This window comes from Variovorax sp. AC103, from assembly GCF_979254005.1.
On record NZ_CEEDFC010000010.1, the window covers coordinates 111619 to 226961 of the forward strand.

Consider the following 115343-nt stretch of genomic DNA (forward strand, 5'->3'; position numbering starts at 1 on the left):
GACCGGCGGATAGACGTAAGGGTAGCCGTAGGCATAGCCCGGATCGACGTAGACCGGGGCGGGTGCGTACACCGGCGCCGGCCGCACGTAGACGGGAGGAGGCCCGCCCGCGCCGACCACCACGCCGGGTTCGGGCACCACATTGTCCCAGGGCGAGCCGCCGGACTGCTGCGGATACCCGCCGTTGCTGGCCTCGACCGGGTAGGTCTGCACCTGCGCTTGCGGCGCCACCGCCGAGGTCGTCACGCCGTAGCCGCTGGCCTGGATCGGGATGGTCGCGCCGGGCCGGCTGTTCATGCGGGTGGTGTATTGCTGCCCGTTGTACTCGTAGGTGACGTTGTAGCTGACGTCGCTGCCGGTGGTTTCACGGAGCGGGGTGGCCGAGATCACCCGCGCCTGGACGACCTGTCCTTGTGGCTGGGCATGCACGAGGCCGGTGCCCGCCGCGAGTGCGCCGGCCAGGGAAAGGCCGGCGAGGGTGCGAAAAGCGAGTTTGTTCATGGTGTGTCTCTCCTGCGGATGGCGGTTGGAGGTGCTTCGACCGGGCGGGTTCCGGGGTTTACACGGCGTTGACAGCCCAGGCTTCGGCGTCGAATCCGGTGGTTACCGCTTTTTTCGGACCCCAGTCGACCACGGGGCGCTTGATGAGGCTCGGGTTGGCCAGCAGCACCGGGCGGGCGGACGCGGCGTCGACCACGGCCTGGCGGGCGGCTTCGTCCAGCTTGCGCCAGGTGGTGCCCTTGCGGTTGACCAATGCCTCCCAGCCGGGCTTCTTCAGCCATTGGTCGAGCTGGGCCTCTGGCACGCCCTGTTTCTTGAAATCGTGGAAGGTGTAGGCGACGCCGTGTTCGTCGAGCCAGGTGCGGGCGCGCTTGACGGTGTCGCAGTTCGGGATGCCGTATAGGGTTGTCATGGACGCCATGATGCCGCGATCGTCGGGTCGGCGACAATGCCCGCCTCCATGGAAACCCTTAACGACTGGCTCGCTCGCGCCGAGCAACTGCACCCAAAGAACATCGAGCTCGGGCTCGAGCGCGCCAAAGAAATGGCGCAGCGCCTCGGCCTGCGCTTCGGCTGCCCGGTCATCACGGTGGCTGGCACCAACGGCAAGGGCTCTACCTGCGCCATGCTCGAGTCGATCCTGACGCACGCGGGTTACCGCACGGCCGTGTTCACCTCGCCCCACCTGGTGCGCTTCGAGGAACGGCTGCGGCTCAAGGGCGAAGCCGTCGATGCTGCCAAATTGATAGCAAGCTTCGAAGTGGTGGAGCAGGCGCGCGGCGAATTGAACCTCACCTATTTCGAGTTCACGACGCTGGGCATCCTGCACTGCATGATCGAGGAAAAGCCCGACGTGGCGATCCTCGAAGTCGGGCTGGGCGGGCGGCTGGACGCCGTCAACATCATCGACGCCGACTGCGCGGTCATCACCAGCATCGACCTCGACCACATGGAGTACCTCGGGCCCGACCGCGAGAGCATCGGCTTCGAAAAAGCCGGCATCTTGCGCCCCGGCAAGCCCGCCATCGTGAGCGACCCGATGCCGCCGCAGAGCGTGATCGACCATGCCAACGCCATCGGTGCCGACCTGTGGCGCTTCGGCACGGACTTCAACGTGTCGGGCGACAAGCAGCAATGGGGCTGGTCGGGGCGCGGGCGGCGCTACAGCGGGCTGGCCTATCCGGCGCTGCGCGGCGCCAACCAGCTCATCAATGCGGCGGGCGTGCTCGCGGCGCTCGAGGCGGTGCGGCCGCAGCTGCCGATCACGGCGCAGGCGGTGCGCAGCGGGCTGGCCATGGTCGAGCTGCCGGGCCGCTTCCAGATCGTGCCGGGCGAGCCCGCGCTGGTGCTCGACGTGGCCCACAACGCGCACGCCGTGGCCGCGCTGGCCGAGAACCTCGACGCGATGGGTTTCTACCCGACAACGCACGGCGTGTTCGGCGTCATGGCGGACAAGGACCTCGCGCCGATCCTGGCGCGCATCGGGCCGCTGATCGACCGCTGGTACTTCACCGACCTGCCCACGCCGCGCGCGGCCAAGGGCGCCGATCTGCTGGCCGCGTGGCAGGCACAGAACACGCGCGCGGATGCCTCCGGCAGCGTGCATGCGGGCCCCATGGACGCGTTGCGCGCAGCCATCGAGCACGCGGACCCCGCTGATAGAATCGTTGTCTTCGGATCGTTCTTCACCGTGGGCGGCGTGCTCGAAAACGGCACCCCCCGCCTGCAAGCCAAACACCTGCTGCCGGGCGGCTGATCGCCGGGCTGTCCACACACCCATCCGGCACCATCGGGCACACCTCGCTGCACTCCTCCAGGGATCGAACTTCATGGCGTTTTTCAAGTTCCGCACGCGCGGCCCACAAGGCAACGAAGGACGCAGCGCACCGGCTGCCGTGCCGGCGGAAAGTGTCGAATCCATGCGTCGGCGTGCGCGCCACCGGCTGCTCGGCGCCGCGGTGCTGGTGCTGCTCGGCGTGATCGGTTTTCCGCTGCTGTTCGACACCCAGCCGCGCCCCGTGTCGGTCGACATTCCCATCGAGATTCCCGACCGCAACAAGGTCAAGCCGCTGCCCGTGCCTGCCACGCCGGCGCCCGCGACGAGCACCGCCCCGGCCGCGCCAGACAACGCGTCGCGCGTGGCCTCGGCCGGCGGCATGATCACCGAGTCCGCCGACGGCACCGAGATCGATACCGGCAAGCCGGTCGCCAGCACGCCCGCTGCGGCCGCCCCGGTGGAACGCAAGCCCGATCCCAAGCCGGAACCGAAACCGGAACCGAAGCCCGAACACAAGCCTGAACCCAAACCCGAGGCCAAGCCGAAGCCGGAACCCAAGCCTGAGCCGAAGCCCGAACCGAAGCCCAAGCCGGCTGCCACCGCGGACGACGGCGCGCGTGCCCGCGCACTGCTCGAAGGCAAGCCCCCGACCGCGGCCGCCGCCACACCCAAGGCCGGCGACGAAGCCGCCGGCCGCTTCGTGGTGCAGGTCGGCGCGTTCGCCGATGCGGACAAGGCCCGCGAAGTGCGCCAGAAGCTCGAGCGGGCCGGCCTGAAGACCTATGTGCACGTGGCCAAGACGGCCGACGGCGAACGCACGCGTGTGCGTGTCGGTCCGTTCGCCTCGCGTGCCGAAGCCGACCGCGCCGCCGAGAAGGTCAAGGGCTTGTCTTTGGCGGCCGCGATCCTCACGTTGTAAGCCAGCGTCACCGCCTGTCGCCGTGGCCTTGCTCGACTGGATTGCCGTCGCGCTCATCGGGGTGTCGATGCTCTTCGGCCTGATGCGCGGGCTGGTGTTCGAAGTGATTTCGCTGATCGGCTGGGTGGCCGCCTTCATCGCCGCCCAATGGCTGGCTTCCGGTGTTGCGGCATGGTTGCCGTTCGGCGATCCGCAGGCGGCGTGGCGCTATCCGCTGGCCTTCGTGCTGGTGTTCGTGGCCGTGGCGTTCGGCGTGGGCCTGGTGGCCGCGCTGACGCGAAAGTTGATCACGGTCGTGGGTCTGCGGCCGGTGGACCGGATTCTGGGAGCGGCGTTCGGCGCGGCGCGGGGTGCTGTGGCCCTGCTCGTGCTGGCCGTTGTTGTTCATTTGCTGGTGTTGAGCGACAGTGCCTGGTGGCACGAATCGCGCAGCGCCGTTGTTCTCGATGCGGCATTGCAGGGCCTGAAACCCGCGCTGCCTGAAAAGTTGGCAAGCTACCTGCCCTGAGAGGAATCGTTCATGTGTGGAATCGTCGGCGTTGTCAGCAACGCACCCGTCAACCAGTTGCTCTATGACGCACTGCTGCTGCTGCAGCATCGCGGCCAGGATGCGGCTGGCATCGTCACCTTGCTCGAGCGCAAGTTCTTCATGCACAAGGCCAAGGGCATGGTGCGCGACGTGTTCCGCACGCGCAACATGCGGGCGCTGCCGGGCAATGTGGGCCTGGGCCAGGTGCGCTACCCGACCGCCGGGAATGCGTACAGCGAGGAAGAGGCGCAGCCCTTCTACGTGAACGCGCCGTTCGGCATCGTGCTGGTGCACAACGGCAACCTGACCAACGCCCATGCGCTGCGTTCGGAGCTGTTCTCCACCGACCACCGCCACACCAACACGGAGAGCGACTCCGAAGTGCTGCTCAACGTGCTGGCGCACGAGTTGGAGCGCTCCACACGCGGCGTGCCGCTGCACCCGGCCGAGGTGTTTGCCGCGGTCAAGAACATGTACAAGCGCCTGCGCGGCTCGTACGCCGTGGTGTCGCTCATCGCCGGCCACGGCCTGCTCGCCTTCCGCGACCCGTACGGCATTCGCCCGCTGTGCATGGGCCGCAGCGCCGACGGCGCCGTTATGGTGGCCAGCGAATCGGTCGCGCTCGAAGGCTCCGGCCATGTGTTCGAGCGTGACATCGCACCCGGCGAGGCGGTGTTCATCGACCTCGAGGGCAACGTGCATTCGATGCAGTGCGCCGAATCGCCGTCGCTCAACCCCTGCATCTTCGAATTCGTGTACCTCGCGCGTCCGGACTCTGTGCTCGACGGCATCTCGGTCTACCAGGCGCGCCTGAACCTCGGCGAAACGCTGGCCAAGCGCGTGGTGTCCACCGTGCCGCCGAACCAGATCGACGTGATCATCCCCATTCCCGAGTCGAGCCGCCCGAGCGCCACCCAGCTCGCGCACCTGCTGGGCGTGCCGTACCGCGAAGGCTTCGTGAAGAACCGCTACGTGGGCCGCACCTTCATCATGCCGGGGCAGGGCGTGCGCAAGAAGTCGGTTCGCCAGAAGCTCAACGTGATCGCCAGCGAGTTCAAGGGCCGCAACGTGCTCCTGGTCGACGACTCGATCGTGCGCGGCACCACCAGCCAGGAAATCGTTCAGATGGCGCGCGACGCCGGTGCCCGCAAGGTGTACCTGGCCAGCGCCGCGCCGCCGGTGCGCTACCCCAACGTCTACGGCATCGACATGCCGACCAAGGGCGAGTTGGTGGCGCACGACCGCACCATCGAGGAAATCCGCCAGCTGATCGGCTGCGACGCGCTGATCTACCAGGACGTCGACGCCATGAAGCGCGCCATCGGCTCGCTCAACCCCAAGCTCGACGGCTTCGACGCCTCGTGCTTCGACGGCGTGTACGTGACCGGCGACATCGACACCGAAGCCATCTCGCGCATGAACGGCAACCGTCCCCGCATCGAAGAGACCGAAGAAGACTCTTCGCGCCTCGCGCTGCCCAACTTCAGCGAGTGAGTGTCGAAGTGACCGACGAACGAACCCTGCCGCCCGGCCTGCACCGCGACACGCTCGCGTTGCGCAGCGGGCTGGCGCCGAGCCAGTACGGCGAACATTCCGAAGCGCTGTTCCTCACGAGCGGCTTTGTGCAGCCCGACGCCGAAACCTCGGCGCGCCGCTTTGCGGGCACCGAGGCGGGCTTCACCTACTCGCGCACATCCAACCCCACGGTGACGAGCTTCGAGCAACGCCTGGCGGCGCTCGAAGGCACCGAGGCCGCCATCGGAGCCTCGACGGGCATGGGCGCCATCCTCATGATGTGCATGGGCCTGCTGAAGGCCGGCGACCATGTGATCTGCTCGCGCTCGGTGTTCGGCTCCACGCTGAACCTGTTCGGCAAGGAGTTCGCCAAGTTCGGCGTCGAGACCACGTTCGTGTCGCAGACCGACGTGGGCGAATGGCGTGCCGCGATGAAGCCCAACACCAGGCTGCTGTTCGCCGAAACGCCGACCAATCCGCTCACCGAGGTGTGCGACATCCGGGCGCTGGCCGACCTGGCGCATGGTGCGGGCGCGCTGCTGGCGGTGGACAACTGCTTCTGCACCCCGATCCTGCAGCGCCCCACCGAACTGGGCGCCGACCTCGTCATTCATTCGGGCACCAAGTACCTCGACGGCCAGGGCCGCGTGATGGCCGGCGCGATCTGCGGGCCGTCGAAGCTCATCGTCGACGTGTTCGGCCCTGTGGTGCGCACCGCCGGCATGGCGCTGTCGCCGTTCAATGCGTGGGTCGTGCTCAAGGGCATGGAAACGCTCGGCATCCGGATGAAGGCGCAGTGCGCGAATGCGCTGGCCGTGGCGCAGTGGCTCGAGAAGCAGCCCGGCATCGCGCGCGTCTATTACCCGGGTCTCGCGTCGCATGCGCAGCACGAACTGGCCATGCGCCAGCAGTCGGGGCAGGGCGGGGCGGTGGTGTCGTTCGACGTGGTCGGCGACACGCCCGAAGCCGCACGTACCAACGCCTTCCACGTGATCAACAGCACGCGCGTGGTGAGCATCGCCACCAACCTGGGCGACACCAAGACCATCATCACGCACCCCGGCACGACGTCGCACGGCCGCCTCACTGAAGTGCAGCGCCAGGCGGCCGGCATCAGCCAGGGGTTGATCCGCCTCGCGGTCGGCCTCGAGTACATCGACGACATCACGGCCGACCTCTCACGAGGTCTTCGTGGCCTGAGCACCCTGAATTCCTGAATCGACCCCATGACCGGCAAAGTTAGAACCCGCATCGCACCGTCACCCACCGGTTTCCTCCACCTGGGCACGGCCCGCACCGCGCTTTATTCGTGGGCCTATGCACGCCACCATGGCGGCGAATTCGTGCTGCGCATCGAAGACACCGACGTGGCCCGCTCTACGCAGGACTCGACCGACCAGATCCTGGCGTCGATGCACTGGCTCGGCCTGGACTACGACGAAGGCCCGATCTACCAGATGCAGCGCCTGGAGCGCTACCGCGAAGTCATCGCCCAGATGCTTGCCGCAGGCACGGCCTACCACTGCTATTGCACGCCCGCCGAGCTCGATGCCATGCGCGAAGCGCAGCGCGAGCGCGGCGAGAAGACGCTGTACGACCGCCGCTGGCGTCCCGAGCCGGGCAAGGTGCTGCCCCCCGTGCCCGAAGGCGTGCCGCCAGTGGTGCGCTTCTGCAATCCGCCCGAAGGCGACGTGACGTGGAACGACCTCGTCAAGGGCGAGATCACCATCAACAACCGCGAGATCGACGACCTGATCATCCTGCGGCCCGACGGTGTGCCGACCTACAACTTTGCCGTGGTGGTCGATGACTGGGACATGAACATCACGCACGTGTTCCGCGGTGACGAGCACATCAACAACACGCCCTGGCAGATCAACATCTTCCGCGCGCTGGGCGCACCGTTGCCCGAGTTCGGCCACGTGCCGGTGATTCTTGGCGACGACGGGCAGAAGCTGTCCAAGCGCCGCGGCGCAGTGAGCGTCACTGCCTATGAAGAGAACGGCTACCTGCCCGAAGCGATGCTGAACTACCTCGCGCGCCTGGGCTGGAGCCATGGCGACGACGAGCTCTTCACACGCGATCAGATGGTGAGCTGGTTCGACGGCACGCACCTCTCGAAGAGCCCTGCGCAGTGGGACGCGGCAAAGCTGGCGTGGGTCAATGCGCAGTACATCAAGGCGAAGAACGGCGATGAACTCGCGCCGCTGGTTGCGGCGCAATTGCAAAAGCGCGGCATCGTGGCCGATGAGCGCTTGCCTGCGATCTGCACGCTCTTCAAGGATCGTTGCGACACGACCGTGGCGCTCGCGGACTGGGCGGCTGCGTTCTACGCCGACGTCACGGTGTCCGAAGCCGACCGCGCACAGCACATCACCGAGGCCGTTAAGCCCGCGATTGCAACATTGGCAGAAAAATTGATGACGGCGACCTGGGATAAGGCCTCAATCGCAGTTATGATCAAGGAAGTGCTCGCAGCGCACAGCATGAAAATGCCGATGCTTGCGATGCCAGTACGTGTGCTTGTGATGGGAACATCGCAGACACCGTCCCTCGATGCAGTCCTCGAGATTTTTTCGAAAGAAAAAGTTATCGAAAGATTGAAAAAGGCCTGATAAACGGGCTATAATTCGAGGCTCGACACCCACAGGGGGTATAGCTCAGCTGGGAGAGCGCTTGCATGGCATGCAAGAGGTCATCGGTTCGATCCCGTTTACCTCCACCATAAAGTGTCGAGAAGAAGATAAGTGCTGATCTCAGCACGGTTCCTAAGGTTTTGACCCTATCGTCTAGAGGCCTAGGACACCACCCTTTCACGGTGGCTACCGGGGTTCGAATCCCCGTAGGGTCGCCAGTTTCACGCAAGTGACTCAGGCACAAGTGGCAACACTTGGCTCGGTAAAACGAGTGAAAGTTGTCTACCAGGAGTGGTAGTTCAGTTGGTTAGAATACCGGCCTGTCACGCCGGGGGTCGCGGGTTCGAGTCCCGTCCACTCCGCCAGTTCCGACAAGGGTTAGCAGATTCGTCTGCTAACCCTTTTGTCTTTTCGGAATCGGCTGTTGGCTGTCGCGACGATCGGCCACGCATCCCCCAGATTTTTCTTTGTTCGCCATGCCTGCAAGCAGCAGCATTAACGCGGCCGTCTGTTGGATGAGGCGAGCGCGTTCTGCGATTCGCTTGCCTACTTTGGTCGACGCCTTAACTCGATGCTGATGGCGATGACCTTGGCGTACTGACGACGAGGCAATACGAGCGCAACGGACCCTGGATGCAGAGGAGTTTTCCCTCCTTGCCATGTGTTCAAAACGCTCACGAACCCCCTGTTCAATGCTTCATCGATACCACTTTAAGTGGCCGCGTTACATAGGCCTTCTCGCAGTCGAATAAACTCCGCCCCGCTTGCAGCTTGTATTCGTGCTGCGCCGCCATAGGCAACATGGCGAAATTAAACCTATTAGGAACTCAGTTGAACCGCATCGAACTCGTCGAAAAAATCGCAACCGCCCACAACGTCAGCAAGGCAGAAGCCGCGCGCATCCTCGAGACCATCACCGGCTCGATCGTTGCCGCAGTGAAGAAGGGCGACCCCGTGCAGATCGTCGGCTTCGGCACCTTCAAGCAAGTCGCTCGTGCCGCACGCTCGGGTTTCAACCCCAGCGCCGGCACCAAGATCAAGATTGCCGCGCAGAAGGTGCCGAAGTTCGTGCCGGGCGCCGCCTTCAAGGCCGCCGTGGATCCGAAGGCTGCCAAGCGCAAGGCTGACAAGGCCGTCGTCGCGAAGCCGGCCGCCAAGTCCGCAGCCAAGAAGGCCGTGCCTGCCAAGAAGGCAGCAGCGCCCGCCAAGAAGGCCGCTGCCAAGAAGAAGTAAGCGATGCGCCGCGGCCTTGGTGGCCGTGCATGCACCCAATAAAAACGGCCCTTTCGGGCCGTTTTTTCATGGGCGCGGCGCGTGCGCAATGCGCGGCGTCAATCGGGCTTGATGACGCCCTCGCCCAGGTAGCGCTGGTATTCGGACAAGGGGATGGCCGTCGTCTGGATGTTGCCGGCGTCGCCCCAGCTCAACACGGCGCTGTCGGGTGCAAGTTGCACCTCGATAGGGCCTTGAGGAATGAGGATCAGGGGGCCGTCACCAGCTCTGTATTCGACATCTCCGGTGACTTTCGCGTTGGCTGCCATGGGTGCGCTCCTCGGGTTCGGGTTGCGGGGTTACTGATTGGGTTGTAGCTCAGCTTACGCCCGGGGCCAGCGCGTAGGGTCATCGGGCTGCGGCGGTGCGTGTAGGCCATGACCCGATTGCGCGGCGGCCCGGCCGTCTTCGTGCGCGGCTGCGTTGGTGTCAGGAGTCCCGAACGGCCCTGAGCCACTGCACCGGCCGCAGCCGGGCCAGGCTCAGGCGTTGCCATGCCCCCTCGAGCGGACCCTGTCGAAAGCGCGCCATCCACCAGCAACTCGCCATCGCCTGCAGCGCGAAGACGCCTGCGCCGAGGAGGGCCGCGCTCGCGAGGCTTTCCACGTCGAGACCCAGCCGGGGGACGAGCACCAGGCCCATCAGCGTCAGCGCAATGCAGTGGGTGAACGCCATGCGGCCCATCGGCGCGAGCTTGCGCAACTGGCGCCGCCATGCGGTGCGCTGGAACAGCAGCACGAACGCGGCGATGCAGAACATGCCCTGGGCCAGCGATGCGAGCTGCAGCAGCAGGCGGTCTGCCAAGGTGCTGGCGCCGTCATGGCGAAGAACGAGCAGCACAGTCACGACGAAGCTCACGGCCAGCAACCCGCGCCAGAAGCGCCGGTGCGCCAACGATTCCCGCAACACGCCCACCCGGCCCACGCCGAAGAGCACGACAAGCAGCATCACCGATTTCGCATCGAACAGCGGGATGCGGTGCAGGGCGAGCATCGACGCGCCCAGCAGCGCGAAGCCGCGCAGCGCGTCGAGGAGTTCAATGCGGCGCAAGCCGCCGGACGCCGAACGGCGTGGCGTGGGGGCAGGGGTAAAGGTCATGGGAGTCCGCAAAGTCGGGCTGGCAACCCTGTGGCGAGCTGCCATGCGAAGCAGCCCGCGCCAGACGCGCGATGCTACGAACCGGCATTGCGCCAACATTGCGTGGCGAGCGCTCGCCCCGCGCGGCGGGTCAGTGGCCCGGAGCCAGCCGCTCGCGCGTCTCCGAAGGCCGTTCGCCGAAGCGTGCGCGGTATTGCGCCGCGAAGTGCCCCAGGTGCAGAAAGCCGTATTTCTGCGCCACTTCGCGAACCCCCGTGCCTGGCAGGCGCGCCGAGGCCTTCAGTTCTTCGCGCACGCGGTCGAGCCGCAGTTCGCGCAGGAACTCCATCGGCCCCTGGTCCGCGTGCTGGCGAAACGCGAGCTGCAGCGCGCGCGCACTGCACCCGATCTCGCCGCAGACGTCGGCCAGCGACAGCGGCTGCTCGGCGTGCGCTGCCATGTACTCCTGCGCCTTGCGCACCACGCGCGGCAGCAGCTGGCGCTGCGTGTCGCCCGCCAGCGCACGCGAATGGTTGTGGCCCGCCGACATCAGCAGGCTCGACATGAGGTACTCCTCGGCATGCTCGGCGAGGCGGCCGCCGGCGTGCAGCGCATTGCCGGCGTCCAGCGTGAGCCGCAGGTAGTCGATGAAATGCACCAGCGGGGCGAGCGCGGGGTTGTCCAGCGGCACGCCCAGCTCGAACACCAGCGCCTGCTTCACCGGCGCCTGCAGCAGCGACTCGAGCCGCGAGAGCAGCGCCGCGCGTGCGAGCCGCACGATGAGGTGCGGGCTGTCGTCGGCCCAGCGCATCGACAGCGGCTCGGTGGGCGAGGGCAGCGAGGCCAGCCTGGGCGTGGCGTCGATCTGCTGGCCGCCGCAGCGGATGCTGGCGCCGCCGCGCAACGGAATCTGCAACAGGAAGAAGTCCTGCAGGTAGCCCGGGTCGATCTGCACGCCGGGGCCGTACTGCACGTAGTTGAGGCTCACGTCCCGATGCAGCTGCGCGCTGTGGTGGCAGGCATCGAGTTCGGTGCGGGGCTGCAGCATGGTCAGGCCGTGCGGGCAAAACACCCGCGCCACGCTCTCGCGCGCCTCGTCCATGTCGTGGCTCTCGAACAGGCGATAGCGCTGCAGTGGCAGCCTTGGGGTGATGGCGGCGGTTTCCATGGGGGACTGTGGGTTGGGGTCACCGTAGCAAAAACCATCCCTGCCCACAATTCGGATCGCCCCTCGGCAGAAACCTGCGCGCCAGGGACATCGCCTGCGCTTGCGGGATGCTGCAACCGCCCCGGCGCGCCTAACGTACGTCCTACAGGCCGCCCCGGCCTGCAGCCCACTGTTCACTACCCAGGAGAGCCAAGCCCATGTTCAAGGGACTCGAAGGCAGGAGCGCCATCGTCACCGGCGGCGCCACATTGATAGGCACCGGCGTGGTGCGGGCCTTGCACGCTGCCGGCGTGAAGGTTGTCGTCGCCGACATCGACGAAGCCAACGGCCAGCCGCTGGCCGATGCCCTTGGCGCCGGCGTGCGCTTCGTGCGCACCGACATCACCGACGACGCGCAGGTCGAGGCCTGCGTGGCGCAGGCGGTGCAACACCATGGCGGCGTGCACTTCCTGGTGAACCTTGCCTGCTCGTACGTGGACGACGGCTTCAAGTCGCCGCGCGCCGACTGGCTCACCTCGTTCAACGTGAATGTCGCGAGCGCCGTGGCCATGCTGCAGGCGGTGCATCCGCACATGGTGGCCGCCGGCGGCGGTGCGGTGGTCAATTTCACGAGCATCTCGTCGCGCGTGGCGCAGACGGGGCGCTGGCTGTACCCGGTCAGCAAGGCCGCCATGGCGCAGCTCACGCGCAACATGGCGATGGACCTTGCCCCCGACCGCATCCGCGTGAACAGCGTCTCGCCGGGTTGGACGTGGTCCGCCGTGATGGACAAGTTGAGCGGCGGCGACCGCGCCAAGACCGACCGCGTGGCCGCGCCTTTCCATCTGCTCGGGCGCGTCGGCAACCCCGACGAGGTGGCGCAAGTGGTGCTGTTCCTGTGCTCGGAGCACGCGAGCTTCGTGACCGGCGCGGACTACGCGGTGGACGGCGGCTACTCCGCCATGGGCCCCGAGCAGGCCGTCCCGGCCATTCCCCAATTGATGGACTGATCAAGGAGCCAAGGCAATGAAACGTATCGCTATCGTCGGCGCGGGCCAGTCGGGCCTGCAACTGGGACTCGGGCTGCTGGGCGCGGGCTACGAGGTCACGATGTTCAGCAACCGCACGGGGGAAGACATCCGCCGCGGCAAGGTGATGTCGAGCCAGTGCATGTTCCACACCTCGCTGCAGATCGAGCGCGACCTGGGGCTGGACCACTGGGCCAATGAATGCCCCACGGTGGACGGCATCGGCCTGGCCGTGCCGCACCCCGAGCAGAGGGGCGCCAAGGCCATCGACTGGGCCGCGCGGCTGCATTCGAGCGCGCAGTCGGTCGACCAGCGCGTGAAGATCCCGGCGTGGATGGCCGAGTTCCAGCGCAAGGGCGGCGAGCTGGTGTTCAAGGACGCGGGCATCGACGAGCTGGAGGCCTGCACCCTCAGCCACGACCTCACGCTGGTGGCGAGCGGAAAGGGCGAGATCTCTAAGCTCTTCGAACGCGATGCGCACAAGTCGCGCTTCGACGCGCCGCAGCGCGCGCTCGCGCTCACCTACGTGAAGGGCATGAAGCCCGCCGAGCCCTTCTCGCGCGTGAGCTTCAACCTGATTCCGGGCGTGGGCGAGTACTTCGTGTTCCCGGCGCTGACCACCTCCGGCCCGTGCGAGATCATGGTGTTCGAAGGCGTGCCCGGCGGCCCCATGGACTGCTGGGCCGACGTGAGGACACCGCAGGAGCACCTGGCGCGCAGCAAGTGGGTGCTCGACACCTTCGTGCCGTGGGAGGCCGAGCGCTGCCGCGACATCGAACTCACCGACGACAACGGCATCCTCGCGGGCCGCTTCGCGCCCACGGTGCGCAAGCCCGTGGCCACGCTGCCCTCGGGCCGCAAGGTGCTGGGGCTGGCCGACGTGGTGGTGCTCAACGACCCCATCACCGGGCAGGGCTCGAACAACGCGGCCAAGTGCGCCGACGTGTACCTCAAGAGCATCGTCGCGCGCGGCGATGGCACGGGCGATGCCGCATGGATGCAGCAGACCTTCGACCGCTACTGGTTCGGCTATTCGCAATGGGTCACGCAGTGGACCAACATGCTGCTCATGCCGCCGCCGGACCACGTGCTCAAGCTGCTGGGCACGGCGGGCGCGGTGCCGCCGCTGGCCAGCGCCATTGCCAACGGCTTCGACGATCCGCGCACCTTCTTCCCGTGGTTCGCCGACCCCGTCGAGGCCGACCGCTACATCGAGACCTGGGCCGAGGCCGCATGACGCGCGCAAGCACCATCGCCGCGCCCGACCGATTCGACCGGCAGGACTTCCGCAAGGCGCTGGGCCGGTTCAGCACCGGCGTCACGGTCGTCACCACGCGCGCGAGCGACGGCCGCCGCGTGGGCATGACGGCCAACTCGTTCTCGTCGGTCTCGCTGGAGCCGCCGCTGGTGCTGTGGAGCCTTGCGCGCCACGCGCCCAGCGTGGCAGACTTCACCGGGGCGAGCCACTTCGCGATCAACGTGCTGGCGGCGCACCAGCACCACCTGTCGCGCCAGTTCTCCACACCGCGGCCCGACAAGTTCGACGGTGTGGACTGCTGCGACGGCACGGCCGGCGTGCCGCTGCTGAACGGGGCCATCGCGCGGTTCGTGTGCCGCAACGTGAAGCAGTACGACGGCGGCGACCACCTGATCTTCATCGGAGAGGTCGAGCGCTACGATCGCTTCGACGGCGAGCCGCTGGTGTTTCACTCGGGCTGCTACCAGGTGACGACCCGGCATCCGGAATGCGCCCAGTGAGAACGCTGACGAGCACTTTCAATCCATCGATCGGAGAACACCCCATGCAGGAACAGACAACGGCCCACGGACAGCGCATCCGCATCGAGGCCGCCGACGGCAGCGGCAGCTTCAGTGCCTACCTGGCCTTGCCCCGCGCGGGCAGTGGCCCGGGCCTGGTGATCGCGCAGGAAATCTTCGGCGTGAACCACACCATGCGCGAGGTGGCCGACTACTACGCCGAGGAAGGCTACGTGGTGCTGGTGCCCGACCTGTTCTGGCGCCAGGAGCCCGGCGTGGAGCTCGGCTACAGCGAAGCCGACTGGCAGCGCGCCTTCGCGCTCTACGGCGGCTTCGACGAAGCCAAGGGCATGCAGGACATGCAGAGCGCCATCGACACGCTGCGCGCCCGCGCCGAAGTGCCTGAAAGCAAGGTCGGCGTGCTCGGCTTCTGCCTCGGAGGCAAGCTGGCCTACCTGGCCGCCTGCCGCACCGACGCGGACGCCGCGGTCGGCTACTACGGCGTGGGCATCGACGCCGCGCTGGACGAGGCCGACAAGATCAAGTGCCCGCTGACGCTGCACGTCGCCGAGCTCGACAAGTTCTGCCCACCCGAAGCACGCGAGCGCATCGTCGCCACGCTCAAGGGCCGCCCGGGTGTGTCGCTGTACGTGTACCCCGGCATGGACCATGCCTTCGCGCGCACCGGCGGCGAGCACTTTCACAAGCCCTCGGCACTGATGGCGCACGAGCGCAGCATTGCCACGCTGAAGGGCGCCATCGGCCCGCACTACGACCTGTCGGCGCTGTGGGACAAGCACTGCGAGTACGAGTTCGGCACCCGCAACGTCGACGACACCATGGGCACCATGGTGGCCGAGCCCTACGTCAACCACATCCCCACCATGACCGGCGGCGTGGGCTACAAGGACCTGCACGCGTTCTATACGAACCACTTCGTCAACAGCAACCCTCCCGACACCGCGCTGGTGCCGATCTCGCGCACGGTGGGCGCCACGCAGGTGGTCGACGAGATGCTGTTCTCCTTCACCCACACCACCGAGATCCCGTGGATGCTGCCGGGCGTGGCACCCACCGGCAAGCGCGTGGAAGTGCCGCTGCTGGCGGTCATCAAGTTCCGCGGCGACAAGCTCTACCACGAGCACATCTACTGGGACCAGGCCAGCGTGCTGGTGCAGGTGGGGCTGCTCGATGCCAAGTTGCTGCCGGTGGCGGGCATCGAGACGGCGCGCAAGCTGCTCGACGAGACGCTGCCGTCGAACACGCTGATGCAGCCGCGCGGCGGCCAGGTCTGAGCCGCCGCTGACGTGGAGTGCGGCAGGGCGGCTCAGACCGCCAGGTTCTGCTCGACGTCCAGCGTCTTGCGGCGCGCCATGGCCAGGTTCGACTTGGCCTTGTCCAGCACGAGGTAGACGAACAGGCCTTCCTTCTTCTGCATCGGGCGGATGATGTGGTACTGCTTGCCCAGTGTGATGAGGAGGTCTTCGATCACGTCGTTCAGGCCCAGGTCGCGCATGGTGCGCAGCTTGGCGCGAACCACCTCGGTGTTGCCTGCGGCCGCCACTTCGAGGTCCACGCCAGACCCGATCTGCCCCAGGATCATGCCGCTGCCCGAATCGACCAGCGCGGCGCACATGGCGCCGTCGCAGGTCATCAGGTCGTCCATGGATTGCTTGATGTTTGCCATCGAAACCTTTCGTAGTCCCTCGCCCCTGAAAGTCGGCAGCCACCCGGGCGAAGGGTGGGCGGCTGCCGGTGTCGAACCGATGCCGGTCAGGTGACGGCCATGCGCCGTCTCAGGCCTGCTGCAGCGACAGCGTGGCCTGCTTCGCGAAGTAGAGGACCTGGCCGATGATGGCTTCCTTGCCGGCGACCACGCTCACGATCAGTGTCACCTCGGGGTGGCGCGCTTGCAGCATCAGGATGTGGCCGTGCGCGGCCTCGATGCTCACGTTGTCGCAGTGGCCCAGGCCGCTTTCCTCGCCGGCCACCGCGCCCAGGGCGGCAAGCGAGCTGGCAATGGCCGAGAGCCGCGAGACCTGCGCCGTGTTCTCCACGCGCGCGGCCAGCTCCAGGCCGTCCTCGGTCGAGATGACCACCGCCTTCACGCCCTTGATCTCGCGCATGAGCGTGTCGATGGCGGCTTCGGCGGCGAGCTTGATGCGGGGAGAAATGTTCATGGCTGCCCTGGAATGAAGGGGAGGGGTTCAGGCCTCGAGCTGGAGCAGGAGCAGTTCCAGCAGCTGGACGACTTGCCGTGGGTCGGTCACGTTGGCCGCGAGCACCGGGCACAGCACGCCCCTGGCCTGCATGCGCCGGGCATAGGCGTCGATGTCCGGCTGCGGGTGCGCCTCCATGCGCCCTACCGCCACCACGCAGGCGGTCTGCGCGATGAGTTCGGCAAAGCCGTCGAGGTACACGTCCAGGTCGGCCAGCGGGTCGGGGCGGCTGTTGTCGATCAGCACCACCACGCCGAGCGCGCCGCGCGCCAGGATGCGCCACATGAAGTCGAAGCGCATCTGCCCGGGCGTGCCGTACAGGCGCAGCTTCTCGCCGTTGTCGAGCGTGAGTTCGCCGTAGTCGAGCCCGACGGTGGTGGTGGCCTTGGCGACCGAGGTGTCGCTGTTGCGCACGTCGGTGCTGACCGGCGGGATCTCGCTCACCGCGCCGATGGCGGTGGTCTTGCCGGCGCCCATGGTGCCGGTGAAGAGGATCTTGTGCTCGACAGTCATGGGTGCCCTGCCGGCAGCAGGCCGAGCCGGCTGCGGATGCGGGCCAGCAGGCCGGGTTGCACGGGGGCACGCGCCAGCGGCGTGGCGGGCCCCGCGGCCGCGGGCCGTGGGGCATCGGAGGGGTGCTGGGCCACCTGTGCCGCCTGTGAAACCTGGGCAACCTCGCTGACGTTCGCGAGCAGGCCGCTGCGGCGCAGGTCGGCGATGAACGCGAGGCAGTCTTGCGCCGCGAGGCCCGAGCGCTGGCGCAGCACGCCGAGCGACGTCGGCTGTCCGGTCATGAGCGTGGCCAGGCGAATGCGGTGCGGCGTTTCGAGCAGGGCGACCGGCGGCCAGCGCAGCAGGCGGAATTCCTCGTCGTCCGCCGGCGCCGCATCGGCCGCCGCCAGACCGAGCTCGCGGGCGTGAACGACCATCGCACCCAGTTGGTTGAGCGTTCTTTCCAGCGCTTCGGCATGCAGCGGCAGCGCCAGGAAATGCCCGCCGCGCGGCGCATCAGCCTGGCCGACGGCCAGCACGGGCACGGCGTGGGGCGGGGCGTTGGGGTCAGTAGGGGCGTCCTGGCCGACGACCCGGAGATCGGCCTGGTCGGCTCGCCATGCCCAGTGCTGGTGGGTTCGGTGGTCCAGCAGGCGAACGAGCGACTTGAATAGCAGCTCTTCGCGGGGCGGCAGCCCTTCGACGCTGAAGCTCAGCAGGGCGCGCTGACCCTTGACGACGGAGTGGGCGGCGGTGCTCATGCCCTGTGCGCCGGCCTGCGGCAAGCAGTGCCGCGTGAAACCCGAGGCAGGCAGTGGAGGCGCAAATGCCGTCGTGATTGCAACTTGAGGCTCCCGTGGCTGGAATTTTTCACCTGTCGGCGCAGGGCGCAAATCAAGTGAGAACTAAGGATTTATTACCGTTTGTAACTTAAAAATATAACAGCTGTTTCAATTAAAAACACTAGATTACAGACGAATTTTGCGCTGCGGCAACGCGGGCATGATGGCGTTTTCGCCAACACCGCCACTTCGCGTAGGCCGACACCCAAAGCTCGGAATACCCTGTTTGCGCGGAATTACGATGGAATGCATCTGCCGAAGAAGGCAGACAACGACAAATATTTCCTCGTCAATTCACGTTTTCTGCAAAGGATTTCGCCATGAAAACCATCAACTTCCGCACGTTTGCGCTTTCTTCCGCCATGGTCGCCTGCAGCCTGGCCTTCGTGGGTTGCACCACCACGCGCCCGGGCGACCAGTCCAGCAGCGTGTCGTCCCGCGCCTCGATCGACGCCCAGACCGATGCCACCCTGTCGAAGCTCTACGAGTCCGTGAAGGGTTCGCGCGAACTGGTCGCCCGTTCGAGTGGCGTGCTGGTGTTTCCGGCCGTGGTCGGCGGCAGCCTGGGCGTGGGCGCGGAATACGGCCGCGGTGCCTTGCGCGTGAACGGGCGCACGCAGTCCTACTACAGCACCACCGCAGGATCGGTGGGCTTCCAGGCCGGCGCGCAGTCGAAGGCGGTGGTCTACCTGTTCACCACGCAGGCGGCGCTGGACAAGTTCCGCAACAGCAAGGGCTGGACGGCCGGCGCCGACGCCACTGTGGCGCTCGCCACCCTCGGCGCCAACGGCAGCATCGACACCAACACGCTGCGCCAGCCGGTGGTGGGCTTCGTGATGACCAACGTCGGCCTGGAGGCCGGCGTGTCGCTGTCGGGCGCGAAGATCAGCGAAATCCAGCTTTAAGAGGCAAACACCTGCCCGTACCGCGGCGCGGGCAAGGGGTTTTCAGTGGCCGAGTTGCGCTTGCAGCTCGGCCACTTTTGCGCGCAGGCTCGCGTTTTCGGCCGTGAGTTCGGCCACGCGCTGCTCGAGCGCCTGGACGGTGTCGGGCTTGGCCTGCGCTTCGCCGGAGCCTGCTTCGGTCGACTCCTCGCGCGGCTTCTTCTTCGAATCGCGCACGCGCTTGGCGGCCTGCTTCAGCTCGTCCTTGCCGGCGTTCGCGGCCGACACCTGCTCGTCGGCCGGCAACGAGGCCACCGCGGCCGCGGTGTTGATCGAGATCACGCCCGACTTCACCGCCGCCACGAGCTCTGGCGCGGCCTGCTTCTGGATCTTTTCGATCATGCCGACCTGGTTGCTGCTCAGGCGTGCGGCGCGCGCAATGGCTTCGCGGCTGCTCAGCGGGGCTTGCGGAGGCATTGCAGGGGCGGCGTCGTCGGCGGGCGGATCGACGTCGAACGGCGGGTCGTTCGGGTCGCTGGCAACAGCCGGCTCGGCCATGGTGCGAGAGCGTTGCTGGTCGACGATGTCCTTCTTTCGCAGCGCGAGCACGCCGCGCAGGAAGTCCGAGATGCTGCGCCGGCCCAGGTGCTGGTCGATCATCCACAGGTGCACGTCGTCGATCGACTTGAAGCGCGTGTTCTGCACCGTCTGGAACGGCAGGCCGTGCTTCTGGCAGATGCCGTAGCGGTTGTGGCCGTCCACCAGCACGTCGCCCCACAGCACCAGCGCGTCGCGGCATCCTTCGGCCAGGATGCTGCGTTCCAGCGATTCGTATTCCTCCGGCGTCAGGGGGTCGATATAGGCTTTGAGTTCTTCGTTGACGACGATGTTCATGAGGGGGCGGGGGGCGCAGCAGGCAAAGGGGCAAGATTCTAGAGGGGCGCGGCGAGCGGGCGGCGCGGCGCCGGTCGGGTGTCTCTGTTTGGGGCGGCGAAACGTCTATGGGAGTAGGGAGACATCGCAAATCCGAGGTGTCATTCCTTTTTCAAATAGTAATGATTCTTATTTACTTCATGCAGCCCGTGCACCGGAACAGGACGGGCTGCATCTCCGGCGGCGTGCCTCGCGCACGCCGTTTCCACATTCGACGCCCGATCCCCTCATCTGGAGTTGTTCAAAGATGCTGTCACTTTCGTCCGAGTCATCGCTGGGAGATGTCTTCGTCGCCAACCGCGCGCAGTTGCTGCACGTTGCCCGCAGGATCGTGCGCACCACCGACCTGGCCGACGACGTCGTGCAGGACGCCTACCTGCGCATTGCCGACGGCGCCTGCGACCGCAAGGTCGACAAGCCCATGGGCTATTGCTGCCAGGTGGTGCGCAACCTGGCGCTCGACCACTGCCGCCGCCAGTCGCTGGAAGCCACCTACCGCACCTTCGACGTCGACATCGAGACGCTGGACGTGCCCGGCCCGGCCTCGCCGGACCGCCTGATGCGCGACCGCCAGGTTGTCGGGCTCATCGACCAGGTGCTGTCGCAGCTTCCGGCACGAACGCGGGTGGCCTTCCAGCTCTATCGGCTCGAGGGCCTCACGCAGCGCGACATCGCGGTCCAGCTCGGCTGTGCGCTCGGCCTGGTGAACCGCCTGATCGCCGAGGCCGACGAGGCCATCGGCGCCATGCACCACCTGATCGAGGACTGACGCGAATTCCCGGCCGACGCCGGACCGGCCTTCGGGTGTCTTGCCGACCCCGCCCATCGCAAGGCCTACGACAAGGCCGCGCGCCTTCTGCTGCTCGCGGGCCTGGTGCCCACGCGCATCGACGTCGAGGCCTGGAAGCAAAGCCGCAAGACCCAGGGCGACCCCGCGCCCGGCGACGACGACTGATCGTCGCGCGCACCGCCTTCGGTGCGCATCGCGGCGGTGAACAGATTCGCGTCCGGACCGTCATGTTGATCAGGAGCGCAGCAAACGCTGCCACCGGCCGCCGGCCCGTGGCGCGAGCGCTTCCCAGATCCACCGCACAAGGCCACGCACCATGTCTACCAGCTGCTTCGACCGCGAAGACGAAACCTTCATCGTTCTGGTCAACCACGAAGACCAGTACTCCATCTGGCCCCACTGGAAGGCCGTGCCCAGCGGCTGGAAGGCCGTCGACGGCGTCAAGGGCGACAAGAAGACCGCGCTCGACTACGTGGAAAAGAACTGGACCGACATGCGCCCCAAGTCGCTGCGCGACTGGATGGCGGCGCAGGAAGCCGCGCCCTTCGCAACCACCGCCGTGCTCTGATGGCCATGCCGGCGAGCGTCTCGCTGCTGTGCCTGCCGTGCGCGGGCGCCAGCGCGTCCATGTACCTGCGCTGGCGGCGCCTGCTGCCGCGATGGATCGAGGTCGTGCCCGTCGAGCTGCCGGGCCGCGGCGCGCGCATGGGCGAGCCCTTCGTCGAGAACTTCGATGCGCAGGTCGAACGCATCTGCGTCGAGCAGGCGCGGGCCATGCAGGGCGGCTTCGTGCTCTTCGGCCACAGCATGGGCGCCTTGCTGGCCTGCGGCGTCGCCCAGCGGTTGCGCGCGCTGGGCCGGCCGTTGCCGCGCGCGCTGCTCGCCTCGGGCAGTCCGGCGCCGTCGCAGCGCGACCCCGCCCGGCTGCCCGACACGCACGACGACGCCGCGCTCACCGCCGACCTGCGCAAGCAGGGCGGCACGCCCGAAGAGGTGTTTGCCAGCGCCGAGCTGATGCGCATGACCCTCGACACGCTGGGCGCCGACTACCGCGTCTGCGAGAGCTTCAGCTACACGGCCGAAGCGCCCTTGCCGATGCCCCTGCACGTCTTCGCGGGCCGCCAGGACGACATCGACGCGCAGCGCATCGAGGCCTGGTCGGCGCATGCGGGCGGCGCGTTCACGCTCGACTGGTTCGACGGCGGCCACTTCTTCCTGCGCCAGCATGAAGCGGCGTTTCTCGACGCCCTGACGCGGCGCCTGGCCCGGGTCCAAGCCCAGGCGCAGGCCGCGGCCGTGGCTGGAGGGCGGCATGCGCCTCATGCCCTGGCATGACGCCTTGCCGGGGGGCATGGAGGTGCATCGCCTGGATTTCGACCTGACTCGCGACGACTGCGACGAATGGGCCGTGCTGACGCTGGCCGAGCGCGAACGCGCCTGCCGTTTCGTTCGGCGCGCCGACCGCGTGCGCTTCGCCGCCACCCGCGCCGCCGCCCGCCGGCTGCTGGCGCGCTGCATCGGTTGCGGCGCCGCCGAGGTGCCGCTGTCGCCCGGCGTGCACGGCAAGCCCTTCGTCGATGCGGCCGGCGAGATGCCGCTGTTCAACGTGTCCCATTCGGGCGGCCACGCGCTGATCGTCGTGGCCGACGTGCGCGAGGTGGCCGAGGTGGGCATCGACATCGAGCACTGCCGCGACGACGTCGACACCGAGGCCATTCTCGAGATGGCTTTCACCGCGCAGGAGTCGCGCGAAGTGCGCGAGGCGCAAGACCCGCTTCGTGCGCTTTACACGCGCTGGGTCGGCAAGGAAGCCTTGTTGAAGGCCGTGGGGGTGGGCGTGCCCGAGCACCTGCTGTGCGTGGGCATTCAGCCGCAGGCCGACGGTGGCCTGGCCGTCGCGTCCGGCGTGCCCGGGTGGGCCGCCTTCAGCGCCATGGCGGTGCCGGCCCCCGACGGCTATGCCGCCGCATTGGCATGGCGTGCCAGGGCACCCGGATGAGCAAAAGCAGCCGGCGCTGCGCCGGTTGCGACCTTTGCCTTTTTTTCAATGGACATGGAGTGAGCGAGATGGCACGCACGCCGACAACAACACCGAACGAGGGGCATCCGGCGTCCGCGAACTTCGTGGCGCACCTGCAGGCGCTGGCGCAGGCCCGGCCCGACGAAGTCTGGCTCACGGTGGTGGGCGAAGCCGACGGCGCCTGCGTGGAGAAGCAGGTGACCTACGCCGCGTTCTCTGCGCGCGTGCGCGCGCTGGCGGCCCGCCTGCAGCAGCAGTTCGCCAAGGGCGAGCGCGCGCTCGTCATGCTCGACAACGACGACCACTACGCCGTGAGCATGCTCGCGTGCTTCCATGCCGGCGTGATCGCGGTCCCCGTGTTTCCGCCCGAATCCATGCGGCCTCAGCACCTGGCGCGCCTGGCAGGCATTGCGCTCGATTCGCAGGCCCGCTGCGTGCTCACCTCCGCGTCGATGCTCGCCTCGATGGCGGACGCTTCGGCGTCGTTCGCGCAGGCGTCGATGGTCGCGGTCGACACGGTGGACATCGCGCTCGCAGCGTCATGGACGCCGTTCTCGCCCGCGAGCGACGACCCGGCGTTCCTGCAGTACACCTCGGGCTCGACCTCCGCGCCCAAGGGTGTGATCGTGACGCACGGCAACCTCATGGCCAACGAGCGCGCCATCCGCGACGGCATGGGCATCGGGCCCGGCGACAAGTTCGTCTCGTGGGCGCCGCTGTACCACGACATGGGCTTGATCGGCGGCCTCCTGCAGCCGCTGTACAGCGGCATTGCGCTGGTGCTGGCCTCGCCGCGCTACTTCCTCGAAAGCCCGGTGCGCTGGCTCGAGCTCATCTCGCGCCACCGCGCCACGCTCAGCGGCGGCCCCGACTTCGCCTACCGACTGTGCCTGGACCGCGTGAAGGGCGCGCGGCTCGCGGGGCTCGACCTGTCGTCGTGGCGCGTGGCCTACACCGGCGCCGAGCCCGTGCGCGCGGACACCGAAGCCGAATTCATCGAACGCTTCGCGCCCGCGGGTTTCGATCCCGGCGCCGTGTACCCCTGCTACGGCCTGGCCGAGGCGACGCTGTTCGTCACCGGTGGACGGCGCGGCGGCGGGCTGGTCGCGCCTGCTTTCTCCGCCGATGCGCTGGCCAGGGGGCAGGGCGTGGAAAGTGCGGACGGCATGCCACTGGTGGGCTGCGGGGCCGTGCCCGCCGGGCACGCGGTGCGCATCACCGACCCCGCTTCGCTCGCCGCGCTGGACGACGGCAGCGTCGGCGAAATCTGGGCCGGCGGACCGAGCATCTGCGCCGGCTACTGGGGCAAGCCCGAGGAAACGCAGCAGACCTTCGTCGCGCATGAAGGCCGCCGCTGGCTGCGCACCGGCGACCTGGGCTTCCAGCATGCGGGGCAGCTCTATGTGACGGGCCGCATCAAGGACCTGATCATCGTGCGCGGCCACAACATCTATCCGCAGGACATCGAGCGCACCGTCGAGGCCGAGGTGGAAGCCGTGCGCAAGGGCCGCGTGGCCGCGTTCGCGGTGGCGGGTTTGCAGGGCGAAGGCATCGGCGTGGCGGCCGAGGTGTCGCGCAGCATGCAGAAGCTGGTGCCGCCGCACGTGCTCGTCGATGCGCTGGGCGCGGCTGTGAGCGAGGTGTTCGGCGAAGCGCCGGCCGCCATCGTGCTGCTGAACCCGGGCGCGCTGCCCAAGACCTCCAGTGGCAAGCTGCAGCGCCAGGCCTGCCGCGCGGGCCTCGCGGCGCGCAGCCTGGACGCCTATGCGATCCACGAGCACGGCGGCTTCACGCTCGGCGGCAGCGCTTCGGGCCCGTCGGAAGCGCCGGTGCTCGACGAGGTCGCGCAATCGGTCGCCGGCATCTGGAAGCAAGTGCTCAAGTGGCCCGAAGAACGTGCGCTGCTGCCCGACGCGCACTTCTTCACCTCGGGTGGAAATTCGCTGGCCGGCGTTCAGGCGTGTGCGCGCATCGCGCGGTGCTGGAACATCGCGTTCGACCTGCGCGACCTCTTCGAGCAGCCCCGGCTGAGCGCCTGCGCCGACATCGTGCGCAGCCGCAAGGACCATCCGCGCCAGGTGCTCGCGCTGGCGCCCATCGAGCCGCTGTCGGCCGAGCAGCGGCTGCGGCCCCTGCCGCTGTCGCACGCACAGGCGCGCCAGTGGTTCCTGTGGAAGCTCGCGCCGCACAGCACGGCGTACCACATGAGCGGCGCGCTGCGCCTTTCGGGTGCCCTCGATGCCGCCGCGATGCATGCGGCCTTCGAAGACCTGGCCGCGCGCCACGAGTCGCTGCGCACGGTGTTCCTGGCCGGCGCCGACGGCGAGGCCGGGCAACTGGTCAGCCCGTCGTGGGCGCCGCTGCTGAACCTCGTCGACCTGCGCCACCTCGCGCTCGAAGAGCGCGAAGCGCGCGCCGACGAGGAAGTGCAGCGCCTGCACGCCACACCCTTCGACCTGACGCAGGGCCCGCTCGTGCGCGTGGCGCTGCTGCGCCTTTCGGATGCCGTGCACCTGCTGGTGGTGGTGATGCACCACATCGTGTCGGACAGCGCGTCGATGCAACTGCTGCTCGACGAGCTCGCGGCCGGCTATGCCGCGCGGCTGCGGGGCGACATGCAGCGCCATGCGGGCGCGCGCATCCAGTACGTCGACCACGCGGCATGGCAGCGCGCCTGGCTGGCTGGCGGCGAGGGCGCGCGGCAGCTGGCGTGGTGGCGCACGCAACTCGGTGAAGACCATCCCGTGCTGGCGCTGGCGACCGACCACCCGCGCACCGCGCGCATCGGCTACCGCGCGGCGCGGCACAGCGTCGAGGTGCCCGCGGCCCTGCTGAACGGCTTGCGCCGGTCGGCCGCGAGCGAGGGTGCGACGCTCTTCATGGTGCTGCTGGCCGGCTTCCAGGCGCTGCTGCACCGCTGCACCGGGCAGGAAGACATTCGCGTCGGCGCACCGGTGGCGAACCGCGGCCGGGTCGAGGCTGAAAGTGTCATCGGCTTCTTCGTCAACACGCTGGTGTTGCGCAACCGGGTCGGCGCGCGCATGCGCCTGTCGGAGGTCGTGAAGCAGGCCAGGGAAGCCGTGCTCGGCGCGCAGACGCACCAGGACCTGCCGTTCGAACAATTGGTCGAGGCCCTGCAGCCGCAGCGCAGCCTGGGCCAGAGCCCGTTGTTCCAGGTGATGTTCAACCACCTGGTCGAGGACTACCGGGCGCTGGCGCAACTGCCGGGGCTCGAGGTGGCGCATCACGCATTGCCCGATGGCGAGGCGCAGTTCGAGCTGGTGCTCGAAGCGCGCGAGACGCCGGGTGGGCAGTTGACGGTGGACTTCGTCTATGCGGCCGAGTTGTTCGACAGGGAGACGATCGAGCGGATGGCGGGGCACTACCTGGCGGTGCTGGGGGCGCTGGCTGTTCAGCCCGAACTGGCGGTGGGCGATGTGGCGCTGGTGAGTGCGCCCGAACGCGCGCAGCTGACGGCTTGGAGCGAGAACAATCGCCGTCACGAGGGCGCGCAGCCCGTGCACCGGCAGATCGAGGCGCATGCGAAGTTGCAGCCTTCTGCACCTGCGCTGGTCTTCGGTGACGAGGCGCTGAGTTACTCGGAACTCAATGCGCGTGCGAACCGGCTGGCACATCGCCTGGTTGCCTTGGGCGTAGGCCCCGATGTGCTGGTCGGTATCTGCGTGGAACGCTCCACCGAGATGATGGTGGGCATCCTTGCGGTGCTGAAGGCCGGTGGGGCCTACGTTCCGCTCGATCCCGACTACCCGGCGGACCGGCTGGCTTACATGGTCGAGGACAGCGGCATTGCGTTGCTGCTGACCCAGAGCAGCTTGCGCTCGCTGATTCCCAGTGCCGAAGCGCTTCGGGTGCTGGAACTCGACACGCTCGATACGTCGTCCGAGTCGGATGCCAATCCGCAGGTCAACCTGCACGGCGAACACCTCGCCTACGTCATCTACACCTCGGGCTCCACAGGCCGTCCCAAGGGCGCGGCCATCAGGCAGCAAGCGCTGTTCAGCTGCATGGCCTGGATGCAGGAGTTCTACACGCTGGAAGGCGCCGACACCGTCCTGCACAAGGCGCCCTTCGGCTTCGACGTGTCGGTGTGGGAGATGTTCTGGCCGCTGACTTCCGGTGCAAGGCTGGTCATTGCCAACCCCGGAGATCACCGCGACCCGGTTCGCCTGGTCGAACTGATCCAGAAGCACCAGATCACGACGCTGAACTTCGTGCCCTCGATGCTGCAAGCCTTCCTGGCCTATGAGGGCATCGAAGCCACGACCAGGCTCAAGCACATCATCTGCGGCGGAGAGGCGATGGCGGCTGCCACGCAGAAGGAGGCGCTTCAACGCCTGAGCGGCGCGACCTTGCAGAACCTGTACGGGCCGACGGAAACCACGATCCACGTCACCCAGTGGACGTGCCGAGATGACGGCAGCACCCAGGTGCCGATAGGCCGGCCGATCAGCGACACACAAGCGCATGTCCTCGACGAGAGCTTGAACGAAGTACCGGCAGGCGTGGCTGGCGAGCTGTACCTGGGCGGCATCAACCTCGCACGGGGCTACCTGAAGCGGGCGGGCCTGACTGCCGAGCGGTTCATCGCAACAGAAAGCGGAAACAGGCTGTACCGCACGGGTGACCTCGTGCGCTGGAACAACGAAGGCCAGCTGGAGTACCTGGGCCGCATCGACCACCAGGTGAAGGTGCGGGGATTCCGCATCGAGCTGGGGGAGATCGAAGCGCAACTGCAGTCCCAACCCGAAGTGCGTGAAGCAGTCGTCGTAGCCAACGAAGGCCCATCCGGCGCAAGGCTCGTGGCCTACGTCTCAGGGCAAGCCATCGACACTGCGACGCTGCGCGAGCGCCTCGGAGAATCATTGCCCGACTACATGGTCCCCAGCGTGATCATGGTGCTCGACGCATTGCCCCTGAACGCCAACGGCAAGGTAGACCGCAAGGCGCTCCCCGCCGCCACCGTCACCAGCGACAAACCCTACGAAGCCCCCCAGGGCCACATCGCGGAAACCGTCGCCGCCATCTGGGCCGAAGTCCTGCAGATGGACAAGGTCGGCATCCACGACAACTTCTTCGACCTCGGCGGGCATTCGCTGCTGGTGGTCCGCGTGCACCGCCTGCTGGAAGACAGGCTGCGCACCACGCTGCCGCTGGTGCAGCTTTTCAAGTACCCCACGGTCGGTTCGCTCGCCCAGTGGATGGCGCGTGGCGCCGCCGCACCCGCCGTGTCGACCGCGGCCGGTGACGACCGCGCGCTGCGCCAGCGCGCCGCCTTGCTTCAACGCCGCAACGCCGCGGAAAGAGTCAACTGATGCACACCCTCGACGCCCCCACCGAACCGTCCACCGTCGGCGCCACCACCGGCATCGAGATCGCCATCGTCGGCATGGCCGGCCGCTTCCCCGGCGCCGACGACGTCGACGCGCTGTGGCGCAACGTCCGTGACGGCGTGGAGTCCGTGGCCGGCTTCACCGACGCGCAACTGCGTGCGCAGGGCGTGTCGCAGGAACTGCTCGACGACCTCGCGTACGTGAAGGCCGGCACGCAGTTCAAGGGATTCGACCAGTTCGACGCCGGCTTCTTCGGCTATTCGCCGCGCGAGGCCGAGTACCTCGACCCGCAGCAGCGCATCTTCCTGGAGTGCGCCTGGGCCGCGCTGGAGCACGCGGGCTGCGACGCGCACACGTGGCCGGGCAAGGTCGGCGTGTACGCGGGCGAGGGCCCCAACCTGTACCTCATGCGCCACCTGCTGCCCGCCTTCGGCCTGGGCGACGGGCGGGGCATTGCCGACCTGCTGGGCCTCATGAGCGGCAACTCCGGCGGCTCGCTGTGCACGCGCGTGGCCTACAAGCTGAACCTGCGCGGCCCGGCCGTCACGGTGCAGACCGCCTGCTCGACCTCGCTCGCCGCGGTGCACACCGCCTGCCAGGCGCTGCTGGGCTACGACTGCGACATGGCGCTGGCCGGCGGCGTGTGGCTCAACCTGCTGCAGGACGGCGGCTACCTGTATCAGCAGGGCGCCATCCTTTCGCCCGACGGCCACTGCCGCGCCTTCGACGAAAAGGCCGCGGGCACGGTCATCGGCAGCGGCGCCGGCCTGGTGGTGCTCAAGCGCCTGGACGACGCGCTGCGCGACGGCGACACCATCCACGCCGTCATCAAGGGCAGCGCCGCCAACAACGACGGCGCCGACAAGGTCGGCTTCACCGCGCCCAGCGTGAACGGGCAGGCCGAGGTGATTCGCGCGGCCCAGCTGATTGCCGGTGTGGGCGCCGAGTCCATCGGCTACATCGAGGCGCACGGCACGGGCACGGTGCTGGGCGACCCCATCGAGCTGGCGGCGCTCACGCAGGCCTTCCAGGCCGGCGCCGGGGGCGCAAAGCACTGCGCCGTCGGCTCGGTGAAGACCAACATCGGCCACCTCGACGCGGCCGCCGGCGTCGCCGGGCTCATCAAGACGGTGATGGCGCTGAAGCACCGCACGCTGCCGGCCAGCCTGCATTTCGAGCGGCCCAACCCGCAGATCGATTTCGCAGGCAGCCCGTTCTACGTCAACGCCACGACGAAGCCCTGGCCCGCCGGTGCCACGCCGCGCCGCGCCGGTGTCAGCTCGTTCGGCATCGGCGGCACGAATGTGCATGTGGTGCTCGAAGAGGCGCCGGCCGCCAGGCCCGCCGCAGCGCAGCCGTCCGGCTGGCAGGTGCTGCCGCTGTCGGCGCGCAATGCTGCCGCGCTGCAGGAGGCCGGGCAGCAACTGGGCCGCCATCTCGAAGCCTCGGCCGACCAGCCGCTGGCCGACATCGCGCACACGCTGCAAAGCGGCCGCCGCCCGATGGCGTTGCGCGCCGCGGTGGTCGCCGACAGCCATGGGCTGGCCGCGCAGGCGCTGCTCGCGCCCGAGAGCGGCTTCGAGCAGGTGCTTCGCGCACCCGCCGCCGCCCCCGAGGTCGCCTTCCTGTTCCCCGGCGGCGGCACGCAGCACGCGAACATGGGCGCCGCGCTGTACCGCGACGACCCGGTGTTCCGCTGCGAGGTCGACCGCTGCTGCGCGCTGCTGAACGACACGGTGGGCATGGACCTGCGCCAGCTGATCTACCCCGCGGCCGGCGCGGAAGCCGCGGCGGACCAGAAGCTCTCGTGCATCGAGTACACCCAGCCCGCACTCTTCATCGTCGAGTACGCGATGGGCCGTGCGTGGATGGCGCGCGGCGTGCAGCCCACCGTCATGCTGGGCCACAGCCTCGGCGAGTACGTGGCCGCCTGCCTGGCCGGCGTGTTCAGCCTGGAGGACGCGCTGCGCATCGTCACCGCGCGTGGGCGCCTCATGCAGTCGATGCCCGCCGGTGCCATGACGGCCGTCGCGCTGACCGAAGCCGGGCTCGCGCCTTTCCTGGCCGCCGGCTGCGACATCGCCGCCATCAACGGCGAACAGCTGTGCGTGCTCGCCGGTCCGCTGCAGGCCATCGAGGCGGCCGAGCAGCAGCTGTTCGCGCGCGGCCTCATGCCGCGCCGCCTGCACGTCGCCATCGCGTCGCACTCCGCCATGACCGAATCGATCGTGGCCGAACTGCAGCAAATGGTGGCGTCGGTTGCGCGCCATGCGCCGCGCATCGCGTTCATCTCCAACGTCACGGGCCTGCCGATCACGGCGGAGCAGGCGGTGGATCCGGTGTACTGGGGCCTGCACCTGCGCAGCACGGTGCGCTTCGCCGATGGGTTGTCCGCGCTGCTCGGCACGGCCGGGCGCGTGCTGCTCGAGGTCGGTCCCGGCGAAACACTGGCCGGCCTGGCGCGGCAGCATCCGCTGGCCGCGTCGGCCGCGGGCATCTGGGCGAGCCAGGCGCATCCGCAGCAGCAGGCGCGCAATGCGCGGCAACTGGCCAGCGCGACCGGCGCGCTCTGGTGCTCCGGCGTCGACATCGACTGGGCCGCCTGCCGCGCGGGCCAGCCGCGCCGGCAGGTGCCGTTGCCGAGCTACCCGTTCCAGCGGCAGTCGTACTGGGTGGAGGCGGGCCGCTTCGAGCGCGCCGCGCCAGTGGCCGAAGGCGCGGCGGCCAACGCCTTCTACGTGCCGACCTGGACGCGCACCGAGCCGCAGCGCGCGCAGCGCAGCCCGGCGCCCGCAGGCACCTGCACGCTGGTCTTCGGCGAAACGCGCAGCCTCACCGACCGGCTGATTTCCCATCTGCACCAGGGCGCCGACGCGCACCCCGTGGTGTGGGTGGAGCAGGGCCCGGCCTTCGTCGAGATCAGCCCGCGCCACTACGCTGTGCGCCCCGGCGAGCGCGCCGACCATGCGCAGGTGCTGCGCAAGGTGCAGGCCGAGCTGGGCCCCGTCTCCAGGGTCTTTCATCTGTGGGGCGTGGACGACGAACTGGCGCCGCCTGCGCAGTCCGCCGACGTGCTGGAGCGCGGCTTCTTCAGCCTGCTGGCCCTGGCGCAGGCGCTGGACGGCACCACGGCCGGCAGCGAGCGCGCGCTGGCCCTGCAGGTCGTTGCCACCCAGATGGAGGACGTCACGGGCCTGGAGCCCCTGTGCCCCGAGAAAGCCACGCTGTTCAGCCTGGCCAAGGTGATCGGGCAGGAGTACCCGCACATCGACTGCCGCGTCGTCGACGTGGTGCTGCCCGTGGCCGGCAGCGACGCCGAGGCGTGGCTGGTGCGGCAACTGGCGGCCGACCCGCCACCCCGCGGCAGCGAGCCGCTGGTGGCGTACCGCGGGCCGCACCGCTGGGTGAAGGCCTACGAGCCGCTGGCCCTGCCGGCGCGCGGCGAAGGACCGCACCAGCGCTTTCGCACGCAGGGCGTGTACCTGGTCACCGGCGGCTTCGGCGGCGTGGGCCTGTCGGTGGCGCGCCACCTGGCGCAGGCGTGGCAGGCGAAGCTGGTGCTGCTCGGTCGCACGCCGCTGCCCGAGCGCGGCGCGTGGGAGGCGCAGGCCGCCGCGCCCGAGCAGCCCGCAGCCTTGCGCCGGAAGCTGCTGCAGCTGATCGAGCTCGAAGCGCTGGGCGGCGAAGTGCTCGTGCTCTGCGCCGACGTGGCCGATGCCGCGCAGATGCAGGCCGCCACCGCGCAAGCCCGCGCGCGCTTCGGCGCCATCCACGGCGTGATTCACGCGGCGGGCCATGCCAGCAGCGGCATGATCGGCCAGCGCACGCGCGCCCTGGTCGACGCCGTGTTCGCGCCCAAGCTGCGCGGCACGCAGGCGCTGCTGGCGGCCGTGCGCGACGACGCACCCGATTTCGTGCTCTTGTGTTCGTCCATCTCCAGCATGGCCGGCGGCCTTGGCAAGAGCGACTACGCCGCGGCCAACGCCTACCTCGACGCACTGGCCGCGCAGGCAAGACGCGGCGCCGGCTGCCCCGTCATCTCGGTCAACTGGGACGCCTGGCGCGACCTGGGCATGGCCGCGGGCATGGTGCTGCCCGAAGGCGTGGGCATGAGCGGCCCCGAGGGCGCGCTGGCGCTGGAACGCATCGTCAACGGACCGGCGCACGCGCAGGTGCTGATCTCGACGACCGACCTCGCGCAGCGCCTGGGCGAGCTCGACAGCGGCATGCTCGAACTGATCGAGAACGGCCCGCTGGCCCACGCCACGCGCCTGTCGCGCGAATCGCGCCGCAACCACCCGCGCCCCGCGCTGGCCACGGCTTACGTCGCCCCCGAAGGCGAGCTGGAAGCCGGCCTCGCCGACGTGTGGCAAGACATGCTGGGCATTGCCGCCGTCGGCGTGCATGACAACCTGTTCGAGCTGGGCGGCGACTCGCTGCTGGCCATCCAGATCCTGGCGCGCGTGCGCAAGGCCTACGAGATCGAACTGCACCCCGCCGCATTTTTCAAGGCGCCCACCGTCGCCGACCTGGCCTTGCTGGTCGAGACGCGGCTGATCGAAGAGATCGAGGGCAACGGCCCCGCCGACCCCGCCGACCCCGCCGACCCCACTGATGCCGCACCGGACCGCCTGTCCGCCACCGTCTGAAGAAAAGCCCCCATGCCCGACATCCAGGATCTCTCCGCACGCCGTGCCAACCTCAGCGCGGAACAGCGCGCCCGCCTGCAGCAGCGGCTGCGCGGCGCGGGCACCGGCGCGCGCCAGGACGGGAGCGCGATCTCCCCGCGCCCCGAGCGCGATCGCGGCCGCGCGCCGCTGTCCTTCGCGCAGCGCCGCCAGTGGTTCCTGTGGAAGCTGGACCCGGCGCGCACGGCCTACCACCTGAGCGGCGGACTGGTGTTGACCGGCCCGCTCGACACCGACGCGCTGTGCGCGGGCCTGCAGGCGCTGGTGGACCGTCACGAGTCGCTGCGCACCGTCTTTCGCGAGGAAGGCGACGGCGGTGCGGCGCAAGTCATCCAGCAGGGCCTGACCGTCGAGCTGCCCCGCATCGACCTGAGCGCGCTGGACACCGCGGCACGCGAACAGGGTGTGCGCGCCGAGGTGCGGCGCATTCGCACCGAGCCCTTCGACCTCACGCGCGGCCCGCTGATGCGCGCGGTATTGCTGAAGACCGGCGAGCAGACGCACCAGCTGCTGGTGGTGATGCACCACGTCGTGTCCGACGGATGGTCGGTGCAGCTCTCGCTCGACGAACTCGCCGCGCAGTACGCCGCGCGCGTGCAAGGCCGCTCACCGGCGCTAGCGGCGCTGCCGGTCCAGTACGCCGACTACGCCGTGTGGCAGAACCAGTGGCTGGACGGCGGCGAGGGCGAACGCCAGCTGGCCTGGTGGCGCGACCACCTGGGCACGGAGCAGCCGGTGATCTCGCTGCACACCGACCGGCCGCGCAATGCCGATGGGCGCTATGGCTCGGCGCGCATCACCGCCGCCTTGCCGGCAGACACCGTTGCGCGGCTGCGCCAGCAGGCCCGGGGACAAGGCGCCACGCTGTTCATGGCGTTGCTCGCGGGCTTCAATGCGCTGCTGTTCCGGCACACCGGGCAGACCGATGCGCGCGTGGGGGTGCCCATTGCCAACCGCAACCGCGCGGAGACGGCGGGCGTGATGGGCTTCTTCGTCAACACGCAGGTGCTGCGTTCGCGGATGAGGGCGCGCACCACGCTGGCCGAGCTGCTCGTGCAGACGCGCGACACCGCCATCGGCGCGCAGACCCACCAGGACCTGCCGTTCGAACAGTTGGTCGGCGCGCTGCGGCCCGAACGCAGCCTGAGCGCGAATCCGCTGTTCCAGGTGATGTTCAACCACGTGCGGCGCGACCACCGCTCTCTGGCCGAGTGGCCGGGCGTGTCGGTGGAGCGGCTGGACTTCGAGGAGGAAGACGCGCAGTTCGAGTTGACGCTGCAGACGCTGGAGTTCGAGGATGGGCGGGTCGAGGCCACCTTCTTGTATGCGGCGGAGCTGTTCGACAGGGAGACGATCGAGCGGATGGCGGGGCACTACCTGGCGGTGCTGGAGGCGTTGGTTGTAGAGCCTGAGGTGGCGGTCGGCGATGTGGCGCTGGTGAGTGCGCCCGAACGCGCGCAGCTGGCGGCTTGGAGCGAGAACAATCGCCGTCACGAGGGCGCACAACCCGTGCACCGACAGATCGAGGCGCATGCGAAGTCGAAGCCATTGGCGCCTGCGCTGGTCTTCGGCGACGAGGCGCTGAGTTATTCGGAACTCAATGCGCGTGCGAACCGTCTTGCGCATCGCCTGATCGTCTTGGGCGTGGGTCCGGACGTGCTGGTCGGCCTCTGCGTGGAGCGCTCCACCGAGATGATGGTGGGCATCCTTGCGGTGTTGAAGGCGGGTGGTGCGTACGTACCCCTTGACCCTGACTACCCGGCGGACCGCCTCTCCTACATGGTCGAAGACAGCGGCATTGCGTTGCTGCTGACCCAGAGCAGCTTGCGTTCGCTGATTGCCGGCGTCGAAGCGCTTGAAGTGCTGGAACTCGACACGCTCGACACGTCGTCCGAGCCGGATGCCAACCCGCAGGTCAACCTGCACGGCGAACACCTCGCCTACGTCATCTACACCTCGGGGTCCACGGGCCGTCCCAAGGGCGCGGCCATCAGGCACCAAGCGCTCTTCAGCTGCATGGCCTGGATGCAGGAGTTCTACACGCTGGAAGGCAAGGACACGGTCCTTCACAAGGCGCCCTTCGGCTTCGACGTGTCCGTATGGGAGATGTTCTGGCCGTTGACCTCCGGTGCAAGGCTGGTCATTGCCAACCCCGGAGATCACCGCGACCCGGTGCGCCTGGTAGAACTGATCCGGAAGCACCAGATCACGACGCTGAACTTCGTGCCCTCGATGCTGCAAGCCTTCCTGGCCTACGAGGGCATCGAGGCCACGACCAGGCTCAAGCACATCATCTGCGGCGGAGAAGCGATGCCGGCAGCCACGCAGAAGGAGGCGCTTCAACGCCTGAGCGGCGCGACCTTGCAGAACCTGTACGGCCCGACGGAAACCACGATCCACGTGACGCAGTGGACTTGCCGAGATGACGGCAGCACCCAGGTGCCGATAGGCCGGCCGATCAGCGACACACAAGCGCATGTCCTCGACGAGAGCCTGAACGAAGTCCCTGCCGGTGTCGCTGGCGAGCTGTACCTGGGCGGCATCAGCCTCGCACGCGGTTACTTGAAGCGGGCGGGCCTGACTGCCGAGCGGTTCATTGCAGCCAACGACGGAAAACGCCTGTACCGCACAGGCGACCTGGTTCGCTGGAACAACGAAGGCCAGCTGGAGTACCTGGGGCGCATCGACCACCAGGTGAAGGTGCGGGGCTTCCGCATCGAGCTGGGCGAGATCGAAGCGCAACTGCAAGCCCAGCCCGAAGTGCGTGAAGCAGTCGTCGTAGCGAGCGAAGGCCCATCGGGCGCAAGGCTCGTGGCCTACGTCTCGGACAACGACATCGACACGGCGACGCTCAGGGAACGCCTTGCCGAGACGTTACCGGACTACATGGTCCCCAGCGTGATCATGGTGCTCGACGCACTCCCGCTCAACGCCAACGGCAAGGTAGACCGCAAGGCACTGCCGGCGCCGGAGTTCACCAGCGACCGAGCGTACGAAGCTCCCGAGGGGGAAGTCGAGCAAGCGCTTGCGACGATCTGGGCCGACGTCCTGGGCGTGCCCCGCGTAGGCCGCACCGACAATTTCTTCGAGCTCGGCGGCGACTCCATCCTCAGCCTCAAGGTCACCGCGCGCGCGGCTCGGGCCGGCGTGCACCTGACGCCTCGCCAGATGTTCGAACACCAGAGCGTGGCGCGCATCGCGCATGCGCTCCAGGCCGGCCGCCCCGCGGAAACGCAGGCGATTCCCGTGCTGGATGCGGCGCAGCGCGCCGGCAGACTGGCCTTGTCGCACGCACAGATGCGCCAGTGGTTCCTGTGGCAGCTCGATCCGTCGAGCACCGCGTACCACATCAGCGGCGCGCTGAAGCTCGTGGGCCGGCTCGATGCCGCGGCCGTGCGTGCGAGCTTCGACGCGCTGGTGCAGCGCCACGCGTCGCTGCGCACCGTGTTCCGCGCCGACGCGCAGGGCCTGGCCGAGCAGGTCGTCCAGGAAGCCGGCCCGCTCGAACTGGCAACGGTCGACCTTGCCGCGTGGCGCACCGGGGCCGAGCGCGAAGTGCGCAGCCGCGAAGAGGCGCTGCGCCTGAGCCACACGCCTTTCGACCTGGCCGCAGGCCCGCTGCTGCGCGTCGGGCTGATCCGCCTCGCAACGGACGAACACCTGCTCGTCGTGGTGATGCACCACATCGTGTCCGACGGCTGGTCGATGCAGGTGCTCGTCGACGAATTCGTGGCGCACTACCGCGCCCATGTGCAGGGCGCCGCGGTCGTGCTGCCGCCGTTGCCGATCCAGTACGCCGACTACGCCGCGTGGCAGCGCGACTGGCTCGAAGCCGGCGAACGCGACCGCCAGCTGGCGTACTGGACCCACCACATCGGCACCGGGCAGCCCGTGCTGCAGCTGCCCACCGACCACGCCAGAAAGGCCGACGGCCGCTACAGCGCCGCGCGGCACGGCTTCGAACTGCCGGGCGATCTGGTGCAGCGCCTGCAACGGCGCCTGCAGGGCCAGGGTGCCACGCTGTTCATGGGTCTGCTGGCTGGCTTCCAGGTGCTGCTGAGCCGCTACACCGGCGAGCCCGACATCCGCGTGGGCGTGCCCGTGGCCAACCGCCACCGTGCGGAGACCGAAGGCGTCATCGGCTTCTTCGTCAACACGCAGGTGCTGCGCAACGTGCTCGACGGGCGCGAGAGCCTGGCGCGCGTGCTGGCCCGCGCGAAAGACGCGGCGTTGGGCGCGCAGGCGCACCAGGACCTGCCGTTCGAGCAGCTGGTCGAAGCGTTGCAGCCCGAGCGCAGCCTGGGCGCCACCCCGCTGTTCCAGGTCATGTTCAATCACCAGCGGGGCGGCCTGAAGGCACTGCACCGGCTGCCCGGGCTCACGCTGACCGAATGCGACCTGGACGCGCAGGCGGCGCAGTTCGAGCTGACGCTGGAGACCAGCGAAGGCGACGACGGCCGCGTGACGGCCAGCCTGCGCTACGCGGCGGAGCTGTTCGCGCCGCAAACCATCGCGCGCATGGCGGGCCACTACCTCGCGGTGCTGGCGGCGTTGGCCGACTGCCCCGCGCAGGCGGTGGGCGACGTGGTGCTGCTGGCACATGCCGAGCGCGCCCAGCTCGCTGCGTGGGGCGCACCCGTGCAAGCAGCCGAAGCTGCCGGAGCGGCCGGAGCGGCCGGAGCGACCGCGGCGGCCGGAACGGCGCAACCCATCCACCGGCTGATCGAACGCCAGGCGCAGGCGCGCCCCGATGCGGTGGCACTGGTCTTCGGCGCGCAGACGCTGGGCTACGGCGAACTCAATGCGCAGGCCAACCGCCTTGCACACCGCTTGATCGCCCTGGGTGTGAGGCCCGAGACCCGGGTGGGCCTCGCGGTGGAGCGTTCGCTCGAGATGGTGGTGGGCATCCTGGCCATCCTGAAGGCCGGCGGCGCCTACGTGCCGCTGGACCCGGACTACCCCGCGGACCGCCTGGCCTTCATGGTGGCCGACAGCGGCATCGCACTGCTGCTCACGCAGGCCCACCTGCAGGCGCCCGCCATCGGCGCGCTTCAGGTGCTGTCGCTGGACACGCTCGACCTGTCCGCCGAGCCCGTCGCCAACCCCGAGGTCGGGCTGCACGCCGACAGCCTCGCCTACGTCATCTACACCTCCGGCTCCACGGGCCGGCCCAAGGGCGCGCAGCTTTGCCATCGCAACGTGAGCCGCCTGCTCGGCGCCACCGACGCGTGGTTCGGCTTCGGCCCCGACGACGTCTGGACGCTGTTCCACTCCTACGCCTTCGACTTTTCCGTGTGGGAAATCTTCGGGGCGCTGTGCACCGGCGGCAAGCTGGTGATCGTGCCGTTCTGGGTCAGCCGCTCGCCGGAGGACTTCCTGCAGCTGCTGCGCACGCAGCGCGTGACCGTGCTCAACCAGACGCCTTCGGCCTTCGGGCAACTGGCCGGCTTGCCGCAGTCGCACGAAGGCGGCCTGGCGCTTCGCGCGGTGATCTTCGGCGGCGAGGCGCTGGACCCGCAACGCCTGCGCGGCTGGATCGAGCGCCACGGCGACGACAGCCCCCGGCTGTTCAACATGTACGGCATCACCGAGACCACGGTGCACGTGACCTTCAGGCGCATCACCGCCGCCGACCTGGTGCAGGCGCGCAGCCCCGTGGGCATCGCGATTCCCGACCTGGGGCTGCGGGTGCTCGACGGGCAGCTCAACCCGATGCCGCTGGGCATCGCGGGCGAGCTGTACGTGTCGGGCGCCGGGCTGGCGCGCGGCTACCTGAACCGCGCAGGCCTGACGGCCGAGCGCTTCATCGCGGCGGAAGACGGCGCTCGCCTGTACCGCACCGGTGACCTGGTGAAGTGGAACCAGGAGGGCCAGCTGGAGTATCTGGGGCGCATCGACCACCAGGTGAAGGTGCGGGGCTTTCGCATCGAGCTGGGGGACATCGAGGCCGCCCTGCTGGCGCAGCCGGAGGTTCGCGAGGCGGTGGCACTCGCCAGCGAGGGCCCGGGGGGCACGCGGCTGGTGGGTTACGTGACCGCGCAGGGGGGCCGGGCGATCGACGCGGCCGCGCTGCGCGAGCGCCTGGGCGAGCTGTTGCCCGAGCACATGGTCCCGGCGGTGCTGGTGGTGCTGGGCGCGCTGCCGCTGACCCCGAACGGCAAGGTCGACCGCAAGGCGCTGCCGGCGCCGGAGTTTTTGCCCGGCAACGCGTACGAAGCGCCCAGGGGGGAGACCGAAGAACAGCTGGCCGCCGTCTGGGCCGAGGTGCTGGGCGTGGCGCGCGTGGGCCGCGACGACAACTTCTTCGAGCTGGGCGGGCACTCGCTGCTTTCCACGCGGCTGGTGGCGCGCCTGCATGCGGCCATGCCCGGCGGGCTCACGGTGCGTGACGTCTTCCAGTACCCGACCCTGGCCGCCATGGCCGAGCGGATGGCCGCGGCTCTTCGGGACAGTCCCGCGGCCCAGGCCCTTTCAGAAATCGATTCGCTGCTGGACAGCATGGAGACCGCCTGATGGAAACCGCAGCAACCCGTCGCATCGCCGAGCGCTTTTCGCGCCTGTCGAGCGAGCAGCGCCGCGTGGTGTACGAGGGCATCCGTTCCCGGGGCCTGACGCTCGGGCAGTTCCCCATCCTGCCGCGCGAGGACGCGGCGCGGCACCGCTGCCCCGTCTCCTATGCGCAGCTGCGCCAGTGGTTCCTGTGGCAGCTCGATCCGCAGAGCACGGCCTACCACATCAGCGATGCGCTCAAGCTCACGGGGCCGCTGGATGCGGACGCGGTGCACGCGAGCTTCAAGGCCTTGGTGGCACGCCACGAATCGCTGCGCACGGTGTTTCGCGCCGATGCCGACGGACTCGCCGAGCAGCTGATTCGCGACAGCGGCGAGCTCGACTTCACGCTGCTGGACCTGGGCGATGCGGATGCCGGCGCGCGCGAGGCCATGGCCCGGGACGCGGCGCGGCGCATCTGCCACACGCCCTTCGACCTGACGCAAGGGCCGCTGATGAGGGTGGCGCTGGTTCGGCTGGCGCCTGAAACGCACCTGCTGGTGCTGGTGATGCACCACATCGTGTCCGACGGCGGCTCGCTGCAGATCGTCGTGGACGAGTTCGTGGCGCAGTACCGCGCCTGCGTGCGGCACGAAGCGGTGGCGTTGCAGGCCATGCCGGTCCAGTACGCCGACTACGCGGTGTGGCAGCGGCATTGGCTGGAAGCCGGCGAGCAGGAACGCCAGCTGGCCTACTGGAAAGCGCAGCTCGGCGACGCGCAGCCTGTGCTGCAGCTGCCGCTGGACCGCGCCCGAAGGCCCGATGCCCGTTACGGCGCGGCCAGCCATCGGGTCGAACTGCCGGCGCTGCTGGTGGACGGCCTGCAGAAGCGGGCCCGCAGCCAGGGGGGCACGGTGTTCATGGTGCTGCTGGCCGGCTTCCAGGTGCTGCTCGGGCGCTGCAGCGGCCAGGAAGACATTCGCGTGGGCGTGCCGATTGCGAACCGCCACCGCATGGAAACCGAGGGCGTCGTCGGCTTCTTCGTCAACACGCAGGTGCTGCGCGCGGCGGTGGACAGCCGCAGCAGCCTGCTGCAGGTGCTGGCGCGCACGCAGGAGGCGGCACTGGGCGCGCAGATGCACCAGGACCTGCCGTTCGAGCAACTGGTCGAGGCCCTGCAGCCCGAGCGCATTCCGGGCGTGCAGCCGCTGTTCCAGGTGCTGTTCGATCACCAGCGCGCGGACTTCTCTGCCCTGGAAGGGCTGCCGGGGCTGGCGCTGGCGCCGTGGGACCTGGGCACCCAGGCCGCGCAGTTCGAGCTGATGCTGGTCACCGACGAAAGCCCCGACGGTCGGTTGCATGCGAAGTTCAGCTATGCGCCGGAGCTGTTCGATGCCTCGACCATCGAGCGCATGGCGGGCCACTACCTGGCGGTGCTGCAGGCCCTGGCGCAGCGCCCCGAGCAGACCGTGGGCGAGGTGGCGCTGCTGAGCGAGGCCGAAAGCGCGCAGCTGGTGGCCTGGGGAGCGAATGCGCAAGGCTTCGACCAGTCGACGCCAGTGCACCGCCTGATCGAGCGGCAGGCCGCGGCGCATCCCGACGCCGTGGCGCTGGCGCTCGGCGACCAGACGATGAGCTACGGCGAACTCAATGCCAGGGCCAACCGCCTCGCCCACCACCTGATCGGCCTGGGCGTGAAGGCGGAGACCCGGGTGGGCATCGCGGTGGAACGCTCCATGGAGATGGTGGTGGGCCTGCTGGGCATCCTGAAGGCCGGCGGCGCCTATGTGCCGCTGGACCCGGCGTACCCGCCCGAGCGGCTCGCCTACATGGTGCGCGACAGCGGCGTGGCGCTGCTGCTGACGCAAAGCCACCTGCAGTCGCTGGTGCCGGGTGCCGGGGCGCTGCGCGTGCTGGCGCTGGACACGCCGGACCTGCACGCGCAGCCGCAGGGCAACCCGCAGGTCGCGGTGCACGGCCAGAACCTTGCCTACGTGATCTACACCTCGGGCTCCACCGGCAGGCCCAAGGGCGCGCAGATGTGCCATGGCAACGTGACGCGGCTGCTGGACGCGACCGACGCCTGGTTCGGTTTCGGGCCGCAAGACACCTGGACCCTGTTCCATTCCTATGCCTTCGATTTCTCCGTCTGGGAGATCTTCGGGGCGCTGTGTACCGGCGGGACGCTGGTCATCGTGCCGTTCTGGGTCAGCCGCTCGCCGGAGGACTTCCTGCAACTGCTGCGGGCGCGCAAGGTGACGGTGCTCAACCAGACGCCGTCGGCGTTCGGGCAGTTGACCAGCCTGCCGCAGGCCTGGCGGAACGGCGGGGGCGGTGAGGGCGACCAGGACCGCCTGTCGCTGCGCGTGGTGATCTTCGGCGGCGAGGCGCTGGACCCGCAGCGGCTGCGCCAGTGGATCGCGCACCACGGCGACGACAGCCCGCAGCTCGTCAACATGTACGGCATCACCGAGACGACGGTGCACGTGACCTACCGCCGGATCACCGCGGCGGACCTGGACCGGCAACGCAGCCCGGTCGGCCTGGCGATTCCGGACCTCGGGCTGAGGGTGCTCGACGCGCAGCTGAACCTGGTGCCGGTGGGCGTGCCCGGCGAGCTGCACGTGTCGGGTGCCGGCCTCGCGCGCGGCTACCTGCACAGGGCCGCCCTGACGTCGGAGCGCTTCGTGGCGGCGTCAAACGGAGAGCGGCTGTACCGCACGGGCGACCTGGTGCGCTGGGACGCCGAAGGGCAACTGGCGTACCTGGGTCGCATCGACCACCAGGTGAAGGTGCGGGGCTTTCGCATCGAACTGGGAGAGATCGAGGCGCAGCTGCTGGCGCAGCCCGAGGTGCGTGAGGCCGTGGTGGTGGCCGACGAAGGCCCCGCCGGCACGCGCCTGGCGGGCTATGTGTCGGCGCAGGCGGGCCACGTGGCAGACGCTGCGCAGCTGAAGTCGCGGCTGGGCGAGGCCTTGCCCGACTACATGGTTCCCGCCGTGGTCATGGTGCTTGACGGGCTGCCGTTGAACACGAACGGAAAGGTCAACCGGCAGGCGCTGCCGGCGGCGGCGTTCACGAGCGAGCGGGCGTACGAGGCGCCCGTGGGCGAGCACGAGCACAAGCTCGCGGCCATCTGGGCCGACGTGCTCGGCGTGGAACGCGTGGGCCGCGAGGACAACTTCTTCGAGCTGGGCGGCCATTCGCTGCTGGCGCTGCGGCTGCTGGAGCGCATGCGCGCCCAGGGCCTGGCCGCGCAGGTGCGCACGCTGTTCCAGCAGCCCCGGCTCGGCGCCTTCGCGCAGGCGTTGGCGCAGGCGCCGGCGCGCGCCGAGGTGGTCGTTCCGGCCAACGGCATTCCGGCGGAGTGCCGGGCCATCGAGCCGCGGATGCTTACGCTGGTGGCGCTGGACGCGCCGCAGATCGCGCGCATCGAGGCGGCCGTGCCGGGCGGGGCCGCCAACATCCAGGACATCTACCCCCTGGTGCCCATGCAGGAGGGCATGCTCTTCCATCACCGCCTGCATGCCGAGGCGGATGCCTACGTCACGCTGAACAGCCTGAGCTTCGACAGCCGCGAAGGGCTGCTGCGCTTCGTCGCCAGCTTCAACGAGGTGATCGCGCGCCACGACATCCTGCGAACCGCCGTCATGTGGGAAGAACTCCCCGAGGCGGTGCAGGTGGTGCATCGCCAGGCCGCGCTCGAGCTCCAGTGGCTCGCCGATGCCGCGCCGGCCGGCGTGCGCATCGACGTGCGCAAGGCGCCGATGCTCGCGGCCGTCGCGGCCCATGACGCGCTGAACGCCCGCTGGCTGCTCCAGCTGTCCAGCCATCACCTGGTGGTGGACCACACCACGCTGGAACTGGTGGTCGAGGAAATCGCGCTGATCCAGCAAGGGCGGCGGGCCGAACTGTCGGCGCCCGTGCCGTTCCGGCGCTTCGTCGGCCAGGCCCGTCTGGACGGCGGCCAGGCCGGGCACCAGGCCTTCTTCAGCCAGATGCTGGCCGACGTGGAAGAGCCGACGGCACCCTTCGGCCTGCTCGACGTGCAGGGCGACGGCACCCGGGTGCGGGAGGCCTCGGTGGTGCTGGACACCGGGCTCGCGGCGCAGGTCAGGCACCAGGCGCAGGCGCACGGCGTGAGCGCCGCCGCGCTGTTCCACACGGCCTGGGCGATGGTGCTGGGCAAGACCGCGGGCCGGGACGACGTGGTGTTCGGCACCGTGCTGTTCGGCCGCATGCAGGGCGGCGCGAACGTGGACCGCGCGCTGGGCATGTTCATCAACACGCTGCCCGTGCGCATCCGGCTGGGAACGCAGGGCGTGCAGGCCTGCGTTCGACACACGCATGCGGCGCTGATCGAGCTGATGCACCACGAATACGCCAGCCTGTCGCTGGCGCAGCGCTGCAGTGGACTGCCGCAGCGCATGCCGCTGTTCACGGCGCTGCTGAACTACCGCTACGGCGCGCGGCAGGGCAAGCCGGCAAAGACTGTCGAAGCGGGCCCGCCGTGGGAGGGCATGCAGATCCTGGGCAGCAGGGAGCGCACCAACTATCCGGTCGAGATGGCGGTGGACGATCTGGGCGAGGGCTTTGCGCTGGCCGCGCAGATTCACGAATCGGTGGACGCCGGGCGCGTGTGCGGCTTGATGATCGCCGCCGTCGAGGCCATCGTGCAGGCCCTGGCGCAGCAGCCACGGCGGCGGGTCTGCGAACTCGAGCTGATGTCCGGCGGCGAGCAGCGCCAGCTCGCCGCGTGGGGCGAAAACACCGTGCGATACGACGGCGACCTGCCGGTGCACCGGCTGATCGAGCGCCAGGTTGCGCGCCAACCGCAGGCGGTCGCGCTGGTCTTCGGCGACCAGGCCCTGAGCTACGCGGAACTCAACGCACGGGCCAATCGCCTGGCCCATTGCCTGATCGCGCTGGGCGTGAAGCCGGAGGCCCGGGTAGGCATCGCGCTCGAGCGTTCCATCGACATGGTGGTGGGCGTGCTGGCGGTCCTGAAGGCCGGCGGCGCCTATGTGCCGCTGGACCCGGAACACCCGGCGGACCGGCTGGCCCACATGGTGGCCGAGAGCGGCATCGGGTGGCTGCTCACGCAGAGCCACCTGGGCGCCCTGTGGCCGCGCGGCGGGGCGCTTCGGGTGCTGGCGCTGGACACGCTGGACACCGGCGGCTGCGCCGATGCCAACCCGCAGGTCGCGCTGGACGGCGAGAACCTGGCCTACGTCATCTATACCTCCGGCTCCACCGGCAAGCCGAAGGGCGTGATGGTGCGGCACCGGTCGCTCAGCCACTTCATGCGCAGCATGAAGGACGCGCCGGGCATGGCACCGGACGACGTGCTGGTGGCGGTCACCTCGCTGTCGTTCGACATCGCGGCCCTGGAGCTGTACCTGCCGCTGCTGAGCGGCGCGCGCATCGTGCTGGCGTCGAGGGATGCCGTGCGAAGCGGCGGCGCGCTCGGCGAGCTCCTGCATGCCAGCGGTGCCACGGTGCTGCAGTCGACGCCCGCGGGCTGGCGGCTCTTGCGGGCCACCGGGTGGAACGGCAGCCGGCGCGCGAACTTCAAGGGCCTGTGCGGCGGAGAAGCGCTGCAGCAGGACCTGGCCGACGACCTGCTGGCGCTCGGTGTCGAGCTGTGGAACATGTACGGTCCCACCGAAACGACGATCTGGTCCACGGCCGCGCGGGTTCGCGGCACGCCGCGCATCGGCGGGCCGATCGCGGCCACGACGCTCCACGTGCTGGACGGGTTCCTGAACCCGGCGCCCGTGGGCGTGCCGGGCGAACTGTTCCTGGGCGGCATCGGCCTGGCGCGCGGCTACTTCCAGCGCGCGGCCCTGACGTCGGAGCGCTTCGTGGCGGCGTCAAACGGAGAGCGGCTGTACCGCACGGGCGACCTGGTGCGCTGGGACGCCGAAGGGCAACTGGCGTACCTGGGTCGCATCGACCACCAGGTGAAGGTGCGGGGCTTTCGCATCGAGCTGGGAGAGATCGAGGCGCAGTTGCTGGCACAGCCCGAGGTGCGCGAGGCCGTGGTGGTGGCGCGCGAAAGTGCGGGGGGTGCGGGCGGTACGTCGCTGGTCGGCTACATCGCCTTGCAGGCCGGGCAGGCGATGGACACCGGCGTGCTGCGAACGCGGCTCGCGGCGGCGTTGCCCGACTACATGGTTCCGGCCGCCGTCGTCGTGCTCGAGCGCCTGCCCTTGAACGGCAACGGCAAGGTCGATCGCAAGGCACTGCCCGCGGTGGAGTTCGCGGGCGAGCGGCCCTACGAGGCGCCCGCCGACGCGGTGGAAGCGCAGCTGGCCGCCCTCTGGGCCCAGGTGCTGGGCGTGGCGCGCGTGGGGCGGCACGACAATTTCTTCGAGCTCGGCGGGCATTCGCTGCTGGCTGCGCAACTGGCGTCGAGGGCCCGCGTCGAAGCCGGCTTCGAGCTGCCGCTGCGCCGGATCTTCGAGCACCCGGTGCTCCTCGATCTTGCAGGCGTGGCCCGGCAGGCGATGCACGAGGCACCGCCGGCCGGCCAGGCGCCGGTGCTGCAGCCGATCGGCCGCGCGGCCGAGATGAAGCTTTCCCCTGCGCAACAGCGCCTGTGGCTGGTGAACCGGCTGGCCGATGCATCGGCGGGCCAGCACGCGGCCTACAACATCTCCGCGGCGCTGCGTCTGTCGGGCGCGCTCGACGTCGATCTGGTCCGGGCCACGCTCGATGCGCTCGTGCAGCGGCACGAAGTGCTGCGCACCTGGTTCCCCGAGAACGACGACGGCGATCCCGTGGCGCGCATCGCGCCGGGCGGTGGCCTTGTCGTTCCGCTCACGGACCTCTCGCACCTCGCGGGCGAACGCCAGGCGAGCGCGATGCACGACGCGCTCGCCGCGCACGCGGGCACCGCGTTCGACCTGGGCGCCCGCCCGGCCTTCGCGGCGGCCGTGCTGCGCCTGCAGCCCGAGGTGCATGTGCTGCTGCTGTGCGTGCACCACATCGTGTTCGACGGCTGGTCGGAAGCCGTCTTCGTGCAGGACTTCATGGCCTTGTACGCGGCGCTGCGGGCCGGGCGGGAGTCGCCGCTCGCGCCCCTTGCAATCCAGTACGCGGACTACGCCGACTGGCATCACCGCAAGATCGCGCAGCGCTTTGCGCGCGATGCCGCGTTCTGGCGCGGCTACCTGCAGGGCGCCCCCGCCGTGTCCACGCTGGGCCCCGACCGCGCGCGCGCCCGCGTGGCGTCGGCGGCGGGCGACACGGTCGGCATCGACGTGGGGCACGAGCTCGCGCAGGCGTTGCACGGCCTGGCCAGGGCGCAGAAGACCTCGCTGTACGTGGTGCTGCTGTCGACCTTCCTGCTGATGCTGCACCGGCAGGCGGCCACCGACGACCTGGTGGTCGGCACCGACGTTGCCGGGCGCGACCACCCGGCGCTCGAGGACCTGATCGGTTTCTTCGTCGGCGTCGTGCCGCTGCGCTCCCGGCTCGCGCCCGCGCTGGCGTTCGTGCAGTGGCTCGCGAAGGTCAAGGAGAGCACGCTGTCGGCCTTCGAGCACCAGGACGTGCCGTTCGAGCAGATCGTCGAGCTGGCCGGCGTGCCCCGCACCCGTGAACACAGCCCGCTGGTGCAGGTGCTGTTCGTCATGCAGAACACGCCCGAAGGGCGCTTCGAGATCCCGGGCGTCGTTGTCGAGCCCATCGCGAAACCCGTGACCACCTCGAAGTTCGATCTCGCGGTCTTCGTGAGCGAGAGCGCGCGCGGCCTGCGCGCCGAGTGGACCTTTGCCTCCGGCCTGTACCGGCGCGAAACCATCGAGCGCGCATCGCTCGCGTGGCGCGACCTGCTGCAGCAGGTGGTCGCCGCCCCCGAGGGGCTGCTGGCGCATTTCGTCATTCAAGCCAACCCGGAAACAAAAAACATGTCATCCAGTTCGCCCGCGCTGGGCAAGTTGCACAAGCTCAAGAAATTCGCGGACAAGGAGCGTGGGGCCCCGGCGGCGCCGCGCTCGCCCGTGCGCACCTCCTTCCTTTCGGCGCAGCGGACGTTCCCGCTGGTCATCGAGGCCGCGAGCAGCGACATCGACGCGGTGGCGTGGGCCCGGGAGCAGCGCGACTCCATCGAGGCCAGCCTGTGCACGCATGGCGGCATCCTGCTGCGCAACTTCGGCCTGCGCACGCCGCAGGAGTTCGAGGCCTTCGCGGAAGTGATCGAGCCCGAGCTCTACGGCGGCTACGGCGACCTGCCGAAGAAGGAGGGCGGGCGCAACACCTACCGCTCGACGCCGTACCCCGAGCGCCAGATGATCCTGTTTCACAACGAGAGTTCGCATCTCGAGCGCTGGCCGCGCAAGCAGTGGTTCTACTGCGAGCAGCCTTCGCCCGTGGGGGGCGCCACGCCCATCGTCGATTGCCGGGAGATGCTGCGCCACCTGCCGCCCGACGTGGTGGCCGAGTTCGAGCGCAAGGAGCTGCTGTACGTGCGCACCTTCATGCCCCGGCTGGACGTGAGCTGGCAGGACTTCTTCAAGACCGACAGCAAGGCGCAGGTCGAGCACCGCCTCGCGCTGGCCGGCACCGCCTGGCGCTGGCTGGACGACGAGACGCTGCAGACGCGCACCCGCTGTCCCGCGGTGATCACGCACCCGGTCACGGGCGAGCGCGTGTTCTTCAACCAGGTCCAGCTGCACCACGCGAGCTGCCTGGAGGCGGACGCGCGCGAAGACCTGCTGGCCGTGGCCGGCGGCCTGGACCGGCTGCCGCGCCACGTGACCTATGGCGACGGCACGCCGATCGACGACCAGACCATGGCCGTCGTCGGCCGTGCGTATGAAGCCTGCGCCGTGCGCTTCGACTGGCGCCAGGGCGACGTGGTGATGCTCGACAACATGCTCGCGGCGCACGCGCGCGACCCGTACGAGGGGCCGCGCAAGATCGTGGTGGCGATGGGCGCGATGTGCGACCGCGCCACGCTCGCGCAAGCTGCCGGCGCGGGCGGCAACTTGCCCGCCGCCGCAGGGCAGCCCGTGGTGTCGGAGGGCTGAAGCATGGCTGCGATGTTCGAGACCCCGGCTTCCCTTGTCTCTCCTTCTTCTTCCTTGCCGCTCAGCCCGGAGCAGCGTGCCGCCTGGGCCCAGCACGGGGAGCATGCCGCGACCGGCGCGCCCAGGCTCGTGCTGCTGGCCGATCTTGAAGGCGAGCTCGATGCGGCGCGCCTGGAGGCCGCGGTGCAATCGGTCGTGCGGACCCACGGCGCCTTGCACGCGGCGGTGTTGCAGGTTCCCGGCTTCCGTGGCCTGCGGCAACAGCCGCGCGATGCGGCGGCGGCGCTGCCGCATTGGCACAGGGTCGACCTTCGCGGTGGCACCAACAGCGCCGACAGCGCGGCCGCGCTGGCCGACTGGACCGCCGGCTGCACGCAGGCGCCGCTGGACGTTGCAAGCGGCGCGCTGCTGCGCGTCGGCCTCGCCCGGATCGGCGAAACGCGGCACAAGCTGCTGCTGGCAGCCAGCGTGTTCGCCGCGGACAAGGGCAGCCTGCAGTGCCTGCTGGACCAGGTGGCCACGGCCTACCTGACGGGGCAGGCCGTCGATGCGGACGAGGTCTTTCAGTACGCGCAGTTCGTCGAATGGCGCCAGGACCTCGACGGCGCCGAAGAAGCGGCCGAAGGGCGCGCCTACTGGCGTGCGTGCATCGAGCGTGCCGGCGTGCTGCAGGCGCCACGGCTGAACACCCGCATGGACGGCGTGCGCGAGGCCACGCCGGCGGGCGTGCGAACTCGCATCAGCCACGCGCTGCCGCTGGACGCCGGCACGCTCGATGCACGCACGCAGGAAGTGGCCGGGCAGAACGGGTGCGACACGGCGCTGCTGATGCAGGCCGTGTGGTGGCTGCTGCTGGCGCGGTTGACGGGCCACCGGCCGTTCGTTGCCGGCTGGCAGAACGATTGCCGGCGCAACTACGAAGTGATGCAGGGCGCCGTGGGTGTGTTCGAGAAGATCCTGCCGATGGTCGTGGACATCGCGCCCGAGGAGCGGTTTTCGCACTGGCTCGCGCGGCTGGGCGCAACGCTCGATGCGCACACCGAGGCGCAGGAGTACTGGGCGATCGATGCGCCGCCGATGTCCGCGCACCTCGACGTGGGGTTCACCTTCGACGAGGCGCCGGTGCGGCTGCAGGGCGGCATGGCGTGGCGCGTGGAGGCCGCGCCGGGGCCGTCACCTTGCTTCGAGCTGGCGCTGCAGGTCGGGCAGGCCGGACAGCCCGGGCAGGGGCTCTCCCTGCGCGTGCATGCCGATGCCGCGCACCACTCGCCGCAGTCGCTGGAGCGGCTGCTGTGGCAGTACGCCACCTTGCTGGCGAGTGCCCTGGCGCAGCCGCATGCGCCGGTCGGCGGTCTTGCGCTGGTCGGCGAGCGCGAGCGCGAACTGCTGCTGCGCGCGGCCCATGGCGCGGTGGCCGACTTCGGAACGCTCACGCTGGCCGAGCAGGTCGCCGGCTGGGCGCGCACGGCGCCGGACGCGCCCGCGCTGGAGGCCGGCGACCTGCGGCTGAGCTACCGCGAATTCGATGCGCGGATCGACCGCATGGCGCACGGCCTGCGGGCCCGGGGGGCCGTGGCCGGCACGCTGGTGGCGCTCGACCTTCCGCGCTCGGCCGACCTGCTGGTGGCGATGTTCGCGAGTTGGCGCATCGGAGCGGGCTACCTGCCGTTGGACCCCGAGTGGCCCGCCGCCCGCCGCCAGGCCGTGCTGGAAGATGCCAGGCCGTCGCTCGTGCTCCATGCCGCCGGGCCGCTGCCGGCCGGCCCCGTGCCGTGGCGGCAGGTTTCGCTGGATGCCATGGACGACAAGGACCTCGACGGCGCGGCCGGCAGCGTGCCGGCACACCGGCCCGCGATGCAGGACCTGGCCTATGTGCTCTACACCTCGGGCTCGACCGGCACGCCCAAGGGCGTGGTGATCGAGCAGGGCCAGCTGCTCAACTACGTGGCCGCGGTGTCGTCGGCCATGGACCTGGGCCGGTGCCGCCGCTGGGCGCTCACCAGCTCGGTCGTCGCGGACCTGGGCAACACGGCGCTCTTCAGCGCGTTCCACCACGGCGCCTGCCTCGTCGTGGCAGGACCGGGCGACGTGAAGGACGCGCGCGCTTTCGCGGGCTTCATGCGCGAGCGCCGCGTTGACGCGCTCAAGATGGTGCCCTCCCACCTGGAGGCCCTGCTGGAGGACGAGGCGCCGCAGCTGCCCGCCACGCTGGTGCTGGGCGGCGAGGCCGCACCGCGCTCGCTCATCGAGCGCATCGCCCGGCTTGCACCGCAGACCGTGGTCTACAACCACTACGGCCCCACGGAAACGACGGTGGGCGTGATGGTGCACCGGGTGTCCGCAGGCGGGGCGGCCGTGTCCGCGCTCTCGGGCCCGGCTTCGGTGTTGCCGCTGTCGCGCGTGCTGGCGAACAACCGCGTCCACGTGCTGGACGAGGCCTTGCAACCGGTGCCGGCCGGCGCGCTCGGGGCGGTGTACGTCGGCGGCGCGCAGCTGTGCCGCGGCTACCTGAACCGGGAGGTGGAGGGCGCCTTCGTCGCCGATCCGTTCCTGCCCGGGCAAAGGCTCTACCGCACGGGCGACCTGGCGTGCGTGCTGCCCGAGGGGGGCCTGCGCCTGGCGGGACGCGCCGACGACCAGGTCAAGGTGCGGGGCTTTCGCGTGGAGCCGGCCGAGGTGGAGGCGGTGTTGCTGTCGCAGCCCGGCGTGCGGCAGGCCGTGGTTGTGGTTCTGGCGCCGGCCGGCGGCGTTGCCGACGCCGAGCTCCGGGCCTTCGTCGTGCCCGACGCGGCGCTCGCGTCCGAAGCCGGACGTGCGGCGCTGACGGGGCAGCTGGCCGCGCTGCTGCCGGCGCACATGGTGCCCGCGCGTTGCACCTTCGTCGCGCAGTTCGCGCGGCTGCCGAACGGAAAGATCGACCGGCAGTCGTTGCTGGCCGCGGCAAGCGCCGACGAGCGGGGCGCGGGCACGGTGGCCACGGCGGTGACGGCGCCGCCGCGTGACGCCCTTGAATCGGTGCTGGCCGGGTGCATGGCCACGCTGGTCGGGCGCGATGCCATCGGCGTGGAAGACGACTTCTTCGAACTGGGCGGGCACTCCCTGCTGGTGATCAAGCTGGTGGCGCGCCTGCGCAAGCTGCTGCGCGTCGATGTGGCGCCGGGGCTGGTGTTCGACCATCCCTCGGTCGCCTCGCTGGCGGCGGCGCTTCGGGCGATGGAGGGCGCGGACGCCGAGCGAATGGAAACGAGTGCGCGCGCGCACGAAGAGGCCCGGCGCCAGGATGCGCCCGGCGCATGAGCGGCGGGTTGCACATGCACATGCACAGGAACGGTTCGACATGCAGGATGGAACAGCGATGAACGGCACCCACGCGGCGCAGCGGATTTCGGCAATCAACGACGGGGCGCGCAGCGAAGGGTGGGAGGTCGACGACGGCATCCGGCACCGGGTTTCCGACGGCGACGAGGTGCCCTTGTCTCCCGCGCAGGAGCAGCTCTGGGTCCTGCAGCGCCTGGCGCCGGGGCTGACGGCCTACAACCTGCCGCGCAGGTTCAGCCTGCACGGCCCGCTGGACGCGGATGCGCTGGAGCGTGCGTTCCAGGCCCTGATCGATCGCCACGGCATCCTGCGCACCCGCTTCTTCGAGAAGGACGGCGTGCCCATGCAGCAGATGCTGCGCAACGCGGCATTCGTGCTGCAGCGCGTCGACCTGTCCGGGCAGGCCGAGGCCGGGCGGCAGGCGCGCGCCGACGCGCTCGCGGGCGAGACGGCGCTGCATGTGTTCGACCTGGAGGCCGCCCCCGCGCTGGTGGCGCGCTTGATCAGGCTGTCCGAAGACACGCATGTGCTGGCGGTCTGCCTGCACCACATCGTGTCGGACGCCTGGTCCAACCCCCTTCTGTCGGCGGACCTCGCGTCGGCCTACCGGCTGGCATCGGCGTCGGGCGCGGCCGTGCGGCTGCCGGCCTTGCCGGTGCAGTACGCCGACTACGCGCTGTGGCAGCGCGAGCGCCTGCAGGGCGATGGCCTGGCCACGCAGCTGAACTACTGGAACGCCCACCTGGGCGCCGACGTGCCGCCGCTGGAGCTGCCGCTCGATGGCACACGTGCGCCGCGGCAGACCTTCAGCGGCGCCGTGCATCGCTTTGCGCTGGAGCCCGCGCTGGCGGCGGCGCTGCAGAAGTTCTGCCGCGCCGAGAAGTGCACGCCCTTCATGGTCCTGCTCGCGACCTGGCAGATGCTGCTGGGCCGGTACAGCGGGCAGAACGACTTTGCGGTCGGCGTGGCCAATGCCGGGCGACATCGGGAGGAGGTGCGCGACCTGGTCGGGTACTTCATCACCACGCAGGTGTTCAGGGCGCGCCTGGCGCCGCGCGCCACGTTGCGCGACATCTGCCGCGGGGTGCGGCGCGATGCGCTCGGCGCACTGGCGCATGCGGACCTTCCGCTGCAGACGCTGCTGGCCAGCCGCCACGAGAAGCGCGATGCGTCGCGCAACCCGCTGTTCCAGGTGATGTTCGGCGTGCAGATGAGCGACAGCGCGGCCGACCTCGCGTTCGGCGAGGCGCGCACGCAGCAGATCGGCGCGGACAGCGCGAGCGCCAAGTTCGACCTGTCGCTGGATTTCTTCATCGAGCCGACGAAGGCCCACGCGCAGATCGAATACAACACCGACCTGTTCGGCCAGGCCAGCGTGGCGCGGCTGGCGGGCTGGTACGTGCGCCTGCTCGGCGCGTTGACGCTCGATCCGGACCAGGTCTTCTCGGACGTCGACCTGTCGAGCCCGGCCGAGCGCTCGCAGCTGTCGGCCTGGGGCGTGAACGCGCGGCGCCACGACGACGCGCAGCCCGTGCACCGCCTGTTCGAGCGCCATGCAGCGCAAAGGCCGCTGGCGCCCGCGCTGGTGTTCGGCGAGCGCACGCTGAGCTACGGCGAACTCAACGCGAGGGCCAACCGCCTGGCGCATCGCCTGATGGCGCTGGGCGTGAAGCCCGAGGCCAGGGTGGGCATCGCGGTGGAGCGCTCCATCGACATGATGGTGGGCATCCTCGCGATCCTGAAGGCGGGCGGCGCCTACGTGCCGCTGGACCCGGGCTATCCGGCGGACCGGCTGGCCTACATGGCCGAGGACAGCGCCATCGCGCTGCTGCTGACGCAGTCGAGCGTGGCGGCGCGCCTGCCCTTCGGCCGGGCGCTGGCGGTGCTGGAACTGGACACGCCGGACTGCGACGCGCCGGAGCTCGACGCCTCGGGCCAGCCGGCCTGGCCCGCGCACGACCCGCAGGTCGCGCTGCATGGCGAGAGCCTGGCCTACCTGATCTACACATCGGGCTCCACCGGCAAGCCCAAGGGCGTCGGCATCGCGCACCGGGCGCTGGTGCAGCACGCGCAGGAGTCCGTGCGCTTCTTCGGCCTGACGCCGGCGGACCGCATGCTGCAGTTCTCGACGCTGAACTTCGACGGCTTCATCGAGCAGACCTTCGCGCCGCTCGTCGCGGGCGCCGCGATCGTGCTGCGCGGGCCGCTGCTGTGGGACAGCGACACCTTCTACCGCGAGCTCATCGACAAGCAGATCAGCGTGGCCGACCTCACCACCGCCTACTGGCTGCTGCTCGCGCAGGATTTCGCGCGGCACGGCGTGCGCTCCTATGGCGCGCTGCGGCAGGTTCATGCGGGCGGCGAAGCCATGCCGAGCGAAGGGCTCCATGCCTGGCGCACGGCGGGCCTGGGCGGGGTCACGCTGCTCAACACCTACGGGCCGACCGAGGCCACGGTCACCGCGTCGGTGCTGGACTGCGCGCCGTACCTGGAGGCCGGCCACGAACTGCCGCAGCGCATGCCGATCGGCGTGCCGCTGGCCGGGCGCGCGCTGCGCGTGGTGGGCGCCGATTTCAGCCCCGTGCCCCAAGGCGCGGTGGGCGAGCTGTGCATCGGCGGCGCGCTGCTGGCGCGCGGGTACCTGGGGCGCCCGGACCTGAGTGCGCAACGCTTCGTGGCGGACCCGTTCGACGACGCCGGCGGCCGGCTCTACCGCACGGGCGACCTGGTGCGATGGAACGCGCAGGGCCAGCTGGAGTACCTCGGGCGCATCGACCACCAGGTGAAGATCCGCGGTTTCCGTGTCGAGCTGGGCGAGATCGAGGCCAGCCTGCTGGCGCAGCCCGGCGTGCGCGAGGCGGTGGTGGTGGCCGGCGAAGGCCCTTCGGGCGCGCGGCTGGTGGGCTATGTGTCGGGGCACGGCCTCGACACCGCGGCACTGCGCCTCAGGCTCGGCGAGCTGCTGCCCGACTACATGGTGCCCGCGGCGCTGGTGGCGCTGGCGGCGTTGCCGCTGAACGCGAACGGCAAGGTGGACCGCAAGGCGCTCCCGGCGCCGGAGTTCGGGGTGGCGCAGGCGCCCGACGAGCCGCCGCAGGAGGGCGCGCAGGGCGCATTGGAGGCCGCGCTGGCCGCCATCTGGGCACAGGTGTTGCGCGTGCCGCGCGTGGGGCGCCACGACAACTTCTTCGAGCTGGGTGGCGATTCCCTCGTGGCGCTCAGGCTGCTGGCCAGAATCAACAAGTCACGTGTGCTGAGCGTGCAGATCGCGCTGCAGGACCTGCTCGAGAAACAGACGATTGCCGGGCTGGTCGCGCAGCTGGACATCGGCGCGCCGCCGCAGCCCGTCCAGTTGCTCAACGCACATGCCGGGCCGGCGCAGGCGATGCCGCTCTTTTGCGTGCCGCCCGCGCTGCGCCATCCGATCGACTATCGGCCGATGGCACGCCACCTGGAAGGCACGCGCGCCGTCTACGGCCTGAGCTACACCGACGACGTGGCCGCGCTGGATTCCATCGAGCAGATGGCGCGGTTCTACGTCGACGCCATCCGCAGGACGCGGCCGCAGGGCGCGGTCGGCATCGTCGGCTGGTCGCTGGGCGCGGTGGTCGCGGTGCATGTCGCCAGGCTGCTGGAGCAGGAGGGCGTCGACGTGGCCTTCCTCGGCATGATCGACAGCTTTCTTCTGGACGAGCGCTTCGATCCGCACGGCTGGTACCTCGACTTCCGGGATTTCGTGCAGGACACGGCCGACGCCCGCATGGGCCGCGAAGCCGTCGACGCGATGCTCGACCGCTTCGAGCCCATCCGCTCAGGCTCCGACGAGACCGTGCGCGACGCCGTCGAGCACATCGTGGCGGCGGCCGGCATGGGCATGCGGCCGGCCGACATCGTCCAGGGGATCGTGGCCACCCGGCGCATGAACGCGATCACGCAGAAGATCGGCGCGTTTCCGCGCCTGAACGTGGCGCCGCATTTCTGGTGGAAGAAGGGAAGGGCAGCCGCGGAGAAGACCGCGCTGCTGTCGCAGTTCGAGGGCGAGGCGCGTGCCTCGCTCGAGGTGGACGCCGACCACCACGGCATCGTGCGCAACCCTGCGCTGCTGGGCCAGCTGGATGCGGCCCTGCGCGATGCGCAGCTCAGGGATGCAACGGCCGCGGCTTGACGGTGGGCGCCGCATCCGTCCTGCGGCAGGCCCGCCGCATTCGTCATGCGGCGGGCTGCCGGCAGGTCAGAACTTGTACCGCGCCGTCAGGGTTGCCGAGCGGCGCGTGCCCTGGTAGCACTCGCCGTGGTAGCAGATCGCGTTGTACTTCTTGTCCGCCAGGTTGGAGACGTTGAGCGCAAAGCGCCACGGGCCGCGTTCGTAGTGCGCGGACGCATCGATGAGCGTCACGCCGCGTTCGAACGTGGTGTTCTGCTCGTCGTTCTGGCGCTTGCCGATGTAGCGCACGCCGCCGCCGAACCCCAGGCCGTTGCCCAGGGTGTAGTCGAGCCACACCGAGGCGGACTGCTTGGGCACCAGCGGCGGGATCTTGCCGACCTCGTCGGGGTCGAGGCTGGCGAGCACCTTCATGTCCAGCCAGGTGTAGGCGGCGGCAATGTTCAGGCCCGGCGCGATTTCGCCCTTGGCCTCCAGCTCGATGCCGCGCGAGCGCTGCTTGCCGGTCTGGCGTTCCTCGGAGGTCGCCGGGTCGGCGGTGACCACGTTGGTCTTGCGCAGGTCGAAGGCCGCGGCGGTGAACAGGGTGCGCGTGCCCACGGGCTGGAACTTGACACCCACCTCGACCTGCTTGCCGCGGCTGGGCTTGAAGGGTTCGCTGTTGACGTCCACACCGCTGTTGGGCAGGAAGGACGTGACATAGCTGACGTAGGGCGCCCAGCCGTTGCCCAGCAGGTAGGTCAGGCCCGCGCGGCCGCTGAACGCGCTGTCCGATTTGCGGGTGCGGGTGAAGTCCAGGTAGTTGTCGGTGACCTGGCGCACGTGGTCCTGGCGCCCGCCGAGGGTGACGACCCAGTTCTCGCCGAACTTGATCTGGTCCTGGGCGTAGAAGCCGGTCTGGCGCGTCGACTGGGACAGGTTGCTCAGCGGCTCGGTGGGCAGCGTCACGGCCTGGCCGTAGACGGGGGCGAACAGGTCGAGGTCGGGGGCCGCGCCGATGAAGCGGCGCTGCTTGCCCTTCTGGTCGCTGTAGTCGACACCGAGCAGCACCGTGTGCTCGACGGAGCCGTAGCGCAGCTTGCCCTGGACGTTGGTGTCGAGCGCGGCCAGGTCCACGGGGTCGTTCCAGGTCCTGGCGATGCGCGCGAGCGTGTGCTGGTCTTCGCCGAGGGAGTCGGCCCAGACCACGCGCCGGCTCAGGTCGATCTGGCTGTAGCGGAAGTTCTGGCGCAGGGTCCAGCTGTCGTTCAGTGCCGTTTCGAAGCGGTAGCCGACGGCGCTCGACGTCTGCTTGAGCTGGCCGAAGCTGTGGTCGCCCACCTTGATCGGGTAGAGACGGTAGTTCTGCGTGAGGTAGTAGGGGTCCTCGCCCGTGTTGTTCCTGAGGAATTCGCCGAAGACGGTCAACGAGGTGGTGGCATTGGGCTGCCAGCGCACGGAAGGCGCGATGTAGCTGCGCGTGTGGTTCAGCTTGCGCCCGTCGGGGTAGCGGTCCTGGTCGTTGCTGTCCAGGCTCACGCCGACCAGGCGATAGCTCAGGTCGGTGTCGTTGCCGATCTGGTCGCCCAGGTCGAATGCCAGTTGCTTGCGCTGGAAGCTGCCGTACTGGAGCTCGAGTTCGCGGACGCGCTCGCCGTTGGCCAGCTTGCTCACGCGGTTGACGATGCCGCCCGCGTCGCCCTGGCCGAACACCATCGACGCCGGGCCGCGCAAGACCTCCACGCGCTCCAGCCCGTAGGGCTCGGTCAGGTAGTAGGTGGGGCCGAACGGCGGCTGGGCGAGGCCGTCCCTGAAGACGCCGTAGGTGGTGGCGAAGCCGCGCAGCAGGATGTACTCCCAGCCGCGGTTGTCGGGGCCGTACATGCCGGTGGTGACGCCCGGCGTGTAGCGAATGGCCTCCATGACGTCCTGCGCGCCGCGCGCGTCCATTTCCTCGCGGCCGATGACGGAGATCGACTGCGGCACCTCGAGCACCGGGGTGTCGGTCTTGGTGGCCGTGGCGGTGCGCCGCGCCGCATAGCCGGGGAAGGGGCCGGTCGGCGATTCGTCGGCGTTGGCCACCACCTGCACGGCGGGCAGCGTGTTCTGGGCGCCGGAAATGTCGGCGGCGCGGCGCACGGCGAAGCCGCCGTTGACGGTGCGCGTGGCTTCCAGCGAGGAGCCGGCGAGCATCTGGCGCAGGGCCTGCTCCACCGTCAGCCTGCCTGCCACGGCGCGCGAGCTCGTGCCGGCGACCACGTCGCCCGCGGCGAACACCTGCACGCCGGTCTGGCGCGAAAACTCGTTCAGCGCGGCGCCCAGGGCCTGCGACGGCACTTGAACGTCGAACACCTGTGCCACGGCCTGGCCGGACGCCTGCGCTGAAGCCGGGGGGGCCCAGGCGGTGAGAACGGAACCGAACGCCGCGGCGAGCGCGGCGTTCAGCAGATGTTGACGAGGCAGGGGACGCATAGAAGAACAACTCCAGTTTTTCGAATGACGACGTATTCACATTAAGGTGCGGATGCCGGCCCGGTTTTCGGTCCTGGTCCGGTCGCTGGCGCATCTATGAGTAAGACGTTCGAACTCATCAAACAGAGACACCCCCTCGCCGACTTTTTTCAAGCGCGCCCGCCGGCGATGGGTTTTTCAGGTCTGGAGCGCTTCGGGCTGCGGCCTCGGCTGCAGCGCCGGACCCGCCGGCGTGGCCAGCAGGGCGCTGCCGATCTCGCCAGTCCTGAGCGAGGTGACGGACAGCAGCGTGTCGCTCAGCCCATGCGAATCCTCGCAGGCGCCCTGCAGGTAGATGGCCGGCTGGAAGCCCGGCGCGGCCAGCACGCGGTAGTGCCGGTCGACCTCGTAGCCGCCCAGGTAGCCCGCCAGCGGCGCGAGCAGCGCCTTGTGGTGCTCCCGCGCGTAGCCGGTGGCGAGCACCACGGCGTCGTAGCGCACGGTGTGCTCGCGCAGCGCGTTCTGGTCCCACAACGCCAGGTGCACGCCCTGGCCGTCGGCCGTGACGTTGCGGATGTCGTGCCGACGCAGCAGGCGCAGGCGGTTGCCGCCGGTCACGCGCTGCTGGTAGAAGGCCGCGTAGATCTGCTGGATCAGCGCCAGGTCGGCCACCGCGTAGTTGGTGTGCCAGAACTCGTCGAGCAGCGCGGCGCGCTCTTCGCCGGAGCGGCTGAAGGTGTAGTCGGTGAACTCGGCGTTGAAGATCTCGTTCACGAAGGGGCTGTCGTCGGCCGGGCGGATCGAGCGTGCGCGCGTGACGAGGTCGACCTGCGGCGCGCCGGGGCGGCCCTGCAGGTCCATGAAGATCTCGGCCGCGCTCTGCCCCGCGCCCACCACGGCGATGCGGCGCGCGTGCGGCAGCTGTGCAATGTCCTGCAGGTAGCTGCTCGAATGAAAGACGCGCGGGTCGTTCCGCAGGGCGCGAAAGCCGTCGGGAATGTTGGCCGTACCGCCAATGCCGACCACCAGGTTGCGCGTGAGCCGCTCGACCAGCTTGCCCGCATGGTTGCGCGAGCGCACGCGCAGCAGCGCCACCTCGCCGCCCCTGTCCTCGGGCAGCACCTCGAACACTTCTTCGCCATAGGCGCAGGCGTGCTCGAACTGCTCGGCCGCCCACGAGAGGTAGTCGTTGAACTCATGCCGGCTGGGGAAGAAGCTCTTCAGGTTGACGAAATCGGTCAGCCGGCCTTTTTCATGCAGGTAGTTGATGAAGGTGAAGCGACTGGTCGGGTTGCGCAGCGTGGCAAGGTCCTTCATGAAGGAGATCTGCATGTGCGCGTGGTCCAGCAGCATGTGCGGGTGCCAGGCGAAGCTCAGCTGCTTCTCGATGAACATCGCATCGAGCGGCCGGCTGGCGGGGCGCTTTTCCTCGAGCGCGATGGCCAGGGCGATGTTGGACGGGCCGAACCCGATCCCGACCAGATCATGGACGTGTGGCATGGAAATCAACTCCTGTGATGGAGGGCGGCGCGCCGCGTGCGGCGGCCTGCCCTGGGCCGTGTGTAAGAAGACGCCCGCCGGCGCCGGATGTTCACGCGGGCACGGTCTCGGCCATCAGGGCCAGGCCTTGGTGGAGCGCGGGGAACAGGCTGCGGTTGAAGTTGTTCCAGCGCAGCTCGAGGATGGTGTCCGCGGGGTCGATGTCGGTGCCCAGCACGTCGAAGATCACCTCGCCGGAATCGATGCCGGTGTCCACGTAGTGGAAGGAGGCGCCGGTCTTGAGCACCGGCTCGACCGCGACCGTCTCGCGCGTGCGCCAGTCGACCACCCGCTGGCCCTTGGCGCCGTACAGCGCGTCGAGCGTGGCCCAGGCGCCGCGCCGCTCGAAGGGCGACCCCAGCCGCGTGATGCCCGGATGGATGTTCGCGATGCGGCGGAAGAAGGGGCTCTCGGGCCGTGCCAGCTTGTCGAGGATCACCAGCAGGCCGTCGAGCACGACGATGTCGGCCTCCAGTGCGTGGAGCCGGTCGAGCAGGCGCTGCTCGAACTCCTTCTTGCCGGCGGCGCGCTCGGTCGCCGCGTCCAGCGGCAGCCGCCGGTAGGTCGAGGGCACGCCGTGGAAGATGTCGTTGACGCGGCGGCCCTGCACCTGGAGCCCGGCGGGAAAGATCCACTGGCGCGAGGGATCGAAGCCGAAGCCGTAGTCCTGCAGGGCCTCGCGGTCGCGCGGCGAGCCCTCGTCGTCGTCGAACAACACCGCCTCCAATGAGCAGGCGTCGCCCAGCGGCGTGTGGTCGAGCGCTTCGGCCAGGTACTCCAGCGGCGATTTCATGTAGCGCCGGCCGCCCTTGTAGTCGATGTGCTGGCCGGCCTTGTCGGCCGCCGCATTCCTCAGGGACATGATGTAGACGAGTTTTGCCTTGGGTACGGTGGACATGGATATGCGCCTGGTGGTGGGTGGAAGAAGGTCGGGCCGGGTGGCGGTGTCAGCGGTGCGCCGGCGACAACGGGCAGGCGCCGCAGTAGCCTTCGCGCGGCAGCAGGTGGAAGAGGCAGCATTGGCGGTGCAGCTTCACGGTGCGTTCGCCGTGCTCGCCGCCCCGGGCGTCTTCGCCTGCATCGGCGCCCACGCGAATTTCGCGCTGCGGGCCCGGCAGCGGGTTGGTCCATGCCGCTTCGCCCGCCGGGCCGCGGGCCGGCCAGGCGGCGGTGTGCAGCAACTGCCGCCTGTCGTCGGCGATGGGCGTCGCTGCGCCGGTCAGCGCCAGCGCCTGGTCGAGCACCGGCTCCAGGCTGCGCGCCGCATTGCCCCACAGGATCTTCACCGGCACGCCCGCCAGGCTGCACAGCGCCGAGAACAGCGGCGCCAGGTGGTGCCGCAGCAGCGCCGAGTAGCGTGCCCCGGTGGTCTCGCCGGGTTGCGGCCGGCCCAGCTCGCGGATGTGAAAGCTCAGCGGATGGGCGTGCGGGCCCAGCCGCACCCACACCTGGTGGGCGGCCATGGGAAATCCGTGTTGCAGCACGCTGGCGGCGGCCGCGACCGGCGGCATCAGCAGGCCGAGGTAGCCCAGGCTCCAGGCCGAAGCCACGGCGCGCAGGTCCTTGCCTTCGACCCCCAGGTGCGACGCATGCAGGCGCAGCATGCGGCCCAGCAGCTCGGGCGAGTGCACCAGGTCGGCCACGCGCAGCGCGTCCGCGGGCGGTTGCGGCGCGCACTGCAACGCCTCGCCGTGCGGCGCCAGGTCGCCCCGGAACAAGGGCTCCAGCAGGGCGATCATGGCGCCGTGGGGCGAAGGAGCGCGCGGGCGGCGCTGCGATTTGCAGGAGGCATGAAGCTAGGACGGTTGGGCTGCGCCGGTGTTCATGCCGCCGTGCTTCGAACGCGGCGTGAACATTTGCGGCTGCCACCCGTCTAGTGGGTACAGGCGGCCGTTGCCGCCTCCATCCGTTTTGCTCCGGCGGCAGGCTTGCCCGCGCCGCCGGACCCCAGTCGCCTGCGGGCGGAAAGAGTTCTTGCATGACCACTGCCCCCGCTGCCGACGGCGAGTTCGCACGCCTGCTCAAGCCGTTCCTGCCGTGGATCCTGCTCTCGGCGGTCACGGGCATCGGCGCGGGTGCGGCCACGGTCGCGCTGCTGAGCACCATCAACCAGGTGCTCAACCGGCAGGGCGGCCTGTCAGGCGGCCTGCTGCTGAGCTTCATCGCGCTGTGCGCGGTGGCGCTGTTCGGGCGCATGGTGTCCGATGTCTCCACCAACTACGTCGGCCAGCGGGTGGTCGCGCAGGTTCGCAAGAGCCTGGCGCAGAAGATTTTGTCGGCGCCGATCGACGCGCTGGAGCGCTACCGCACGCACCGGCTGATGCCCGTGCTGTCCCAGGACGTGGACATGGTCAGCGACGTGGCGTTCGCGCTGGCCGCCACGCTGATCGCCTGCGTCACCGCGCTCGGCTGCCTGGGCTACCTGGCGTACCTGTCGCTGCCGCTGTTCGGGGTGCTGGTGGTGGCGCTGGCCATTGGCGCGACGGTGCAGGCCATGGCGCAGATCCGCGGCGTGAACGGTTTCTGGAAGGCGCGCGAGCATGAGGACCAGCTGCACAAGGCCTACCGCGCGATCAGCGAAGGCGCCAAGGAGCTGCGCATGCACCGCGTGCGCCGCCAGCGCATGTTCGGCGGCCAGGTCGAGCGCATCGTCGACAACATCCGCAAGGTCAACGGGCGTGCGATCAATACCTTCGTCATGGCCACGGCATTCGGCTCGGGCCTGTTCTTCCTGCTGATCGCGCTGATCCTGGGCTGGGCCTCGTTCCGAGCGACCGAGCCCGCGGTGCTCAGCGGCTTCGTGCTGGTGCTGTTGTTCCTGAAGGGGCCGATGGACCAGATCGCAGGCGCGCTGCCGGCGGTGGGCCGGGCGCGCGTCGCTTTCCGGCGCATTGCCGACCTGTCGGCGCGCTTTGCCACGCCGGAGCCGCACCTGCACGTCGGCCACGCCGGCAGCGAGCTGAAGTTCGAGCACGAGATCGCCCTGCGCGGCGTGCGCTACGCCTTCGATGCGCCCGAGGGCGGCGAGGCCTTTGCGCTGGGGCCCATCGACCTGCAGCTGCGCCGCGGCGAGATGGTGTTCGTGGTGGGCGACAACGGCTCCGGCAAGACCACGCTCGTCAAGCTGCTGCTGGGCCTGTACGCGCCGCACGAAGGCGAGGTGGCGATCGACGGCACCGGCGTGGGCCCCGAGCGCCGCGACGACTACCGCCAGCTCTTCACCACGGTGTTTTCCGACTTCTACCTGTTCGAGGACCTTGCCGCCGGCCCGGACGAAGCGCAGGGCGAGGCCAGCATGCAGGTGCTGCCGCAACGCGCCTTGCCCTACCTGGAGCGGCTGGAAATCGCCCACAAGGTGAGCCTGAAGAACGGCGCCTTCACCACCACCGACCTGTCCACCGGCCAGCGCAAGCGCCTGGCCCTGGTGCACGCCTACCTCGAGGGACGCCCGGTGCTGGTATTCGACGAATGGGCCGCCGACCAGGACCCGACCTTCCGCCACCTGTTCTATACCGAGCTGCTGCCCGAGCTGCGCGCCAAGGGGCACCTGCTGGTCGTGATCTCGCACGACGACCGCTACTTCCACCTGGCCGACCGCGTCATCACCATGCACGCCGGGCGCATTGCGCACGACCGGCCGCGCGGTCACCTGGAGAGCCTTGCCGCATGAGCGACGACCCGCAAACTCGAGAGACGCACCGCCCGGTGTTCATGTCGCAGTTGCGCGCCGCGCGGATCCGGCCGTCCGTGGTGCGGCTGTGCGTGCTCCAGACGCTGGCGGACGCGGGCAGCGAATGGCAACGCGGCGAAGAGGTGTTTCGCCGCATGCTGCTGCGCGGCACCTCGGCCAGCCTGACCACGGTCTATCGCATCCTCAAGGAGTTCGAGCATTCCGGGCTCATCGAGCGCGAGTGGGCGCGCAGCCGCGGCGGGGCGCTGGCGGTGTTCCGCTACGTGGCGCCCGGCGCCCATGCCGACGCCACGAGCGTGCGCATGCGCTGCAGCGGATGCGGCAGTTTCACCGAGGTGCAGGACCGCGAACTCCAGGAGGCGCTGATGCGCGTGGCCCTGAGCAAGGGCCTGCCGCCGGCGGGCACTTTCGACGTGCAGATCCACGGTGCCTGTTCGTCCTGCCAGCACCCGCGCGTGGAGGCGTCACCGGGCGAGGACCGGTTGTCGCGCGAACCCGGCAAGCTGCTGCCGCTGGCGGGCTTTCGGGCGCGTCCGCGCACGCAACGTATGGCCGCTTGACGAGGAGCAGGCATGAGTGATGTGCGTCAAGGCGGCTGGGGCCGCCCGGTGGTTGCCGTGCTCCTGGCGTGCCTTTGCGCGGCGGCCGGCGCGGGGCTGCTCTGGGGGCGCGGCGAGCCCGCGGACGTCGATTCCGTCCCGGTGTCGCGCGGCAGCATCGAGTCCAGCGTCACGGCGCTGGGCGTGCTGCAGCCGCGGCACTATGTGGATGTGGGTGCGCAGGTGTCGGGGCAGATTCTTCGGTTGCACGTGCAGCCGGGCGACGTCGTCAAGCGGGGGCAGCTGCTGGTGGAAATCGACCCCAGCGTGCAGCAGGCCACGGTCGATGCGGGCCGCGCTTCACTCGCGGGGCTGCGCGCACAGCGCGACGACCTGCAGGCCCAGCACCTGCTGGCGCAGCAACAGCATGCGAGGCAGCGCCAGATGGCGGCGGACGGCGCCACGCGCGACGAGGACGTTCAGGCGGCGCAAGCCGCGCTGGCGTCGGCCGGCGCGCGCGTGCGACAAGTCGGGGCGCAGATGGCCCAGACGCAGGCCACGCTGAAGGCCGACGAGGCCCGCCTCGGCTACACGCGCATCTATGCGCCGATGGCAGGTACCGTGGTGTCGGTGGAGGCGCGCGAGGGCCAGACGCTGAACGCGACCTACCAGACGCCGAACGTGCTGCGCGTGGCGGATCTGTCGTCGATGACGGTGTGGTCCGAAGTGTCCGAGGCCGACGTGCGGCGCATCGGGACCGGCATGCCGGTGTACTTCACCACGCTCGGTGAGAGCCGGCGCCGTTGGCAGGGCCGTGTGCGGCAGCTGCTGCCCGCGCCGCCGGTGCCGGAGAACAAGGCGGGCGGCGACAGCGGCGCCAAGCCCTCCGGTGCGGCGAGCAAGGTGGTGGTCTACACGGCCCTGTTCGACGTCGACAACGCCGACGGCGAGCTCATGCCGCAGATGACGGCCAAGGTGGCCTTCGTCGAACACGCCGCGCAGGACGTGCTTTCGGTGCCGCTGGCCGCGCTGGTGCCGGTCGCCGGCAGCACCGACCTTTTCACCGCGCGCGTGCTGCGCCCCGACGGCAAGGTCGAGGCACGGCAGCTGCGCATCGGCGTGCGCAACCGGCTGTCCGCCCAGGTGCTGGAAGGCGCGCAGGCAGGCGAGCGCATCGTCATCGCCAAGGCCGCGAAGCCATGACGGGCGCGCCGCACGCGCCCGGCGGTGCGCCGCGGCCGCTGATCGAGCTGCAGGACATTCGCAAGTCGTACGGCGGGCGCCGCGACCGTGACGGCAAGGAGGCCCGGGCGGGCAGCCCGGCCACGACCGTGCTGCATGGCATTTCGTTGCGCCTGCACGCGGGCGAGTTCGTGGCCATCGTCGGTGCCTCGGGCTCGGGCAAGTCGACGCTGATGCACATCCTGGGTTGCCTCGACCGGCCGAGCGCTGGGCGCTACCTGTTCGACGGCCAGGACGTGGCCGGCTTCGATGCCGACGCGCTCGCCTGGCTGCGCCGCGAGGCCTTCGGCTTCGTGTTCCAGGGCTACCACCTGGTGCCCAGCGAGTCGGCGCGCGAGAACACCGAAATCCCGGCGCTCTACGCCGGCATGCCGGAGGCCGAACGGCGCGCGCGCGCCACCGCGCTGCTCGAACGGCTGGACATGGGGACGCGGCTCGACCACCGCCCGCACCAGCTGTCGGGCGGGCAGCAGCAGCGCGTGGCGATCGCGCGGGCGCTGATGAACGGCGGGCGCATCATCCTGGCCGACGAACCCACCGGTGCGCTCGACTCCAGGAGCGGCGCCGAAGTAATGGCGCTGCTGCACGAACTGGCGGACGCGGGCCACACCATCATCCTCATCACGCACGACCGCGCGGTGGCCGCGCAGGCACGGCGTGTCATCGAGATCCGCGACGGGCGCATCGTGGCGGACTCGGGTGAGCACACCGGCGCGGGCGCGGGCGCTGTCGCCGCCGCGCCTGCGCCGGTCTTCGCTCGCCCCTGCGCCACCGCCGGCGCATCGTTGCCGGCCGATGTCCGCGAGGCGACACGGGCGGCCTGGCGCGTGATGTGGAGCAACAGGTTTCGCACCGGGCTCACGCTGCTGGGCATCGTGATCGGCGTGGCCTCGGTCATCGTGATGCTGGCGGTCGGCGGCGGCTCGCAGCAGAAGGTGATGGCGCAGTTCGAGACCTTCGGCACCCGCACCATGTTCGTTTCCACGCAAGCCGCCAGCCTGCGCAACCCGATTGCGCCGCTCACGCTGGACGACGCGCTGGCCATCCGGGCGTTGCCCAATGTCGAAGGCGTTGCGCCCTACATCGAGGACAAGGTGGTCGTGCGCCGCGGCAACGTCGACCACCTCACGGAAGGCGGCGGCGCCACGGTCGATTTCTCGGGCGTGCTCGGCTGGGGCGTGAGCCGGGGCGTGATGTTCGACGCCGAGGACGAGCGGCGGGTCGCCAAGGTCGCGGTCATCGGCGAGACGGTGCGCAAGCGCCTGTTTCACGACGGGCAGGACCCGCTCGGCCAGGACATCCTGGTGGACAAGGTGCCGTTCCAGGTCGTCGGCGTGCTGGCTTCCAAGGGTGCCACCAACGGCGAGGACCAGGACGACCGGGTGGTGGTGCCGCTGTCCTCGGCCGCCACGCGCGTCTATGGCCATCCCAACCCGACATGGATCGCGGTGCAGGTGCGCGACATCGACAAGGCGCAGGAAACGGCGACCGCCATCGAGGCGCAGCTCGAGCGGCAGCAGGCGGGGCGCAGCGTGCTGATATGGAACCGCGTCGAGGCGCTGCGGGTGCAGACCGAGACCGCGCGGGCGATGACGATGATGCTGGGCCTGATTGCGGTCGTGTCGCTGGTGGTGGGCGGCATCGGCGTGATGAACGTGATGCTGATGACGGTGCGCGAGCAAACGCGCGAGATCGGCATTCGCATGGCGACGGGCGCTCGCCAGCGCGACATCCTGCGCCAGTTCATGACGGAAGCAGTGCTCGTGACCTCGGTCGGCGGCACGGTCGGCGTGGCCGCGGGGCTGGGCATCGTGGTGGCGCTGATGCTGGGCGGCGTGCCGGTGCGGTTCTCGCTGCCGGCGAGTGCCGGCGCGTTCGGTTGCGCGGTGCTGACGGGCCTTGTCTTCGGGTTCATGCCGGCGCGCAATGCCGCCCGGCTCGATCCCGTCGTGGCGCTGGCGGGGGAGTGAGCGTGCGGCTTCTTCGCCTTGGCATGCGCCCGGCTCTTTTGTTGTCTTGCGTGGCGCTGCTGTGCGCCTGCGCCGTGCCGCACGACCGAGCCGACCGCTCGGTGCAAGTGCCGTCGGCATGGCACGAGGCTGCTGCGTCACCGGCCGGCGCCGCAACCGTCGACGCGCAGTGGTGGCGCGGTTTCGGCAGCACCGAACTCGACGCCTTGGTCGCGCGTGCGCAGGCACAGAGCCTCGACCTGGCCGCCGCCGTGGCCAGGGTGCGGCAGGCCGACGCGCAGGCCGTCATCGCGGGCGCGGCGCAGCGCGTGCAATGGTCCGGCGCGATCGACGTCGGGCGGGAAGGGCGGCTGGGTGGCCATGCCGAAGTCGACGGCAGCACCCATGCCGCGGGTTTTGTCGCCCGCTACGAACTCGACTTGTGGGGCCGCGCCGCCGCATTGCGCGAGCAGGCCGTGCAGGGCGTGCGTGCCAGCGCCTTCGACCGCGACACGGTACGGCTCGGCCTCACCGCGCGGGCGGCGTCCGCATGGCTGCTGGCGCTGGCATTGCATGAGCGCGCCTCGATCGCCGAGCGCAATCTTGAAAATGCCCGCCGCGTGCTCGCACTGGTGGCGTCCCGCAGCCGTGCCGGTGCGGTGTCTCCGCTGGACCTGGCACAGCAACGCGGCCTGGTGGCGCAGCAGCAGCGCTCGCTCGCTGCGTTGCGCCAGCAGGCTGCGGACGCCGAAACCGCGTTGGCGGTGCTGCTGGGCACGTCGATGCCGGCAGCGGGGCCGCGCGGGCCGCGGCTCGATGCGCTTCAGGTTCCCCCCATCGATGCCGCGAGCGCACCTTCCGATTTGCTGGCGCGGCGCCCCGACATCGCCCGTGCCGAGGCGCAACTGGCCGCTGCCGATGCCGACGTTCGGGCGGCGCGCGCGGCCTTGCTGCCTGCCGTCACGTTGAGCGCGGCGCTGGGCACCGGACCGGGACGCTACGGCCAGATCTTCGACAACCCCATCTACAGCCTGGCGGCGGGGCTGGCCGCGCCGATCTTCGACGGCGGCCGGCTGGCGGGTGCGCAAAAGCTGGCCGAGGCCCGGCGGGAGGAACTGCTCGCGGACTACCGGGGCGCGATCGCCACGGCCTTCGGCGATGCCCGGACCGCGCTCGACGGTGTCCGGGCCATCGACGCGCAGGCGGAGGCGCAGGCCAGCGAACTGGCCGAGGCGCGCCGGGCGGCAGAGCTGTCCGAAGCGCGCTACCGCGCGGGCGCGGAGACGCTGCTGACGTTGCTCGACGCGCAGCGCACGCTGTACGGGGCGCAAGACCTGTCGGTCGAGCTGCGCATGGCGCGCCTGCAGGCCAGGGTCGCGCTCTACCGCGCCATGGGTGGGGGTTGGGGCCGGGGCGCCGGTGCCTCTGCCATGGCGCGAGGCGAGCGCACACCCGGCTGAACATTCCGTGCGGTGGATCGTCTCTTTCCATGAGGCGCCGCGCAGGCGCAACCGCTGGCGCCTGGCGCCCCAAGGGCATCCACCCGAATCAACACAGCGCCTGGAGTAGCAGTGGCCCCGCAGAACCGCACGGAGGTGCCGTCCGCCGAGGAGACCGCATGGCGTCTCTACATGGAACTCAGAGAGAACCCGTGCCGCACGGTGGCGTTGAAGCTGACGCACTGGCTGCGCGAAGCGCCGGCGCATTCGCGCGCGTTCGAGCGCGCGCTGCGCCTGTGGGCGCTGGCCGGCGCCGCGCTGGTCGTCAACCGCCGCAGGAATTTCCATCCGCCCAGCGGTGGCGTCGAATGAGGCGCATCGCCGCTGCCGGACATGCCTCGGCATCCGACGCGCACATTCGATCGGCCGCTTCGCTGTTCGCGCGGATGCACGCGGTACCGACCACGGAAAACGCCGAACGGCTTGCGCAGTGGCTGGGCGAGGGCCCGGTGCATGTGCGGGCGCTCGACATCGCGCTGACCGAATGGGGGCTGATGCAATCGGGGAACCTTGCGGTCGATGCAGGCGGTGCGGGCGATGCAGGCGATGCGGGCCAGACGGGCCATGCACGACGCGGGTCGGGCGGCGCCTGAGCTGCGCGCCGGCTTGCGCCGTCAGCGCGTCAGCAACGTCACGCTGCCGTCCGGGCGATGCACGGCTGTCAGCGGCAGGATCGTAGGCAGCGCAGCCACGAGGCCTTCGGAATCGTTGGTGCGGAACCGCCCCGACAGCCGCATGGCGTCGATGCGGGTGTTGGTTGTGACGATGGGCTGCGCGCGGTAGCTGTTGACGGCCGCCAGGGCGTCGCCCAGTGGCGTGTTCTCGAACACCAGCCAGCCGCTGCGCCACGCGGACAGCGCCGCGGTGTCGGTCTGGCGCACGGGTGCGGCATGGCCGTCCTGGATCTCGAGCAGTTCGCCCTTGCGCAAGTCGATCACTTCCGCCTCGGTGCCCGGCGACCGCGAGCGCGGTGCCACCCGCACACGCACATGCCCGTGCTCGACGCCCACGGTGATCGGGCCGCCGCGATCGCGCACGGTGAACGCGGTGCCCACCACTTCGATGGTGGCGCCGCGCGTGCGGACCTCGAAAGGGCGCTGCGCGTTGGGTGCCACCTCGAAGCGCACTTCGCCGCGCGCCATGTCCACGAAGCGACGCTGGCGGTACAGCGTCACGTCGATCGCGCTGAGCGGGGCCAGGTCGAGCTGGCTGCCCGCCCCGCCGCCGAGGCCGTCGGTCAGCCTCACCTTCAGCATCCGGGCGGTGCGGGTTTCGTAGGCCGAGCGGAACACGGGCTGATGCCAATACCACTGTACCCCGCGGCCCGCGACCAGGCCGGTGCCGAGCAGGGCCGCGACGGAAAACAGCATCTTGCGGCGCTGTTGCCGCTGCGCCGACGACGCGGATGCTGCCGCGGCCTGGGCCATGAGCCCGCCTTCGGGCTCGTTGAAGTGCGCACGCAGGTCGTTCGCCATGCCGCCCAGGGCGTCCCAGCGCTGTCGCGCTTCCTGCGCGGCCGCCGCGTGCTCGGCCGACTTCCCGCGCCACTGGCTGAGCGCCGTGCGGGCCTGGCCCGCGGCGTCGCCGGGCGCCATCTCGCCTGCGACGATCAGCGCCAGCGCGCGTTCGACCAGCCGTTCGCGCGGCGCGCCCATGGCCATGCCGTTCACGAGAAGTCTTCGGCCAGTGCCGCGTCGAAGCCGGGGCGGTTCAGCAGGACCTGCGGCTCGATCAGTTCGCCACGCAGCTGCGCGAACACGCGGGAGCAGTCGATGGTGGCGCGCAGCAGGTGCTTGGCCACGGCCATCTCGGTGATGCCGAGCCGCTGCGCGATCTCGGCGCGCGTGTGGCCGTAGGCGCGGAACAGCAGGAACACCTCGCGCCGGCGCGGCGGCAGCTTTTCCATGGTCTCGACCACGCGCGCCAGCACGCGCTGCTGGGCGACGATGTATTCGCTGGACTGCGCGGTCTGGTGGGTGCCTGTGCCGTCGTGCCCGCCTGCCCATTCCTGGGCGACCTTGCGCCGCCGTGCGTCGTCGATGCAGAGGTTGCGCGCCACGCGAAACAGCAGGGCGCGCGGCGATTCGATGGCGCCGCCGGCGGCCTCGTGGCCGTCGGGCAGGGCATCGCCGCGCGCGCCGCCGCGTGCCTTGAGCGCCGCGGTGTAGACCCGTTCGAAGCTGGACTGCGCGATGTCGGCCGCGTAGTGCGGGTCTCGCAGGTCGCGGGTCAGCTGCCGGCGCAGGTCCGCATAGTGAGCTACCAGTTCCTGAACGAGGTCGCGCATCCGGCCGCCTTCTCGCAAGCATCGACGATGGACCCCAAGGTCTTTCGCCCACGCGCGGCGAATGCCGGGTGTCGATGGCCTTGGGAGGAGTGAATAAGAACTATTCTTATTGGAGTGTATCACCGATCGTGAGTCGAACGGATGACTGCGATGCCCCTGTCTTCGTCGTGGAATGGGTTAAAACTAACGCCGTTAGATTACCATTTGCAGTCGGCCTAACGTTGTCAGGTTGACCATCTCTTCCCCTTCCCCATCAGCTTCCCCAGCCCTCAAAGAGTTGCTCATGTCTTCTTCCAACATCGGGTCCGAGTCACCGTCCGGCCCGCTCCAGCCGGGGCTTGTCGAGCGCACGCTCACGCGCCTGTTCCTGCGCCCCGCGCGCGTCATTTCGGCGGCCACGCTGTCGCCGCGGTTCCGGCTCATCGACCTCGAGGGCGTGGCCTTCGAGGGCAACCGGTGGTCGCCCGGGCAGAAGTTGCAGATCAAGCTCGACGGCGGCTTCATGACGCGCACCTACACGCCCGTGCGCTGGGACGCCGCGCGCAGCGTGACCCGCATCGTGGCCTTTGCGCACGGCGAAGGGCCGGGCAGCGAGTGGGTGCGCCACGCGAGCCCGGGCGACGCGCGCCAGGTGTTCGGCCCGCGCCGCTCGCTCGACCTGGAACCGCTGGCGGGGCCGGTGGTGTTCTTCGGCGACGAGACCTCCTTCGGCCTCGTGGCGTCGCTGGGCGCCCGGGAGGATGTGCGGGCCGTGTTCGAGGTGGGCGCCATCGCCGAATCGCGCCAGGTGCTGGACGCGCTGGGCGTGCGGCACATGGCGCTGATGGAACGCCGCACCGACGACTCGCACCTGGCCGAACTGCAGGCTGCGATGGGGGCGCCCATGTCCGCCGACACGCACTACGTGTTGACCGGCAAGGCCTCGTCGATTCGCCAGCTGAGCCGCGCGCTCAGGGCGCAGGGCGTGGAGGCCCGGCGCATCAAGGCCAAGGCCTACTGGGCGCCCGGAAAGACCGGGCTCGACTGAGCGCGCACCGCCGCCGCCGGGCCGCTCACCGCTTCTTCTTTTTCGGCGCCTCGATCCTGCTCGCCAGCCCTGCAATGAACACATCGAGGCCGAGCGCGAAGCGCTCCTCGAGGTTGGTGTCGAACAGCGCGCCCGCGCATGCGAAGACCGAAGGAAACCGGTCCTTCGACAGTGCGCGCAGGTCCTCCTGGTGCGCGGCCAGGTCGACGCCGTTGCCGGGCCACAGCGCCTGCTCCTCCATCACGAAGCCGAGCACGTAGTACATCAGGCTGAAGGAGCCCCACGTCGCGAGCTCGTGGCTGGCGCCCGCACGCAGGAGCGGCCCGAGCATCGCCTCTCCCATGCGCAGCGTGTTGTCCGAAGTCACGTAGGTGCCGGCATACACCCGGGCGCCGTCGCGGTGCGACAGCAGGCCCTGGCGCAGCTGCTCTGCGACCCGGCGGATCGCCTCCTGCCACGACAGGCCGTCGAGCGGCTCGCGCACCACGCTTTCGACCAGCGCATCGGCCATGCCGTCGATCAGCGCCTTCTTGTTGGAAAAGTGCCAGTAGAGCGAGGGCGCCTGCACCTGCAGGGCTTGCGCCAGCGCGCGCATCGTGAGGCCGTCGAGGCCGTTCTCGTCGAGCAGCACGAGGGCCGTGGCGATGATCTGGTCGCGCTGGATTCGCATCGGGGGTCCGTGTCTTCGGTGGGGTAAGGCTGACGCTGTCAGTGTAGTCAGCGGCTTGACCCGTTCGCGAAGCGGGTGATAGCCTGCCGCGGCCATCGCGGGCAGTCGCCCGCGATGGCACGCACTTTTCGGCACCTCAAAAAGAACGGACCCCATGAAGACTCACGCGCACGCATTCGCCTCGACCTCCACCCGGCACAACGTCCGCCGCTGGGCGCGCACCGCCTGCCACGGCGCGGTGCTGGCCTGTGCGCTCATTGCCGGCCAGGCCATGGCCCAGAAGCCGCACCAGGGTGCGCTCGACGCCGCCACGCAAAGCAAGGACGAGGCGCTGAAGCTGCTGGAGCGCATGGTCAACATCGACTCGGGCTCGGCCAGCACCGAAGGCCTGGACAAGGTGCGCGAGATGGCGGTGGACGAGCTGCGCAAGCTCGGCGCCCGCATCGAGACCTTTCCGGCCGACCCGCACCCGGGCACCAACGTGGTCGCCACGCTGACCGGCCAGGGCAAGAAGAAGATCCTGATCCTCGCGCACATGGACACCGTCTTCAAGGAAGGCACGGCCGCGGCCAAGCCCTTCTACATCAAGGACGGCCGCGCCTACGGCCCCGGCGTGATGGACGACAAGGGCGGCGTGGTGGCCGGCCTGTATGCGCTGAAGATCCTGCAGCAGATCGGTTTCAAGGACTACGGGCAGATCACCTTCCTGCTCGACACCAACGAGGAGGTCGGTTCGGTCGGCACCAGCGCGCTGATCGAGCGCATCGCCAAGCAGCACGACGTGGCGCTCAACCTGGAGCCGGGCCGTCCGGCCGACGGCCTGGTGGTCGAGCGCAAGGGCTCGGCCACCGCGCTGCTCGAAGTGAAGGGCGTTGCCGCTCATGCGGGCGTGGCGCCGGAGGCCGGCCGCAACGCCGCCATGGAACTGGCGCACCAGGTGCTGCAGCTGTCCAAGACTGCCGACGCCGCGAAGAAGACCACCGTCAACTTCACCGTGCTCACGGCCAACGGCCCGACCAACGTGATTCCCGCCGCCGCCAGCGCCAAGGCCGACGTGCGCGTGGCCACGCCCGACGAGTTCGACCGCGTCGAAAAGGACATGGTGCGCATCGCGCAGAACAAGCTCATTCCCGAGACCGAGGTGCGCGTGCGCCTGAGCCGCGGCCTGCCGCCCATGCCGCGCCTGCCTTCGTCGGACAAGCTGGTGAAGATGGCCGAGGGCATCTACGCGGAGATCGGCAAGAAGCTCACCATCGAGAGCAGCGGCGGCGCGGCCGATGCGAGCCTGGTGGCGGGCGTGGGGATTCCGGTGCTCGACGGCTTCGGCATCGTGGGCGGCGGCATCCACACGCCGGAGGAATACGCGGAGGTCGAGAGCGTGGTGCCTCGCCTTTACCTGCTCTCGCGCATGCTGATGGACCTGTCGGCGAACTAGGCAAGCCCCCAGGCTTCGCGCACTTCGTGTCGCTTCTCCTTCCCCCCTTGCTGGGGTGGCACCCGCGGCCCGGCAACGCCGGTTCCGCGGTGCCCCTGGAAGGTGTCAGCCGCGCTTCGGAATGTTCAGGCCCCGCGCCACGGCGGGGCGCGCCACGAAGGCCTCGAGCACGCGCGCCACGTTCGGGAAGTCCTTGAAGCCCACCAGGTCGCCCGCTTCGTAGAAGCCGATCAGGTTGCGGATCCACGGGAAGGTGGCGATGTCGGCAATGCTGTAGTCGTCGCCCAGGATCCACTTGCGGCCGGCCAGGTGCTTGTCGAGCACGCCCAGCAGGCGCTTCGATTCGGCCACGTAGCGGTCGCGCGGACGCTTGTCTTCGTAGTCCTTGCCGGCGAACTTGTTGAAGAAGCCGAGCTGGCCGAACATGGGGCCGATGCCGCCCATCTGGAACATGACCCACTGCAGCGCTTCGTAGCGCCCGGCGGTGTCCTGCGGAATGAACTTGCCGGTCTTCGAAGCCAGGTACACCAGGATGGCGCCCGACTCGAACAGCGGCAGCGGCTTGCCGTCGGGCCCGTTGGGGTCGAGGATCGCCGGGATCTTGTTGTTCGGGTTCAGCGACAGGAACTCCGGCGACATCTGGTCCTGTGTCTCGAAGCTCACCAGGTGCACCTCGTAGGGCAGGCCGGTTTCCTCCAGCATGATCGACACCTTCACGCCGTTGGGCGTGGGCAGCGAGTACAGCTGCAGGCGGTCAGGGTGCTGCGCGGGCCATTTCTTCGTGATGGGGAAGCTCGAGAGATCGGTCATGTGTGGTCCTTGGTGAGGGTCAGGTTTCGCCAAGCGCCGGATTCTGCCCGGCTCGGCTCGCCGGCGTGCGCGCATGGCCTTGCAGGCGGGGCAGCACCTCGCGCCCGAGTTCGTCGATCACGTCCATCGCGGGCCGCGGGCCGCGCACCAGGTTCAGCAGCACGTGGGCGACGCCGGCGTCTTCCATCCGGTCGAGGTAGGCCACGAGCGCATGGCGCCCTGTGCGCTGGCCGAGCTCGATGGCTTCGGCCGGTGCATGCGCATCGTCGAGCAGGTCGAGCTGCAGCGACTGAACAAAGGGCTTGGCCTCGCCGCCGGCGCGATCTCGCAGCGCGCTCTGCCACAGCCCGATGCGGCCCTGCTGGCGCGCCTCGTCGCGGTGGTAGGTGGCCCAGCCGTCGGCATGTGTGGCGGTCCATTGCAGCGACTGGCGTGCGGACCCCACGACCAGCACGCCGATGCGCGTGGCGGGCGGCGCCATCAGGTCGAAGCCGCCCGTGGCCTCGCGCAACGCGGCGCGGTCTTGCACATCGGGCGCGAGGGCCGAACGCACGAGGTTCCAGCGTTCGCGAAAGGTGTCGCCGCGCAGCGCGATGTCTTCCTTGAAGATGGCGAACTCCGCCTCGCGGTCGCCCGAGCCCAGGCCCAGGATAAAGCGGTCGCCCGACAGGCGGTTCAGCGACAGCGCTGCCTTGGCCACATGCAGCGGATGGCGCAGCGGCAGCACCGCGGCGGCCGTGCCGAGCGCGATGCGCTGCGTGGCTGCGGCCAGCGTGGCGAGCCAGACGAAGGGCTCGTCGAGCACGGAGATCTCGTCGCCCTGCGGCACCATCACCGGCACGTCGCGTGTCCACAGCGCGGCAAAGCCGAGCTCGTCGGCGCGCTGTGCAAGGCGGCGTTCGAACGCGGGGTCGGCCATGGCGCCGTTGGCGCGGGCCAGGGGCGTCATCAGCCCCGGCGTGAGGCGGCCTGCGAGCAGGGTCTGCCGGTAGGCGATGTTGAAGGGTGTCATGTCGCTCGGGTGAGAGGGCCGCGAAATGATCGCACGGGCAATCTCGTTCGGAGATGCACCGATCTTTAATCCATATGCATCTTGCGCGTTAACCCGCTGCAGCGATGCGTGAGCGGCCACGACCATCGTGGCACCGACAAGACCCACAGAAAGCGAGACAACCGCCCATGAGCTCCACCACCACCGCTGCCGGCACGCAGCCCCACAAGGGTCGCTTCGACAGCACCTCTGACGCGGTCTACCGCAAGGTCGGCTGGCGGCTGATTCCGCTGCTGTTCCTGTGCTACATCGTGGCCTACCTCGACCGCGTGAACGTCGGCTTCGCCAAGCTGCAGATGCAGGGCGACCTGCAGTTCAGCGAGGCCGTCTACGGGCTGGGCGCGGGCATCTTCTTCATCGGCTACTTTTTGTTCGAGGTGCCCAGCAACGTGGTGCTGCACCGCGTGGGCGCGCGCCGCTGGATCGCCCGCATCATGATCACCTGGGGGCTGCTGTCGGCGGCGACCATGTTCGTGAGCTCGCCGATGTCGTTCTACGTCATTCGCTTCCTGCTCGGCGCGGCCGAGGCAGGCTTCTTCCCCGGCATCATCCTGTACCTCACCTACTGGTACCCGGCCGCGCGGCGCGGCAAGGCGACCTCGCTGTTCCTCGCGGCCATTCCTTTCGCGGGCATCCTGGGCGGGCCGATTTCAGGATGGATCCTGCAGGGCATGGGCGGCGTCAATGGCTGGGCCGGCTGGCAATGGCTGTTTCTGCTGCAGGGTCTGCCGACGGTGGCGCTGGGCCTGGTGGTGTGGCGCTACCTCGACGACCGCGTGAAGGACGCGCAGTGGCTCACCCCCGCCGAGCGTGAGCTCATCGCCCGCGACATCGCCGCCGAAGACGCGGGCAAGGCCGTGCCGCGCCTGCTCACCGTGCTCAGCAACGGGCGGGTATGGCTGCTGGCGCTGGTGTACTTCGCCTACACCTCGGGGCTGTACGGCATCTCGTTCTGGCTGCCGAGCATCATCAAGTCCATCGGCGTGAAGGGCGCGCTCGACATCGGTCTGCTCAGCGCCATTCCGTGGTCTTTCGGCGTGGTGGCGATGTACCTCATGGCGCGCAGCGCCGACCGCCGGCTCGAGTACCGCTGGCACAGCGCGCTGGCCGCCATCGTCGGTGCCGTCGGGCTGGTGCTCAGCGTGGCGTTCCATGGCAACGCGACGCTCGCGATGGCCGGCCTCACACTGGCCACCATGGGCATCATGTCCACGCTGCCGATCTTCTGGGGCATGCCCACGGCCTTCCTGGGCGGCGCGGCCGCCGCGGCGGGCATTGCGCTCATCAATTCGTTCGGCAACCTGTCGGGCTTCAGCGCGCCGTTTCTCATCGGCCTGATCAAGGACGCCACGCAAAGCACCGACGCGGGGCTGCACATGCTGGCTGCGCTGCTGGTCATCGGTGCGGTGCTGGTGCTGTTCGTCAAGCCCGAGCGCGCTTCGCCGAAGCGCTGATCCGGTCCCCGCGCCGCGGCTTTCGTCCGCGGCGCTTTCCCCCTCTTCTGAAAGAACCCCATGGATGCGGTTGTGAGTACCCCTGCGCGTTCGAACGCGCCCGCCGTGGCCCGGCGGTCCCCCTCGCCCGATCTGGTCGCGCTGCTGCAGCGCAAGTTCGCCGAGCGCTTTTCCACCAGCCAGGCGGTGCTGCTGCAGCACGGCACCGACGAGTCGGCCTACCTGCCGCAGCCGCCCGACGCGGTGGTGTTCGTGCAGAGCACGGACGAAGTCGCCTTCGTGGTGCGGGCTTGCGCGCGGGAGCGCGTGCCGATCATCGGCTTCGGCGTCGGCTCGTCGGTGGAGGGGCATCTGCTGGCGGTGCAGGGCGGTGTCTGCATCGACTTCTCTCAGATGAACAAGGTGCTGGCGATTCGCCCCGGCGACCTCACGGCCACGGTCGAGGCCGGCGTGACGCGCGGGCAGTTGAACGCGGCACTGCTGAAGACCGGCTTCTTCTTCTCGGTCGACCCCGGCGCCGATGCATCCATCGGCGGCATGGTGGCCACGGCCGCGTCGGGGACCAACACCGTGCGCTACGGCACCATGCGCGACAACCTGGTGAGCCTCACGGTGGTCACGGCTGACGGCGAGGTGGTGCGCACCGCCTCGCAGGCGCGCAAGAGCTCGGCGGGTTACAACCTCACGCAGCTCTACTGCGGTTCCGAAGGCACGCTGGGGCTCATCGCCGAGGCCACGGTGCGGCTGCATCCGCACCCCGAGGCGTATGCGGCGGCGGTGGTGCACTTTCCATCGGTGCGCGCGGCGGTCGACTGCGTGACCGAGGCGATCCAGATGGGCGTGCCGCTGGCGCGCGCCGAGATGCTGGACGCGCTGACCATCCACGCCGTGAACGCGCACAGCCGCACCACGCTCAGCGAGCACCCCACGCTGTTCCTGGAGTTCGGCGCGAGCCGCTCGCAGATCGACGAGCAGGCCGACGTGGTGCGCGAGATCGTGGCCAACCACGGTGGCGGTGCCTTCCAGTGGGCCATTCGCCCGGAGGAGCGCTCGCGTCTGTGGACGCCGCGGCATCACGCCTACTTCGCATGCCTTCAATTGAAGGCGGGCAGCCGCAGCCTGACGACCGATGCCTGCGTGCCGCTGTCGGCGCTGGCGCAGTGCATCGACGAGACACAGACCGACATCGCCGAACACGGCCTGCTCGCGCCGGTGTTCGGCCACGTCGGCGACGGCAACTTCCATTGCCTGGTGCTCGTCGACCCGAACAACGCCGAGGAGAACGACGCGGCCGAGGCCTTCAGCCACCGGCTGGTGCAGCGCGCGCTGCGCCATGGCGGCACGTCGACCGGCGAGCACGGCGTGGGGCTGCACAAGATGAAGTACCTGGTGGAGGAGCACGGCGAGCACACCGTGGCGTTGATGCGCGCCATCAAGCAGGCGCTGGACCCGCACGACATCTTCAACCCCGGAAAGATCGTCGGGCCCGCCACGGCCTGAGTGCATCCGCACATCACGCAACAACAACACTGGAGACGCAACGATGAAGAGCTCGAACATGTCTGCAACCGCACGCCGCGCGCTCGTTTCAGTGGCCGTGGCCACGTTGGCGGCGGGTTGCGGTGGCGGGGGCGGCAGTGCAAGCGGCTTCTGGCCGCTGTTGCCGCCGGCACCTGCGCCCGCCAGCCCCCCGCCGGCCGCGCCACCGCCACCTGCGGTTTCGCTCACCGACAAGTGCCCCACGCTCAAGGGCCAGACCTTCGGCGCAGGTGCGGTCGTGGTCGACGATGCCAAGGTGCTGGCCGCGACAGGGCCGCAGCCTGCGTACTGCGTGGTCACCGCGAACTTCAAGGGGTCGAGCCTGCGCTTCGAAGCGCGCCTGCCCACCGAAGGCTGGAACGGCAAGCTCGCCTTCATCGGCGGCGGCGGCTTCGACGGGCAACTGCCCAAGGCCAGCGACCCGCAGTTCAGCGCGTCGATCTTCTCCGAGCGCTACGCCACCCTTGGCACCAACGGCGGCTACGACTACGGCGGGCCGCCCGACGCGGGCTACTTCGCGGCGGGCTTCGCGGCCGATCCGGCCAAGCTGCTCGACTTCACGCAGCAGTCCGAGCACCGCGCGTTGCCGCCGGGCAAGGAAGTGATTGCCGCTTTCTTCGGCAACGGCCCCACGCGCAGCTACTTCGAAGGCTGCTCCATGGGCGGCCATGACGCTCTGATGCAGGCGCAGCGCTTTCCCGACGATTTCGACGGCATCGTGGCGCGTGCACCCGCGGGCAACATCATGGGCCTGTTCATGCAGTTCAATCGCATCTCGAAGCAGGTGGGCACGCCGGCCAACACGCTCAACACGGCCAAGCAGACGCTGCTGGCGAACGCGGTGCTCGCGCAGTGCGACGCGCTCGACGGCGTGGCCGACGGCATCGTTTCCAAGCCTGCCGCCTGCAACTACGACCCCGCGCCGCTGCGCTGCGCGAACGGGGCGGACACGGGCAACAGCTGCCTGTCGGATGCACAGATCGCCACCGTGAACACCATCACTTCGGCGGTGGCCACGTCGGACAACGCGTGGTCGCACCCGGGCTACAACTTCGGGCTGGAGAACACGGCCGAGGGCTGGGGTTCGTACATCTGGCCGCAGGCGGCGCTGGGCGGCAACTCTGTCCAGGGCATGTTCTCGGATGGCTTCGTGCGCTCGTTCATCACGCAGGACCCCGGCTTCGACACGCTCACCTGGAACCCCGACCAGTGGCTCACGCGCATGGGCATCATCGGCGGCATGTTCAGCGCGGCCGATCCCGACCTGAACCGGCTTCATGCGCGCGGTGCCAGGCTGATCATGTGGAACGGCACCAACGACACCTCGGTGAGCGCGCGTGACACCTCGCGCTACTACGACCGCGTGGTGTCCGCCATGGGGCAGCAGAAGGCCGACGAGACGGTCGAGCTCTTCCTGGCGCCCGGCGTGGGCCATTGCTACGGCGGCCCGGGCGCGGACAAGGTCGACCTGCTGAAGGCCATGTCGACCTGGGTGGAGCAGGGCGTGCCGGCGTCGGCGCAGAAGCTGGTGCAGCGCAAGGTCGATGCCGCGAGCGGAGCGACCGCGCTCTCGCGGCCGATGTGCAAGTACCCCGCCTATCCGCGCTACAAGGGCACGGGCGACGCGAAGGACGCGGCGAACTTCGACTGCGTGAACTGAGGCCTTGTCCGACCCTGCACCCTCGACACCGCGCCCTAGAATGACCCGCCGCGCGCAGCACGCCCGCTGCGTGCGGCGGGAGACCCTTCGATGGAACTGCGCCAGTTCAAGTATTTCGTCGCCATCGTGGACTGCGGCAGCCTGTCGCGCGCAGCGCAACAACTCTTCATTGCACAGTCGGCCTTGAGCAAGCAGATGGCCGAGCTGGAATCGGAGCTTGGCACCCAGCTGCTGCTGCGCAGCCGCAACGGCGTGGCGATGACCGAGGCGGGCAAGGTGTTCTATGAATACGCCCAGGGCATCACCAAGCAGGTGAGCGACGCCAAGGCCGCGGTGCACGTGGCGTCCGATGCCGTGTCGGGCTCGGTGGTGGCGGCGCTGCCGCAGAGCGTGTCGCCCATGATCGCATTGCCGCTCATGCGCGCGGCGGCCCGGCGCTACCCCGACGTGGTGCTGCACCTGAACGAGGAACTCACCGGCAACATGGCCGACCAGTTGCTGCGCGGCCGTGTCGACGTGGCGGTGTTCTCGCCCACCATGCCGGCGGACGACATCCTTTTCACGCCGCTGGTCGAGGAAGACTTCGTGTTCCTCGAATCGCCGCAAAGCCCGCATGCGTTTCCGCCCGGCGACGTGAGCATCCGGCAGGCCACTGCGCGGCCGCTGGTGTGGCCTGCCAATGCGCACGGTCACTGCACACGCTGGCTGGTCGATGCGGTGCTGGAGCGGGAGGGCCATTCCGCGGCGCAGGTGGCCGTGGAGATCAACTCGGTCTACACGCTGAAGGCCGCGGTGGAGGCGGGCCTCGGGCCGACCGTCATGCCGTTCGGGCTCGCGCAACGCGAGGTGCAGGAAGGCCGGCTGGCCGCGCACCGCATCGATTCGTCGTCGATGTTCCGCACGCTGGGGCTGTGCGTGTCGGTCCATCTGCCGACCACGAACGCCAAGCGCGCCGTGTGTACGCTGATCGGCGACGTGATGCGCGAGCTGTGCGAGAGCGGGCAGTGGGCGGGTGCGCGCGTGGTGGCGCCGCCAAGAAAGCCGAAGGAGCCGAAGGCATAGCGCCCTCGGCGGTTCGCCTCATGCGCTGCGCCTGGTGGCCGTCTTTGCCGCCTTGCGGGGCGCGGCTTTCGCGGGCGCGGCGAACAGGCGCGTGAGGGCCAGTCGCACATCGGCCTGCATGGCCTCGATGGCCTTCGCATCGCCCGACAGGTGCTTCAGCAGCGCCTGCTGGAACAGCCCGTCGAACAGCGCATAGGTGGCCGATGGTGGCATGCCGCACGGCTCGCCGGAGAGTTCGGCGAAGCGGCTCATGATGCGCCAGATCATGTCTTCCAGGCTCTTGTCGATCTGCACGACATCGGCGCGGAAGGCCTCTTCGAACAGCGCCTGCGAGCGCAGGTCGTACCAGAGGCGGTGCACGTGGCCTTCGCCCTGCAAGGTGTCGCCCAGGCTCTGCAGGAAGCCTTCCATCAGCTCGTCGTACGTGGTGGCGCTTTCCACCGCATGGTCGTAGCGCTTGACGCAGCGCGCCTTGTACTGCTTCACGCTGCAGATGATGAGGTCGACCTTGTCGCTGAAGTAGTAGTGCAGCACCCCGTGCGAGAACTCCGAGTTCTGCGCGATCTCTCGCAGGCTGGTGCGCGCATAGCCCAGCGCGGCCAGTGTGGTGAGCGCTGCCTCGCCAAGTTCGGCGCGCCGCTCCGAGAACTTGTCGACCCGTGTCTTGGGCACCCGTTCTGCGTGTTTCTGGACCCGTGGATGTGTCGTCATTGAAAGCCGGGCCGCGTGGTGCCGGCCGCTGTGTTCCTCTTGATGCCAAACCATAGCACGCAAGCGGGAGAACCCGCATCCGGCGTATCACGCATGGTTTCTTTTGAAACTGGACATGTGTCAAAGAAAAAATCTTGACACTCGTCAAGTCGATTTCTAGCATGGCCGATCCATCTCACAACACATACACAGGAGACAAGCGATGGCCAGGTTCGACTTGAAAGGGCGCAAGGCGCTCGTGACAGGCGGTGCGCGCGGCATTGGCGCGAGCATTGCCGAGGCGCTGGCGGCGGCCGGCGCGTCCGTGATGATCGGCGACGTGCTCGCCGACCTGGGGCGCGAAACCGCTGCCAGGTTGTCGGCGTCGGGGGCGAAGGTGGGCTTCGTGCCGCTCGACGTCACCAAGGACGCGGACTGGGCCTCGGCCAGCGCGGCCACCGTCGAGGCGCTCGGGGGTTTCGACATCCTCGTGAACAACGCCGGCATCGAGATCACTTCGCTGGTGATCGACGTCGACGGCGACGACCTGCGCCGCATGCTCGACGTGAACGTGGCCGGCACGCTGCTCGGCATGAAGCACGCGTTCCGCGCCATGCGCCCTGGCGGCAGCGCGGGCGGCGGCGGGGCGGTGGTCAACATCGCATCGGTCGCGGCCACCATCGCGTTCCCGGCCATCGCCGGCTACTCGGCCACCAAGTCCGCCGTCGATCGCGCCACGCGCGTGGCGGCCATGGAGTCCGGCAAGCTGGGCTACGGCGTGCGCGTGAACTGCATCTACCCGGGGCTCGTGCCCACCGACATGGGCATGAAGCTCGCCAACGACATCGTGGCCGCGGGGCTGGCACCCAGCGTCGAGGCCGCGGTGGGCGACGTGATCGGCCAGACGCCGCTCGGGCGCCTGGGCGAGGTCGGCGACATGGCCGACGTGGTGGTCTTCCTCTGCAGCGACGCGGCCCGGTTCATCACCGGCGCGGGCCTGGCGGTGGACGGCGGCATGGGCATGTGAGCACACAACAAAGGAGACACAGCATGAGCATCGGCAAGAAGAAACCCGTCGTCGTCTACGGCGCCTCCGGCTACACCGGCCGCCTGGTCTGCGAGTACCTGCGCGAGTACAACATTCCCTTCATCGCCGCGGGCCGCAGCGCGCAGAAGGTGGACGCGGCGATGAAGTCCAACGTGCCCGGCATCGAGACCGCGAGCTACGAGGTGGTGGAGGTCGCGCACTCGGTGGGGGCGCTCACCGATCTGTTCACCGGTGCCTCGGTGGTGCTCAACACCGTGGGGCCCTTCGCCAGATTCGGCCCCGAGGTGGTCGAAGCCTGCCTGGCTGCCGGGTGCCACTACACCGACACCACGGGTGAGCAGGACTGGCTCATCACCCTCGAGCGGGAATGGGGCGACAGGTTCGCCAAGGCAGGCCTGCTGCTCTCGCCCGGCCTGGCGCAGATGTACACCACCGGCGAGATCGCGGCGCAGCTGTGCCTGGAGACCCCCGGGCTCGACACGCTGGACATCGCCGTGTTCTGGGGCGGCAGCCCGACCATCGCCTCCACCCAGACCATCCTGGTCAATGCGGCCACCTCCAAGGCCTACTACCTGGAGCAGAACGAGTATGTTGAATGGCAACCCGACGCGGGCCTGTACCACCTGGCCATTCCCGGGCAGCACGAGGCGGCGCTCGCATTGCCCTGGGGCGGCACCTCGCACCCGGTGTGGTTCAAGCGCGATCCGCGCGTGGCCAATGTGAAGGTGCTCGGCGGAGTCTTCAACAAGGCGCTGATGCAGGGCGTGCCGCAGATCGTGGCCGCCGCGCTCAAGGCCACCGAGGGCATGAACGACGAGGACCGCTATGCCGCCCTGGCCCGGACGGCCGCGGGCGTGATGAACACCATGCCCCCGCGCGAGAACCCGCGCATCAACAAGTCCGTCGATTCGGTGCATGCCTCCGGCCCGCTGGGCCGCATGCACTGCGTGATCTTCGGAAACTGCAACTACAAGCAGACCGGCCTGTTGCAGGCCTATGCGGCGGCCTCGCTGTTGCAGCAGCCGCCGCGGCGCGCCGGCTTCGCCTCGGGTTGCCAGGCCTTCGGGCATCGCGAGCTGCTGGGTGCGCTGCGCAGCTTCGGGCTGGTGCAGGAGCCCGTACTCACGCGGCTGGGCTGACGCTCATGCGCCTCGTCGACTACCTCGACAAGGGCGCCCAGCTGGGCGCCCATGCGCCGTGCCTGACCCTGGGCGGCACCGACCTGAGCTATGCGCATGTGCAGCGCATCAGCTGGCGCGTGGCGCGCGGCCTGCAGCGCGCCGGCATCCGGCCGGGGGACAAGGTGGCCGTGCTCTCGGGCAACGATGCGATGGCATTCGCCACGGTGTTCGGCATTTCGCGCGCGGGCTGCGTGTGGTGCCCGATCAATCCGCGCAACGAGGCGGGCGAGAACGCCTTCGCGCTCGACGCCTTCGATTGCGCGTGCCTGGTCTTTCACGGCAACTACGCGGCCATGGTCGAGCAGATGCGCCCGCAGCTGCCCAAGCTGCGGGCGCTGGTGTGCCTGGACGTGCCGCAGGCCTTCGCGCCTTCCATGGACGAGTGGCTGGAAGGGCTGGGCGATTCGCCCCTCGATACCGCGCCACCCGACGACGTGGCCATGATCGCCGGCACCGGCGGCACCACCGGACAGCCCAAGGGCGTAATGCTCTCGGGCCGCAACCTCGAGGCGATGTCGGCGCTCACGCTGATGGGCTACCCCTTCGAAGGCCGGCCCGCCTACCTGGCGCTCGCGCCGCTCACGCATGCGGCCGGTGTGCTGTGCCTGCCGGTGATGGCGCTGGGCGGGCGGGTGGTGATCATGCCCAGGCCCGACCTGGGCGAGTTCCTCGGGCTCATCGAGGAATACCGCATCACCCACACCTTCCTGCCGCCCACGCTGATCTATATGCTGCTGCAGCATCCGCAGCTGGCCGCCACGGCGCTCGATTCGCTGCAATGCTTCTGGTACGGCGCGGCGCCCATGTCCACCGCGCGGCTCGAAGAGGCGCTGCAGAAGATCGGCCCGGTCATGGCGCAGCTCTTCGGCCAGACCGAGGCGCCGATGATGATCTCGATGATGTCGCCGCGCGACCACTTCAATGCCGACGGATCGGTCGCCGTGCAGCGCCTGGCGTCGGCGGGGCGCCCGGGCCCGCTGGTGCAGGTGGGCGTGATGAACGGCGAGGGCGCTTTGTTGTCCACGGGCGAGAGCGGCGAGATCGTGGTGCGCGGCTCCCTCGTGATGCAGGGCTACTACAAGGACCCGCGCGCCACCGAGGAGGCCTCGCGCTTTGGCTGGCACCACACGGGTGACATCGGCTATCTGGACGCGGACGGTTTCTTGTACATCGTGGACCGTGCCAAGGACATAATCATCTCGGGTGGCTTCAACGTGTATTCCGCCGAGGTCGAACAGGCGCTCATGCAGCACCCCGACGTGCAGGACAGCGCGGTGGTCGGCCTGCCCGACGAGAAGTGGGGCGAGCGCGTGGTGGCGGTGTTGCAGCTCCACACCGGCCGGCAGGTGGACGTGGACGACATCAAGGCCTTCGTGAAGGCGCGCATCGGCAGCGTGAAGGCGCCCAAGCAGATCGAGGTGTGGCTCGACCTGCCGCGCTCCAAGGTGGGCAAGGTGCTGAAGAAGGACGTGCGCTCCGCGCTGTTGTCGGCACTGCCGCATTGAGCGGGCTGCGCCGGCTCAGGCGCGTCGGTACAGGTCCTGGTGCGCCTTGCGCAGCTCGAACTTCTGGATCTTGCCCGTCGAGGTCATGGGCAGTGCGGGCAGGAAGACGATTTCCTTCGGCACCTCGAAGCCGCCGAGGTGCGCCTTGCAATGCGCCGTGAGCGCGGCTTCGTCGAAGTCCGCCGGCGCGTCGGGGCGGCGCGTCACGAAGGCCGTGATGGCCTCGCCCCAGTGGTCGTGCGGCAAGCCCACCACCGCTGCATTCATCACGCCCGGGTGACGCAGCAGCACCTCCTCGACCTTGATCGACGGCACGTTCTCGCCGCCCGACTTCACCATGTCCTTCAGGCGGTCGAGAAAGATGAGCTGCCCGTCGTCGTCCATCTTGCCCAGGTCGCCCGAGTGGTGCCAGCCGAAGCGCTGGGCGTTGGCGGTGGCCTCCGGGTCCTTGTAATAGCCGAGCATCACATTGGGGCCGCGAAAGACGATTTCGCCGACCTGGTTCGCTGCGAGCAGTTCGCCGTCGTCGCCCATCACCGAGACTTCGTTCACCAGCGTGCCCACGCCCCAGTAGGAGCCGAAGCGCTTGCGCTGTTCGTGCGCTTCGAAGATGGTGGCGCCGGGGTACATCTCGGTCTGGCCCGACACCAGCGCGAAGTTGGGGCAGAACTCGTCGAGCAGGCGCAGCAGCAGCGTGCGCGGCATGGGCGCCATCGCATACACGCACAGCCGCAGGCTCGACAGGTCGCGCGACGCGCGCTGCGGGTGGGCCAGCAGCGCGCCGTACATCATCGGCAGGCCGACCATCACGGTGATGCGGTGGCGCTCGATGGCGCCGAGCACCGCGCCGGGGTCGAAGCCGCGCAGCACGACCAGCGCCCCGCCCACCGCGAGCGCGGACATCAGCACGGTGTGCTGGCCGCAATGGAAAAGCGGCAGCACGCTGCTCCACACGTCGGCGCGCTCCGGGCTGCTGCCCCACTCGACCATGTTGCTCAGCAGCACCGAGTGCACCGACGCATGCGAATGCATCACGCCCTTCTGGCGGCCCGTGGTGCCGCTGGTGTACATGATGAGCGCGAGTTGCGTGCTGTCGATGGGCACGTCGGGCAGCGTCTGCGGCCCTTGCGCAATGGCCTGCGCCACGGTGGGCACGCCCGCGGGTGGCGTGTCGCCGTCGAGCACGCACAGCAGCGGCGCAATGCCCGCGCCGTCGACCAGTGCGCGCAGCTCGGGCTTGGCATGCAGTGCGGTGTCGATCACCAGGTGGCGCACCTCGGCGTGCGCGAGGATGTAGCCGACGGCGTCCACCGCCAGCGCGGTGTTGATGGGCACCCACACCAGCCCCGCCTTCTGGATGCCCAGCAGTGCCACCACCATCTCGATGGAGTTGTTGCACAGCATGCCCACGCACGCGCCGCCTTGCAGGCCCAGGCCCAGCAGGTGGTGCGCGAAGCGGTTCGACGCGGCGTCGAGTTCGCCGTACGACATGCGGTGCTCGCCCTCGATCAGCGCGGTGCGTCTGCCGAACCGGCGCGCGCTGCGGTGGACCACGTCACCCAGCGCAACGCGCGAGATGCGGGGGTGGAACTGCGAGGGCGCGAGGCCCGTGTCGGCTGCAGGCATGCTCTGTGTCTCCGGTCTTCTGTGGTGGTGCGCAGCCTAAGGCTGGCCTCCCCACGCGTCTTGCGAAGACTGGCTACACAGCGCGGCCTGCTCTGGCAGGCCCTAGAAGCGCGCCTTCAGGAAGGCCGACGGGCCTTGCAGGCGCACCTTCAGACGCGAATCGGCAAAGCTCGCCTCGCGGGTCAGGTCGATGTTCGTCACGCCATAAGAGAGCACCAGGCCCACGTTCTTCACCGGGAACCACTCCACGCCGGCCGAGGCGTTGTAGATGTTGCCGTGAAAACGCCCACCGTTCTTCCACACGCCCGAGGCGTCGGCGAACAGGCGAAGGTCGGGCGTGATGGCATGGCGCACGCCGATCTCGAGCAGCGGTGCAATGGCGTTGTCGCTCGAGCTCTCGCTGAGGGTGCCGACCTGGCCGTTCACCGAGGCCAGCGCGGTCGCGCCCAGCGTCGCACGGTAGTAGGCGGCGCCAGCGCCCAGGCCGAGCACGGTGTTGCCCGAGCCGATCCACCATTTGTACGACAGCTTGGCGAAGTCGAGCTTGGTGTTGACGGAGGCGTTGCCGAACGAGTTCAGCGTGCCGAAACTGCCGAAGGACGTGCTGTTCGCGACGCCGCCCGAGTAGTCGCGCTTGTACTGGTAGTAGTCGAACGAAATGCCCTGGCTGTCGCCGAGCAGCACGTCGGCCGTGATGCGCGGCATCGTCACGCGGCCCGGCTTGATGTCGCCCGATTGCAGCGTGCCGTAGGGCGTGCCCACCGATGCATTGAACTTGGGGTCGGCGTTGAACGCCCCCACGGAGAAGCTGAAGCGGTCGAGCGCGGGCGAGGGGTCGGCCAGGGCCGGCGTGGCGGCGAAAAGAAAGCCGGTGCCAACCATGGCGCCCAATGTGCCGAGCGTGCCGAGTCTTGCGATCCGATCGAGGGGGCGGGAGCGAAACAGCATGGAAGAATTCCTTGATGACCTGAAGAGGATGAAAAATGTGAACGCCGTGGGCATGTAATGAAGGTGGACGCGAGCCGATGAGGCCTTTGCGGTGCCTGCGGGCATGGCTCCCTGTAACGCGGCATCACGATAGACGCATCATTCAGACGCTTGCATGCGCGCAACGCCGTTGTGCTTGTAGGACGCTTTCGATGGCTGGGGGGCGCGGCCCCGGCGGCGACGCCAGCAGGGCTACAGTGGCGCGCATGCTCAAACACCTCTCCACCACCACCGGCAAACAGCGTCTTCTTTACGGCGGGATCGCCGCTGCCGCGGCGGCTGCGGCGCTGATGCCGGTGCCGATGAGCAGCATGGCGCGCGGCCTGGCCGGATGGTGCGCGGGGGTTCTGGTCTACCAGGTGCTTACATGGTGGCTGGTCGACACCTTCGATGCCAGGCGCACGCGCGAGCGTGCGCAGCAGCTCGACCAGCCCAACATCGTGATCCTGGTGTCGATGCTGGTGGTGGTGGCCGTGAGCGTGGTGGCCATCGCCATGATGTTGCAGCAGGTCAAGCAGCTGAACGGCTGGGAGCGCGCCGCCCATGTCGCGCTCGGGATGGTGGCGCTGGCGGGTTCGTGGCTGATGATCCACACCATCTACGCCTTTCACTACGCGCACCGCTACTACATCGACCAGAAGGGCGGCACGCCCGACGGCGGGCTCGACTTTCCGGGCAAGGACGACGCGCCCGACTACTTCGACTTTCTGTACTACTCGTTCGTGATCGGCATGACCTCGCAGGTGTCCGACGTGCAGGCCACCTCGAGGGAGATGCGGCGCATCACGCTGTTCCACAGCGTGCTGGCGTTCGCGTTCAACATGCTGGTGCTGGCACTGTCCGTCAACGTGGTGGCCGGCGCAATCTAGCCAGTCAGGTCGCGCGCCTGCGCGGCATGCCCGGCTTGACGATGCCCGTCGACAGCGCCACGCCGCACACGATCACCGCCGCGCAGATCAGCATCCACTGCGTGATGCTCTCCTGGAGAAACACCGCGCCGTAGAACAGCGCGAACACCGGCACCAGGAAGGTCACCGTCAGCGCGCGGGCCGGACCGGCCCGCTCGATCAGGCGAAAGAACAGGATGTAGGCCACGCCGGTGCAGGCGATGCCCAGGGCCAGCAGCGCGAGCCAGGCGCGCAGGCTGGGCATTTGCGCGGGCCACAGCCAGATCGCCGGCAGGGCCAGGAACAGCGTGGCGCCCAGCTGGCTGCCGGTGGCAGTGGTGAGCGCGGGCACGCCGCCCAGGTGGGCGCGCGTGGCACTGGCCGAGATGCCGTAGCACAGGCACGCGGCCAGGCAGGCCAGCACCGCGAAGAGTGCGGCATTGCCGCTCGCGCCCGCTTGCAGGCCGGCGCTGCGGCTGGCCAGCATGGCGACGCCGGCAAAGCCGATCACCAGCCCGACGATGCGCCAACCCGCGGGGCGTTCGCGAAACCATGCCCACGCCACCAGCGCGCCGAACATCGGCGTGGTCGCGTTGAGCACCGCCGCCAGGCCGGTGTTGATGGTCAGCAGCGCGAAGCAGAACAATGCGAAGGGCATGCCCGAGTTGAAGACGCCGACCGCGAAGCTCGCCTTCCAGTGCCTGGCAAGACTGGGGCCCTGGCCGCGCAGCAGCGCGATGGGCAGCAGGAACAGCGCGGCGATGGCCACCCGCACTGCGGCCGTCGGCAGCGCACCGAACTCGGCCGCGCCGATGCGCATGAACAGAAAGGACGCGCCCCATAGCGCGCCCAGCAGCACCAGGTCGATGAGCCAGGCGGTGGGAGCGAGGGTCTTGGCGGGGATGTTGTTGTTCGTTGTGGTGGTCATGCGTCGTCTGTTCTTCTGCGGTGCCCGGCGCTCAGAGCGCCTTCTCGAGTTCGAGCAGGGCGGTCTTGCGCTCGAGCCCGCCAGCGTAACCGGTCAGCGAACCGTCGGCGCCCAGCACGCGGTGGCAGGGCACGATCACGCTGATCGGGTTGCGCCCCACGGCCGCGCCCACCGCGCGCACCGCCGCGGGGTTGCCCACGTTCACGCTCAATGCACCGTAGCTGGTGGTGGCGCCGGCCGGAATGGCCAGCAGCTGCTGCCACACGCTTTGCTGGAACGCGGTGCCGTGCGAGAGGTCGAGCGTCATGTCGAAGCTGTCGCGCCGGCCGGCGAAGTAGTCGCGCAACTGGGCGGCCGCCTCCACCAGCGCGGGGTGGTCGTCCCGGGTGATCCAGCCGGTGGTGTCGGGCCAGTGGCGCTGCTGGTCGAACCAGACGCCGGCCAGGCCCTGGTCGGTGGCCGCCATTGTCATGCCGCCCAGCGGCGTGTCGAGGTGCGAGGTGTAGATGACTTTGCTCTTGAACTTCATGACATTTCAGGCGGTGAAGCCTGCCGTGGTGACGAGGGGAGATGCCGTGGCCGCCGTCTCGGCGGTGGGCAATGCGGAAGACGAAGAGGGCGCATGCCAGGCGCGCAGCACCGCGTAGCTGCGCCATGGCCGCCAGGCCTGAGACGCCTCGCTGGCGGCGCGCGCCGTGGTCACGCCCAGTGCCTTCTGCAGCGCGACGTCGCCGGCCGGAAAGGCGTCGGGCCAGCGCAGCGCGCGCATGGCGATGTACTGCGCGGTCCAGGCACCGATGCCCGGAAGCTCCTGCAGCGCGGCGATGGTCGAGGGCACGTCGGCGCCCGCATGCAGGGCCAGCTTGCCGGCCACCACGTGCTGGGCGATGGCGTGCAGCGCGGTCTGCCGCTGGCGCACGATGCCGAGTTGGCCGAGGGCGTCGCCGCTGGCCGCGGCAATGGCGGCGGGCGTGGGGAACAGCCGGTCCAGTCCTTCGACCGGCGTGGCCATCGGCTCGCCGAAGGCCTCGACCAGCCGCGAGCCCAGCGTGCGCGCCGCGGCCACCGTGACCTGCTGGCCCAGCACGGCGCGCACCGCCAGTTCGAAGCCATCGACCGCGCCGGGCACGCGCAGCCCGTCGCCGTGCGGAAAGGCCGCATGCAGCGCGGCGTTGATCGCCATCGGCTCGGCGTCGAGGTCGAACAGCGCCCGCGCCCGGCTGATGACGATGGGCAACACCGCGGCGAGCGAGTCGCTCACCGACAGCAGCACCAGTTCGCGCTCCAGGTCGAAGCGCAGTTGCATCCAGCCGGCGTGCGCCTGCGTGCCTTGCTGGACGCGCAGGGTGCGGGTCAGCTTCACGTACGTGGGCGTGCTGCCCTTGACGGGCGCCTTGCCGTCGGCCGTCGTCACGACCTCCACGCCCCGCAACGCGCGGCGTGCGAAGAACGCGAGCATGGCGTTGGCGTCGTACGGCGGTCTGAAGCCCAGCCGCACCTCGATCGCCTTGGCCTTGTCGCCTTCGGCCGCCGCGCCGCCCGCCCTGCGCAGTGCACTGGGGTTCAAGCCGTAGTGTTCGAGAAACGCCGCGTTGAAGCGGCGCACGCTCGCAAAGCCGCTGGCCAGTGCCACTTGCGTCATCGGCAGCCGGGTGTCGGCGATCAGCTGCTTGGCGGCCAGCAGGCGGCGCGTCTGCAGATACTGTAGGGGCGACACGCCGAACTGCACCTCGAAGATGCGGCGCAGGTGCCGGTCGCTCACGCCGAGCCGTGCGGCGATCTGCGCCGCGCCGGGGCCGTCTTCCGACCACGCGTCGGGCTCGTCGATGAGCCGGGCCGCCTGCAGCGCGAGGATGCGCGAAGCGTCTTCGGTCGACCAGCTGGCCGCACGCGGTGCCAGTTCGGGCCGGCAGCGCAGGCAGGGGCGAAAGCCCGCCGCCTCGGCCTGCGCCGCATGGCGGAAGAAGCGGCAGTTCTCGCGCCGCGGCAGCTTCACGCGGCACACCGGGCGGCAATAGATGCCGGTGGAGGTCACCGCGGTGAAGAACGAGCCGTCGAAGCGCGCGTCGTGCGTCTTCATCGCCAGGTAGCAGGCGTCGCTCTCGAGCGCTTCGTGGGGTGTGTGGGCGGCGGGCATGGGGAAATGATACGGTTTCGACTCGTTTCAACTGGCCGTTTTCGGACATGTGGCCCTCCGGGGCGTTGCCTACAATGCCCCGTTCGCAAAACCAACCGGGAAACGCCTTTCATGCAGCTCAGCGCGTCGATCTTCAAGGCCTATGACATTCGCGGCGTCGTGCCGGTCACTCTCGACACCGAGGTGGCCGAGGCGCTCGGGCGGGCCTTCGGCAGCGCCGCGCGCGCAGCCGGTGAAAAGTCGGTCGCCGTGGGGCGTGACGGCCGGCTGTCGGGGCCCGCGCTCGCTGAAGCGCTGATCCAGGGCCTGGTGGCGACCGGCGTCGAAGTGATCGACGTGGGCGCGGTCACCACGCCCATGCTCTATTTCGCGGCCCACACGCTGTGCACCAGCGGCATCCAGGTCACCGGCAGCCACAACCCCAAGGACTACAACGGCTTCAAGATGGTGCTGGCCGGCCGCGCGATCTACGGCGACGAGATCCAGGGCCTGCGCAAGACCATGGAAGCCGGCACAGCGCAACTCGCCCCCGGCGGCAGCGTGCGCAAGGTCGACGTGACCGAGGCGTACGTGAAGCGCATCGCCGGCGACATCAAGCTGGCGCGCCCCATGAAGATCGTGGTCGATTCGGGCAATGGCATCGCCGGTGCCTCGGCACCGGCCATCTTTCGCGCCATCGGCTGCGAAGTGACCGAGTTGTTCAGCGAGGTCGACGGCAACTTCCCCAACCACCACCCCGACCCCAGCAAGCCCGAGAACCTCAAGGACCTGATGGCCGCGCTGGCCGCGGGCGACGCCGAACTGGGCCTGGCCTTCGACGGCGACGGCGACCGGCTGGGCATCGTCACCAAGGACGGCCAGAACATCTTCCCCGACCGCCAGATGCAGCTGTTCGCGCAGGACGTGCTGTCGCGCGTGCCGGGCGGCACCATCGTCTTCGACGTCAAGTGTTCGCAGCGCCTGGCGCCGGCCATCGAGGCCGCGGGCGGCAAGGCCATGATCTACAAGACCGGCCACTCGCTCATCAAGGCCAAGATGAAGGAAATCGATTCGCCGCTGGGCGGCGAGATGAGCGGCCACATCTTCTTCAAGGAGCGCTGGTTCGGTTTCGACGACGGCACCTATGCGGGTTGCCGCCTGCTCGAAATCCTGAGCAAGAGCCCGGACGCCAACGCCGTGCTCAACGCCTTGCCCACCAGCTTCTCCACGCCCGAACTGAACGTGGCCTGCGCCGAGGGCGAGCCGCATGCGGTGGTCGGCCAGCTGGTGAAAAGCGCGCGCTTCGCGGCGCCCGCCACGGTCTCGACCATCGACGGCTTGCGCGTGGACTGGCCCGACGGCTTCGGGCTGATCCGTGCGTCGAACACCACCCCCGTGCTGGTGCTGCGCTTCGAAGGCCAGACCGATGCGGCGCTCAAGCGCATCGAGGCCGAGATGCTGGCCCTTTTGAGAACCGTCAAGCCCGACGCCAGCCTGGCCGAAGCCTCCCACTGAACCCAGCCTGTGCGTTCCCTGTTGCTCCGCCTCTACGGCGTATTCACCACCGTTGTGCAACCGCTGGTCCGTCGCAAGCTGCGGCGCCGCGCGCAGGCAGAGCCGGGCTATGGCGTGGCCGTGGAAGAACGCTTCGGGCATTACGACGCGGCCACCACCGGCCATGCGCAGTGCTGGGTGCATGCCGTGTCGCTCGGCGAAACGCGCGCTGCAGCCATCCTGATCGCCGAACTGCGCCGCCAGTACCCCGGCATTCCCATCCTGCTCACCCATGGCACCGCCACCGGCCGCGAAGAGGGCGTCAAGCTGCTCGAGCCCGGTGACACGCAGGTGTGGCAGCCCTGGGACACGCCGGGCGCCGTGGCGCGCTTCCTAGACAAGTTCCAGCCCCGCATCGGCGTGCTGATGGAAACCGAGGTGTGGCCGGTGATGTCCGCGGCCTGTGCCGAGCGCCGCATACCGCTGGTGCTGGCCAATGCGCGGCTCAGCGAAAAGTCGCTGGCCGCCGCCGAGCGCCTGGCCTGGCTGTCGCGGCCCGCGTATTCGGCGCTCACCGCCGTGTGGGCGCAAACCGAGGCCGATTCGCACCGGCTGGTGTCGCTGGGCGCCAAGGTGGCCGGCGTGTACGGCAACCTGAAGTTCGACGCCACGCCCGACGAGCGCCAGCTCAAGGCGGCCGTGTCGCTGCGCGAGCGCCTGCCCAAGCCGATGGTGGTGCTCGCGAGCTCGCGCGACGGTGAAGAGCGCATGCTGCTCGACGTGCTGAAGCGCTTCGGCGCCACGTCGCCGGTGCCGCCGGAGCAGGGCGCGGTGCGCTCGATCGCCAAGCGGGTGCACGACGTGCAATGGATGATCGTGCCGCGCCATCCGCAGCGCTTCGACGAAGTGGCTGCGCTGATCGAGGCCGAAGGCTTTGCGGTGGCGCGCCGCAGCGCGGCGGGGCAGCCGGCCGAGGCCGAGATCTGGCTGGGCGATTCGCTCGGTGAAATGGCGCTTTACTACGGCCTGGCCGACGTGGCGCTGCTCGGCGGCAGCTTCGAGCCGCTGGGCGGGCAGAACCTGATCGAGCCGGCCGCCTGCGGCTGCCCGGTGGTCATGGGGCCGTCGACCTTCAACTTCGCCGAAGCATCGCAGCTGTCGCTGGCGGCCGGCGCGTCGCTGCGCGTCGAGGGCATGGAGCAGGCGGTGACTGCAGCGCTGAAGCTGGTCGAGAACCCCGAGCGCCGCGCCGTGATGGCGCAGGCCGCGCTGGGCTTCTCGTCGTCGAACCGCGGGGCGGCCGAGCGCACGGCGGCGGCGGTGCTGGCGATTGCGCAGGCCGCGGAGCCGGTCGCGACCGCCGCAGCGCCGCTTGACGGCGGCGAACCGCAGCGCGCGGAACCCACGCTGGACTGAGTTTGCATGTGCTCCTTCCCTCTCTGGGGGAAGGCTGGAGGCTGGGACCGGGGCAAGCGCCCGACGAGCGCTGCCAGGTGTTCAAGGCCGTCGTGCCCCCACCCCGACCCTCTCCCAGCGGGGGAGGGAGAAAGACAAAAAAACTCAGCGCACCGGCGGATTCAGGATCACCGGCGGCACGGGTGCCGTCGGCATCGCCGGCGCCGGCGGGTTGAACGGCTGCACCGGCACGGGTGGAATCACCGGAATGCTCGGCGGCGCAACCGGCACCACGGGCGACGCGCCGCGGTCCGTGCGATCGGGCGCCGTGGCCGCAGGCACCGCCGGCACGCTGCCGTTGCTCGCCAGCGTCGCGTTGATCGCGTTCATGTCGTTCGTCGTCAGCGTGCCGTTGGCCTGGCGCAGCTTCAGGTTGCCCAGCAGCACGTTGTAGCGGGCCTGCGCCAGGTCGCGCTTGGTCTGGAACAGCTGGCTTTGCGAATTCAGCACGTCGATGTTGATGCGCACGCCTACCTGGTAGCCCAGTCGGTTGGCCTCGAGCGCGCTCTGGCTCGACGCCTCGGCCGCTTCCAGCGCCTTCACCTGGCCCGCGCCCGACACCAGCCCGAGGTACGCCGCGCGCGTGGCCTGCGCCACGTTTCGGCGGGTGCCTTCGAACACGCTGCGCGACTGGTCTTCGAGCGCCAGCGTTTCCTTGATGCGGTTCTCGGTGGCGAAGCCGGCGAACAGCGGCAGGTTGAACACGACGCCGACCGTGGCGGCATTGGCGCGCGTGCCCACCGTGCTGGTGGTGGTGCCGGTCGGGTTGCGCGTGACGTTGTAGCCCAGGTTGGCGTCCAGCGTGGGCTTGTGCCCAGCCTTGGCCTTTTCCACTTCCAGCCCGGCCACCTCGACGCCCAGGCGCGCCTGCTGGATTGCCGGATGCACGCTGTCGGCCTGCGCAACCCAGGCATTGATGTCCGCGGGCAGGGCCGTGGGCAGCACCACCGGCACTGCGAGCGGCACGGGCACGCTGCCGGGGCGGCCAACCAGCTGGTCGAGCACCACCTTCTTCACCTGCAGGTCGTTCTCGGCCGCGATTTCCTGCGCAATCACGAGGTCGTAGCGGGCCTGGGCCTCGCGCGAGTCGGTGATGGTCGAGGTGCCGACCTCGAAGTTGCGCTTGGCCGACGCCAGTTGCTCGGCCACGGCCACCTTCTGCGCGCGCACGAGGGCGAGGCTGTCCTGGCTCGCGAGCACGTCGAAGTAGGCCTGGCTCACGCGCACGATCAGGTCCTGCTCGGCGATGGTGAACACCGCCTGCGCGATGTCGGCCTGGCGCTTGCCCTGCTCGTAGGTGGCCCAGTTCGCGGGCCGGTAAATCGGCTGGGTGGCGTTGATGCCGACGTTCTGCGTGTTGAAGTCGCGCGGCGTGGTGGTGCCCCGGCCGGTGCCGGTGAGGGTGTCGATCTCGATGTCGCTGCGCGACACCCCGGCCGTGAGGCCGACCGCCGGCAGGATGCCGGCCTTGGCCTGTGCGGCGCGCGCCACGTTGGCGTCGTACTGGGCCCGCGCGCCCTGGTAGGTGGCGTCGTAGCCGCGGGCGGCGTCATACAGTTCGTTCAGTGTCTGGCTCTGGGCCGGCAGTGCGAGCAGTGCTGCAAAGGTGCTTGCGAGCGCTGCGGTAAGAGGCGAAAGCCGGGGCCTGGAAGGCATTGAACGTCCTTGAGAAAGAGAAATCTTTTTGGGCTTGCTACGCATCGACCACGTCACGGCCTTGCGGCGAACGGTGCGCGGAAGTGCGCGAAGCCTGGGGGTGTCATTCAATACCGCGGGACCGTGGGGTCGTGCTGGGACCAGGCGTCGATGCCGCCCGCCACGTTGGCGAGCTCGGCAAAGCCGTTCTGGTTCAGGAAGGCGGCCACGCGCTGGCTGCGCGCGCCGTGATGGCACAGGCAGGCGATGCGATGGTCTTCACCCAGCTCGGCCAGCCGGCCGGGGATCTCGTTCATCGGAATCGCCAACAGGGTGAAGCCCTGGGGCACCACGCTCGCCGTCTGCAGCTCCCATGGCTCGCGCACGTCGAGCAGCAGCGGGATGGCCGCGGGGTCCTGGGCGAACCAGGCGGCAAGGTCGGCGGGGCGGACTTGGTCGATCATTCGGTCAACCGCCCGTTCAGAACGAGAAGCGCGAGGGCTCGGGGAAATTCAGCAGGCGCGGGGCCACGGTGTCCCAGGGCTGGAGCGTGTCCCACTTGCTTTCGCTGGTGCGGGTGACGAAGTGGGCGCGCATCATCGGCTCTTCGCCCACGATGGCCGCCAGGCGGCCGCCGACCTTCAGCGAACCGAGCAGGTTCTGCGGAATGCGCGCGACCGAGCCGCTCAGCACGATCACGTCGAAGCTCGGGCCGCTGGCCAGGGGCACGGCGCCGTCGGCGTGGCGCACTTCGACGTTGGTCACGCCGTTCTGGCGCAGCGTCTGGGCGGCGCGCTCGGCCAGCACGGGGTTGATTTCGAGCGACAGCACCTGGGCGGCGCGGGCGCCGAGCAGGGCGGCCATGAAGCCGGAGCCGGTACCGATCTCGAGCACCGATTCGTGCTTCTGGATGTGCAGGTCCTGCAGCGTGCGGGCCTCGACCTTGGGCGAGAGCATGAATTCGCCGGGCACCGAGCCGTCGAGCAGTGGCAGTTCCATGTCGAAGAACGACAGGGTGCGGTGCTCTTCGGGCACGTAGTCCTCGCGGTGGATCTGGGCCAGCAGTTCGAGGATGTCAGTTTCAAGCACGTCCCAGGGGCGGATCTGCTGCTCGATCATGTTGAAGCGCAAGCGCTCGAGGGTGGGGGTGGGGTTCATGGCGTGGTTTTCCTAGTGGGCTCAGGACAAACCTTCAATTTTAGGTGGCGCCGGTGACGCCAGCGGCGCGCTCGGCCTTCCGGGGTATGCGCTGAGCCCGTTGATCACCACGTCGGCCTGCGCGGCGACGTACTTCCGGGGGTCGAGCGCGGACATGCCGTCGACGCAGACCATGGCCGAATGCTTCCAGAGCATCAGGAAGACCATGGGCGCCACCACCGAATAGATGGCGTGGTCGACGTCCATCGGCGCGAACTCGCCGCTGTCGATGCCGCGCTGGAAGATGCGCCGCAGCAGGTCGTGGCCGGGGCGGACCACCTCGCGGCGGTAGAACTCCGCCAGTTCCGGGAAGTTGGCGCCCTCGCTCACCATGAGCTTGGTCAGGCCAGAGGCCTGGGTGTTGCCCACGCGCTCCCACCACACGTTCATGCAGTAGCGCAGCATGTCGGCGGTGGTGCCTTCGAAAGCCTCGAACTCGGCGTTCCACTCGGTGAAGCGGCCGCCGAGGTTCTCCATGACCACGGCCTTGAAGAGCTCGTCCTTGCTCGGAAAGTACAGGAAGAGGGTGCCTTTGGAAACGCCGGCGCGCGCCGCCACTTCTTCGGAACGGGTGGCGGCGAAGCCTTTTTCCACGAACAGGTCGAGCGCGGCGGCCAGCAGTTCGCCGGGACGCGCCTCTTTCCGGCGTTCGCGCTTGGAGCGCACCGGGCAGAGCTTGTCGACGAAGGAACGGGGCGTGGGCATGAGGTTAATGACTCGCGGGTTAGTAATGTAGTTGACCGGCAATCGCCGCGTCAAGCCGCGACAATATCGGGTTCGTCTTTTTCCACCCTGCCGGAGCAGCCCATGTCCTCTTCACCGCCGTCGACCGAATCCATCGTGCTCGGCGGGGGCTGCTTCTGGTGCACCGAGGCGGTCTTCGACCGCGTGCAGGGCGTGCTGGACGTGGAATCGGGCTATTGCAACGGCGAGACCGTCAACCCGACGTACGAGCAGGTCTGCACCGGCCGCACCGGCCATAACGAGGTGGTGAAGCTCGAGTTCGACCCCGCACGGATCAGCCTGCGCGAACTGCTGGAGATCTTCTTCGTGGTGCACGACCCGACCACGCTGAACCGCCAGGGCAACGACGCCGGCACCCAGTACCGCAGCGGCATCTACTTCACGAGCGAAGCGCACAGGCAGGTGGCCCAAGCGGTCATCGGCGAGATCGAGGCGAGCAGGACCTACCGCTCGAGCGTGGTCACCGAGGTGGCGCCGCTCGCCAACTACTCGGCCGCCGAGGGCTACCACCAGGACTACTTCCTGAACCACCCGAACCAGGGCTACTGCGCATTCGTCGTGGGCCCGAAGGTCGAGAAGTTCCAGAAGACCTTCGCCTCCCGCGTCAAGGCCTGAGCCCGCCGCCCTGCGTTCCATGCTGACAGCCCGCCGTTCATCCTCCCGTTCCGCCCGCGCGATCATCGTCGCGCTGGCGTTCGCGTTGTGGATCGCGGGCACGCTGGGCGTCATGCACCGTTCGCTGCACGTGCCGGGGCTGACCGAAGCCGCCGCAGCCACCGGGGTCCCGGCGCAGGCCCAGGGCGATGTGCACAAGCACCCCCACGGCCTGGGCAGCCTGTTCGGCGAGCACACCGACGCCGAATGCCGCCTGTACGACCAGCTCGGCGACGGCAGCGCCACGCCGAGCGTGCCGCTGGTGGTGCTGCCGGTGTTGCTGCCGTCGGCCACCTTCGCCTGGTTGCAGGGCGAGGCCCTCGCCCGATGGGTCGCGCTGTTCGACGCGCGCGGCCCGCCTTCCTCTCGCTGAATCCCTTCGTGTTCCGGCTGCTGCCTCCCGCCTTGCGCGGGCGGCGGCGGACGTTCATTGATTCAACGAGTGCCCATCATGATTCCCAATTTCCGTCGCAACGCCATCGGCGTTGCCGTTCTTTCCCTGCTGTCCTGGCCAGCCCTTGCCCAGGACGCCACCACCACTACCACCACCGTGGCGCCCGGCGCGTCCACCTCGCCGCCCGGCACGCTCTCCACCGTGGAGATCCAGTCCGAGCGCCTGAAGAAGGCGCGCATGGAGCTGTCGCCCGAGGTGGGCGCCACCGTCTACCGCATCGACCGCGCCGCCATCGATGCGCTCGGCAAGGGCGATGCAACGCCGCTGGACGACGTGCTGCTGACCTTGCCGGGCGTTGCCAAGGACTCGAAGGCCTCCGGCTCCCTGCATGTGCGCGACGACCACGGCAACGTGCAGTACCGCGTCAACGGCGTGCAGTTGCCCGAGGGCATTTCGGGCTTCGGCCAGTCGCTGGACACGCGCTACATCGACTCGGTCGATTTCCTCACCGGCGCCTTGCCCGCGCAGTACGGCCTGCGCACCGCCGGCGTGGTCGACATCCAGACGAAGCAGGGCTTCGGCAAGCCCGGCGGCTCGCTCGGCTTCACCTTCGGCAGCCACAACACGCTGGAAGAAAGCGCCTCCGTCTACGGCACCACCGGCAACCTGAGCTACTACCTGTCGGGCAGCCTGGTCTCCAACACCAACGGCATCGAGAACCCGCAGCCCACGCTCAATGCGCAGAACGACCGCACGCGCCAGGGCAAGACCTTCGGCAACCTGTCCTACTACCTCGACGCGGACACGCGCCTGGGCCTGATGTTCGGCACGTACAACGGCAAGTTCCAGATTCCGACCAACCCGAACCAGGCGCCGGCGTTCTCGCTGGCCGGCTACAGCGACCTGGGCACGGGCTTCAACGGGCTGCCGTCCTCGGACGTGCGCGAGCGCCAGACCGAAGCCACGCGCTTCGTCGCCCTGTCGTTCCAGAAGACGCTCGGCGCGCTGGACTTCCAGGTCTCGGCCTTCCACCAGTACTCCAGCCTGCGCTACGTGCCCGACGGCGTGGGCGACCTGATCTACAGCGGCGTGGCCTCCGACACCCTGCGCTCCAACACGTCGAACGGGCTGCAGGCCGATGCCTCGTACAAGCTGAGCGATGCCCACACGCTGCGCTTCGGCGGCGCCTACACGCGGCAGGACACGCGCAGCATCAATGCGGTGAACGTGTTCCCGGTCGACGACAGCGGTGCGCAGGCCGGCAACACGCCGGTGCTGATCAACGACAACTCGGGCAAGGTCGGACAGCTCGCCAGCCTCTATCTGCAGGACGAGTGGCGCATCGACCCCAGGCTCACCTTCAACTACGGCCTGCGCTACGACAGCGTCGACGCGTTCACCAAGGAGCACCAGTGGAGCCCGCGCCTGAACCTGGCGTACAAGCTGACCGGCGACACCGCGCTGCACGCGGGCTATGCGCGCTACTTCACGCCGCCGCCGCAGGAGCTCGCGTCGCAGCAGAGCATCAACCTGTACGCGGGCACCACCAACCAGCCCGAGATCGCCAACTCCGACCCGGTGAAGGCGGAGCGCACCCACTACTTCGACCTGGGCGTGGACCACAAGGTGAACGCCAACCTGTCGCTGTCGGCCGACGTGTACTACAAGAACATCACCAACCTGCTCGACGAAGGCCAGTTCGGCCAGGCGCTGATCCTGTCGCCGTTCAACTACGCCAAGGGCCTCGCGCGCGGGCTGGAGCTGTCGGCGCGCTACAACGACGACCACTGGTCGGCCTATGCGAACTTCGCCTACCAGAAGGCGATGGGCAAGAACATCGTGTCGAGCCAGTCGCTGTTCGGCGTCGATGAGCTGAACTACATCGCCGACCACTACGTGTACCTGGACCACGACCAGACCTACACGCTGTCGGGCGGCGCGAGCTACCGCTTCGGCGACAACCAGGTCAGCGGCGATCTGGTCTTCGGCAGCGGCCTGCGCCGCACGGCCGACGGCGGGGCGCCCAACGGCGCCGCGTTGCCGCATTACGCGGTGGTCAACGCCGCCTACTCGCACACGTGGAAGGAGTCTTCGGGCGGCGACATCGTCGGGCGCATCGCCATCCTGAACCTGTTCGACAAGAGCTACCTGCTGCGCGACGGAACGGGCGTTGGCGTGGGCGCGCCGCAGTACGGCACGCGACGCAGCCTGTACGTGAGCATGACCACGCACTTCTGATGTCGGCCTGACGCACATGAATTCGAGGCTGTCGCGCACCGTCGCACTCATGCTGCTCCTGGCAGTGTGGGTGACGTCGACGCTCGGCCTCGTGCATGCCACGCTGCACGTGCCGGGTGACCGCGCGTGGGCCGTGGCCGCCGATGCAGGAACGACCTCCGCCGCCGCGCCTTCCACAAAACGCGGCGCGGCGCAGCGGCACGGCTGGCTCCATGCGCTGTTCGGCGACAAGACCGACGCCGAGTGCCGGCTGTACGACCGCCTGTCGCACGGCTTCAGCATGCCCGGCGTGCCGCTGGTGGTGTTGCCGATGGTGTTGCCGTCGGCCACCTTCGCCTATCTGCAGGGCGAAGCCGTCGCCCGCTGGATCGTGCTGTTCGACGCACGCGGTCCACCTCCCGCTCGCTGATTTCTCACGTGCTCCGACCGTGCCTCCGCCTGCCTCGCGCGGGTGACGGCCGGTCGCCCCTTGATTTCAACGAGTGTTCTTTATGACCCCCAATTTCCGTCGCAACGCCATCGGCGCTGCCGTCCTTTCGCTCGCCGCGCTGGCGGGCGCGGCCCACGCGCAGACCGCGCCTGCGCCTTCCACCGCCGATGACGCCAGCCTGCGCGAAGTCACCGTCACCGGCAACCCGCTCGGCGCTTCCGACCTGATTGCGCCCACCACCACGCTGTCGGGCGACAAGCTCCTGCTGCGCTCCGAATCGACCCTGGGCGAAACGCTCAACAACGTGCCCGGCGTGAGCAGCAGCTACTTCGGCCCCAACGCCAGCCGCCCGATCATTCGCGGCCAGGACGGCGACCGCATCCGCATCCTGCAGAACGGCGGCGGCGCACCCGACGCCTCGGCGCTGAGCTACGACCATGCGGTACCGGTCGACGCGCTGGTCACCGAGCGCATCGAGGTGCTGCGCGGCCCGTCGGCGCTGCAGTACGGCGGCAGTGCCGTGGGCGGTGTGGTCAACGTGATCGACAACCGCATTCCCTCGGAGCCGATCAACGGCTTCGGCGGCCGCGCCGACCTGGGCTACGCCACCGGCAACAAGGAGAAGAACGGCGGCGTGGTGCTCGAAGGCGGCAACGACCGCTTCGCGCTGCACGTCGACGCCTTCAACCGCGACTCGAAGGACGTGTCGGTGCCCATCACCCTCGAATGCAGCAAGCCCGGCTCGCCGTGGTCGGCGCGCAAGATCTGCAACTCGGCCAACGAGGCCCATGGCGGCGCGGTCGGCGGCACGATGTTCTTCGACCAGGGCTACATCGGCGCCTCGGTCAGCACCTACCGCAGCACCTACGGCACCGTGGCGGAAGACGACGTGACCATCGGCATGAAGTCCGACCGCTATGCGCTCGAAGGCGAATGGCGCCCGGGCGGTTTCATCAGCAGCATCCACGCCAAGCTGAGCCACACCGACTACCGCCACACCGAGTTCGAGGGTGGCCAGCCGGGCACCACGTTCTCGAACATGAGCAACGACCTGCGCATCGAGGCGCGCCACCGGAAGATCGGCAACTTCGAAGGCCTGGTGGGCTTCAGCAGCGAGACCAACCGTTTCGCCGCCGACGGCGAAGAGGCCTTCGCGCCGCACAGCCGCACGCGCTCCAACGCTCTGTTCCTGCACGAAGAGCTGGGCACCTCGTGGGGCCGGCTGAGCTTCGGTGCGCGCACCGAGCAGGTTCGCGTGCGTTCGCTGGGCTATCCGGACGATCCGAGCGTGACGCGCTTCGCCATCGGCGAGCGCACCTTCAACCCGCACAGCGCGGCCTTCGGTGCGCTGGTCAACCTCGCGCCGCAGTGGCAGCTGACCTCGAACCTGGCGTACACCGAGCGCGCCCCGAAGGACTACGAACTGCTGGCCAACGGCCCGCACGTGGCCACGGCCGCCTGGGAAGTGGGCGACCCGAACCTGAAGAAGGAAAAGTCGACCGGCTTCGACCTGGGCGCTCAGTGGAAGTCGGGGCCCAACACGGTGCGCGTCAACGCGTATGTCACGCGCTTCCAGAACTACATCGGCCTGACCGCGACGGGGCGCAACCTCGACGAAGAGGGCAACGTGGCCGAGCCCGGCGCCACCGACACGCTGGCCGAATATGTGTACGGCGGCGTGCGTGCGCGCTTCACCGGCATCGAGGCCAACGGCAACCTGCGCCTGCTGGGCACCGAGGGCTTTGCGCGCATGAGCGATGCGGGCACGCTCGACCTCGAATGGCGCGGCGACATCGTGCGCGCGAAGAACCTCGACACCGGCGAGCCGCTGCCGCGCATCGCGCCGCTGCGCCTGGGCGCGACGCTGGCCTACGCCAACGGCCCGTGGGGTGCGCGCGTGGGCTTCGACTACAACGCGGCGCAACGCCGCATTCCGGCGGTGGGCGCGCGCGAGACCGATGCGTACACGCTGTGGAACGCGGCCATCACGTACCGCATGAAGGTGCAGCGCGCCAACCTCACCTGGTATGCGCGCATGGACAACATCGGCAACAAGCTGGCCTACAGCCCGACGTCGATCCTGACGACGACGGTGTACCCGAATGCGCCGCTGCCGGGGCGCACGCTGAAGGTGGGCTTGCGGGTGACGTTCTAACTTGGCGTGTTTCTCCCTCCCCCTCTGGGGGAGGGCAGGGGTGGGGGCTCGCGGCCTTCGATGCCATGCAGCGTTCGAGGCCGCGCGTGCCCCCATCCCAGCCTTCCCCCAGAGGGGGAAGGAGCAAATCCCTCGGCTATCCTCGCCGCGTGAATTCCTTCGTCATCTCATCGCTCCTTCCTGTCGTTCTTCTCATCGCTGCCGGCTACCTCGCCGGGCGCCGTCGCTGGATCGGCGGCAATGCGGTGAAGGACCTGTCGAACCTCATCTTCCTGCTGCTGGCGCCCGCGCTGCTGTTCCGCGCCATGAGCACGGTGCACGTGGAGCAACTCAGCCTCAAGCCGGTGGCGGCGTACTTCATTGCCTCGGGCCTGCTGTTCGCGGGCACGATGGCCTTGCGCGGTTTCAACCGCACGGCGGCCGTCATCGCGCTGGCCAACACCTACAGCAACACCGTGATGATCGGCATCGTGCTGATCGACCTGGCCTACGGCGAGTCGGGCATGGTGGTGCTGCTGACGCTGATTTCGCTGCACTCGCTGGTGCTGCTCACCAGTGCCACGGTGGTGCTGGAACTGGCGGTGGCGCGCGAGCATGCAAAGGTCGGCGGCGCCGAGACGCATTCGATGGCGCGCACCGTGCTGCGTGCGCTGCGCAACGCGATCATCCACCCCGTGCCGTTGCCGATCATCGCGGGTCTCTTGTTCGCGCAGACCGGCTGGACCATGCCCGAGGTCATCGACAAGCCGATCCAGTTGCTCGGCCAGGCCTTCGGTCCGGTGGCGCTGGTGATGGTGGGCATCACGTTGGCGCTCACGCCCATCGGGCGGCACTGGCGCGGCGCGCTGGTGCAGGCGCTCGTGAAGAACCTGCTGCATCCGCTGCTGGTGGCCGGCATCGGCTGGCTGCTGGGCGTGCGCGGCATTCCGCTCACGGTGATGGTGGTGGCCGCGGCGCTGCCGATCGGCGCCAATGTGTTTCTCTTCTCGCAGCGCTATCGCACGGCCGAAGACATGGTGACGGCCAGTGTCGCGGTGTCGACGGTGCTGGCGCTGGGCACGCTCACGCTGGTGATGGTGTGCGTGCGGTGGCTGCCCGGAGAAGGTGGGAATAGACCTGCTGCGCGCCCCGTGCTCGCTGCGGTTTCTTCACACCTTGTAAGCCATCAGGGCGCGAGGCGTTCGCGCACCCAGGCCGGTCCTTCGGGGCCCCCTTCGAGCCGGTAGCGCAGCCGGTCGTGCAGCCGGCTCTTGCGGCCCTGCCAGAACTCCCAGCGGTCGGGCACCAGCCGGTAGCCGCCCCAGTGCGGCGGGCGCGGCGGCGACAGCAGGTGCTTGGCCGCGAACACGGCCGCGTTCTTCACCAGCACATCGCGCCCGCTGATCACCTCGCTCTGCGGGCTGGCCCAGGCGCCGATGCGCGAGTCGAGCGGGCGGCTCGCGAAGTAGGCGTCGCTTTCTTCTGCGGCCACCTTCTCGACGCGGCCCTCGATGCGCACCACGCGCTCCAACTCGACCCAGTGGAACTGCAACGACGCATACGGGTTGCCCGACAGCTCTCGCCCCTTGCGGCTCTCGTAGTTGGTGTACCAGACGACGCCGCGCGCGTCGCAGCCCTTGATGAGCACGATGCGGCTGGACGGCCGCAGGTCGCTGCCCACGGTGCACAGCGTCATGGCATTGGGTTCGGGCACCTTCGCGTCGATGGCCTCGGCGAGCCAGCGCTCGAACTGCTTCAGCGGATCGCCCGCGCTGTGCGCCTCGCCGAGTTCCGCGCGCTCGTAGCTCTTGCGCAGCGCGGCCAGCGCGTCATTGGAGAGTGGGGAAGTCATGCCGGGGATTGTTGCGCACATACTCGGCCGATGACGACGAAGGCGAATTCCCCCGTGGTGATCGTGCTGGCCTCGGGCCGGGGCGAACGTTTTGTCGCGGCCGGCGGCTCGGGCTCCAAGTTGAAGGCGCTGCTCGCGGGCAAGCCGGTGCTGGAGCGCACGCTCGATGCAGTGCGCGCCAGCGGCCTGCCGTGGCATGTGGAAGACGCGGGCCATCCCGGCATGGGCGACTCGATTGCCGCGGCGGTGCGTGCCACGCGCGATGCGCCGGGCTGGCTGATCCTGCCCGGCGACCTGCCGCTGGTCCGTGCGATGACGCTGCGGGCCGTGGCCGCCGCGCTCGACGGCCGGGTGAATGCGGTGCAGCCGAACTACCAGGGGGAGCGCGGGCACCCCGTCGGCTTTGCGGCCGGTTGCGGTCCCCAGCTCGCGACTTTGGAGGGAAACGTGGGCGCATCGTCCATCCTGCGTTCGATGCGCGCTATCGATTCGGTAGCAGACCTGGCGGTGGACGATGCCGGCGTGGTGACGGATGTGGACACGCCCGCGGCCCTGGCGCAAGCCGAGGCGCTCTGGCTGGCGCGCCTGGGCGGCTAGCTTTTTCCGATCAGGGCTTGGGAATCACCGCGCAGGCGATGCGCGGGCCCGAGTTACCCGAAGGCTGCGTCGTGAAGTCGTCGCGGTCGCGGTGCACCACCAGCGCGCGGCCCGCCACGTTGTTGACGGCACCGTCGGTCAGCGAGATCGAGTGGTCTTCCACGCTGAAACGCGCCACGCCGCCGGCGTCGGCCACCAGGCTCGGCAGTTCGCCGGCATGGCTGCCGGCTGCTGCGAACTTGCCGTGCGTGCCGCCGGTCGGGTTGAAGTGGCCGCCCGAGGCATCGCCGTTGTTGCCGCAGTCGCCCTTTTCGTGGATGTGGAAGCCGTGCTCGCTGCCCGGCACCAGGCCGCGCACCTCGCCCGACACGCGCAGGCCGTGGTCGAGCGCGGTGAAGGTCACCGTGCCGCGGGTCGGGTTGGGCGTGATGGCGCCGGTCGGCACCAGTTCGACGGCCGTGCTGGGCTTGCCGCCCATGCTGCCGCAGGCGGACAGGAGGGCGGCGGCGAGCAGGGCGGTGCCGGTGGCGATGAGACGACGTTGGTTCATGTGTTTTCCTTGGACGGACCGGAAGGCTGGGCGGGTTGTGAAGGCTGGGACGAAGTATCCGCAGACCCCGGAACGTATACCGGAGCCGGCGGCGCATCGCAATCGGCGGCGGCCTCGGACTGCTGATGGCGCTGCTGTTCCTGCACGGCGGCCAGCGCCACCAGCCGGGCCAGCGCGGCGTCGTGGATCGCATGGCGCTGCAGTTCCAGCAAGGTCTGGCGCGCGTAGTCGAGCGAGGTGCCGTAGCGGCCGACCGCATGGGCGAAGATGTGGCGGTAGCGCTCGTCGCTGAGCTCGCCCGTGAAGTTGGGGCTGCGCCGCGAGAGCGTGAAGGCCAGCGCGCGCACCGGGCCTTCGGCCGTGCCGCAAGTCAGCCATCTGGGGTCGTACACGCCTGTCGGCATCTCGCGCAGCCAGAGCCGGCGCAGCGTGGCGAGCCCGTCGGCCTTCGGCACGCGGAACACCATGCCCCGGCAGCTGCCGCCCGAGAGCAGGCCGAACACGAGGCCGGGCACCTGCACGCTGCCGCGGTTCACGCGGCTCCACATCTTCAGCGCGCGGTGCCATCCGCGCACCCAGGCCTGGCGCCGCTCGACAAAGTCGAACTCGGGCCGCCAGATGAGCGAGCCGTAGCCGAAGAGCCAGAGGTCGTCGTGCCCGCCCCAGTCGGCGATGGCGCGCTCGAGCATCGGCTGCGGGTCGCGCAGGGGCCTTGGCATCGGGTCGAGTCCCGGCGGGCCGGGATCCGGCGTCGGGTCCGACACGGGGGTGAAAGGGCCGACGCCTACAATTTCGTGATCATGGTTCACCGCACCATTATTTACCGACCCCTTTCCTACGGAGCAAGACCCGCGATGAGCGACGACGACAGCCAGCAGAATTTCATCCTCGGATTTCTCATGGCGCTCATCGCCCTGGTGATCTTCTTCGTGATCGGCATCGTGCTCTGGCACAAGGGCCACAACCCGGCCGCCGCCGCACAGGCCGCAGCCGCCAAGCCCGCCGTGGTGATCTCGGCGCCGGCCCCCGGCGCGGAACCCAAGCTGGCCGAAGTGACCGAGACGGTGACCGTCACCATCCCCGACGGAGCGAGCATCCGCGTGATCGACGGCGTGGTGAACTTCTACTTCGCGACCGGCAGCGCGGACCTGGCACCGGGCGCCGCCGAGGCGCTGGCCGCGGTTATCAAGGGCGTCGAGAGCGGCCGCAAGGCGGTGGTCTCGGGCTACCACGACACCACGGGCGACCCCGCGATCAACGACCAGCTCGCCAAGAAGCGCGCCGAGATGATCCGCGACGTGCTCGTGGGCCTGGGCGTGCCGGCCGCCAGGATCGACCTGCAGAAGCCCGCGGTCACCGCCGGTTCGGGCAACAACACCGAGGCGCGCCGGGTCGAGGTCAAGCTGGTCGACTGACCGCCTCGCAGCCTCCGCGACGCGAGAAAAGCCCGGTGATGCCGGGCTTTTTCATGCGTGTCGCTTCGACCGGTGCGAATGGGTAAATTCGTATTGCCGGGCGCCCGTATTTCATCGGGCTTTCGCGCCCGGCTTGGTACCATGGGCCTCCAGGCCCACAGTCGCCCTGGCGACACGCAGCAAGAGCCCACGATCCCATGAGCAGCAGCACACACCCCACCGTACGCGACATCACCGATCGCATCCGCGAGCGCAGCCTGGGGCCGCGCACCGCCTACCTCACCCGCCTTGCCGAGATCCGCAGCCGCGACCGCGGCTCCGACCGCATGGGTTGCGCCAACGTGGCGCACGCCGTGGCCGGCATTCCGGCCAACGACAAGTTCCGCGTGGTGACCGAGCGCGCCCCCAACATCGGCATTGTCACCGCCTACAACGACATGCTCTCGGCGCACGCGCCGTACCAGGGCTACCCGGACATCATCAAGCACGAGGCCCGCCGCCTCGGCGCCACCGCACAGGTGGCCGGCGGCGTGCCCGCCATGTGCGACGGCGTCACGCAGGGCACGCCCGGCATGGAACTGAGCCTTTTCAGCCGCGACCTCATCGCCATGAGCACCGCCGTTGCGCTCACCCACGACATGTTCGACAGCGCCTTGCTGCTGGGCGTGTGCGACAAGATCGTGCCGGGCCTGCTGATCGGCGCGCTGCACTTCGGCCATCTGCCGACCGTGTTCGTGCCGGCCGGCCCCATGGCCTCGGGCCTGTCGAACGGCGCCAAGTCGAAGGTGCGCGAACAGGCCGCGCAGGGCCTCGTGGGCCGCCAGGGGCTGCTCGACGCCGAAATGGCGGCCTACCACTCGGTGGGCACCTGCACCTTCTACGGCACCGCCAACAGCAACCAGATGCTGCTCGAGGCCATGGGCCTGCACGTGCCCGGCACGGCCTTCATCCAGCCCGGCGACGCGATGCGCGAAACGCTCACGCGCGAAGCGGTGCGCACGGTGCTGGGCAAGGCCGGCGATGCGGCCGAGCGCCGCGCCGGGCCGCCCCAAGCAAGCGAGCACCCCCTCGGGGGGCAGCGAGGACACGAAGTGCCGAGCGTGGGGGCTTGGCGCTGCCCACCCATCGGCGAAATGGTCGACGAGCGCTGCATCGTCAACGCCATGGTCGCGCTGCTGGCCACGGGCGGCTCCACCAACCACCTGATCCACTGGGTCGCGGTGGCCCGCGCGGCGGGCATCGTGATCGACTGGGACGACTTCTCGAAGCTCTCCGACATCGTTCCGCTGCTGAGCCGCGTGTACCCCAACGGCAGCGCCGACGTGAACGAGTTCCAGGCCGCGGGCGGTCCCGGCCTCGTGATCGGCGAGCTGGTCGACGCGGGCCTGATGCACGAAGACGTGCTGACGGTGCGCGCCGGCGGCATCCGCGAGTTCGCCAACGTTCCGGCGCTGGCCGGCGAGCCGAGCGAGCAGCGCCTGCAATGGAGCCCTGCCGCGCCGCTGAAGAACGAAGCCATCACGCGCACCGTCGCCAGCCCGTTCAGCGCCACCGGCGGCCTGAAGCTGCTGAGCGGCAACCTGGGCCGCAGCGTCATCAAGGTGTCGTCGGTGCCCGACGACCGCCATGTCATCGAGGCGCCCGCGCGCGTGTTCGACTCGCAGGCCGCATTGCAAAAGGCCTTCACCGCCGGCGAGCTGGAGCGCGACGTGGTCTGCGTGGTGCGCTGGCAGGGCCCGCAGGCCAACGGCATGCCCGAGCTGCACAAGCTCACGCCGCCGCTGTCGGTGCTGCAGGGCAAGGGCTTCCGCGTGGCGCTGGTCACCGACGGCCGCATGAGCGGCGCGTCGGGCAAGATTCCGGCCGCCATCCACGTTTCGCCCGAGGCGGCCGCCGGTGGCCCGCTGGCCAAGGTGCGCGACGGCGACCTGATCCGCCTCGACGCGCTGGCGGGTACGCTTGCCGTGCTGCTCCCTGAAGACGAATGGGCGGCGCGCGAAACCGCGACGCTGTCCGAAGCCCAGCGCATCGCCGACGGACACGGCCTCGGCCGCGAATTGTTCGCCGGCATGCGCCGCAATGCATTGACCGCAGAAGAAGGAGCCTGCTCATGGCTATGAACGAAAAACTCACCCCCCTCGACGTGATGCGCGACGCGCCGGTCATCCCGGTCATCGTGCTGAACGACGTGAAAGACGCGGTGCCCCTGGCGCGCGCGCTGGTCGCCGGCGGCATCCGCATGCTCGAAGTCACGCTGCGCACGCCGCAGGCGCTGCAGTGCATCGAGGCCATCGCCAAGGAAGTGCCCGAAGCCGTGGCCGGCGCGGGCACCATCCGCAGCGCGGCCGATGCGCAGGCCTCCGCCATGGCCGGCGCCAGGTTCGGCGTGAGCCCGGGCTACACACGTTCGGTCGGCAAGGCCTGCCACGACCTCGGCCTGCCGCTGCTGCCCGGCGTGGCCACCGGCAGCGAGATCATGACGGCGCAGGAAGACGGCTACACCCAGCTGAAGTTCTTCCCCGCGCTGCAGGCCGGCGGCCTGCCGATGCTGAAGGCCTGGCAGGGCCCGTTCGGCGACGTCACCTTCTGCCCGACGGGCGGCATCCATGCGGGCAACGCGGTCGAGTTTCTCGCGCTGTCGAACGTGGCCTGCGTGGGCGGCTCGTGGATCGTTCCGGCCGACGCCATCCGCGACGGCGACTGGGCCCGCATCGAGCAACTGGCACGCGCCGCGAGCCAGCTGTCGCGCTGACCGACCATGCGCGCTGATTTCGACGCGAGCGACCTGAAGGTCATCGCCTTCGACGTCTTCGGCACGGTGGTCGACTGGCACAGCGGCATCGCCGCCGAGTCCGAGAGCGCCTTGCCCGGCGTGGACGGCGCGGCCTTCGCGCTGGCCTGGCGCGCGGGCTACCAGCCCGCGATGAAGGCCGTGATGGAGCGCATTGCCGCGGGCGAGGGCGGCTTCACGCTGCTCGACGAACTGCACCTCAGCATGCTGGAGCAGGTGCTGCGCGATTTCGGCCTGGGCGACCGGCTCGACACCGCCGCCAAGCGCGACCTGAGCCGCGCCTGGCACCGCCTGCCGGCCTGGCCCGATGCGGTGGCCGGGCTCACGCGGCTGAAGAAGAAATTCACCATCTGCACGCTGTCCAACGGCAACATCGGCCTGCTCACCGAAATGGCCAAGCGTGCCGGGCTGCCCTGGGACTGCGTGCTGTCGGCCGAAGTATTCAAGGCCTACAAGCCCGATCCGCGCACCTACCTGGGCGTGGCGGGTGTGTTCGACGCGACGCCGGGGCAGGTGATGCTCGCCGCGGCGCACCACGACGACCTGGCCGCCGCGCGCGTGTGCGGCCTGAAGACCGCCTACATCGAGCGGCCCCATGAATTCGGCCGCGCCCAGCCGAAGGACGTGTCGCCGCAGCCGGACAACCACCTGCACGCGCGCGACATCAACGCGCTGGCCGACCTGCTCGGCTGCTGATCAGCCGGCGAGCAGCTTCTCCACCGTGCGCAGGTTGCGTGTGGTGGTGCTCGACCGGTAGCGCGTCTTCGCGAGCAGCTTGGCGACGGGTGTGGCCAGGCTCTCGCCGCGCGGGCATTGCCAGTACAGCACGCCTTTGCCGCGCTTCAGTTGCTCGACACCGGCATCGACAGTGCCTGCTTTCTCCATCACTTCGTCGAGCATCGCCGCGTCCGACCCGAACACGATGTACGGATGGCGCTCCTCGTCGATGCGCTCGAAGGGGTAGCCCTTGGCCATGTCGGCCACTAAAAAGCTCTCTTTGAAGTAAGTCGAATAGGGCAGTATCGCGGCCCTGAACGCGCCCCGCCGTAGGCGCATGCCTACGGCAGGGCGCTGTTTTCGGCGTCCTTTGCGTGCAGCGGCAGGTCGACCACGAAGCGCGAGCCTTCGCCCGGCGCGCTCTCCACGTCGCTGAACGAGATGAGCGCTCTTTTGCGTGAGCAGCACGATCCAAGCGTCGTAGCCGAAGCGTTTGCGCAGCGCCTGTTCGATGCGCGTGCGCAGCGCGGCGGCATCGGCCTCGTCGGTGTCGAACAGCACATTGCCGCTGGCGAGCACCGTGCGCACCGCGCCGAAGGCTAGCTCGTCTGCGAACAGCGCCTTCAGCTCGGCGCTCTTGATCGCGATGCCGTTGACGTTCACGCCGCGCAGCAGGGCGACGTGGCGTGTCGTTGCGGTTTTCTTCGGGCTCGCCATGGTGCTGCCCGATACGGCTTAGCGCAGGCCGCCGCCAGCGGCGCCTTCGTCACGCTGGATGAGTTCGATCTTGTAGCCGTCGGGGTCCGTCACGAACGCGATCACCGTGGTGCCGCCCTTGACCGGACCGGCCTCGCGCGTCACGTTGCCGCCCGCGGCCTTGATCTTGTCGCAGGCCGCATACGCGTCGGGCACGCCCAGGGCGATGTGGCCGTAGGCGGTGCCGAGCTCGTAGCTCTCGGTGCCCCAGTTGTAGGTGAGTTCGATCTCGGCCTGGTCGGGGTTGCCCTTGCCGTAGCCGATGAAGGCCAGGCTGTACTTGTATTCGGTGTTTTCCGACGTGCGCAGCAGGTTCATGCCGAGCACCTTGGTGTAGAAGTCGATGGAGCGCTGGAGGTTGCCAACGCGCAGCATGGTGTGAAGAAGTCGCATCTCGTGGTGCCGTGTAGTTGTGGGGGAGGGAGGCCGCTATTGTCGGCCTCCCGGCGCTGCGATCAAGCCGCCAGGGTGAGCAGGTGGGCCTGGTGGCGCTGGAGGAATTCCATCAGGTGCAGTGGGTACTCCGGCACCACGGCGTCGCGCACGCTGGGGCGTGCCGCCAATGCCTTGCGCCAGGCGTTCACCTTGGGCAGCGCGTCGAAGATGTGCGAGTCGCTGATCGCGTCGAACACCTCGAAGTAGCGAAACACCGGCGCGAAGACCGCGTCGACCAGGCTGAAGTCCTTGCCGGCGAAGTAGGGGCCTTCGCCCAGCGCGGCTTCCACGCGTTCGAACTTGGCGACCAGGGCGAGCCGCTTCTGTGCGAACACGGCCGCGTCCTGCGTGGTCTCGTAGCCCCAGAGGTCGGCGAGCGTGGCCGAGCCGAACTCCATCCATGCGCGATGCTGCGCACGAGCGAGCGGGTCTTCGGGGTGCAGGCGGGCGCCAGGTTGCGTCTCTTCGAGGTACTCGCAGATCACGTTGCTCTCGAACAGCACGGCTTCGCCGCCGCCCGGCCGCTGCACCTTCAGCAGCGGCACCTTGCCCAGCGGCGAGATGTCGAGGAACCACCGGGGCTTGTTCGCCAGGTCGATGACGACCCGCTCGAAGGGCACGCCTTTCTCATGCAGCGCGATGGCGGCGCGCTGCACGTAGGGGCACAGCAGATGGCTGACGAGGGTGAGGGGTTGCGGCATGGGGCTTTCCGTTCTCTGGGGATGGGGTGGAAGGCCGCGATTCTTGCGATCCCGAACAACCTTTTCCCGCAAGGCCCATTCGACGATCGGGCGCCCTGTGCTAGGCCGCCGTGTCCAGCCAGTGCGTGATGCGCCCGCCGTGCATCACGCCGATGCGGTCGGCCATTGCATGTGCCTCGGCCTCGTTGTGCGTGACGAGCACGGCCGTCTGGCCCGCCTGCTTCAGGATGCCGCGCACCTCGGCCGTCAGCCGCTCGCGGGTGCCGCCGTCGAGGTTGGAGAAGGGCTCGTCGAGCAGCAGCAGCGCGGGCGAGGGTGCGAGCGCGCGCGCCAGCGCGATGCGCTGCTGCTGGCCGCCGGAAAGCGCGTGCGGATAGCGCTCGGCTGCGTCCGCAAGGCCTACCAGCGCGAGCATCTCGGCCACGCGCTGCTGCTGCGCCGCGCGGTCGAGGCGACGCAACCCGAACGCCACGTTCTTCGCGGCCGACAGGTGCGGGAACAGCGCGTACTCCTGGAACATCATGCCCACGCGCCGCTGCTCGGGCGGCAGGTGCGCCTGCGCGGACGAAAGCAGCACGTCGCCGAGCCGCACCGTGCCCGCGCGCAGGGGCTCGAAGCCCGCGATGGCGCGCAGCACCGTGGTCTTGCCGCAGCCCGAGGGGCCGAACAGGCCGGCGATCTCGCCCGCCTTCAACGCGAGCGAGAAGCCGTCGACGACCGTGTGGGGGCCGCGCGGGGTGTCGTAGGCGAGCTGGATCGCGTCGATGTGCAGGGGGGAACTCATGGGGTGTCGGCGCCGATGGGGTTCGAGGGCGTGCCCGGCTGATGGCGCGCGAGCAGCACCACGGGCAGCAGGCCGGCCCCCACGATGGCGAGCGCGGCGATGGCGCCTTCCTCGTAGGTGCCGCGCGCGGCCTCGG

The 115343-nt window shown here is 69.3% G+C and carries 89 protein-coding genes and 3 tRNA genes (2 of these 92 only partly in view); 55 read left to right on the plus strand and 37 right to left on the minus strand.

Features of this window, described 5'->3' with window-relative positions; all coding sequences use genetic code 11:
- On the minus strand, positions 1-501 hold the 5' portion of the coding sequence (locus tag AC0IYU_RS16340; protein WP_472118842.1) for a glycine zipper 2TM domain-containing protein. Its footprint begins 105 nt before the window's first position; only the first 501 of its 606 coding nucleotides appear in the window; the start codon lies at positions 499-501; its stop codon lies off the left edge, out of view.
- A 58-nt stretch (positions 502-559) separates the two neighbouring features.
- On the minus strand, positions 560-913 hold the full coding sequence (locus AC0IYU_RS16345) for an ArsC family reductase (protein WP_472118845.1): 354 nt from the start codon (positions 911-913) through the stop codon (positions 560-562).
- 36 nt (positions 914-949) lie between these two features.
- On the opposite strand from AC0IYU_RS16345, the gene folC reads away from it, so the two are divergent.
- The 10 genes from folC (at position 950) to AC0IYU_RS16395 (ending at position 9110) form a co-directional block, all read left to right on the plus strand.
- Complete coding sequence (gene folC, locus AC0IYU_RS16350; protein ID WP_472118848.1) at positions 950-2257, plus strand: bifunctional tetrahydrofolate synthase/dihydrofolate synthase; 1308 nt, start codon at positions 950-952, stop codon at positions 2255-2257.
- Between the two features lie 73 nt (positions 2258-2330).
- Complete coding sequence (locus AC0IYU_RS16355) at positions 2331-3197, plus strand: SPOR domain-containing protein (protein ID WP_472118850.1); 867 nt, start codon at positions 2331-2333, stop codon at positions 3195-3197.
- A gap of 22 nt (positions 3198-3219) precedes the next feature.
- On the plus strand, positions 3220-3705 hold the full coding sequence (locus AC0IYU_RS16360) for a CvpA family protein (protein WP_435484538.1): 486 nt from the start codon (positions 3220-3222) through the stop codon (positions 3703-3705).
- Positions 3706-3717: 12 nt separating this feature from the next.
- Positions 3718-5220, plus strand: coding sequence for an amidophosphoribosyltransferase (purF, locus tag AC0IYU_RS16365; protein WP_472118853.1), 1503 nt, complete (start codon positions 3718-3720; stop codon positions 5218-5220).
- An 8-nt stretch (positions 5221-5228) separates the two neighbouring features.
- Positions 5229-6458, plus strand: a complete 1230-nt coding sequence (locus AC0IYU_RS16370; RefSeq protein WP_472118856.1) for an O-succinylhomoserine sulfhydrylase — start codon at positions 5229-5231, stop codon at positions 6456-6458.
- 9 nt (positions 6459-6467) lie between these two features.
- Positions 6468-7856 carry a glutamate--tRNA ligase gene (gene gltX, locus AC0IYU_RS16375; protein ID WP_472118861.1) on the plus strand — a complete coding sequence of 463 codons (1389 nt, stop codon included), beginning with the start codon at positions 6468-6470 and terminating at the stop codon, positions 7854-7856.
- 34 nt (positions 7857-7890) lie between these two features.
- Positions 7891-7966: transfer RNA gene (locus AC0IYU_RS16380), tRNA-Ala, on the plus strand.
- A gap of 53 nt (positions 7967-8019) precedes the next feature.
- Positions 8020-8095: transfer RNA gene (locus AC0IYU_RS16385), tRNA-Glu, on the plus strand.
- A gap of 70 nt (positions 8096-8165) precedes the next feature.
- Positions 8166-8242 (plus strand) — tRNA-Asp (locus AC0IYU_RS16390).
- Between the two features lie 436 nt (positions 8243-8678).
- Complete coding sequence (locus tag AC0IYU_RS16395) at positions 8679-9110, plus strand: HU family DNA-binding protein (protein WP_435484534.1); 432 nt, start codon at positions 8679-8681, stop codon at positions 9108-9110.
- 98 nt (positions 9111-9208) lie between these two features.
- Here AC0IYU_RS16395 and AC0IYU_RS16400 read toward each other — a convergent pair whose 3' ends face one another.
- From AC0IYU_RS16400 to AC0IYU_RS16410, 3 genes are all read right to left on the minus strand, one after another.
- A complete protein-coding gene (locus AC0IYU_RS16400) occupies positions 9209-9418 on the minus strand; it encodes a hypothetical protein (protein WP_435484533.1) in 210 nt (69 codons plus the stop codon).
- A 160-nt stretch (positions 9419-9578) separates the two neighbouring features.
- Entirely contained in the window at positions 9579-10292 is a 714-nt protein-coding gene (locus AC0IYU_RS16405; RefSeq protein ID WP_472118864.1) for a DUF418 domain-containing protein, read from the minus strand.
- 85 nt (positions 10293-10377) lie between these two features.
- Positions 10378-11394, minus strand: a complete 1017-nt coding sequence (locus tag AC0IYU_RS16410) for an AraC family transcriptional regulator (RefSeq protein ID WP_472118866.1) — start codon at positions 11392-11394, stop codon at positions 10378-10380.
- 197 nt (positions 11395-11591) lie between these two features.
- On the opposite strand from AC0IYU_RS16410, the gene AC0IYU_RS16415 reads away from it, so the two are divergent.
- Genes AC0IYU_RS16415 through AC0IYU_RS16430 form a run of 4 tightly spaced genes read left to right on the plus strand, consistent with a single transcriptional unit; the run spans position 11592 to position 15454 of the window.
- The gene (locus AC0IYU_RS16415; protein WP_472118869.1) at positions 11592-12383 is read left to right on the plus strand and encodes an SDR family oxidoreductase; all 792 of its coding nucleotides are present in this window, start codon (positions 11592-11594) and stop codon (positions 12381-12383) included.
- Positions 12384-12399: 16 nt separating this feature from the next.
- Positions 12400-13638, plus strand: coding sequence for a styrene monooxygenase/indole monooxygenase family protein (locus AC0IYU_RS16420; RefSeq protein WP_472118872.1), 1239 nt, complete (start codon positions 12400-12402; stop codon positions 13636-13638).
- The gene (locus AC0IYU_RS16425; RefSeq protein ID WP_472118876.1) at positions 13635-14159 is read left to right on the plus strand and encodes a flavin reductase family protein; all 525 of its coding nucleotides are present in this window, start codon (positions 13635-13637) and stop codon (positions 14157-14159) included. Before AC0IYU_RS16420 ends, AC0IYU_RS16425 begins: the two co-directional genes overlap by 4 nt.
- Positions 14160-14203: 44 nt before the next feature.
- A complete protein-coding gene (locus AC0IYU_RS16430; protein ID WP_472118878.1) occupies positions 14204-15454 on the plus strand; it encodes a dienelactone hydrolase family protein in 1251 nt (416 codons plus the stop codon).
- A 32-nt stretch (positions 15455-15486) separates the two neighbouring features.
- On the opposite strand, the gene AC0IYU_RS16435 is transcribed toward AC0IYU_RS16430, so the two are convergent.
- From AC0IYU_RS16435 to AC0IYU_RS16450, 4 genes are all read right to left on the minus strand, one after another.
- Complete coding sequence (locus AC0IYU_RS16435; protein WP_435436336.1) at positions 15487-15846, minus strand: hypothetical protein; 360 nt, start codon at positions 15844-15846, stop codon at positions 15487-15489.
- Between the two features lie 109 nt (positions 15847-15955).
- Positions 15956-16339 carry a roadblock/LC7 domain-containing protein gene (locus AC0IYU_RS16440; RefSeq protein WP_472118881.1) on the minus strand — a complete coding sequence of 128 codons (384 nt, stop codon included), beginning with the start codon at positions 16337-16339 and terminating at the stop codon, positions 15956-15958.
- A gap of 27 nt (positions 16340-16366) precedes the next feature.
- Positions 16367-16891, minus strand: coding sequence for a GTP-binding protein (locus AC0IYU_RS16445; RefSeq protein ID WP_435436338.1), 525 nt, complete (start codon positions 16889-16891; stop codon positions 16367-16369).
- Positions 16888-17631: a hypothetical protein gene (locus AC0IYU_RS16450; protein WP_472118885.1), complete on the minus strand. Its 744-nt coding sequence runs from the start codon at positions 17629-17631 to the stop codon at positions 16888-16890. Before AC0IYU_RS16450 ends, AC0IYU_RS16445 begins: the two co-directional genes overlap by 4 nt.
- A gap of 401 nt (positions 17632-18032) precedes the next feature.
- Here AC0IYU_RS16450 and AC0IYU_RS16455 point away from each other — a divergent pair, with 401 nt between their 5' ends.
- Positions 18033-18617, plus strand: a complete 585-nt coding sequence (locus AC0IYU_RS16455) for a BPSL1445 family SYLF domain-containing lipoprotein (RefSeq protein ID WP_472118888.1) — start codon at positions 18033-18035, stop codon at positions 18615-18617.
- Positions 18618-18659: 42 nt separating this feature from the next.
- Here the strand turns inward: AC0IYU_RS16455 and AC0IYU_RS16460 are convergent, their stop codons facing one another.
- A complete protein-coding gene (locus AC0IYU_RS16460) occupies positions 18660-19490 on the minus strand; it encodes a plasmid replication/partition related protein (protein ID WP_472118890.1) in 831 nt (276 codons plus the stop codon).
- A gap of 286 nt (positions 19491-19776) precedes the next feature.
- Between AC0IYU_RS16460 and AC0IYU_RS16465 the strand changes: the two genes are divergently transcribed.
- From AC0IYU_RS16465 to AC0IYU_RS16510, 10 genes are all read left to right on the plus strand, one after another.
- A complete protein-coding gene (locus tag AC0IYU_RS16465; protein WP_472118892.1) occupies positions 19777-20298 on the plus strand; it encodes a sigma-70 family RNA polymerase sigma factor in 522 nt (173 codons plus the stop codon).
- A gap of 337 nt (positions 20299-20635) precedes the next feature.
- Complete coding sequence (locus AC0IYU_RS16470; protein ID WP_472118894.1) at positions 20636-20887, plus strand: MbtH family protein; 252 nt, start codon at positions 20636-20638, stop codon at positions 20885-20887.
- A gap of 5 nt (positions 20888-20892) precedes the next feature.
- Positions 20893-21654, plus strand: coding sequence for a thioesterase II family protein (locus AC0IYU_RS16475; protein WP_472119128.1), 762 nt, complete (start codon positions 20893-20895; stop codon positions 21652-21654).
- Positions 21632-22318 carry a 4'-phosphopantetheinyl transferase family protein gene (locus tag AC0IYU_RS16480; RefSeq protein ID WP_472118897.1) on the plus strand — a complete coding sequence of 229 codons (687 nt, stop codon included), beginning with the start codon at positions 21632-21634 and terminating at the stop codon, positions 22316-22318. The genes AC0IYU_RS16475 and AC0IYU_RS16480 overlap by 23 nt, the downstream gene beginning before the upstream one ends.
- Positions 22319-22386: 68 nt before the next feature.
- On the plus strand, positions 22387-27672 hold the full coding sequence (locus tag AC0IYU_RS16485; RefSeq protein ID WP_472118899.1) for an amino acid adenylation domain-containing protein: 5286 nt from the start codon (positions 22387-22389) through the stop codon (positions 27670-27672).
- A complete protein-coding gene (locus AC0IYU_RS16490; protein WP_472118901.1) occupies positions 27672-32339 on the plus strand; it encodes a type I polyketide synthase in 4668 nt (1555 codons plus the stop codon). Before AC0IYU_RS16485 ends, AC0IYU_RS16490 begins: the two co-directional genes overlap by 1 nt.
- 12 nt (positions 32340-32351) lie before the next feature.
- Positions 32352-38891, plus strand: a complete 6540-nt coding sequence (locus AC0IYU_RS16495; RefSeq protein WP_472118904.1) for an amino acid adenylation domain-containing protein — start codon at positions 32352-32354, stop codon at positions 38889-38891.
- Complete coding sequence (locus AC0IYU_RS16500) at positions 38891-47902, plus strand: amino acid adenylation domain-containing protein (RefSeq protein WP_472118907.1); 9012 nt, start codon at positions 38891-38893, stop codon at positions 47900-47902. Before AC0IYU_RS16495 ends, AC0IYU_RS16500 begins: the two co-directional genes overlap by 1 nt.
- Before the next feature lie 3 nt (positions 47903-47905).
- Positions 47906-51199, plus strand: a complete 3294-nt coding sequence (locus AC0IYU_RS16505; protein WP_472118910.1) for a non-ribosomal peptide synthetase — start codon at positions 47906-47908, stop codon at positions 51197-51199.
- A gap of 58 nt (positions 51200-51257) precedes the next feature.
- Complete coding sequence (locus AC0IYU_RS16510; protein WP_472118913.1) at positions 51258-55385, plus strand: amino acid adenylation domain-containing protein; 4128 nt, start codon at positions 51258-51260, stop codon at positions 55383-55385.
- Positions 55386-55451: 66 nt separating this feature from the next.
- On the opposite strand, the gene AC0IYU_RS16515 is transcribed toward AC0IYU_RS16510, so the two are convergent.
- The 4 genes from AC0IYU_RS16515 to fhuF all read right to left on the minus strand — a co-directional run bounded on the left by AC0IYU_RS16515 (position 55452) and on the right by fhuF (position 61090).
- Complete coding sequence (locus tag AC0IYU_RS16515) at positions 55452-57833, minus strand: TonB-dependent siderophore receptor (protein WP_472118916.1); 2382 nt, start codon at positions 57831-57833, stop codon at positions 55452-55454.
- Positions 57834-58010: 177 nt separating this feature from the next.
- Positions 58011-59312, minus strand: a complete 1302-nt coding sequence (locus AC0IYU_RS16520) for a lysine N(6)-hydroxylase/L-ornithine N(5)-oxygenase family protein (RefSeq protein ID WP_472118919.1) — start codon at positions 59310-59312, stop codon at positions 58011-58013.
- Positions 59313-59403: 91 nt separating this feature from the next.
- Positions 59404-60249 carry a N(5)-hydroxyornithine transformylase PvdF gene (locus tag AC0IYU_RS16525; RefSeq protein WP_472118922.1) on the minus strand — a complete coding sequence of 282 codons (846 nt, stop codon included), beginning with the start codon at positions 60247-60249 and terminating at the stop codon, positions 59404-59406.
- A gap of 49 nt (positions 60250-60298) precedes the next feature.
- Positions 60299-61090 (minus strand): siderophore-iron reductase FhuF, encoded by a 792-nt coding sequence (gene fhuF, locus AC0IYU_RS16530; RefSeq protein WP_472118924.1) that lies wholly within the window; start codon positions 61088-61090, stop codon positions 60299-60301.
- 239 nt (positions 61091-61329) lie between these two features.
- Here fhuF and AC0IYU_RS16535 point away from each other — a divergent pair, with 239 nt between their 5' ends.
- The 7 genes from AC0IYU_RS16535 to AC0IYU_RS16565 all read left to right on the plus strand — a co-directional run bounded on the left by AC0IYU_RS16535 (position 61330) and on the right by AC0IYU_RS16565 (position 68864).
- The gene (locus tag AC0IYU_RS16535) at positions 61330-63021 is read left to right on the plus strand and encodes a cyclic peptide export ABC transporter (RefSeq protein WP_472118926.1); all 1692 of its coding nucleotides are present in this window, start codon (positions 61330-61332) and stop codon (positions 63019-63021) included.
- The gene (locus AC0IYU_RS16540) at positions 63018-63602 is read left to right on the plus strand and encodes a Fur family transcriptional regulator (protein WP_472118929.1); all 585 of its coding nucleotides are present in this window, start codon (positions 63018-63020) and stop codon (positions 63600-63602) included. Before AC0IYU_RS16535 ends, AC0IYU_RS16540 begins: the two co-directional genes overlap by 4 nt.
- Before the next feature lie 12 nt (positions 63603-63614).
- On the plus strand, positions 63615-64784 hold the full coding sequence (locus AC0IYU_RS16545; protein WP_472118932.1) for an efflux RND transporter periplasmic adaptor subunit: 1170 nt from the start codon (positions 63615-63617) through the stop codon (positions 64782-64784).
- The gene (locus AC0IYU_RS16550) at positions 64781-66793 is read left to right on the plus strand and encodes an ABC transporter permease (protein ID WP_472118935.1); all 2013 of its coding nucleotides are present in this window, start codon (positions 64781-64783) and stop codon (positions 66791-66793) included. The genes AC0IYU_RS16545 and AC0IYU_RS16550 overlap by 4 nt, the downstream gene beginning before the upstream one ends.
- Before the next feature lie 23 nt (positions 66794-66816).
- Positions 66817-68232, plus strand: a complete 1416-nt coding sequence (locus AC0IYU_RS16555; protein ID WP_472118937.1) for an efflux transporter outer membrane subunit — start codon at positions 66817-66819, stop codon at positions 68230-68232.
- Positions 68233-68343: 111 nt separating this feature from the next.
- Positions 68344-68583, plus strand: coding sequence for a hypothetical protein (locus AC0IYU_RS16560; protein ID WP_472118941.1), 240 nt, complete (start codon positions 68344-68346; stop codon positions 68581-68583).
- Positions 68580-68864, plus strand: coding sequence for a hypothetical protein (locus AC0IYU_RS16565; RefSeq protein ID WP_472118943.1), 285 nt, complete (start codon positions 68580-68582; stop codon positions 68862-68864). Before AC0IYU_RS16560 ends, AC0IYU_RS16565 begins: the two co-directional genes overlap by 4 nt.
- 21 nt (positions 68865-68885) lie before the next feature.
- Here the strand turns inward: AC0IYU_RS16565 and AC0IYU_RS16570 are convergent, their stop codons facing one another.
- Complete coding sequence (locus AC0IYU_RS16570) at positions 68886-69932, minus strand: FecR family protein (protein ID WP_472119131.1); 1047 nt, start codon at positions 69930-69932, stop codon at positions 68886-68888.
- A 5-nt stretch (positions 69933-69937) separates the two neighbouring features.
- On the minus strand, positions 69938-70558 hold the full coding sequence (locus AC0IYU_RS16575; protein ID WP_472118946.1) for an RNA polymerase sigma factor: 621 nt from the start codon (positions 70556-70558) through the stop codon (positions 69938-69940).
- 283 nt (positions 70559-70841) lie between these two features.
- Here AC0IYU_RS16575 and AC0IYU_RS16580 point away from each other — a divergent pair, with 283 nt between their 5' ends.
- Positions 70842-71585, plus strand: coding sequence for a siderophore-interacting protein (locus AC0IYU_RS16580; RefSeq protein WP_472118949.1), 744 nt, complete (start codon positions 70842-70844; stop codon positions 71583-71585).
- A gap of 25 nt (positions 71586-71610) precedes the next feature.
- Here AC0IYU_RS16580 and AC0IYU_RS16585 read toward each other — a convergent pair whose 3' ends face one another.
- Positions 71611-72255: a TetR/AcrR family transcriptional regulator C-terminal domain-containing protein gene (locus tag AC0IYU_RS16585; RefSeq protein ID WP_472118951.1), complete on the minus strand. Its 645-nt coding sequence runs from the start codon at positions 72253-72255 to the stop codon at positions 71611-71613.
- Positions 72256-72526: 271 nt separating this feature from the next.
- On the opposite strand from AC0IYU_RS16585, the gene AC0IYU_RS16590 reads away from it, so the two are divergent.
- A complete protein-coding gene (locus tag AC0IYU_RS16590) occupies positions 72527-73690 on the plus strand; it encodes a glutamate carboxypeptidase (RefSeq protein ID WP_435436695.1) in 1164 nt (387 codons plus the stop codon).
- Positions 73691-73795: 105 nt separating this feature from the next.
- Here AC0IYU_RS16590 and AC0IYU_RS16595 read toward each other — a convergent pair whose 3' ends face one another.
- Positions 73796-74500: a glutathione S-transferase N-terminal domain-containing protein gene (locus AC0IYU_RS16595; RefSeq protein ID WP_472118954.1), complete on the minus strand. Its 705-nt coding sequence runs from the start codon at positions 74498-74500 to the stop codon at positions 73796-73798.
- Between the two features lie 19 nt (positions 74501-74519).
- Positions 74520-75512 (minus strand): TIGR03571 family LLM class oxidoreductase, encoded by a 993-nt coding sequence (locus AC0IYU_RS16600; RefSeq protein ID WP_472118957.1) that lies wholly within the window; start codon positions 75510-75512, stop codon positions 74520-74522.
- A gap of 167 nt (positions 75513-75679) precedes the next feature.
- Here AC0IYU_RS16600 and AC0IYU_RS16605 point away from each other — a divergent pair, with 167 nt between their 5' ends.
- The 4 genes from AC0IYU_RS16605 to AC0IYU_RS16620 all read left to right on the plus strand — a co-directional run bounded on the left by AC0IYU_RS16605 (position 75680) and on the right by AC0IYU_RS16620 (position 81266).
- Positions 75680-77005, plus strand: a complete 1326-nt coding sequence (locus AC0IYU_RS16605; RefSeq protein ID WP_472118959.1) for an MFS transporter — start codon at positions 75680-75682, stop codon at positions 77003-77005.
- A gap of 60 nt (positions 77006-77065) precedes the next feature.
- The gene (locus tag AC0IYU_RS16610; RefSeq protein WP_472118962.1) at positions 77066-78505 is read left to right on the plus strand and encodes an FAD-binding oxidoreductase; all 1440 of its coding nucleotides are present in this window, start codon (positions 77066-77068) and stop codon (positions 78503-78505) included.
- A gap of 43 nt (positions 78506-78548) precedes the next feature.
- On the plus strand, positions 78549-80204 hold the full coding sequence (locus tag AC0IYU_RS16615) for a tannase/feruloyl esterase family alpha/beta hydrolase (RefSeq protein WP_472118964.1): 1656 nt from the start codon (positions 78549-78551) through the stop codon (positions 80202-80204).
- A 90-nt stretch (positions 80205-80294) separates the two neighbouring features.
- Positions 80295-81266, plus strand: a complete 972-nt coding sequence (locus tag AC0IYU_RS16620) for a LysR substrate-binding domain-containing protein (RefSeq protein WP_472118966.1) — start codon at positions 80295-80297, stop codon at positions 81264-81266.
- Positions 81267-81284: 18 nt separating this feature from the next.
- Here AC0IYU_RS16620 and AC0IYU_RS16625 read toward each other — a convergent pair whose 3' ends face one another.
- Positions 81285-81938, minus strand: a complete 654-nt coding sequence (locus tag AC0IYU_RS16625) for a TetR/AcrR family transcriptional regulator (protein ID WP_472118969.1) — start codon at positions 81936-81938, stop codon at positions 81285-81287.
- 241 nt (positions 81939-82179) lie between these two features.
- Between AC0IYU_RS16625 and AC0IYU_RS16630 the strand changes: the two genes are divergently transcribed.
- Genes AC0IYU_RS16630 through AC0IYU_RS16640 form a run of 3 tightly spaced genes read left to right on the plus strand, consistent with a single transcriptional unit; the run spans position 82180 to position 85690 of the window.
- A complete protein-coding gene (locus tag AC0IYU_RS16630; RefSeq protein ID WP_472118972.1) occupies positions 82180-82983 on the plus strand; it encodes an SDR family NAD(P)-dependent oxidoreductase in 804 nt (267 codons plus the stop codon).
- Between the two features lie 23 nt (positions 82984-83006).
- On the plus strand, positions 83007-84143 hold the full coding sequence (locus AC0IYU_RS16635) for a DUF5938 domain-containing protein (protein ID WP_472118974.1): 1137 nt from the start codon (positions 83007-83009) through the stop codon (positions 84141-84143).
- 5 nt (positions 84144-84148) lie between these two features.
- Positions 84149-85690: an AMP-binding protein gene (locus tag AC0IYU_RS16640; RefSeq protein ID WP_472118977.1), complete on the plus strand. Its 1542-nt coding sequence runs from the start codon at positions 84149-84151 to the stop codon at positions 85688-85690.
- Positions 85691-85705: 15 nt separating this feature from the next.
- Here the strand turns inward: AC0IYU_RS16640 and AC0IYU_RS16645 are convergent, their stop codons facing one another.
- Positions 85706-87316, minus strand: coding sequence for a class I adenylate-forming enzyme family protein (locus tag AC0IYU_RS16645; protein ID WP_472118980.1), 1611 nt, complete (start codon positions 87314-87316; stop codon positions 85706-85708).
- Positions 87317-87418: 102 nt separating this feature from the next.
- Positions 87419-88264, minus strand: coding sequence for a hypothetical protein (locus tag AC0IYU_RS16650; RefSeq protein WP_472118983.1), 846 nt, complete (start codon positions 88262-88264; stop codon positions 87419-87421).
- Between the two features lie 245 nt (positions 88265-88509).
- On the opposite strand from AC0IYU_RS16650, the gene AC0IYU_RS16655 reads away from it, so the two are divergent.
- The gene (locus tag AC0IYU_RS16655; RefSeq protein WP_472118986.1) at positions 88510-89172 is read left to right on the plus strand and encodes a DUF1345 domain-containing protein; all 663 of its coding nucleotides are present in this window, start codon (positions 88510-88512) and stop codon (positions 89170-89172) included.
- Positions 89173-89176: 4 nt separating this feature from the next.
- On the opposite strand, the gene AC0IYU_RS16660 is transcribed toward AC0IYU_RS16655, so the two are convergent.
- The 3 genes from AC0IYU_RS16660 to AC0IYU_RS16670 are packed head-to-tail and all read right to left on the minus strand — an operon-like array spanning position 89177 to position 92255.
- Positions 89177-90118, minus strand: a complete 942-nt coding sequence (locus AC0IYU_RS16660) for a DMT family transporter (RefSeq protein WP_472118989.1) — start codon at positions 90116-90118, stop codon at positions 89177-89179.
- Positions 90119-90149: 31 nt separating this feature from the next.
- Positions 90150-90647 (minus strand): methylated-DNA--[protein]-cysteine S-methyltransferase, encoded by a 498-nt coding sequence (locus AC0IYU_RS16665; RefSeq protein WP_435436356.1) that lies wholly within the window; start codon positions 90645-90647, stop codon positions 90150-90152.
- A 6-nt stretch (positions 90648-90653) separates the two neighbouring features.
- Entirely contained in the window at positions 90654-92255 is a 1602-nt protein-coding gene (locus AC0IYU_RS16670; RefSeq protein ID WP_472118991.1) for a DNA-3-methyladenine glycosylase 2 family protein, read from the minus strand.
- Between the two features lie 111 nt (positions 92256-92366).
- On the opposite strand from AC0IYU_RS16670, the gene AC0IYU_RS16675 reads away from it, so the two are divergent.
- Positions 92367-93749, plus strand: a complete 1383-nt coding sequence (locus AC0IYU_RS16675; RefSeq protein WP_472118995.1) for a phosphomannomutase/phosphoglucomutase — start codon at positions 92367-92369, stop codon at positions 93747-93749.
- Positions 93750-93758: 9 nt separating this feature from the next.
- Positions 93759-95144, plus strand: a complete 1386-nt coding sequence (locus AC0IYU_RS16680; RefSeq protein WP_472118998.1) for a 3-deoxy-D-manno-octulosonic acid transferase — start codon at positions 93759-93761, stop codon at positions 95142-95144.
- A 144-nt stretch (positions 95145-95288) separates the two neighbouring features.
- On the opposite strand, the gene AC0IYU_RS16685 is transcribed toward AC0IYU_RS16680, so the two are convergent.
- From AC0IYU_RS16685 to AC0IYU_RS16700, 4 genes are all read right to left on the minus strand, one after another.
- Positions 95289-96839, minus strand: coding sequence for a TolC family outer membrane protein (locus AC0IYU_RS16685; RefSeq protein WP_472119001.1), 1551 nt, complete (start codon positions 96837-96839; stop codon positions 95289-95291).
- A gap of 107 nt (positions 96840-96946) precedes the next feature.
- On the minus strand, positions 96947-97282 hold the full coding sequence (locus AC0IYU_RS16690; protein WP_435436361.1) for a rhodanese-like domain-containing protein: 336 nt from the start codon (positions 97280-97282) through the stop codon (positions 96947-96949).
- 16 nt (positions 97283-97298) lie between these two features.
- Positions 97299-97976 carry a protein-L-isoaspartate O-methyltransferase family protein gene (locus AC0IYU_RS16695; RefSeq protein WP_472119004.1) on the minus strand — a complete coding sequence of 226 codons (678 nt, stop codon included), beginning with the start codon at positions 97974-97976 and terminating at the stop codon, positions 97299-97301.
- Positions 97977-97997: 21 nt separating this feature from the next.
- The gene (locus AC0IYU_RS16700; protein WP_435484481.1) at positions 97998-98720 is read right to left on the minus strand and encodes a TetR/AcrR family transcriptional regulator; all 723 of its coding nucleotides are present in this window, start codon (positions 98718-98720) and stop codon (positions 97998-98000) included.
- Between the two features lie 102 nt (positions 98721-98822).
- On the opposite strand from AC0IYU_RS16700, the gene msrA reads away from it, so the two are divergent.
- The 6 genes from msrA (at position 98823) to AC0IYU_RS16730 (ending at position 105856) form a co-directional block, all read left to right on the plus strand.
- Positions 98823-99374, plus strand: coding sequence for a peptide-methionine (S)-S-oxide reductase MsrA (msrA, locus tag AC0IYU_RS16705; RefSeq protein WP_472119007.1), 552 nt, complete (start codon positions 98823-98825; stop codon positions 99372-99374).
- A gap of 19 nt (positions 99375-99393) precedes the next feature.
- Entirely contained in the window at positions 99394-99786 is a 393-nt protein-coding gene (locus AC0IYU_RS16710; protein WP_472119009.1) for a hypothetical protein, read from the plus strand.
- A 78-nt stretch (positions 99787-99864) separates the two neighbouring features.
- Entirely contained in the window at positions 99865-102045 is a 2181-nt protein-coding gene (locus AC0IYU_RS16715; protein ID WP_472119012.1) for a TonB-dependent receptor, read from the plus strand.
- 49 nt (positions 102046-102094) lie between these two features.
- Positions 102095-102454, plus strand: a complete 360-nt coding sequence (locus tag AC0IYU_RS16720; RefSeq protein ID WP_472119015.1) for a hypothetical protein — start codon at positions 102095-102097, stop codon at positions 102452-102454.
- An 82-nt stretch (positions 102455-102536) separates the two neighbouring features.
- Positions 102537-104630, plus strand: coding sequence for a TonB-dependent receptor (locus AC0IYU_RS16725; RefSeq protein ID WP_472119018.1), 2094 nt, complete (start codon positions 102537-102539; stop codon positions 104628-104630).
- A gap of 149 nt (positions 104631-104779) precedes the next feature.
- Positions 104780-105856 carry an AEC family transporter gene (locus AC0IYU_RS16730; protein ID WP_472119021.1) on the plus strand — a complete coding sequence of 359 codons (1077 nt, stop codon included), beginning with the start codon at positions 104780-104782 and terminating at the stop codon, positions 105854-105856.
- Here the strand turns inward: AC0IYU_RS16730 and pdxH are convergent.
- Positions 105796-106461 carry a pyridoxamine 5'-phosphate oxidase gene (gene pdxH / locus AC0IYU_RS16735; protein ID WP_472119024.1) on the minus strand — a complete coding sequence of 222 codons (666 nt, stop codon included), beginning with the start codon at positions 106459-106461 and terminating at the stop codon, positions 105796-105798. The genes AC0IYU_RS16730 and pdxH overlap by 61 nt on opposite strands.
- A 30-nt stretch (positions 106462-106491) precedes the next feature.
- Here pdxH and AC0IYU_RS16740 point away from each other — a divergent pair, with 30 nt between their 5' ends.
- On the plus strand, positions 106492-107058 hold the full coding sequence (locus tag AC0IYU_RS16740) for a nucleotidyltransferase family protein (RefSeq protein ID WP_472119027.1): 567 nt from the start codon (positions 106492-106494) through the stop codon (positions 107056-107058).
- Between the two features lie 10 nt (positions 107059-107068).
- On the opposite strand, the gene AC0IYU_RS16745 is transcribed toward AC0IYU_RS16740, so the two are convergent.
- Together AC0IYU_RS16745 and AC0IYU_RS16750 are read right to left on the minus strand one after the other, a co-directional pair.
- The gene (locus AC0IYU_RS16745) at positions 107069-107608 is read right to left on the minus strand and encodes a superoxide dismutase family protein (protein ID WP_472119030.1); all 540 of its coding nucleotides are present in this window, start codon (positions 107606-107608) and stop codon (positions 107069-107071) included.
- Positions 107605-108327 carry a gamma-glutamylcyclotransferase gene (locus tag AC0IYU_RS16750; protein WP_472119033.1) on the minus strand — a complete coding sequence of 241 codons (723 nt, stop codon included), beginning with the start codon at positions 108325-108327 and terminating at the stop codon, positions 107605-107607. Before AC0IYU_RS16750 ends, AC0IYU_RS16745 begins: the two co-directional genes overlap by 4 nt.
- Before the next feature lie 135 nt (positions 108328-108462).
- On the opposite strand from AC0IYU_RS16750, the gene AC0IYU_RS16755 reads away from it, so the two are divergent.
- The 4 genes from AC0IYU_RS16755 (at position 108463) to AC0IYU_RS16770 (ending at position 112510) form a co-directional block, all read left to right on the plus strand.
- Complete coding sequence (locus AC0IYU_RS16755) at positions 108463-109023, plus strand: OmpA family protein (RefSeq protein ID WP_472119036.1); 561 nt, start codon at positions 108463-108465, stop codon at positions 109021-109023.
- Between the two features lie 197 nt (positions 109024-109220).
- The gene (locus tag AC0IYU_RS16760) at positions 109221-111143 is read left to right on the plus strand and encodes a dihydroxy-acid dehydratase domain-containing protein (protein WP_472119037.1); all 1923 of its coding nucleotides are present in this window, start codon (positions 109221-109223) and stop codon (positions 111141-111143) included.
- Positions 111134-111775: a bifunctional 4-hydroxy-2-oxoglutarate aldolase/2-dehydro-3-deoxy-phosphogluconate aldolase gene (gene eda, locus AC0IYU_RS16765; RefSeq protein ID WP_472119040.1), complete on the plus strand. Its 642-nt coding sequence runs from the start codon at positions 111134-111136 to the stop codon at positions 111773-111775. The genes AC0IYU_RS16760 and eda overlap by 10 nt, the downstream gene beginning before the upstream one ends.
- Before the next feature lie 6 nt (positions 111776-111781).
- Entirely contained in the window at positions 111782-112510 is a 729-nt protein-coding gene (locus AC0IYU_RS16770) for a haloacid dehalogenase type II (RefSeq protein WP_472119043.1), read from the plus strand.
- Here AC0IYU_RS16770 and AC0IYU_RS16775 read toward each other — a convergent pair whose 3' ends face one another.
- From AC0IYU_RS16775 to AC0IYU_RS16795, 5 genes are all read right to left on the minus strand, one after another.
- Entirely contained in the window at positions 112511-113248 is a 738-nt protein-coding gene (locus tag AC0IYU_RS16775; protein ID WP_472119046.1) for a DUF1697 domain-containing protein, read from the minus strand.
- 18 nt (positions 113249-113266) lie between these two features.
- Entirely contained in the window at positions 113267-113680 is a 414-nt protein-coding gene (gloA, locus tag AC0IYU_RS16780) for a lactoylglutathione lyase (RefSeq protein ID WP_435436379.1), read from the minus strand.
- A gap of 62 nt (positions 113681-113742) precedes the next feature.
- Positions 113743-114423 carry a glutathione S-transferase family protein gene (locus AC0IYU_RS16785; RefSeq protein WP_472119049.1) on the minus strand — a complete coding sequence of 227 codons (681 nt, stop codon included), beginning with the start codon at positions 114421-114423 and terminating at the stop codon, positions 113743-113745.
- A 100-nt stretch (positions 114424-114523) separates the two neighbouring features.
- A complete protein-coding gene (locus tag AC0IYU_RS16790) occupies positions 114524-115207 on the minus strand; it encodes an ABC transporter ATP-binding protein (protein WP_472119052.1) in 684 nt (227 codons plus the stop codon).
- Positions 115204-115343: the end of an ABC transporter permease gene (locus AC0IYU_RS16795; RefSeq protein WP_472119055.1), read on the minus strand. 1537 nt of this gene lie beyond the right edge of the window; only the last 140 of its 1677 coding nucleotides appear in the window; its start codon lies off the right edge, out of view — the gene reads right to left on this strand; its stop codon occupies positions 115204-115206. Before AC0IYU_RS16795 ends, AC0IYU_RS16790 begins: the two co-directional genes overlap by 4 nt.

Bases quoted from the DNA above. Each gene is read 5' to 3' on its own strand.
- AC0IYU_RS16345 (WP_472118845.1), bottom strand. From the start codon at position 913: ATGACAACCCTATACGGCATCCCGAACTGCGACACCGTCAAGCGCGCC.
- folC (WP_472118848.1), top strand. From the start codon at position 950: ATGCCCGCCTCCATGGAAACCCTTAACGACTGGCTCGCTCGCGCCGAG.
- AC0IYU_RS16355 (WP_472118850.1), top strand. From the start codon at position 2,331: ATGGCGTTTTTCAAGTTCCGCACGCGCGGCCCACAAGGCAACGAAGGA.
- purF (WP_472118853.1), top strand. From the start codon at position 3,718: ATGTGTGGAATCGTCGGCGTTGTCAGCAACGCACCCGTCAACCAGTTG.
- gltX (WP_472118861.1), top strand. From the start codon at position 6,468: ATGACCGGCAAAGTTAGAACCCGCATCGCACCGTCACCCACCGGTTTC.
- AC0IYU_RS16395 (WP_435484534.1), top strand. From the start codon at position 8,679: ATGGCGAAATTAAACCTATTAGGAACTCAGTTGAACCGCATCGAACTC.
- AC0IYU_RS16400 (WP_435484533.1), bottom strand. From the start codon at position 9,418: ATGGCAGCCAACGCGAAAGTCACCGGAGATGTCGAATACAGAGCTGGT.
- AC0IYU_RS16405 (WP_472118864.1), bottom strand. From the start codon at position 10,292: ATGGCAGCTCGCCACAGGGTTGCCAGCCCGACTTTGCGGACTCCCATG.
- AC0IYU_RS16410 (WP_472118866.1), bottom strand. From the start codon at position 11,394: ATGGAAACCGCCGCCATCACCCCAAGGCTGCCACTGCAGCGCTATCGC.
- AC0IYU_RS16415 (WP_472118869.1), top strand. From the start codon at position 11,592: ATGTTCAAGGGACTCGAAGGCAGGAGCGCCATCGTCACCGGCGGCGCC.
- AC0IYU_RS16420 (WP_472118872.1), top strand. From the start codon at position 12,400: ATGAAACGTATCGCTATCGTCGGCGCGGGCCAGTCGGGCCTGCAACTG.
- AC0IYU_RS16425 (WP_472118876.1), top strand. From the start codon at position 13,635: ATGACGCGCGCAAGCACCATCGCCGCGCCCGACCGATTCGACCGGCAG.
- AC0IYU_RS16430 (WP_472118878.1), top strand. From the start codon at position 14,204: ATGCAGGAACAGACAACGGCCCACGGACAGCGCATCCGCATCGAGGCC.
- AC0IYU_RS16435 (WP_435436336.1), bottom strand. From the start codon at position 15,846: ATGGCAAACATCAAGCAATCCATGGACGACCTGATGACCTGCGACGGC.
- AC0IYU_RS16440 (WP_472118881.1), bottom strand. From the start codon at position 16,339: ATGAACATTTCTCCCCGCATCAAGCTCGCCGCCGAAGCCGCCATCGAC.
- AC0IYU_RS16445 (WP_435436338.1), bottom strand. From the start codon at position 16,891: ATGACTGTCGAGCACAAGATCCTCTTCACCGGCACCATGGGCGCCGGC.
- AC0IYU_RS16450 (WP_472118885.1), bottom strand. From the start codon at position 17,631: ATGAGCACCGCCGCCCACTCCGTCGTCAAGGGTCAGCGCGCCCTGCTG.
- AC0IYU_RS16455 (WP_472118888.1), top strand. From the start codon at position 18,033: ATGAAAACCATCAACTTCCGCACGTTTGCGCTTTCTTCCGCCATGGTC.
- AC0IYU_RS16460 (WP_472118890.1), bottom strand. From the start codon at position 19,490: ATGAACATCGTCGTCAACGAAGAACTCAAAGCCTATATCGACCCCCTG.
- AC0IYU_RS16465 (WP_472118892.1), top strand. From the start codon at position 19,777: ATGCTGTCACTTTCGTCCGAGTCATCGCTGGGAGATGTCTTCGTCGCC.
- AC0IYU_RS16470 (WP_472118894.1), top strand. From the start codon at position 20,636: ATGTCTACCAGCTGCTTCGACCGCGAAGACGAAACCTTCATCGTTCTG.
- AC0IYU_RS16475 (WP_472119128.1), top strand. From the start codon at position 20,893: ATGCCGGCGAGCGTCTCGCTGCTGTGCCTGCCGTGCGCGGGCGCCAGC.
- AC0IYU_RS16480 (WP_472118897.1), top strand. From the start codon at position 21,632: ATGCGCCTCATGCCCTGGCATGACGCCTTGCCGGGGGGCATGGAGGTG.
- AC0IYU_RS16485 (WP_472118899.1), top strand. From the start codon at position 22,387: ATGGCACGCACGCCGACAACAACACCGAACGAGGGGCATCCGGCGTCC.
- AC0IYU_RS16490 (WP_472118901.1), top strand. From the start codon at position 27,672: ATGCACACCCTCGACGCCCCCACCGAACCGTCCACCGTCGGCGCCACC.
- AC0IYU_RS16495 (WP_472118904.1), top strand. From the start codon at position 32,352: ATGCCCGACATCCAGGATCTCTCCGCACGCCGTGCCAACCTCAGCGCG.
- AC0IYU_RS16500 (WP_472118907.1), top strand. From the start codon at position 38,891: ATGGAAACCGCAGCAACCCGTCGCATCGCCGAGCGCTTTTCGCGCCTG.
- AC0IYU_RS16505 (WP_472118910.1), top strand. From the start codon at position 47,906: ATGGCTGCGATGTTCGAGACCCCGGCTTCCCTTGTCTCTCCTTCTTCT.
- AC0IYU_RS16510 (WP_472118913.1), top strand. From the start codon at position 51,258: ATGAACGGCACCCACGCGGCGCAGCGGATTTCGGCAATCAACGACGGG.
- AC0IYU_RS16515 (WP_472118916.1), bottom strand. From the start codon at position 57,833: ATGCGTCCCCTGCCTCGTCAACATCTGCTGAACGCCGCGCTCGCCGCG.
- AC0IYU_RS16520 (WP_472118919.1), bottom strand. From the start codon at position 59,312: ATGCCACACGTCCATGATCTGGTCGGGATCGGGTTCGGCCCGTCCAAC.
- AC0IYU_RS16525 (WP_472118922.1), bottom strand. From the start codon at position 60,249: ATGTCCACCGTACCCAAGGCAAAACTCGTCTACATCATGTCCCTGAGG.
- fhuF (WP_472118924.1), bottom strand. From the start codon at position 61,090: ATGATCGCCCTGCTGGAGCCCTTGTTCCGGGGCGACCTGGCGCCGCAC.
- AC0IYU_RS16535 (WP_472118926.1), top strand. From the start codon at position 61,330: ATGACCACTGCCCCCGCTGCCGACGGCGAGTTCGCACGCCTGCTCAAG.
- AC0IYU_RS16540 (WP_472118929.1), top strand. From the start codon at position 63,018: ATGAGCGACGACCCGCAAACTCGAGAGACGCACCGCCCGGTGTTCATG.
- AC0IYU_RS16545 (WP_472118932.1), top strand. From the start codon at position 63,615: ATGAGTGATGTGCGTCAAGGCGGCTGGGGCCGCCCGGTGGTTGCCGTG.
- AC0IYU_RS16550 (WP_472118935.1), top strand. From the start codon at position 64,781: ATGACGGGCGCGCCGCACGCGCCCGGCGGTGCGCCGCGGCCGCTGATC.
- AC0IYU_RS16555 (WP_472118937.1), top strand. From the start codon at position 66,817: ATGCGCCCGGCTCTTTTGTTGTCTTGCGTGGCGCTGCTGTGCGCCTGC.
- AC0IYU_RS16565 (WP_472118943.1), top strand. From the start codon at position 68,580: ATGAGGCGCATCGCCGCTGCCGGACATGCCTCGGCATCCGACGCGCAC.
- AC0IYU_RS16570 (WP_472119131.1), bottom strand. From the start codon at position 69,932: ATGGCCATGGGCGCGCCGCGCGAACGGCTGGTCGAACGCGCGCTGGCG.
- AC0IYU_RS16575 (WP_472118946.1), bottom strand. From the start codon at position 70,558: ATGCGCGACCTCGTTCAGGAACTGGTAGCTCACTATGCGGACCTGCGC.
- AC0IYU_RS16580 (WP_472118949.1), top strand. From the start codon at position 70,842: ATGTCTTCTTCCAACATCGGGTCCGAGTCACCGTCCGGCCCGCTCCAG.
- AC0IYU_RS16585 (WP_472118951.1), bottom strand. From the start codon at position 72,255: ATGCGAATCCAGCGCGACCAGATCATCGCCACGGCCCTCGTGCTGCTC.
- AC0IYU_RS16590 (WP_435436695.1), top strand. From the start codon at position 72,527: ATGGCCCAGAAGCCGCACCAGGGTGCGCTCGACGCCGCCACGCAAAGC.
- AC0IYU_RS16595 (WP_472118954.1), bottom strand. From the start codon at position 74,500: ATGACCGATCTCTCGAGCTTCCCCATCACGAAGAAATGGCCCGCGCAG.
- AC0IYU_RS16600 (WP_472118957.1), bottom strand. From the start codon at position 75,512: ATGACACCCTTCAACATCGCCTACCGGCAGACCCTGCTCGCAGGCCGC.
- AC0IYU_RS16605 (WP_472118959.1), top strand. From the start codon at position 75,680: ATGAGCTCCACCACCACCGCTGCCGGCACGCAGCCCCACAAGGGTCGC.
- AC0IYU_RS16610 (WP_472118962.1), top strand. From the start codon at position 77,066: ATGGATGCGGTTGTGAGTACCCCTGCGCGTTCGAACGCGCCCGCCGTG.
- AC0IYU_RS16615 (WP_472118964.1), top strand. From the start codon at position 78,549: ATGAAGAGCTCGAACATGTCTGCAACCGCACGCCGCGCGCTCGTTTCA.
- AC0IYU_RS16620 (WP_472118966.1), top strand. From the start codon at position 80,295: ATGGAACTGCGCCAGTTCAAGTATTTCGTCGCCATCGTGGACTGCGGC.
- AC0IYU_RS16630 (WP_472118972.1), top strand. From the start codon at position 82,180: ATGGCCAGGTTCGACTTGAAAGGGCGCAAGGCGCTCGTGACAGGCGGT.
- AC0IYU_RS16635 (WP_472118974.1), top strand. From the start codon at position 83,007: ATGAGCATCGGCAAGAAGAAACCCGTCGTCGTCTACGGCGCCTCCGGC.
- AC0IYU_RS16640 (WP_472118977.1), top strand. From the start codon at position 84,149: ATGCGCCTCGTCGACTACCTCGACAAGGGCGCCCAGCTGGGCGCCCAT.
- AC0IYU_RS16645 (WP_472118980.1), bottom strand. From the start codon at position 87,316: ATGCCTGCAGCCGACACGGGCCTCGCGCCCTCGCAGTTCCACCCCCGC.
- AC0IYU_RS16650 (WP_472118983.1), bottom strand. From the start codon at position 88,264: ATGCTGTTTCGCTCCCGCCCCCTCGATCGGATCGCAAGACTCGGCACG.
- AC0IYU_RS16655 (WP_472118986.1), top strand. From the start codon at position 88,510: ATGCTCAAACACCTCTCCACCACCACCGGCAAACAGCGTCTTCTTTAC.
- AC0IYU_RS16660 (WP_472118989.1), bottom strand. From the start codon at position 90,118: ATGACCACCACAACGAACAACAACATCCCCGCCAAGACCCTCGCTCCC.
- AC0IYU_RS16665 (WP_435436356.1), bottom strand. From the start codon at position 90,647: ATGAAGTTCAAGAGCAAAGTCATCTACACCTCGCACCTCGACACGCCG.
- AC0IYU_RS16670 (WP_472118991.1), bottom strand. From the start codon at position 92,255: ATGCCCGCCGCCCACACACCCCACGAAGCGCTCGAGAGCGACGCCTGC.
- AC0IYU_RS16675 (WP_472118995.1), top strand. From the start codon at position 92,367: ATGCAGCTCAGCGCGTCGATCTTCAAGGCCTATGACATTCGCGGCGTC.
- AC0IYU_RS16685 (WP_472119001.1), bottom strand. From the start codon at position 96,839: ATGCCTTCCAGGCCCCGGCTTTCGCCTCTTACCGCAGCGCTCGCAAGC.
- AC0IYU_RS16690 (WP_435436361.1), bottom strand. From the start codon at position 97,282: ATGATCGACCAAGTCCGCCCCGCCGACCTTGCCGCCTGGTTCGCCCAG.
- AC0IYU_RS16695 (WP_472119004.1), bottom strand. From the start codon at position 97,976: ATGAACCCCACCCCCACCCTCGAGCGCTTGCGCTTCAACATGATCGAG.
- AC0IYU_RS16700 (WP_435484481.1), bottom strand. From the start codon at position 98,720: ATGCCCACGCCCCGTTCCTTCGTCGACAAGCTCTGCCCGGTGCGCTCC.
- msrA (WP_472119007.1), top strand. From the start codon at position 98,823: ATGTCCTCTTCACCGCCGTCGACCGAATCCATCGTGCTCGGCGGGGGC.
- AC0IYU_RS16710 (WP_472119009.1), top strand. From the start codon at position 99,394: ATGCTGACAGCCCGCCGTTCATCCTCCCGTTCCGCCCGCGCGATCATC.
- AC0IYU_RS16715 (WP_472119012.1), top strand. From the start codon at position 99,865: ATGATTCCCAATTTCCGTCGCAACGCCATCGGCGTTGCCGTTCTTTCC.
- AC0IYU_RS16720 (WP_472119015.1), top strand. From the start codon at position 102,095: ATGCTGCTCCTGGCAGTGTGGGTGACGTCGACGCTCGGCCTCGTGCAT.
- AC0IYU_RS16725 (WP_472119018.1), top strand. From the start codon at position 102,537: ATGACCCCCAATTTCCGTCGCAACGCCATCGGCGCTGCCGTCCTTTCG.
- pdxH (WP_472119024.1), bottom strand. From the start codon at position 106,461: ATGACTTCCCCACTCTCCAATGACGCGCTGGCCGCGCTGCGCAAGAGC.
- AC0IYU_RS16740 (WP_472119027.1), top strand. From the start codon at position 106,492: ATGACGACGAAGGCGAATTCCCCCGTGGTGATCGTGCTGGCCTCGGGC.
- AC0IYU_RS16745 (WP_472119030.1), bottom strand. From the start codon at position 107,608: ATGAACCAACGTCGTCTCATCGCCACCGGCACCGCCCTGCTCGCCGCC.
- AC0IYU_RS16750 (WP_472119033.1), bottom strand. From the start codon at position 108,327: ATGCCAAGGCCCCTGCGCGACCCGCAGCCGATGCTCGAGCGCGCCATC.
- AC0IYU_RS16755 (WP_472119036.1), top strand. From the start codon at position 108,463: ATGAGCGACGACGACAGCCAGCAGAATTTCATCCTCGGATTTCTCATG.
- AC0IYU_RS16760 (WP_472119037.1), top strand. From the start codon at position 109,221: ATGAGCAGCAGCACACACCCCACCGTACGCGACATCACCGATCGCATC.
- eda (WP_472119040.1), top strand. From the start codon at position 111,134: ATGGCTATGAACGAAAAACTCACCCCCCTCGACGTGATGCGCGACGCG.
- AC0IYU_RS16770 (WP_472119043.1), top strand. From the start codon at position 111,782: ATGCGCGCTGATTTCGACGCGAGCGACCTGAAGGTCATCGCCTTCGAC.
- AC0IYU_RS16775 (WP_472119046.1), bottom strand. From the start codon at position 113,248: ATGGCGAGCCCGAAGAAAACCGCAACGACACGCCACGTCGCCCTGCTG.
- gloA (WP_435436379.1), bottom strand. From the start codon at position 113,680: ATGCGACTTCTTCACACCATGCTGCGCGTTGGCAACCTCCAGCGCTCC.
- AC0IYU_RS16785 (WP_472119049.1), bottom strand. From the start codon at position 114,423: ATGCCGCAACCCCTCACCCTCGTCAGCCATCTGCTGTGCCCCTACGTG.
- AC0IYU_RS16790 (WP_472119052.1), bottom strand. From the start codon at position 115,207: ATGAGTTCCCCCCTGCACATCGACGCGATCCAGCTCGCCTACGACACC.